Raw genomic sequence first — 114653 nt, 5'->3', positions numbered from 1 at the left:
GGGAGCAGGGTGGCCAGGTCAATGGCGCGATTCAAGCCCTGGCAGTTAAGCTGCCCCAGGCCGCCCTCGGGTTTTTCCGCATGCCGCAGGAACACCAGGGTCTGGGTGCCATCAGCCGGCTGGGCGCGGCTTTCGCTGGACTCCAGTGACAGGAACAGCGCACTGGTGGCGAGCAGTGCCGGCAGAAAAAGATAGGCGCGATGCTTGAAGCGATTGGCAAATTTCAAGAGATTCATCATCGAATAAGGGGGTCTTCAGCGCATTCGGTTAAGGCTGACAAACCTTTACACCTCGAGCTTCCAGCTTCGGGTGATTCCATGTCGTTGAGCCGGTCCGTTTCCGAAGGGGCATAGCTCAGAGTGCCTGAAGCCCATTTGGTTCGATCCCGACAGGTGCGCCGCACTCTACCGGGATGCTTTCTCGGACGTAGGAAAAGTTACCGACAGGATGTTACAAGTCGATGTTGGATTATGATCAACGTACATTTTTCCTTTGGATGCTCCCATGACCGATTTGTCCGAGTTCCCCATCACGCAAAAATGGCCGGCCCAGTACCCTGAATGGATCCAGCTGTATTCGCTGCCGACCCCCAATGGCGTCAAAGTCTCGATCATGCTCGAAGAGATCGGGCTGCCTTATGAGCCCCATCGTGTCAGCTTCGAAACCGCTGATCAGTTGTCCCCCGAGTTCATTTCGCTAAGCGCCAACAACAAGATTCCGGCGATCCTTGATCCCCATGGTCCGGGCGATCAACCGCTGGCGCTGTTCGAGTCTGGCGCGATTCTGATCTACCTCGCCGACAAGAGTGGGCAGTTGCTGGCCCAGGAGTCGGCGGCACGGTACGAGACGATTCAGTGGCTGATGTTTCAGATGGGTGGCATCGGGCCGATGTTCGGCCAGGTCGGCTTCTTCAATAAATTCGCCGGCAAGGAATACGAGGACAAACGCCCGTTGGGTCGTTATGTCGATGAGAGCAAACGCCTGCTGAAAGTGCTCGATACCCGCCTGGATGGACGCGACTGGATCATGGGCGAGCGCTACACCATCGCCGACATCGCCACGTTCCCCTGGGTGCGCAACCTGATCGGCTTCTATGAAGCGGGCGACCTGGTGGGCATCAACAATTTCAAGAATGTCACGCGGGTGCTCGAACGTTTTCTGGCTCGACCGGCTGTCATGCGCGGGTTGGAAATACCGAAATAATCCACTTAACAAGACCAGGGACAGGCCATGCATTCATTCGATTTCAAGCAGGTAGATGTTTTCAGCCGCGCCCCGCTCAAGGGCAATCCCCTGGCGGTGGTATTCGCCGCCGATGAACTGAGCGACGAGCGCATGGCGGCCTTTGCCGCCTGGACCAACCTCAGTGAGACCACATTCATCCTGCAGCCCCGGGACCCGCGGGCGGATTATCGGGTGCGGATTTTTACTACGCTCAAAGAGTTGCCCTTCGCGGGTCATCCGACCCTGGGGACTTGTCATGCCTGGCTGGAAGCCGGCGGCCTGCCCAAGGGGGAGGAGGTGATCCAGGAGTGCGGAGTCGGCCTGGTGCGGATCCGTCGTCAGGGCGCGGAGCTGGCTTTCCTGGCGCCCCCGCTGATCAAAACCGGGCCGGTAGAACCCGACGTGGTGGAACGCGTGCGCCGCGGATTGGGGCTGGAGCGCGGCGCGATAGTGCGCAGTCAGTGGGTCGATAACGGCGCCGACTGGCTGGCGGTGATGCTCGAAGATCGCCAGCAAGTGCTCGACCTGCAGCCCGATCATGCACAAATGCTCGGCCTTGCGGTCGGAGTGGTGGCGCCCTGGCAGCCGGCGCGGGACGGTGATGCCGCGCAGTTCGAGGTGCGGGCGTTTATCAGCGGCGACGGTATGCCGGAAGACCCGGCGACCGGCAGCCTGAATGCCGGACTGGCGCAGTGGCTGCTCAGAGAGCGGCTGGCACCGCCGTCCTACGTAGTCAGCCAGGGTGTGACCATGGGTCGCGCCGGGCGCATCCAGGTCGACCAGGTGGGCGACGAGATTTGGGTCGGCGGCCCCGTGGTGACGTGCATCAGCGGCACTCTGCAGCTCTGACGCCTGGGCGCCGCAGTCGCTGCGGCAGGCGATTATTGCCCCGCCGGTAATGCACTATTGGTCAACAAGCGTTTGTGCGGTACGCCGCACAACGCATAAGCTTTCGCCCCTACGATTTTCGTCTTGTCCCAGGAACCCCCATGTCCAGTCAGTTCCCCGAAGCACGTCCACGCCGTCTGCGCCGCAATGCGAGCCTGCGCAGCCTGTTCCAGGAAACCGAGTTCAGTCTCGACGACCTGGTGCTCCCGATCTTCGTCGAAGAAGAAATCGACGACTTCGTACCGATCAAGAGCATGCCCGGCGTGATGCGTATTCCCGAATCCAGGCTCGCCGGTGAGATCGAGCGCTACGCCCGTGCCGGCATCCGCTCGGTGATGACGTTCGGCGTGTCCCACCACCTGGACAGCAACGGCAGCGATACCTGGAACGAAAACGGCCTGGTGTCGCGCATGTCGCGCATCGCCAAGGATGCCGTGCCGGACATGATCGTGATGTCCGACACCTGCTTCTGCGAGTACACCGACCATGGCCACTGTGGGGTCATGCACAACCATGAAGTCGACAACGACCAAACCCTGATCAATCTTGGCAGACAAGCCGTTGCCGCAGCCCAGGCCGGTGCCGATGTGATCGCGCCGTCGGCGGCAATGGACGGGCAGGTGCAGGCGATTCGTCGAGCCCTGGACGCCGCCGGTTTCACCCAGACGCCGATCATGGCCTATTCGACCAAGTTCGCTTCGGCGCTATACGGCCCGTTCCGCGAAGCCGGCGGCAGTGCCCTCAAGGGCGATCGCAAAAGCTACCAGATGAACCCGATGAACCGCCGCGAAGCGGTGCGCGAGTCCTTGCTGGACGAACAGGAGGGCGCCGATGCGCTGATGGTCAAGCCGGCCGGCGCGTACCTGGACATCATCCGCGACATCCGCGAAGCCTCGCGCCTGCCCCTGGCGGCGTATCAGGTCAGCGGCGAGTACGCGATGATCAAGTTCGGCGCCCAGGCCGGTGCGATCGACGAAGACCGGGTGGTTCGCGAAAGCCTCGGCGCGATCAAGCGTGCCGGTGCCGACCTGATTTTCACCTACTTTGCGATGGACCTGGCATTGGCGGGTATTTGACCCGCTACACATCTCCTGAACTGGCACAACCCTGTAGAAGTGAGCCCGCTCGCGATAGCGGCCCGTCAGCCAGTACATTCGGCGCCTGCTAAACCGCTATCGCGAGCAGGCTCGCTCCTACAGGGGGGTATCAATTTTGCAGAGTGGTGTGTCAGGTAACGCCAAAGAACGGCCGAATCCCGTGATCTCGAAAATAGCGTTCGATCACCTTCGGGTCCGAGCTGTTCTCGGCGATCGCCACGTAGGTGTCCGGGCGCAACAGGTAGAACCCGTTGCGCCCAAGGCCTGCCGCCTCGAACGCAGGTCGCCAGGCAAACACCTGTAACGGCAAGTGATGCTCCACACACCAGGCGATCATCTCATCGCTGGTGTCGCCATACACATGCACCTGCCAGGTCGGTTGTTTCAGCGATTCGTAATTGTCGCCCTCGCCATCGTGCGCCCAGGGCAGACGATCGCCGCCATGGACGTGTCCGGCCACTCCCACACTCAAGGCCATCGCCCGATAATTCAGGGTGATCTGCGATACCGTGCGAAACAGAAACTCGCGGGAAGTTTCGAATGACGCCATTTTCGGAATCAGCAACGGCGCCAGGCGGGTGCGCAGCAAGTCGGCCACGGGGCCCTGGGCTGTGACAAAACTGAACACCCGGTCGGTGGTGGCGACCAGTTTGCGGGCAAACGCGATGCGCTCCGGCTCATAACTGTCGAGCAACCGGGCCTCGGCGCCGCCGCTCAACACTGCCGCGAGTTTCCACGCCAGGTTGATCGCGTCACCGATTCCGGTGTTCATGCCCTGGCCGCCGACGGGACTGTGGACGTGGGCCGCGTCCCCCAGCAGGAACGCGCGCCCGGTGCGAAAGTGATCCGCCACCCGATGATGCACGCGGTAGGTGGAAAACCAGTTCACCTGCTCGATCTGCACTTTCATGCTCTGGATCGCGTGACTGCTGATGTCCTCGAATCGCAGGTTTTCCGGGTGTTCGGCGCGCTCGTCGCGCACTGTGCCAATCAGCCGCGCGCGACCTTGCTCGGCCATGGGAAAGACCGCAAGGAAGTCGGCTTCATCGAGGTCCACGTGCAGTTCTCCATTGAGTGCCTCGCCGCTGGCGTGCACATCGGCCACGTAGAAAATCTGCTGGTAGGTGCCTCCGGGAAAATCGGTATCCAGGGCCTTGCGCACGATCGACCGGGCGCCATCACAGCCTGCCAGGTAACAGGCCTGGCAAGTTTCCTGCTGGCCATCTGGCAGGCGCAACTGTGCGCTGATGCCATCGCCGGTTTCCTCGAAGCTTTCCAGTTCGGTGCTGCGCTCGACCTGAATGCCGAAAGCTTCGAGACGACTGATCAACAGTCGCTCGTGCTGGTCCTGGGGAAATATCTCCAGGAACGAGTAGGGCGTCAGACCTTCGCCGACGGCGGTCAGCGGCAGGCGCGCGACAGGCCCGCCCTTGACCCAGAAATTCGCGGCGGCCACTCGATGGCCGTTTTCGACCACGGCGTCGGCGAGGTCGAGCTGACGATATAATTCGAGTGTGCGGGCCTGCACCGCCAATGCCCGGGAAGTGGTGCCGGGCGCGGAGGTCTTGTCGATGATCCGCACGCGTATCCCCAGCTTGCTCAACCACAATGCCAGGACCAGTCCGGTCGGACCGGCGCCGACAATCAGCACATCGCTTCGATTCATCACCTGAGCTCCTCGGCGTGTTGCTCAAGTATGGTCCAGCTCGGCATCGCGTCCAGACTGCCCGCCAAACGGAAAAAGCCCCGCAGCCGTGAAGCTGCGGGGCCTTTTTTGGTGGTTTTGCCGATCAGAAATCGATAGTGCCCGACAACTTCGCCACCCGTGGTTCGCCCTGGGTCAGATAGCCGCCCTGGGCCGACTCCCAGTATTTTTCATTGGCCAGGTTCTCTACACCCACCCGCAGCGTGACGTCTTTTTGCGCCACTTTGAAGCCATAGCGCGCACCGGCGTCGAAGCGGTTCCAGGTTGGCAGGCTGAGGTTGTTTGCCGCATCGGCGTATTGCCCACCGGTGCGCAACATCCGCGCATTCAGCGCTACACCTTGCAAGCCCGGCACATCCCAGTCGACTCCGGCGTTGAACTGGAAGGTCGGGACACCAATGGCGCGGTTGCCGTCGTTGGCGCCATCGCGGGTGTCCTTCAACTCAGTGTCCATCAGGGTCAGGCCGCTGATCAGGCGCAGGCCCTCGAGCGGCTCGCCGAACACGTTAAGTTCGACACCCTTGTTGATCTGTTTACCTTCGCGAATGAATTCGGCAGTCGTCGCGCTGGTCGCGACGGCATAGCCATCCCCAGGCTGCTCGATGCGGTACACCCCGAGACTGGCGCCGTAGGTGCCCATGTCGACCTTGACCCCGGCTTCAAGCTGCTTGGAGCACGCCGGAGCGAACGCCTGATTGCCGTTGGTCACGACCAGGTTGCCAGAGGTGGTCGGTGAGGTCGGTCCCTCCGCCAGGCCTTCGATGCGGTTGGCATAGAAGGACACGTGGTCCCATGGCTTGAACACGATGCCGTACACCGGCGTGGTGATCGACTCGTCGTACTTGGAGGTACGGGTGCCGGTGCCATAGGCAAAGCCCTGGACCACCAGCTGTTGCCGACGCACGCCGACGGTCACCAGCAGGCGATCATCGAAAAAGCCCAGGGTGTCGGAGGCTGCGCCGCTGCGCACGAAGGTCTTGCCGGTGATGCCCGGATCGTGGAGGTCGCCGCCGGAGAAATTGCCGGTCGGTGCGGGCGGACCTACCGGGTGGTAGATGTTATTCGCATCACCGCTGAGGTCGAAATCGTAGGCATTGCGCTGTTCGGTCCAGATACCGGCCAGGCCGAAGTTGAGCTTGTGGCTGATCGGCCCGGTGGCGAATCTGCCGTTGAGGCCAGCCATGACGCTTTTGTTGTCTTCGTCGTGGGGGATAAATGAGCCGGTGGTGATGGAGTTGCCGTTATTCCCGACCAGGGTCGTGGAGTTGTAGCGCCCGACTTCACGGGTGTGCTTGGCGCCCCCGGCGGCGTAGGCGGTCCAGCTGTCGTTGAGGTCATATTCGGCGCGCAGCATGCCGAAGGTGTCTTCGATCTGGGTGAAGCCCCACTTGGGCGCGTAGTTGGTGTCGGCGGATGGCGCATCGGGAATGTGGGTGGTGGTGGCGCCGATGTTGACCGAGTTGCGACCGCCATTGACTCGCTGCTTCTGGTAGGCAAAATCGCCGGACACGCGCAGGGCATCGCCGCGGTAGTCGAGCCCGATGGCGAACAGCTTGGAACGCTGGTTCTCGTGATCGATGCCGGTGTCGCCTTCGCGCTGCGCCAGGTTGACCCGGGCGCCAAATCGGTTGTCTTCACCAAAGCGCTGGCCGAGGTCCAGGTGCTGGCCGATGCGACCTTCGTCATTGATGTCGGTGGTAAACCGGCGCAACGGTTCGTCGCCGGCGCGCTTGGGCTGCAGGTTGATGCCACCGCCGATGCCCGACCCGGTCGGGGTCACTCCATTGATGAAGGCGTTGGGGCCCTTGAAGACTTCCACCCGCTCCAGTGCGTCGGTGGAAATGATCTGCCGGGGCAAGACACCGTACAGGCCGTTGTAGGAAATATCGTCACCGGTAAGGGGCAGGCCGCGGATCATGAAAATCTGTGACTGGTTGGAAAACCCGCTGGCCTGCCGCACCGAGGAATCGTTGAGCAGCACGTCGGCGACATCTTCAGCCTGCTGGTCCTGGATCAGTTGCTCGGTATAGGAAGAAACACTGAACGGCACATCCATGATGTCCTGGTTGCCCAGCACACCCAATTGCCCGCCACGCGCGACTTGTCCACCGGCAAACACCGGGGGCAGGGCGGATGGGGAAGGGGCCTGGGCGTTGACGTTGACGTCGTCCAGCACCAACGCCTTGCCGTTGTTTTCGGCAGGCGTAGCGGCCTGGGCGGTAGCGCCAAGGGCACAGAGTAACGCGAGAAGCGTCGGGCGAAAGGGCACGCCGAATCGGGCTGGAGCAGTCATTTTTCGTTCCTGGCGGTGCGGCGCAGGTGAGATAAATCGGGACGGCGCGGGAACTCCTTGCGCAAATGCGACTCCAGGCGCGAATGATAGGAGTTCCCAGTCATGCGGTGCAATGGGTTTCTTATGATGGGGCGAATCTAATCCAGGAGCCTGCGGGGAACAGTCGGGGGAGGTGAGAGTCATAGCCTGCGCCATGCCAATGATCGTATGGTTAACCGTCTCAAGGATCTGCTGGAGCACCATGCACGCCAATCGATTGATCATCAGCATCATCGCTCTGCTGGTACTGGCCGGTTGCGCCACGCAACGGCCGGCGCAACCGCCTGCGCGCAAGCCCGCCGAGGTCAAGGCTGAATTGATGCGCCTGCTGCCGGCCAAAACCGTCGATCGCCAAGGCTGGGCCTCGGACATCCAGGCTGCATTTGCCGCGCAGGGCATTTATCCGAGTACGCAAAACTTGTGCTCGGTGCTTGCAGTCACCGAGCAGGAGTCGACCTTCCAAGTGGACCCGCCGGTACCAGGGCTGGGCAAGATCGCCCGGGACGAGATCGACCGCCGGGCCGCCAAAGTGCACATACCCAGCTTGCTGGTCAGTGGCGCGCTGCAGGTCAACTCGCCCAACGGCAAAAGCTACAGCACTCGGCTCAATGCCGCGCGCAGCGAGAAGGAACTCAGCGCGATCTTCGACGACTTCATCGGCATGGTGCCGATGGGTCAGACGCTGTTTGCCGGGTTCAACCCGGTGCATACCGGTGGGCCGATGCAGGTCAGCATCGACTTCGCCGAGCAACACGCGCAGGACTACCCCTATCCGGTCGACAAGACGATTCGCCGTGAAGTGTTCAGTCGTCGCGGCGGCATGTATTTCGGTATCGCCCACCTGCTGGGTTACCCGGTGAGCTACCAGCAACCGCTTTACCGCTTCGCCGACTTCAACGCCGGCTGGTACGCCAGCCGCAATGCCGCGTTCCAGAACGCCGTCAGCCGTGCTTCGGGCATCCCGCTGGCGCTGGACGGTGACTTGGTGCGTTACGACGCGATCATGCCCGGCACCACCGAGCTGGCGGTGCGCAGTTTGGGCAAGCAGCTGGACATGCGTAATCCGACCATCCGCGATCAACTGGAGAAGGGCAAGAGCCTGGAGTTCGAGGAGACGAAACTTTATCGGCGGGTGTTCGAGTTGGCAGAGCAGGCCGAAGGCCGGTCATTGCCCCGTGCGGTGTTGCCGGGGATTGTGCTGCAGAGCCCGAAAATCACTCGAAAACTGACTACCGCCTGGTTTGCCAAGCGGGTGGATGAGCGTTATCAGCGGTGCATGGCCCGGGCACGGTGAATGCGGCTAGCCTTTGTGGGAGCGGGCTTGCTCGCGAAGGCGATATTCCATTCACAGCATGTGGGGTGCCTGACCCATCGCCTTCGCGAGCAAGCCCGCTCCCACAGGGCCGGGTGTTTGCATCAGACTGCCCGGACTATCCGCGTCAAATCACTTTAACCGCCCGGCCAATAAACTGGATCGGCCCGGTCGGTTTGCCGATCGGCGAGCCATTGGGGTTCTCCAGGGTCAGCTCGAACAACTGGTCTGGCACCAAGGGCGGCAGTTTATCCAGCGGCACCGACAGGGTTTGTCCCGGCTTGACCAGGCCCAGGGACACCGGCCCTTGCCAGCCGTCGGCCTTGGTCCAGAATTCCAGCGCCTTGTCGGCGGGAACTTCCACTACCCCCAGCGGGATCAGCTGGATTTCCCGTGGGTTGCTGGCCTGGATCACCCAGCCCGGCGCCTTGTCCTGAGGGCCGACCAACACCACCAGATAGGTCGGCTTGGCCGTGGTCTGGGTCAGCAGCAAGGCGCCGAGCAGCAGGCTGGCGGCCAGCCCGGCTCCGGCCAGCCCGCGCCATAACGGCAGCAGGTTCCACCAGGATGGCGCACGCGCTGCGGGTTTGGCTTGCAGGGCCTGCACGCTGCGTTCGATCCGCGGCCACAGCTGGGCCGAGGGCGGCGTTGGCTCAACCAGATCGGTCAAGCCGAGCAGGCGGCGCTCCCAGCTGTCGACCGCCGTGCGCAAATCTGCGTCGTCCTGCAGGCGCAGCCGGACTTGCTCTCGCAGCTCAGCCGAAAGCGTGCCCAGCACATACTCACTGGCCAGTTCGTCGCGCTCTTGCGCGGTTTCGTTGGAAGGTCTGCTGATCATCCCATGCACTCCCGCAATGCCGTCAGGCTGCGTTTGATCCAGGCCTTGACTGTGCCCAGCGGGGTGCCGAGCTTGAGTGATATCTCGGCGTGGGAATAACCGTCGACGTAGGCATGCACGATGCAACTGCGCCGGGCCGGTTCCAGTTGTTCCAGGCAATGATGGATGCGCCCGCAGTCGTGCTGGTCGTCGAGCTCCAGGGTAACGTCTGGCAGGTCGATTTCGTCATGGCTTTCGCGACTATGGTCACGCAGGAAATTCAGCGCCAGGTGCCGGGTCACGCTATACATCCAGCCCCGCGCCGAACCTCGCGCCGGATCGAAGCGCGCGGCGCCGTGCCAGATTTTCAGGAAGGCGTCGTGGACGATATCTTCGGCCAGCGCCGTGTCGCGTACCAGGCGTTTGGCTACGCCCAGCAGGCGCGGGCTCTCCTGCAGGTACAGCGCCCGCAACGCCTGCTGCTCGCCACGTCCGCAGGCGGCCAGGTGAGCTTCGTAATCGAATAGAGGTTCGGGCAAGGACACTGTGCTCAGCCGTTGATGGGACCTGGAGTGCAATCTAGCAAACAAACACAGACTCTGTAGGAGCCTGGCGGTTGGCGATGGCGATCTTCGCGACGCCATCGCCAGCAAGCTGGGCTCCTACCGGTACTGCAGCGGGATCAGCTCGCCGCCCAGAAGATGTAATCCGCCTGATACTTCACCACTTCCTGCTTGCCCTTGTTGGCGGCTGTGCATTCAGTTCCCGGCGCCACGCCGCCCTTGAGCGCCACGCGCTGGATGTAGCTGACGCCGTTCATCGCGCCCTTGCCTTCGGCCGGGTTGGCTTTGACCAATTGATAGGGCAGGTTGCCCGGTGTCGATGGCGCCACGGCCAGTTGGGTGCCGGTGACTTTCGAACCGTCCTGCGCCTGCCAGGTGGCTGGCGGGCCGAAATAAGTGCCGACCTGTTTACCGCTGCGATCGTTGAGCACCGCTTTGGGGCCGACGAACACCCATTCGGTCATGCCGGCGGCGTTAGCCTTGTCGCGGCACTCATAAGTGATTTCGCCGACCCCGGTGGTTTCCATGGCCACCTTGTGCCCCTCGGGCACCTTGATGCTGTCGGGCAGGCCCGCCTGGGCGAAGGCGGCGGGGGTGGTCGCAAGCAAACCGGCAAGGCACATCAGCTGTTTGGCGTTCATCGATAGCTCTCCGAAAATGAGTAATGCGCTGTGCAGCATCAGGGCTGCTACAGGTACTACCCGCCACGGGGCGATTTGGATGCAGGAGCGAAAAAAGAAATTTTCCCGCAGGACCAGAGTCAGCTGCTACAAAGAGAGAACTGCAAAGGAGGTGTGTATGTACCAGCTCTACGGACACAAGAACTCCGGCGCTGCGGCGATTGAGGCGGCGTTGGAACTGTGCGAGATCCCTTATCGCTTTATCGATGTCGAGGCTTCTGCGGAGTCAGCCAAGGCCCTGGAGAAACTCAACCCGCTGAAGCAGATTCCAACCCTGCAGCTGCCCGACGGCGGCATCCTGACCGAAAGCGCAGCGATCCTCATCCACCTGGGGCTGACGTTCCCCAAGTCGAACCTGCTGCCGGACGAAGTCGCCGAGCGCGACCAGGCCATTCGCGGCCTGGCGTTCATCGTCAGCAATTGCTACGCAGCGATCGGCATCATCGACTACCCCGAGCGCTGGCTGGCCGAGGCTGATGAGTCCTCCCGGCAGAACCTCATGGCTGGGGCCCGCCAGCGTTTGCACTGGAGTTGGGAAGTATTCGCCGACCAGTTTTCCGGCGAGCTGTACCTGGGCGACGAAGCACCGGGGGCGTTGGATGTGCTGGCCGCCGTCGTGAGCCGCTGGGCGGGCAGCCGCGAACACCTGCGCGGCGCCCGGCCGGGGTTTTATGCGTGGCTGGAGCGAATCGACCGGCACCCGACATTGGCACCGGTGTTTGCCCGGCATTGGCCGGGCTGAGAATCATCAGGCTGCGATTATTCGCCGCGAATGTACTGCTCCAGTTGCCGAATTAGCTCGGCCTGTTCGGCAATGGCTTCCTTGACCAGGTCGCCGATCGACAGCAGGCCAATCAGCTTGCCATTCTCGACCACGGGCAAGTGACGCAGGCGTTTGTCAGACATGATGCCCAGGCAGGTGTCGACGGTCTGGTGGGTGTCCACGGTGATTACATTCGCCACCATGATGTCGCGCACCGGCGTCCCGACCGAAGATCGACCATGCAGCACCAGTTTGCGCGCGTAATCGCGTTCGCTGATGATCCCCACGACCCGGTCGTCTTCCACTACCAGCAAGGCACCGACGTTCTTTTCGGCCATCTTCATCAGCGCTTCCAGCACCATGTGGTCGGGCTTGATCTGGTGCACTTCCTGATTCTTCTGATCTTTCAACTTGAGCAGTTGGGCGACGGTCTTCATGGTGGGTACTCTGGTGTTGTCGTTGTCCTAGAAGAATCATAGACCCGGGCGCCGAGGGCAAGGCGCAAAGCGGCGGATATGATGCAAAAAACGCCATTTTGCCAAATTTTCTGCAGATTCAGCGCTAAACCCGTAGCAGCTGTCGAGCTGGCGAGTCTGCGTTCGGCTGCGTAGCAGTCGTCAATCCTGGCCGCGCGGTGGGCCAGATATGCCGCGTTCGCCGGTTTTGCGACTGCTGCGCAGCCGAACGCAGCCTCTCAGGCTCGGCAGCTGCTACAGAGATGCGCGTAGAATCCCCTTCTGAACAGTTATCGAGGTTGTACTGGTGGATCTACAGCAGGGTTTTGTCCTGACCCGGCATTGGCGCGACACCCCGGCCGGTACGGAAGTCGAGTTTTGGCTGGCAACCGATAACGGACCCCGGTGCATTCGCCTGCCCCATCAACCGTCGGTTGCGTTCATTCCCGCAGAGCAGCGCGAGCGCGCGGAACAGCTGCTTCAGGATGAAAAAAATGTCGAGCTGCGGCCCCTGGCCCTGCTGGACTTTGAACATCGTCCGGTGCTCGGCCTGTATTGCCAGCAGCACGGCCAGTTGATCCGCCTGGAAACCGCGCTGCGCAAGGCCGGTGTCGAAATGTTCGAAGCCGATGTACGGCCACCGGAACGCTACATGATGGAGCGCTTCATCACCGCACCGGTGGTGTTCGGTGGCACACCGAATGCCGATGGCCTGGTGCTCGATGCGCAGATGAAAGCCGATCCCGCCTACCGGCCAACACTCAGGCTGGTGTCCCTGGACATTGAAACCACTGCCCGCGGCGAGCTGTATTCGATTGCGCTGGAAGGCTGCGGCGAGCGTCAGGTGTACATGCTCGGCCCACCGAACGGTGACGACAGCGCGGTGGATTTCCAGCTGGAATACTGCGATTCGCGCACTCTTTTGCTGAAAAAACTCAACGAGTGGTTCGCCCGTTTCGACCCCGACGCGATCATTGGCTGGAACGTCGTGCAGTTCGACCTGCGGGTGTTGCACGAACATGCTCGGCGCCTGGCGGTGCCGCTCAAGTTGGGGCGTGGCGGCGAAGAGATGCAGTGGCGCGAACATGGCAGCCGCAATCATTATTTCGCTGCCGCGGCCGGCCGTTTGATCATCGATGGCATCGAATCCCTGCGTTCGGCGACCTGGAGTTTCCCCTCGTTCAGCCTGGAAAACGTCGCCCAGACCCTGCTGGGCGAGGGCAAGGCGATCAGCACGCCCTACCAGCGCATGGACGAAATCAATCGCATGTTCGCCGAGGACAAGCCGGCCCTGGCCAAATACAACCTCAAGGACTGCGAGCTGGTCACGCGGATCTTCGCCAAGACCGAACTGCTGACCTTCCTGCTCGAGCGCGCCAGCGTCACCGGTTTACCAGCGGACCGCAGCGGTGGCTCGGTAGCGGCTTTCACTCACCTCTACATGCCGCTGATGCATCGCCAGGGTTTTGTCGCGCCGAACCTGGGTGGCCGACCACCGGAGGCGAGCCCCGGTGGTTTTGTCATGGATTCGCAACCCGGGCTCTACGAGTCGGTGCTGGTGCTCGACTACAAGAGCCTGTATCCCTCGATCATCCGCACATTCCTGATTGACCCGGTTGGCCTGATTGAAGGGCTCAAGCACCCTGACGACCAGGACTCGGTGCCGGGTTTTCGCGGCGCGCGATTTTCCCGGACCCGGCATTGCCTGCCAGCGATTGTCTCGCGGGTCGCCGAAGGTCGGGAAACCGCCAAGCGCGAGCATAACGCCCCATTGTCCCAGGCCCTGAAGATCATCATGAACGCCTTCTACGGCGTGCTCGGATCCAGCGGCTGCCGGTTCTTCGACACACGCCTGGCGTCGTCGATCACCTTGCGCGGGCACGAAATCATGCTGCGCACTCGGCAGCTGATCGAAGCGCAGGGGCACACGGTAATTTATGGCGACACCGACTCGACCTTCGTCTGGCTGCGTCGCGCCCATGGCCAGGAAGAAGCCACGCAGATCGGCCGTGGCCTGGTCGATCACGTGAATCAGTGGTGGCGTGACCACGTGCAGCAGCAATACGGGCTGCAAAGCGCGCTCGAACTGCAGTATGAAACCCACTACACACGCTTTCTCATGCCGACCATTCGCGGTGCGGAGGAGGGCAGTAAAAAGCGTTATGCAGGACTGGTGCGCCGTGCCGATGGTAGCGACGAGATGGTTTATAAAGGTCTGGAAGCGGTGCGTACCGACTGGTCGCTGCTGGCGCGGCAGTTCCAGCAGGAACTCTACTCGCTGATTTTCCACCGCAAGCCGTATCAGGATTATGTGCGCGACTACGTGCGCAAGACCTTGGCCGGCGAATTCGACGAGCGCCTGGTTTATCGCAAGCGCCTGCGCCGCACCCTCGACGACTATGAGCGCAACGTCCCACCTCATGTGCGGGCTGCGCGCATCGCCGATGACTATAACGACCAGCAGGGCCGGCCTCGGCAATACCAGAATGGCGGCTGGATCAGTTACCTGATCACTGTCGCCGGACCAGAACCGCTGGAGGTGCGCAGCGCGCCCATCGACTACGACCATTACGTCACCCGGCAGCTGCAACCGATAGCGGACGCCATCCTGCCGTTTGTTCACGATGACTTTTCAACCCTCATTGGTGGGCAGCTGGGCCTGTTTTGAGTCAAGCAACGACAGGGTCCACTCGTCCTGGATCCCGTGGTGATAACGGTTCAGGGCTTGGTGGTACACGCTGTCGGGGGAGCTGAACTGGGCAAACAGGGTCATCGAGGAGTGAAACTTGAGGTTGTCCGGATGACCGAAAATATCAGTGATCGACCGATGCCGGGTATTGAGCACTAATTGAGTGCAAGTTCGCAGGCGTGGACCCAGCAGTGGATGGGCCAGATAGGCCGCAGCCTCTGCAGCAGATTGAATAGCGAAGTGCCGCGACATTTCGCTGCCGCCGAGCCCGGCGATCTGCGGAAAGATGAACCACATCCAGTGCCGGCGCTTGCAGCCGGCACGCAGTTCTTCGAGCACGTGGTCGAACACCGGGTCCTGGGCCTGGATAAAGCGATCCAGGTTGAAGGAGTCCAGCGGATCGGTGCTTCTCATGTAGAAGCCCTCTGATGAAACCGATGGCCTAGACCATGGCCAGTCGCTGTTTGCGTTGTGGCGCATGAAACGCTTGGTCCAGCGCCTCCAGATCCCCGGGTTCAAGCCGTATGTCATGGGCTTGGGCATTGAGCTTGACGTGTTCCGGCCGGACCGCCTTGGGGATGGCGATCACTCCTTCCTGCCGCAGAATCCATGCCAGTGCAACCTGCGCCGGTGTCGCGGCGTGACGGGCTGCCACCTGTTTGAGAGTCGCGTGGGCCAGCATATGCCCACCCTGGCCAATCGGACAGTAGGCCATGACGGGTAGCCGCTGTTGCTGGCTCCAGGGCAACAGGTCAAATTCAATGCCGCGCTGCTCCAGGTTGTACAACACCTGGTTGGTAGCGCAGGCGGGGTTGGCCAATTCGTGCAGGTCGTCCAGGTCAAAATTGGACACGCCCCAGCGCCCGATCTTGCCGGACTCGCGCAGGCGCTCAAAGGCCTCGACGGTTTCCTCCAGCGGATATTGGCCACGCCAATGCAGCAGGTACAGATCGATGTAGTCAGTGCCGAGGCGCTTCAGGCTGCGCTCGCAGGCCAGGGGAATGCCCTGGCGACTGGCGTTGTGCGGGTACACTTTACTGACCAGGAATACCTTGTCGCGCTGGCCGGCGATCGCCTCGCCCACCACTTCCTCGGCCCCGCCCTCGGCGTACATTTCAGCGCTGTCGATCAGGGTCATGCCCAGCTCGATGCCTTGGCGCAAGGCCGCTACTTCGCGGGCGCGTTGCGACGAATCTTCGCCCATGCGCCAGGTGCCCTGGCCGATGACCGGTACTTCGACGCCGGCCAATTGCAAAGTGCGCATTCAAACCTCCTGGTAGATCGGGTTGTTTATATTCGGCAGCGCGAACGGCATGAGGTTCAGTGGGCTCGAGCACCAGGCTCGCGGGCTTACGGACCGTCGGCACTGCACTTTTTCACCATTCGCGGCTCTATCCATGGCCAGCCTGCGGCGATCCCCACCGTCGGCCAATGCCCAAGTCGCACACTACATGGCTCGATTGTTGTCCCTCATCACCGCGAAAATTCACGGCCGACGCCGATTGCTGGCTTGCCTGGCGCTGCTGTTCGTCACCGGTTGCAGCCAGCAACAGGGGCGCGACGTCATCAGCCAGTTCCGCGAAGGCAAGCCCCAGGAGTTTCTGCAGACCAGCGTCGATCGCATGGCCACCCTGACCATGCGCGACAACCTCGACAGCCTCTACCTGCTGATGAACAAGCTGTACCTGCGCAACCCCGACGAGTTGAAAAAGTCCGGCTTTCTCGACGCCAGAATTGCCGAAAAACAGGTGCGCATGGCGATCGAGCAGCAGCAGCCGTTGCCCACACTGGGGGGCAAGAAGGATCTGGCGGCGCTGAGTTATGCCATGAGTCCGGAATTTCTTGGCGACCGGGTCGGCGCGTTCATCTACGCCATCGGCAGCATGCTGGTGACCGCGCACGGCGACCGGATGGAGTTCTACATGACGGATGCGATCAACCCGACTTTCGTCAATAACGCCGCGCGCAACATCGAGAAAGCCACCTGGATCCTCAGTCAGCGACAGAACGCCCAAGGCGGACCCTTGCTGTTTTCCAACGAGATATCGGAGGAGGGCAGCAACCTGAGCTTCGCTGTGGAGTTCGGCAAAATCGTTGCGCGCCTGGACTTGCTGACCCAGATGCTCGACGAACGTTACCGACGGATCGGCCTGAATTACGCGCAAAGCCTGCTGTTTCTGAATTTTTTACCGGTGCAGTGATCCGAGTCAGTTACAGTGTGAAGTTGTATACAATTTGTTCGCTTGAAAGGGAGCTGCAACCGTCATGACTGACCAGGCCACCGTGGAATGTGCGCGCACCGAACACGCCTCTGCCAGCGAACAGCTGCCTTACGCGGCGCTGCTGGCGTTCGCCATGACCGGTTTTATCGCCGTGCTCACCGAAACCCTGCCGGCCGGGTTGCTGACGCAGATCGGCGCGGGGTTGCAGGTCAGCGAGGTGTGGACCGGGCAGCTGGTGACGCTGTATGCGCTGGGCTCGATCATGGCGGCCATTCCGCTGACGGTGGCGACTCGCGGCTGGCGACGCCGGCGAGTGCTGATGATGACGGTGTGCGGCTTCCTGCTGTTCAACACGGTCACGACCTTTTCCAGTCACTTCGGGCTGACCCTGGTGTCACGCTTCCTCGCGGGAATGTCGGCGGGCCTGGCCTGGGGGATCCTGGCCGGGTACGCCCGGGGCCTGGTATCACCACGGCTGCAAGGGCGGGCGCTAGCGATCGCGATGCTCGGCACCCCGGTCGCGTTGTCGCTCGGCACGCCTGCGGGGACCTGGCTGGGTAACCTGATTGGCTGGCGGGCTTCGTTCGGCATCATGTCCGCCTTGGCGCTGCTGCTGGCGGCCTGGATCATGGTTGCGGTGCCGGATCGCCCCGGCCAACCGGACACCGAGCGCCTGCCATTGGCGAAGGTATTTAGCATCAAAGGTGTGCGCCCGGTGCTGTTTGTGGTGCTGACGTGGATGCTTGGGCACAACATTCTCTACACCTATATTGATCCGTTCCTGACTCATGCTGGCCTGGGTGAGCGGGTGGACCTGGTGTTGCTGGTGTTTGGCGTCAGTTCGCTGGTGGGCATCTGGATTATTGGCCTGCTGGTGGACCGCTGGTTGCGCCGATTGTTGTTGATCAGTCTGGCAGTCTTTGCGGTCACCGCGCTGGTGCTGGCGGTTTTGGCTTCGACGCCTTGGGTGATTTATGCCTGCATGGCGGTGTGGGGGCTTTCGTTTGGCGGCTCGGCCACGCTGTTGCTGACAGCGGCGGCGGACTCTGCGGGTGAGAACGTCGATGTAGTGCAGGCGATGTTGACGACTTCGTGGAATGTGGCGATTGCCGGTGGTGGGTTGTTTGGTGGTTTGCTGCTGGATCGGATGGGGGCGATGTCGTTTCCCTGGGCGCTGCTGATTTTGTCGCTGGTGGCGTTTGCCACGGTGTTTGTGAATCGGCATTACAGCTTTAGACCGGGGCGGCGGTCGCACTGATGTTGGTGGTTTTGCGGTGGCTTTGCGGTGTACATATCCATTTCTCCGGCCCCTGCTTCAATCGGTTCCGCTTTTACAGCGGGTCACTTTCGAAAAGCGCGAAAGTAACCAAAGCGCTCTTGCCCCACCACTCGGCACCTCGCTTAGGCTCGGTGTGCCCGAACGCAGGCATTGCGCAGCGGGTCGCTGCGATGGGCCGTCCCTGGCCCAGCGCAGCTAAACCGGCATCCTTGCCGGTTTACCCGCTGCGCAATACCTGCGTTCGGCCAGCGTGGTTAACGGGGCGCCTGCGATCAACGACCTCGCCGTGGCGGCCTTCGGGCCGACCAAGGCATCAAGCCGGCTCGCTGCGCTCGTTTGCGTGTACATCGCCCTCAATTTGAAAAGACATTTGAGGAATGTGATAACTGTGGGAGTTGATAACAGTGAGAGGTGATAACTGTGGAGGTTGATACCTGTGGAGGGTGCTACCCCTGGAAGGTGGTACCTGTGGGAGCAAAGCTTGGTCCGGGCGGCGTTCCGACGATGGACGTGAACGCTAACGATCACTTCCTGAATAAACGCCATCCCCTGTAGGAGCCCGGCTTGCCGGCGATGGCGATCCACCATCCAACATCAATACCAAATCCACACCGCAATCTCACGACCTCCACCACCCCATATCGAATTTAGACATAACGATAGTCCGCATCGATATAAGTAGTTATAAGAAAAATCGCTATGCTGCGGGCCAGTTTTTTCCTGCGGTTTGTGTGGGCGGTTTATGGATTTCGGAAACCTCGGATTAGTTGTTGCAGGGTTGGTAGTCGGTTTTATCGTCGGCATGACCGGCGTCGGTGGCGGGTCGTTGATGACTCCGATCCTGCTATGGTTCGGCGTCAATCCCGCCACGGCAGTCGGCACCGACCTGCTGTACGCCGCCATTACCAAATCCAGCGGAGTCCTGGTTCACCGCAAAAACAAGAATATCGACTGGGCAATCACCGGTTGGCTGACCCTCGGCAGCGTGCCAGCGGTGGTTATGACGTTGTGGTTCCTGAGCACGCTGCACAGCTCTCCGGATGCCATGAATGCCGTGATCAAGCAGGCCCTGGGTTTTGTGCTGTTTGCCACCGCCCTGGCGATTTTCTTCAAGAAGCGCCTGCTCGATTTCGCCCACAAACGCGCCGGCGGCAATTACAACCCCAGCGGTCCGCGGCTTAATGTGATGACCGTCATTACCGGTCTGGTCCTCGGCACCATGGTTGCCCTGACCTCCATCGGCGCGGGTGCCTTGGGTACCGTGGCGTTGTTCATCCTGTATCCGCTATTGCCCACCCGGCGCCTGGTCGGAACCGAAATCGCGCACGCAGTCCCGCTGACCCTGGTTGCCGGCCTGGGTCATGCGAGCATGGGTAACATGGACTGGCACGTGCTGGGCTATTTGTTGATCGGCTCGTTGCCGGGGATCTGGCTGGGCAGCCATCTCACCGGGCGCATCTCCGACGAAGTGTTGCGACCGTGCCTGGCGACGATGCTGGTATTGATCGGTTACAAACTCGCGTTCTAAGCAAGTCGTGCATCAAGCGGTGGTACCAGGCGCTTCATCACAGTGATCTCGAGCCCCTCGTCATCCACTGTATCCCCGACGACTTCCCAACCCAGCCTGGCATAAAGCGACTGGGCGCTGTCGGTATAGAGATACAACTCGGCAATGCCCAGTGCAGCCGCTTCCTCGACGATTCGGTTCACCAGCGCCGAGGCAACGCCCCGTCCACGATGCTCGGCCTTCACATACACGCCGGCCAGCCACGGCGTCAGTTCCGGCCGGGAGTCCAGGTCGCTGTCGATCAGCAGGGCGCCGCCGAGCAACTGCCCCTCTTCGATGGCGACCACAACCGAGGGCACCGCACCTTTGCCACACGCCGCCCGCATGCGTTCGGTTCTGGCTTCCAAGGTATCGCCGGGACGGTAATGCCCCCACTCGTTGAAATTGAGCTCGGCCAGTTCGGGGATGAGCGCCGGGTGGTCGCACAGGTAATCGATTTGCATGGCAGTTGAAGCTCCTTTTCATGGTGCTGACACAGTGTTGCTCGACGATAAAACGTTCGGTTGAGGTATTCAATCGTGCACGGGACAGCGGTTGCGCAATGTCTGCCCTGACCTAAGCTTGGGCTTAAGCAAAACACAATTGCGGTGCCTAACCCGGAACAATCACCGCGATGCGCAATCATTAGAGCGTGGATTACAAAAGGAGATGCGCATGCTCATCAGGTCATTGACCCTGACTACCTTGCTGGTATTTGCCGGCCCTTTGCTCGCCGCTGATGGCGACACACCGCTGGACATGGACAAGGGCCGGTCGCGGCCGCTGATCGTGATTGCGCCCAGCACGGTGGACCCGACGTGGGTCAGCCTGAAAAAGTCCCTGGAAGAACCTGCGAACAAACAGGGTTTCACCGAGCGCAACATGGTGCTCTATTCGGTGATCAACACCATGGGGCAGCGCGAAGGAAAAGATCTCGACCCGCAAAGCACGATGGCGCTGATTCGTGCCCTGAAGCTCGGGGCGAAGGCGCAAACTCAGGTGGTCCTGGTGGGCAAGGACGGGGAGAAAAAACTTGAGCAGCTGGGGACGGTAAACTTGAAGGAAATCTTCGACACCATCGACGCCATGCCGATGGCTGAAAAAGAAGCGGCGGCGGCAGCGTCCGTTGCGGCACCGGCCGAAGCTGAGCCGGCCAAAGGCGCGAAGGGCGCAAAACCGGCAAAACCGGCCAAGCCCACCAAGCCACCTGAAATGCCCGACGATTGAATACAAATCGTTGTAGCAGCAGGCCAAGCCTGGGTTTCTAAAATGGGCGACCTTCACGGCTCGCCCATTTTGGGTTACCCGATACGGTAGTTTTCGATCAAGGCGCCAACACGCTCATAATCGAGTGAGCGATTTTGATTCGGTCCGCAATCGGGAAGTTCTTGTTCGCCAGGATAACGACTCCAGCGTCGATAGAGGGCACGAACACCACGTAGGCACCAAAGCCGCCCGTCGATCCGGTTTTGTTGAATAGCGTGTTCTGCGACTGACGTTGTGGTGGGTTGAGCCAGCGAACTTCATGCGCCTGCATCGCCATTTCCGTTGAGTTTCCCGCCATCAACTGGTCGAGAGTGATGGGGTAGTGGTAAAGCTCCCAACCCAGTCCCTGAGTCATGTTGCCGACGCTGTAGTAACCGGTGTGGGTGGTGGCGATCGCCTGCTGCAGCGGTGCGTCCAGCTGCGTCGGTCGCATGTTTGCCTCGACATAGCGCAGCATGTCGACGGCGCTGGTTTTCACCCCATACGCCTCTGAATCCAGGGCTCCCGGGCCGACCCTGACCGGTTTATCCTCTTTGTTGTAGCCTTGGGCGTACAGCGGCATTTCGGCCTGGGGCACCTGGAGCCAGGTATGGGACAGCCCCAGTTTCGGGAGCAAAGTCTGTTGCATCACCTGGTCAAACGGCGCTCCCATGCTTTGCGCTGCCAGATAGCCAAACAGGCCCAGGCTCGGGTTCGAATATTGTCGATGACTGCCGGCGGCGTAGGTTGGTTTCCACTGCTGGAAATAGCCGAGCATCTTGTCTGGCGAGTCTGAATTTTCAGGGAACTGCAACGGCAGGCCACCGGCAGTGTAGGTGCCCAGTTGCAGCACGCTGATGTTGTCGAAAGCGCTGCCGCGCAACGTCGGGAGAATCTGGCTGGATTTTGTCGACAGGGACAGTTTGCCGCTGGCCTCGGCGTAGGCTGCGAGAGTCGCGGTGAAGGTTTTGCTGACTGAGCCTATCTCGAACAAGGTGTTTTCAGTGACCGCCTTGCCGGTTTCCCTGGAGGCTGCGCCGAAGTTGAAGTAATGCGCCTGGCCCTTGTAAGTGACGGCGACTGCCATGCCCGCGATGTTTTGTTGCTGCATGACGGGAGTGACGGCGTCCTTTACGGTCGCTTCGATCTGTTGATCGGCGGGGCTGGCGGCGATGCAGTGAGTGGTGGCGAGGAGGAGTCCGAATGTGCTGCAGGCCAGGGTTTTTCTGAGGCTGGAGGTATGCATGAGGGCAGGCTGTCCTTGGTTTTTTGGACAGTGTACCTGCTGGGTGGGGAATGAATCCTGTGGGAGCGAACTTGATTGTGGGGCGACGTGTCTTGCCGGCGATGACGATCTCGCGGACGCCATCGCTGGCAAGCCAGACTCCTACAGAGGCGCGAGGAAAGAACCTAACGCACCAGACAAGGCCGCTTGTTGTCGAACGTCCAACCTGGAATCAGGAACTGCATCGCCACGCTGTCATCCCGCGCTCCTAATCCCATGCCTTTATAAAGCTCATGTGCCTTGGCCAGTTGGTCCTCATCCAACTCGACCCCCAACCCTGGTTTCTTCGGCACCTGCACGCACCCGCCGACAATCTGCAGCGGCGCCTTGGTCAGGCGTTGGCCATCCTGCCAGATCCAGTGAGTGTCGATCGCAGTGATATCGCCCGGCGCCGCTGCCGCGACATGGGTGAACATCGCCAGGGAAATATCGAAGTGATTATTGGAATGCGAGCCCCAGGTCAGGCCCCACTCATGGCACATCTGCGCCACCCGGACCGAGCCCTGCATCGTCCAGAAGTGCGGGTCGGCAAGAGGAATATCCACCGACTGCAACTGGATCGCATGACCCATCTCCCGCCAGTCTGTGGCGATCATATTGGTGGCGGTTTTCAGTCCCGTGGCGCGGCGGAATTCAGCCATCACCTCACGACCGGAATAACCGTTTTCCGCTCCGCAGGGGTCCTCGGCGTACGCCAGCACATGATGTTGATCCCGGCACAGGCGAATGGCTTCTTTCAACGACCAGGCGCCATTGGGATCGAGGGTAATACGCGCCTCAGGAAAGCGTTCAGCCAGGGCCGTCACGGCTTCGATCTCCGCATCGCCTGACAGCACCCCGCCCTTGAGCTTGAAGTCTTTAAATCCGTATCGCGCATGGGCCGCCTCGGCCAGGCGAACCACGGCGTCGGTGCTCATGGCTTGTTCATGTCGCAGGCGGAACCAGTCGTTATCCGCGTCTGGCTCGCTACGATAGGCCAGGTCTGTTGCATTGCGATCCCCCAGGTAAAACAGATATCCGAGCATCTTCACTTCATCGCGCTGCTGACCCTCACCGAGCAGGGCGGCAACCGGCACCTCCAGGTGCTGGCCGAGCAGGTCAAGCAGCGCGGCTTCCAGGCCGGTCACCGCGTGGATAGTGATGCGCAGATCGAAGGTCTGCAAACCCCGACCACCGGCATCGCGGTCAGCAAACGTCTGGCGCACCTGATTGAGAATCTTCTGGTAAGTGCCAATCGGACTGCCCACTACCAGCGCCCGAGCGTCCTCCAGCGTCTGGCGAATACGCTCGCCCCCCGGCACTTCGCCGACTCCGGTGTGCCCGGCGTTGTCCTTGAGGATCACGATGTTGCGCGTGAAAAAAGGGCCATGGGCGCCGCTCAGATTGAGCAGCATGCCATCGTGACCGGCCACGGGAACCACTTGCATGCTGGTGATGATCGGGGTTTTTACGCGTTCTTGTGCGTTCATCTTTTTATCCTTGTAAGCGTGTTCAGGCGTGGTTGGGCGCTGGTTTGCCCAGTGTTACGTCAGGTGCAGGCTTGGGTTTGTTGCGGGCGGCAAAGACGATGATCGCGGCGATAATCGAGGTGGCGGCCAGGCCGTACAGCCCGCCCTGGATCGAACCGGTGTGCTCCTCCAACAGGCCGAAGGTAGTGGGTGCGACAAAACCGCCGAGGTTGCCCACCGAGTTGATCAGCGCAATCACTCCGGCAGCGATCCGCGCATCCAGATAGGCCTGGGGAATTGGCCAGAACAGTGACGAGGCCGATTTGAAACCCAGCGCCGCAAAACAGATCGCCACGAAGGCAAAAATTGGCCCGCCTGTGGTCGACATGAACATCCCGGCGGCGGCTATCAGCAGCGCGGCGGCAACCCAGGCTTGCTGGTGTTTCCATCTGGCTGACAGGGAAGCGAAGACGTACATGCCGATGATCGAGAGCAACCACGGGATCGAGTTGAACAAGCCGACCTGAATGTCGCTCAGGTCGCCCATCTTCTTGATGATGCTTGGCAGCCAGAATGTTGCGGCGTAGATAGTCAGCTGGATAAAGAAGTAGATCACGCAGAACAGGATGATCTGGCGGTCCTTGAGCAATTTGCCCAGTGACGGCTTGATCGGAGTCGCCGCTTCGCGCGCCAATTGCTCATCGTCGATGGCCTTGACCAATGCATCCTGTTCGCTGCGGCTCAGCCATTTGGCGTCATGGGGTTTGGAGTCCAGCCAGCACCACACAAACACGCACAGGCACACGGAGAACATGCCTTCAATGAAGTACATCCATTGCCAGCCGTGCATCCCCAATCCGTTGATTTGCAGAAGTAGCCCGGACAGTGGGCCGGAGATCAGCGAAGCAATCGCCGACCCGCTGAGGAAGATCGCAATAGCCTTGCCGCGCTCCACGCCCGGTAGCCAGCGGGTGAAGTAATAGATCACTCCGGGAAAAAATCCGGCTTCGGCTACGCCCAGCAGGAACCGCAGGATGTAGAAGTGCGTTTCGTTCTGGATGAACGCCATGCACGCGGCCACTAGGCCCCACGTCAGCATGATGCGGGTCAGCCAGATACGTGCGCCGACTTTTTGCAGGAGGATATTGGAGGGGACTTCGAACAGCGCGTAGCCGATGAAGAACAGGCCGGCACCGAGGCCGTAGGCGGCAGCGCCGATGCCCAGGTCGTGTTCCATGTGGGCGCGGACGAAGCCGATGTTCACCCGGTCAATGTAGTTGACGATGAACATGATGACGAACAGCGGTAAAACGTGGCGTTTGACTTTTGAGATAGCGGAACTCAGGACCGGATCGGCGCCCTCGTGTATCCCGTTCATGGATGATTTCACTGATTTTCTCCCACTGATTATTTTTATGCGGGGTGTGGCGGGTGCTGCGTTGTTGATAGACATCATACAACTGCTTTTTTTTGACGTGCAAGGCGTTTCGCCCATAAAAATGGAGATTAATAGCTGGTGAGTCCGTTGATTCTTCTATGGGCTGGCCCTGAAAAAAGCGAATTTTTCGAAGATTGTTGAGTGTTGTCATACAAGTGGCTCGCTGTTTCAAGAGATTCCCTACGACCGCAGTGCTACGATTGCCGCAGTTCCGCTTTCGGATGAGCCCATGCAAGAAGACTTCGACGCGCCTGCCCGCAAGCGCACCCATAACCTGGCCCATGACCTGGTTGCCAAGCTGACCCAGAGCATCCTGCTGGGGCAGATGCAGCCTGGAGACAAACTGCCTTCGGAGAACTCGATCGTGCAGGAGCACGGGGTCAGTCGCACGGTGGTGCGCGAGGCGATTTCCAAGCTGCAGGCATCGGGTTACGTAGAGACACGCCATGGTATCGGCACCTTTGTGCTGCAGCGCGAAACGCAGCAGGGCCTGCGATTGAATGTCGATACGGCGCTGGGCGTGCGCAGCATCCTGGAGCTGCGAATGGGCCTGGAAACCCAGGCTGCGGCTTTGGCAGCCATTCGCCGATCCGATCAGCAGTTGGCTCAGATGCGCGAAGCGCTGGACGATTACCAGCGCCTCCTGGCAAATCAGGACAGTTGCGTCGAAGCCGACAGGCGCTTTCACCTGCTGATCGCCGAGGCCACCGGCAATGCCTGCTTCAGCGAAATCATGCAGCACCTGGGCAGCGCGATGATCCCTCGAACCCGGGTCAACGCCGCCGAACGCGGCGCGGCGGATCTGAGCAAACTGGGATTGCTGGCCAATCTCGAGCACGAGGCAATTCTCAACGCCATCAAGCGTCAGGACGCCGATGCAGCTCGGGCCGCCATGTGGCTACACCTGACCAATAGCCGCGACCGCTTTCTCGCCGACCACACCTGACCGTCCGTCTTGCCGACAGCACGCGTGTGTCACGTGCTTTTCCAAAGAGTACGGCCCAGATTTGCTGGACCTCATCAATGAGGTGCGTCATGGCTAACGAATCGACCTTTCCCGGTGGCACTCCCAACACCGATCCCACCAGACCCATGCCCGGCACGGACGAGCCGTTGATGGATCACGATGCTCCTCCCGGCATGGACCCTTCGCGGGACCCGGCCGAGGCCGATGCTGACAGACCTGAAGACTGGATGGACCCAACTGCGGACGAAGATGTGCCACCCGCAGATGAGCCTACCCCGCTGTCTGATGACAGAAGGTAGAAAGAACCCAGTCGCTTGTTCAGTCGGGAGCCTGGCATCAGTGTGTCGGGCTCTCTTCATTTATAAGATGCCAGAGGAAATCATTGAGCAAGATTAATAGCATTGATTAAAGCGCTGTAACAAGTGTCAGGTGTGAGACGTTTGTTTTTCACAGGTCAGTTGTTATCGTGGTCCGGTGCCGAAGAGTTGGCACAATCACTGTTAAATACAAGGATGTTAATCATGGCTGAACAATATCAATCTTTTACTGCAACGATGAGTATTCATGGGCGCCCAGTGACTCTGGTTTCTGCTTCCATAGGTCCAGCGTCGGTGGCGACTCAGCGCAAGCCCACCGAGCCACTGCTATTTCGATTCTATTACGCCCCGGACGGTACGTACAAAATCAACGTCGCTGCCGGTAAGCAGCAGGGGCAATGGATTGGCATTGGCCACGAATACGGGCTTGAAACCAGTGACGAAGCATGTAAGTTTTTCATATATTTAAAAGGGGTATCTCTTACACCATCTGATTGGCAAGCCGACGACGCAACGATATACATGCAGAGTTTGAAAGGCGGTTCTGTGCAACAGCGCATGGATCCAGACACTGTGTTCGATGACTTGGATGAACTGTTCAATTTCCTGCTTGCGGTTCCCAAGAAAGATCGTGGGGATGGAACTTATCTGGCAATGATAGAGGATGAGTGGGTAAAAAAACCGCTTAAGTATAATGCGCCGCACGTAAAGATAACGTTGAATAATATAAGCATCGAAAACCAATAACAGACTCCAGCGCCCATCAGGTGGGGGTCAAGCGCATGCAGCAGTAGCTATTTGCGTTCTGACCCCGTTGCCGACCGACCCTATTGCCGACACCATTGCCAATTAGCCCCGACAAGCGACGCAGGCGCGATGTGGCGCGAAACGTCGGCTTCGATCCGGCGCGAGAGGTGTTTGCAGGGATGTTGCGAGAGGAACTCATCTGATCACCATCTATGCTTAATCAACAAACGGATGGCACTCGCGCGAACCGTGGCGGACTAAGCATCAGGTCGCGCACTTGCGGCCTGTGGACTGACATGGATCGGACATGAACGAAAAGACGCTACAGAATAAATCGCTGGTGATATTGCTGTTCGTGGTGACCGCCGCCTTCATCTGGATCCTGCTGCCATTTTACGGTGCAGTATTTTGGGCGGTGATTCTGGGGATCGTCTTTGCGCCATTGCAGCGACGGTTGCAGCTGAGATTTGGCCGGCAGCGCAATGTCACCTCGCTGTGCACTCTGGGAATCTGTCTGGTGATCGCGATTTTGCCGGTGATCATCATCAGCGCCTTGCTGGTGCAGGAAGGCGCGGTATTTTACAAGAGCGTCGAGAGCGGCGAGCTGGATATCGCGGCCTACGTGGCGCAGTTCAAGCACAGCCTGCCCATGTATTTCCAGCACCTGCTGGACCGCACCGGCATGGGCGAATTGAACGGCCTGCGGGAAAAACTGGTGAAGAGTGCGATGACGGGCGGCCAGGTGCTGGCCAGCCAGGCGTTCAGTTTTGGCCAGGGCACGTTTGAATTCATCGTGAGCTTTTTCATCATGCTCTACCTGCTGTTCTTCTTCCTGCGCGATGGCCCTGAACTGGCGCGCAAGATTCGAGCAGCGGTGCCGTTGCAGGAACACCAGAAACGTCGACTGCAGCTCAAGTTCAATCGAGTGGTGCGTGCAACGGTCAAGGGCAACCTGTTGGTCGCAGTGACGCAGGGCGCGTTGGGCGGGCTGATCTTCTGGTTCCTGGATATCCCGAGCGCGTTGCTCTGGGCGGTGCTCATGGCGTTCTTGTCGCTGTTGCCAGCGGTGGGCGCAGGGATCGTCTGGGGACCGGTAGCGGTCTACTTCCTGCTGACCGGGGCGATCTGGCAGGGCGTAGTGCTCGCATTGTTCGGAGTGTTCGTGATCGGCCTGGTGGACAACGTGCTGCGTCCGATCCTGGTGGGCAAGGACACCAAGATGCCAGACTACATGATCCTGATTTCAACCCTGGGCGGTATGGCAGTCTTTGGCCTCAACGGCTTTGTGATTGGGCCGCTGATCGCCGCGCTGTTCATGTCGAGCTGGGCGATCTTCAGTGAAACCAAGCCGCGGGTGCAGTTGCCTTAAGCACTCCAGCGGCCCTGGTCGATACGCTGCGACAAGGCCTGGGCCGCCGGCAGGGAAGTCAGCGGGCCACTGATCGGCTCGCCGTCCTGCACAAGGTACCAGCAAGCCAGCAGGCCCAGCTCTCGCAAGGGAGCGGGGACTGCACTGCCAATTACGGACATGATCTGAACCTGGGACATAAGTACCTCCATCAATCGATGGGGCTACCTTACGGACCCGACGCCGACAGGAACAATCAACGCTTTCGATAGTCGTCATTGACGCCAGTGAGTCTGGGGCTCAGTCGACCACCAGGTCGAGCATATGCACCACTTCCTGCTCGTTGAGCAGTCCCTTGCGTACCAGGTTTTCGGCGAGCAACGAGAGAAACTTGGCGCTGCGGTGGCCCTCCAGGTGCTTGAGTTCGGTGAGGGTGTCATACACCTTGCTTGAGGTGCAGAGGCCGACATTGCGGTGCGGATTCTGTGTGGGCATTAGGTCGTCCTTGTTGTTATCAACCTGTTATTGGCGGACAGGCCCAAGCTTGCGGACCTGACATGACATAAATATGACCGGTATACCCAAAGTGGGGGAAGCGGTTCGAGTCAATCTTGCCGGTTTTGTTTGCAAACATTGTTCCGACAGCGACCCCAACGAGATCGATCCAGACCTGCACCGATCAACGGCCCCAAAAAAAAGCCCCGCTTTAAGCGGGGCCTGATGGGTCCGTCAGTAGTGCGGGCCGCCGTGATAACCACGGGGCGGGCCGTAATAGCCGCGAGGTGGGCCGTAGTAGCCACGGGGCGGACCGTAGTACACCGGGGCTGGCTGATAATAGACCGGTTGTTGCACGTACACCGGCGCCGGCTGGTAATAAACCGGTGGCGGCGGTTGTTGCACATACACCGGCTGGGGCTGGACGTACACCGGCTGCTGCACGTAAACCGGGCGATTGGCGTTGATCAGGGCCGAACCGACGATGGCCGAGCCCACAATCGCACCGAATACCGCTGGACCTTGCCAACCGCCACCACCGCCATGGGCCTGTGATTGCCCTGTGACAGCGAGAGCGCCGATCAGCAAGGCCACTGTGGAGATTTTACGGATCATGATAATTCCTCGGTTCTTCGACCCGGCGCTTGCGTCTGCAATAGACTCAAGGATCGTCGCGGGGATACATCTAAGACAGCACTTTGTGCAAAATCAGCACAGCCGCTGGGTAAATTTTGTGTAAGGTCTGTACCGGCTTCCGACGGTCCCGTTCCCAGGCGAACGCTGGCCTTAATGATCGATCAGAACTGGATGGAGTGGCCAATCCCGTCCATCTGAAAGTGCACTTGATGGAGATTTTTTCATGCAGATGAACCCCAACCGAGATACCCAACTGTGCATGTCCCTTTCAGCACGGCCGGGTAATTTTGGCCTGCGATTTCACAATCATCTGTACGAGCAATTGGGGCTGAATTTCTACTACAAGGCGTTCAGCAGTCAGGACCTGACAGGTGCGGTGGGCGGCATCCGTGCCTTGGGCATCCGTGGCTGTGGCGTCTCCATGCCGTTCAAGGAAGCCTGCATCGCCCTGGTCGATGAGCTGGACGCCTCGGCGGCGGCCATCCAGTCGATCAATACCATCGTCAACACCAATGGCCATCTCAAGGCCTACAACACCGATTACATCGCCATTGCGCAGTTGCTGGAGACTCACCAGGTGCCCAGGGATTCGACCTTCGCCTTGCGCGGCAGCGGCGGGATGGCCAAGGCGGTGGCGAGTGCGTTGCGCGATGGCGGTTACTCCAACGGCCTGATTGTTGCCCGCAACGAACAGGCCGGGAGGGCTCTGGCGCAGTCCCTGGGTTATGAATGGCAGGCAGAGCTGGGGGATCAACGCCCGCAGATGCTGATCAATGTCACGCCGATTGGCATGAACGGTGGCCCGGAAGCCGGGCAGTTGGCTTTTGCGGCAGATGCGATTGAGCACGCGCAAACCATCTTCGACGTGGTGGCGATCCCCTCGGAAACGCCGCTGATCGTGCGCGGACGTGCCGAGGGTAAGCGAGTGATCACCGGGCTTGAAGTGATTGCCATCCAGGCGCTGGAGCAGTTTGTGCTGTACACCGGCGTGCGACCGACGGATGAGCAGTTTCGCCTGGCGGTGGAGTTTGCCCGTAGCTGACGCTTGATTTCACGCGATTGTGGCGTTTATTCCAACCGCGCCAACCGCTCTTCCAGCGCCGCAATCCGCGCTTCAAGTTCTTCGATCCTTTCCACCGACACGCCGTTGCTCGAGCCGCGCTCAACAGGGTTGTGCCGTGCGGCGAGGATCACTTCGATATCCGCCGGATCGCCCAGCGCATGCATGTAGCGATCTTCGCGTTGCCCGGCCTGGCGTGGAATCAGCAGCGCCAGCCCGCGGGCGATCAGACGCTCCAGCTGGTGCACCACCTGTTCGGCATCCTCGAAATCATGCATGCGGCCGCTGCGCGTCAGCAGCTCATTGACCGTTTGCGGACCGCGCAGGAACAACAGCCCTGCGAGGATTACCTGAGCCGGCACCAGCTCCAGCGCCTTGTCGATTTTATGTTCCCAGCGGTCGGCGCGACTGCCCATCACCAGTTTGGTAAAGCCGCGGCCTTCCAGGGCGCGCAGGCTCTGGCCCACCTGGCCCTGGGTGAGGTTCATTACTGGCTCGCGGCTGGTTTTCTGGTTGCAGGCAATCACCAGGGCGTTGAGGGTCAGCGGATACGTTTCCGGGCTGGTGGCCTGTTTTTCGATCAGCGATCCGAGGATGCGGATTTCCGTGCTGTTGAGCCGCGGTTCATCGACGGTCGTTGGTTGTTCAATGCTCATTTTTTTCTATCCCTAATTGGCAGTCGGGTCGGCAACCACGACTTATCCCCATTTGAATCGAGCCGGGAATCTTGCGGTAAAGCAAGTTCCCGATTCCAGCGTCGAGGTGACGCTCAGGTTTCCGTTGTGTGCGGTGGTAATTTGCGCAGCGATATACAAGCCTAATCCCAAGCCTTCGCCCCGTTGGCCCGCCTCGGCGCGCGTGAAGGGTTCGAACAGTAAGGGCATCAATGCCGGTGAAATCGGCGGGCCCTGGTTGGCGACCGAGATCACCAGCTCATCGGCTTCGGGGTAGACCCTGACACTGACGGGGGCGGCGCTGCTGCCGTGGGTGACCGCATTGCCCAGCAGGTTCGACACCAGCTGGCTGATGCGCAAGGCATCGCAATAGATGGCGCCCGGTACATCCAGCGAGTGAATCAACTGCAAATTGGGATGCGAAGCCTGGATTTCTTCCAGAGTCAGCTTCACCGTACGTCCGAGGTCGTCGACCAGCTGGCGCTTGACCGGAATCCCTCCACCCATGCGCCCCCTGGCGAAATCGAGGACGTTTTCGATCAGCACGCCCATGCGCGTAGAGCTATTGCGGATCGCGGATATGAGGCCCAAAGAGCGTTTGTCCTCGACCTTGGTCTCCAGCAGGTCGGCACTCATGCGAATAGCGCTGAGCGGAGTGCGCAGGTCATGCCCTAGCACGGCGACAAATTGCTCACGCAGCCGGCCATGTTCCTGAGCGGCGAGCAGCGCCTCTTTGGTGATCTCCAGATGGGTCTGAGAATCAAGGCTCATCGCTATCAGCTGTGCGAAGAGGGTGAGTGTCTTGGCGATCGCCGGCTCGTCGAGATTGGCCGGGATCGAGTCGATGGCGCACAGGGTGCCAAAAAAATCGCCGTTGGCCTGCACGATCGGTACGGAAATGTAGCTTTCGAGGCCATAGGTGCGGGGCGTGTGGTGCAGGGAAAAGATCGGGTGTTGGCTGGCATGGCCGAAAATCACGGGTTTGCGGTGCTGGCGGATCTCGTGACAAATAGTTGATTCAAGCACCAGTTCGCCACCGGGTTTCAGGCCGAAATCGATGGAGTCATCGACCGCGCAGGCAACCCACTTTGCTTCGGTTACCCGGGCAACCGCAGCAAAACGCATGCCGGTGAGGTGCTTGACCATGCTCAGTATCACTGGCACCGCTTCAATATTGCCGATGGCGTTTATGTCTGTGGTGAAATCCGGATGGGTCATGAGCCTGAGGACTGCGCGGGAATGTGTCCTGAGATTATCCCTTATTGGACAACGTGGCCAATGGACACTCGCGCAGGCACATCAGCGTGCCGATCCGTTCCAAGGCTATAATCGCCCCCACGTTTCCCTCCTGTCATCACACGAGACTGCCATGACCATTTCCCTGTACGACGCTTCCATCCCGGTTTTCAAGCAAATGCTCACCGCCCTGAGCGACGTTTTGCACAAGGCCGAAGCCCACGCTACCGCCAAGAACATCGATCCAAACGCATTGCTGCAAGCTCGCCTGTTCCCGGACATGTTCCCGCTGGTGCGCCAGGTGCAGATCGCCGTTGATTTCGCCAAAGGCGTTTCTTCGCGCCTGGCCGAGGTTGAAGTGCCGAAGTACGAAGACAGCGAAACCACTTTTGCCGAGCTGCAAGCGCTGCTGACCAAGGTCCTGGGCTACATCGGCGAGATCAAGCCTGAGCAGATCAATGGCCAGGAAGGTATCGAGATCGTGACTCGTCCGGGCACACCTAAAGAGAAGCGCTTCAGCGGCCAGGCATACCTGCTGACTTACGGCTTGCCGCAATTCTTCTTCCACGTGACTACCGCTTACGCCTTGCTGCGTCATAACGGTGTGGAAGTGGGCAAGCGCGATTACATGGGCGCGTTCTAAGCCGCCCAGGCACAAAAAAGCCCGCCAAGGTTCGCGCCTTGGCGGGCTTTTTGTTTTTAAAGGCAAAGATCGCAGCCTGCGGCAGCTCCTACATGGGATTTTTGTTCAGCCTGTAGGAGCTGCCGAAGGCTGCGATCTTTTAATCTTTAAGCCAGGCGCTGAGCCTTCTCTTCTTCACCCAGGCAAGCCGCCGCCGTAAACAAAACATCCGTCGACGAATTCAACGCAGTCTCCGCCGAATCCTGAATCACCCCGATGATAAAACCGACCGCCACTACCTGCATCGCGATCTCGCTCGGGATGCCGAACAGGCTGCAGGCCAGCGGGATCAGCAACAGCGAACCACCCGCCACCCCCGAAGCGCCGCAGGCGCAGATCGCCGCGACCACGCTGAGCAGAATGGCTGTCGGTATATCCACGGCAATGCCCAGCGTATGTACGGCCGCCAGGGTCAGCACGGTAATCGTGATCGCCGCGCCGGCCATGTTGATCGTCGCACCCAGTGGGATCGAGACCGAGTAGGTATCTTCGTGCAGGCCCAGGCGCTTGCTCAGTTCCAGATTGACCGGAATGTTCGCCGCCGAGCTGCGGGTGAAAAAGGCCGTGATGCCGCTTTCACGCAGGCACATCAGCACCAGCGGGTAAGGATTGCGCCGCAGTTTCCAGTAGACGATGGCTGGGTTCATCACCAGCGCCACGAACAGCATGCAGCCCAGAAGCACGGCCAGCAGGTGCAGGTAGCCGACCAGTGCGCCAAAACCCGAGGTGGCAAGGGTCGAGGCGACCAGGCCGAAGATCCCCAACGGGGCGAAGCGGATTACCACGCGCACAATCAGGGTTACGCCGTTGGAGAGATCACCCAGCACTTCACGCGTGGTGTCGCCGGCGTGACGAATGGCGATGCCCATGCCGATCGCCCAGGCCAGGATGCCGATGAAGTTGGCGTTCATCAACGCGCTGACCGGGTTGTCCACCACACTCAACAGTAGGCTTTGCAGCACCTCGCTGATACCTCCCGGTGCCGTCACGGCCACGTCGTGGGTGGAGAGCACCAGGCTCGACGGGAACATCATGCTGGCGACGACTGCGACCACTGCTGCGGCGAAGGTGCCCAGCAGATACAGGAACAGGATCGGGCGGATATGGGTTTCCTGGCCGTGCTTGTGGTTGGCGATGGACGCCATGACCAGCACGAAGACCAGAATTGGCGCGACTGCCTTCAGGGCCGAAACGAAGACTTTGCCGATGAACGCGGTGGACTTGGCCAGGTCCGGCGCGAGCAGCGCCAGGGCAATCCCGGCGATCAGGCCGATGATGATTTGCGTGACCAGTCCGGTGCTTTTCAGGCGGTGCAGCAGGGAAGGGGATGAGGCGGTCATAAAGCGGGCATCTCTGATTTTTTTAGGTGCGGGCTGGCCGATGAATAGGGTGTACGTATCGCGGGGCGCGGACTTTATCACAGCGTAGGCTGGATCCTTCAGACCTGTGACGATCTGCCGCCAGGATGTTCAACCGGATTTGCAGGTTCGTGCAACCCGGTGTCCGGACACTTCTGTTAGGATTGCCCATCCTCATTTTCAAGTTCTGCCAGTGGGCCTCCGGGCCAGCACTGGTGTCGTCGTTTTCCTGGAGTTCTGCATGCTGTTGCCCATCCTTCTGTTGTCGGCCGCCGGTTTCACCGTGCTGACCACGGAGTTCATCATCGTCGGCCTGCTGCCGGCGATCGCTCGAGACCTGGCCGTTACCATTCCGCAAGCGGGTCTGCTGGTGACCCTGTTCGCCTTCACAGTCGCGGCGTTCGGCCCGTTCCTCACGGCGTACTTCGCCCGGTTTGAACGGCGCAAACTGTTTATCTCGGTGCTGATCATGTTCGGCCTGGCCAACACCCTCGCCGCGTTTGCGCCGAACATCTGGGTCATGGCTGCTGCGCGCCTGATTCCGGCGTTGGGGCTACCGGTGTTCTGGGCACTGGCCAGTGAAACGGCGGTGGACATCGTTGGCCCTGACTTCGCCGGGCGGGCCATCGCCAAGATCGGCTTTGGCATCGTCTGCGCCACAGTGTTCGGCATCCCGGTCGGGACGTTGATTTCCGATGGGTTCGGCTGGCGCAGTGCCTTTGGCATTCTGGCGGTCATCGCGTTTGCCAAGGCGTTGCTGCTGTTCATCTACCTGCCGAAAACCAGCCTGCACCAGCACCAGGTGAGTTTCCGGTCGCAGTTCAAGATCCTGCGCAGCCCGTTGATGATCGGGCATGTGCTGCTGTCGATCCTCGTGTTCAGCGGCATGTTTACCGCCTACACCTACTTAGCGGACATCCTCGAGCGCCTTGCCGGCTTCAACGGCACCCTGGTCGGCTGGTGCCTGATGGGCTTCGGCGCAGTCGGCCTGATCGGTAACTCCCTGGGTGGCCGTGCCGTGGATCGCCATCCGCTGATTGCTTCGGTGATGTTCTGTGCATTCATGATTGCCGGCATGGTGACGCTGGTGCCGAACATTCATTCCACCCTGGGCCTGGCGGCGGCAATGGGCATCTGGGGCGTCACCCAGGCTGCATTGTTCCTGGTCAGCCATGTGCGCCTGATGAAGGCCGCACCCGAAGCGCCGGCGTTTGCCGCGTCGCTGAACATCGCCGGGGCCAACCTCGGCATCGGCCTGGGCGCCATGGTCGGCGGACGTGTGATCGACAGCGTCGGCCTGCAAGGCCTGGGGTTCGCCGGGGCGGCGTTTATCCTTGCGTCGATCCTGCTGGCCATCGCGCTGATGACCTTCAAACCCCGGGAAGTCTGCGCCTGAGGTTTTAAACCCCGGTAAACAGCTCGCGTCGAGCACCTTCGGTAATCGCAACGATACCGGGGTGCTTGACCTTGCGCTCCACCGAGATGGCGTAGAACGACTCGGTGACGGCGTCCGTCTGACCAATCAGCTCCACGCCATATTGGCGCTTCACTTCATCGGCAATCACGCTGGGGCCGATGAAAATCCCGCTCCCGGATTGGCCGAAGGCCTGCATCAGGGCGCTGTCATCGAACTCACCGACAATTCTTGGTTGGATCTGCTGCTCGGCGAACCAGCGCTGCAGGCGACTGCGCACCACGGTTTCCGGCCCGGGAATTAACAGTGGGGCGCCATGCAGGCTGCGGGGAAAATCCTGACCGTATAACGTCGCCAATTGCGCAGTGGCGAAGAAGCTGATGCCGCATTCACCGAGTTTCTGGCTGTAGCCCTTGATGTCGAGGTGCGAGGGCATGGGACTGTCGGAGATCACCAGGTCCAGGCGCTGGATCGCCAGGTCGGCGAGCAGGCGTTCGAGTTTGTCTTCGCGGCAGGTGATACGCATCGGCTCGCTCAACTCCATGGTCGGTGCGATCAGGCGGTAGACGATGGATTTGGGCACCACGTCTGCAACCCCCACCCGAAACAGGATCTGTTGCTCATTGGGCTGAGCGCGCAGCATCAACTCGAGTTCGCCGCCAAGCTGAAACATCTGCTCGACGAAGGGCAGGGTCTGGCGCCCGGCTTCGGTGAGTTCCAGCTGCCGGCCCACTCGCTGGAACAACTCGATGCCGTAGGTTTGCTCCAGCAGCGAAATCTGTCCGCTGATGGTTTGAGGCGTCAGGTTCAGCTGTTCGCAGGCGCGCACGATGCTCCCGGTTTTAGCGACCACCCAGAAATAATGCAGTTGACGGTAATTAAGCATGCTTGATTTTCCTGCATAACTTCGTAAAAACCGAAGTATACCAGGCAAAAATACGAATTTTCCTGAAGTGTCTCCTTCCCTAGAATGCGACGCTATCAACGGGCCACTGCAACGGCTGCGTTTGTTCTAACGAGGAAACACCATGAAGCTTAAAACCACGGCGCTGCTAGTCGCGTCCCTTCTGCTCCTGGCCGGTTGCGACCAGGCCGAAAAAAGCGCCCAGCAGTTGATGGGCAAGGCTGCCGAGACCGCCAAGCAGGCCATCGACGATACGCACAAGGCCGCCGAACAGGCGATCAGTGATGCCACCGGCGGCTTGATCAGCAAAAAAGAATCGTCGGCCGAAGATAGCGAAGAGCGCGAATCTTCGTCCCAGGAAATTTAAACCGTCTCACACCCGTCAGGACTGACCCATGGAATATCTTTTAGAACTTGCTGCAAGCCCTACCGCCTGGGTCGCCCTGGCTACATTGGTGGTGATGGAGATCGTGCTCGGCATCGATAACCTGATCTTCATCTCGATTCTGACCAACAAACTGCCCGAGCAGCATCGGCAGAAAGCGCGCCGCATCGGTATCGGCATGGCGTTGATCCTGCGCCTGGCACTGTTGAGCACCATCGCGTTCATCGTCCAGTTGACGGCGCCGGTGATCGAGATTCTCGGCCACGCGTTCTCCTGGAAAGACATGATCCTGATCGCCGGCGGCCTGTTCCTGTTATGGAAGGCGACCACCGAGATCCATCACAGCATGGACCCGGCGCCAGAAGATCCGAAGTCGGCGACTTCCACCGTGACATTGGGCTTCGCTGCGGCGATCGGGCAGATCCTGATGCTGGACATGGTGTTCTCCATCGACAGCATCATTACCGCTGTCGGCATGACCGAGCATTTGCCGATCATGATCATCGCGGTGGTGGTGTCGGTGCTGGTGATGTTGCTGGCGGCTGATCCCCTGGCCAAGTTCATCAACGACAACCCGACGGTGGTGATGCTGGCGCTGGGCTTCCTGATCATGATCGGCATGACGCTGATCGCCGAAGGCTTCGGCGCCCATGTGCCGAAAGGCTACGTGTATGCAGCCATGGCGTTCTCGGCAACGATCGAGTGCCTGAACATGATGTCGCGCCGGGCCAAGCAGAAGCGGGTACCCGCTGAAGCGTAAACAGCGTTGAAAACAAAAAACGGCCGCCTGCAGATCAGGCGGCCGTTTTTGTTTATGAGTCCTGCAGAAGTCAGTGTGCGGAGACGGTTTTGCGGGCCTGCGCCACCGGTGCCGGTTGCGCCGGGTGATGATGGCGACGAGCAATGCGCAGCACGCCCCATAGCATGGCGGCGGCCACGGCCAGCCATCCGGTTACCAGCATCAGTATGATCATTGCCAGGCTCATCAGTGCCTCCTCTTTGCCCTGCTGCGGGCAACCACTCTTGCTAAATGACAGTCTAGCCGTTGCCATGTTGCAGGCTATTGACCAAAGGTCGCCTGTCACTAACCAGTTCGCTCTATCGAAGCGCCTCAACTGCTACTTGAGGCTATACCGGGGCTGTTGCGCGCCCTATGATCGACGACCAAGCCGGTCGCTCGATTGCCGGCACTTGAACAAGAGAGTGATGATGCTACGGGTATTTATTCAAATGATCGGTGCAGCCCTGCTGGCGGGAAGCCTTGCAGGCTTGGCGGGTTGTGCCGGGAGTGTTTCGCCGGACATCAAGCGGCTGCCGGAACGGGTAGAGCTCAGTGGCACCTTCTACCGCGGGCAGACCAACCAAAGCGGCCCGCAGGTGCTCGCCAGCCTGCTGTCGCAGCAGGGCATCTCGATCACTCCAGGGTTACTTGAAAAGCCGCTGCACCTGCCGGGTGCCGAAGCTCAGTTGCAGCAGAACATGCTCAATCTGGCTCGGGAATATGGTCTGGTGGTCTACCCTCTGGACGACAGCCTCCCAGCATTGCTCGCCCAGGTAGCAGCGGGTTATCCAGTGATGGTGCGCTTCACCGAAGGCTCGGCGTTCTGGGCTGAACCGCGCTATGCCATTCTGTCCGGTTACAACACCCAGAAGCAGACCGTGCTGCTGCGCGCCGGGATGAACCGCCGGACGCTGATGAGCTTCAGTTCGTTCGAGTCGGCGTTCAAGGGCGCTGGCGGCTGGGCGGTGCTGGTCCAGAAGCCGGACCAGCTCCCGGCCAATGTCGATCAGCAACGCTGGTTGAAGGCAGCGAACGATCTGGCCCAGGCTGGTCAGGAGCAAGCGGCGGCCCGGGCGAAGAAGGCGCTCGCCGCCCAGTAAGCCCGTTCGTCATCTGCCGGGCACCGTGACGCGGTGCTGCCCTCTGAAGTACAAGGCCCGGATTTTCCGGGCCAGACCAAGGAGGCGCCCATGGCACATTCAAATACTCCCGCAGGCCCGCACTCATCGGAGCATTCATCCGGTGACGACCTGGGTTTTGATCCTGATTCGCCTGACGCGGCTGATCCACAGGTGGATCCCGTCGGGCCCGCCATCGCGCCGCTGGATAAAGACCCAAACAAGGACGAGAAGGCGCCGGCCAAGCCTTATGACCCGCTAGGTGACCTGAAACCCTGACTTCCCGTGAGGTGCGTATGTCTACCGATTCGAGTTTCAACGACAAACGTCCGGACAGTGTTCCGACCACGCCTGATAACGACATCGATCCAGTCCTGGATCCAGACAGTCTGCAGCGCGATCCGCTGGCTCGTCCCCTGGTGACCCCGACCGAGCGTGGCCCGAGCGCGGGCGATGGCATTCCCGATGATGACCAGATGCCGTTGCCAAATGATTGAACCCTAGGCAATAAAAAGCCCCGATTGATCGGGGCTTTTTGTCAGGCCAGATTTATTTGGAGGCTTCGACCACGCCGCTTTGACGGCTTTTCAGGTTCTTGTCCGATTTGTACTGCAGGGCCACCGACGGCACATTCGCGCCCTTGCCGGTCTCTACCCAGCTGCGAATCCGGCTGGCATCGGCAAAGTGGGTGTACTTGCCGAACGCATCGAGGATCACCAAGGCCACTTGACGGTTACCCATGGTGGTCACCAGCACCAGGCAGTGTCCGGCCTGGTTGGTGAAGCCGGTCTTGGTCAGGCGGATGTCCCAGTTTGGCTTGTTTACCAGATGGTCAGTGTTGCGAAAGCCCAGGGTGTAGTTGGGCTTGCGGAACGACACGGTTTTTTCCTTGGTGGTGCTCAGCGTGGTCAGCAGCGGGTACTTGTGGGCGGCTACCAGCAGTTTGCTCAGGTCGCGCGCGGTTGAAACGTTGCGCGGGGACAGGCCGGTAGGTTCGACGAAGTGCGTGCTGGACATGCCCAGCGCCCTGGCCTTGGCGTTCATGGCGGCGATGAACGCGACGTAACCACCTGGGTAGTGATGAGCGAGACTGGCGGCGGCGCGGTTTTCCGAAGACATCAGGGCAATCAGCAGCATCTCTCGGCGCGGCATTTCACTGTTGAGCTTGACCCGGGAGAACACGCCCTTCATTTCCGGCGTGTCGCTGATATTGATGGAAATGTATTCGTCCATGTTCTGGCGCGCTTCAACCACCACCAGGCCAGTCATCAGTTTGCTGACTGAGGCGATGGGCACGACCACGTCCGGATTGCTGGCGTAGATGACTTTGTTGGTCTGCATATCCATCAGCAACGCGCTGCCGGAGGCAATCTTCAGTTGGGTAGCATCCCGAGGCGCCGAGGTGGTTTCGGCGGCGTTGACCGTTGGCGTGATGAATGTCCCTGTAACTGCAAAAACCAGGGTCAGGATGGAAAGACGGATTTTCACGCTGGCAGACTCATAAGAGGTGGATAAGCCGTTTTGTAACGGGCTGTTTCTTAAAACCGACGCATTTTAGGAGTATGGCTGAAGAACTGTCGATGGTTGATCAATTAACAGGTGAAAGTCCTTGAAAAGACGTACAAAACAGCGGGTTTCCGGCGAATGGTAGGGTGTATGCGACGGCCACAAAAAACCCCGCCATTGGCGGGGTTCGTTTACTTAATACGCACGGCACAAAATGCCATCAGCCATGCAAGGTTTCCGCTGCGTACAAAGTGTTTTCCAGCAGACAAGCGCGCGTCATCGGACCGACGCCGCCTGGCACCGGAGTGATCCAGCCGGCGCGGGGTAGGGCGGTCTCGTAGATCACGTCGCCGACCAGCTTGCCGTCATCCTGACGGTTGATGCCGACGTCGATCACGATCGCGCCTTCCTTGATCCACTCGCCCCGTACCAGTCCTGGCTTGCCTGCGGCAACCACCACCAGATCGGCGCGACCGACGTGGCCGGCCAGGTCCTTGGTAAACCGGTGGGTGACAGTCACGGTGCAGCCGGCCAGCAGCAGTTCCATGGCCATCGGGCGACCGACGATGTTCGAGGCGCCGACGACCACGGCATTCATGCCGTACAGGTCTGCGCCGGTGCTTTCCAGCAAGGTCATGATGCCCTTGGGAGTGCACGGGCGCAGCAGCGGAATGCGCTGGGCGAGGCGGCCGACGTTGTAAGGGTGGAAACCGTCCACGTCCTTGTCCGGGCGAATGCGCTCCAGCAATTTGGACGCGTCCAGATGCTCCGGCAGGGGCAGTTGAAGCAGGACGCCGTCGATTGCCGGGTCGTCGTTGAGGCGATCGATCAGCTCGGTGAGTGCTTCCTGGGTGGTTTCTGAAGGCAGGTCATAAGCTTGGGATAGGAAGCCGACCTCTTCACAGTCTTTACGCTTGTGCGAGACATAAACCTGAGAGGCAGGATCGCTGCCGACCAGGATCACCGCGAGACCGGGCGTGCGCAGGCCTTGCTGGCGACGCTCAGTGACGCGTTTGGCGATCTGCTGGCGCAGGCTGGCGGCGATCGATTTGCCGTCGATTAGTTGTGCAGTCATTGCGCGTGATTAACCATCGAGAGGGGAAAAAAAGAGAACGCATTCTCGCATGTCATGAGGTGAGGGCAAAGGCGCTTGGTCTGCAAATTCCCCTAACCCCTTTAATTAAATGAATTTTTTTTAAAAAGGATTTGACGCCCTTTGGGCCGGTCTATACTATTCGTCGCACTTGTCGGGCACAGCCTAGCACTGGTTAAGAAGGTTGAGCGGAGTTCCGATTCTGCGAGACTGAAAAGCACTTAGTTTGTAGTCGTCCAAGAGTACAGATTAACAAGGCGCCCGTAGCTCAGCTGGATAGAGCATCCGCCTTCTAAGCGGATGGTCGCAGGTTCGAGTCCTGCCGGGTGCGCCATTTAGGCAGCTTTGGCACAAGTAGCGCGATATGGTGGGCGTAGCTCAGTTGGTAGAGCACGGGATTGTGACTCCCGTTGTCGAGGGTTCGATCCCCTTCGTCCACCCCATATTTCAAAAGGCGCCAGATTAACAGTCTGGCGCCTTTGCTTTAACAGCTTCAACCCGCGGATGTGGTGGAATTGGTAGACACACTGGATTTAGGTTCCAGCGCCGCGAGGCGTAAGAGTTCGAGTCTCTTCATCCGCACCAAATAATGCTTCAGTCAGGCCGCTTGGCTTGAGTGGGGTTCGACAGGAAGCTTCGGTGACTTGTCATGCTACATGGTGGGCGTAGCTCAGTTGGTAGAGCACGGGATTGTGACTCCCGTTGTCGAGGGTTCGATCCCCTTCGTCCACCCCATATTTCGAAAGGCGCCAGATTTAACAGTCTGGCGCCTTTTTTGTTTCAGTGGTTCCAGTGATTCACGACCGCAGGTATTGGGTCGCAGCAGCGGGGCGTTTCGTCGTATTTATGTTTCTCGATGATGCCGCGTTGCCCGCCGGCCTTGTTCGCAGGGTTGGCTGTCCGGGGTCTGCCCGGCAACCGCTTCTATATATAGAAGGGTTAGCGCAGAGCCTTGGCGTGATTGACCGTATTTGCCATCGGGGCGGGATGCATTGATGTATCCGCCCCTATAAATTGCCTGCTGCGTTTTTACCCGTTTTCAGTAGGGTGACTTCTTGAGTTTGACCTACTAGAATGCATGCCCTTGATTCTGGGGTCGGAAACGGCCGGCCAACGTCTGTGCAACGAGGAATATCCATGCAAGTTTCTGTTGAAAATACTTCTGCTCTTGAGCGCCGCATGAGCATCACCGTGCCGGCTGAGCGCATCGAGACTCAGGTCAACAAGCGTCTGCAGCAGACTGCCCAAAAGGCCAAGATTGCTGGCTTCCGTCCAGGCAAAGTGCCGATGAGCGAAATCAAGCGCCGTTTTGGTGCTGATGCCCGTCAGGAAGCTGTTGGCGACGTGATCCAGTCTTCCTTCTACGAAGCAGTGGTCGAGCAAAAGCTGAACCCGGCTGGCGCTCCTTCGATCGAGCCAAAATCCCTGGAAGCTGGCAAAGATCTGGAATACGTAGCCATCTTCGAAGTGTTCCCTGAGTTCACCGTTGCCGGCTTCGACGGCATCGCTGTCGAGCGCCTGAGCGCTGACGTGACTGATGCTGATCTGGACAAGATGCTGGACGTGCTGCGCAAGCAGAACACCCGCTTTGAAGAAACCGATCGCGCTGCTCAGACCGATGATCAGCTGAACATCGATTTCGTTGGCAAGGTCGACGGCGAAGTATTCGCTGGCGGTTCCGCTAAAGGTACTCAGCTGGTGCTGGGTTCCGGTCGCATGATCCCTGGTTTCGAAGACGGCCTGGTTGGCGCTAAAGCCGGCGAAGAGCGCGTTCTGAACCTGACCTTCCCAGAGGACTACCAGAACCTCGACCTGGCCGGCAAAACCGCTGAGTTCACTGTTACCGTGAACACTGTTTCCGAGCCAAAACTGCCAGAGCTGAACGAAGAGTTCTTCGCTCAATTCGGCATCAAGGAAACCGGTCTGGAAGGCTTCCGCGCCGAAGTTCGCAAGAACATGGAGCGCGAACTGCGTCAGGCCATCAAGTCCAAGGTCAAGAATCAGGTAATGGATGGTCTGCTGACCACCAACCCGATCGAAGTGCCTAAGGCTCTGCTGTCCAACGAAGTTGACCGTCTGCGCGTGCAGGCTGTTCAACAGTTCGGCGGCAACATCAAGCCTGACCAACTGCCTGCCGAGCTGTTCGAAGAACAAGCCAAGCGCCGCGTTGTACTGGGTCTGATCGTGGCTGAAGTGGTCAAGCAGTTCGACCTCAAGCCTGACGAAGCTCGCGTTCGCGAAATGATTCAGGAAATGGCTTCGGCCTACCAGGAACCTGAGCAGGTTGTGTCCTGGTACTACAAAAATGACCAGCAACTGAACGAAGTTCGTTCGGTTGTGCTGGAAGAACAAGTTGTGGATACTGTTCTGCAGAAGGCTAACGTGACCGACAAATCGGTCTCTTACGAAGAAGCAGTCAAGCCGGTAGAAGCTGCACAAGCCGACTGATCGTTTTTGCGCTAAGAAGTACACACATAAGCCAGCCTTCGTGCTGGCTTATGTGTATTCAAGACATAACTATTTGGGAGCGACTGCAGAGCATGTTCCGTAATTCTTATATTCAGCAGAACTCTGATATCCAGGCCGCAGGCGGCTTGGTCCCGATGGTTGTCGAGCAATCCGCTCGTGGCGAGCGCGCCTATGACATCTATTCGCGTCTCCTCAAGGAGCGCGTGATTTTTCTGGTTGGCCCGGTAGAGGACTACATGGCTAACCTGATCTGTGCGCAGCTGCTGTTCCTTGAAGCGGAAAACCCGGACAAGGACATCCATCTCTACATCAACTCCCCAGGCGGTTCGGTCACTGCAGGCATGTCGATCTACGACACCATGCAGTTCATCAAGCCGAACGTGTCGACCACCTGCATCGGACAAGCCTGCAGCATGGGCGCATTCCTGCTGACGGCCGGTGCTCCTGGCAAGCGTTTCTGCCTGCCGAACTCGCGCGTGATGATTCACCAGCCACTGGGCGGTTTCCAGGGCCAGGCTTCGGATATCGAAATCCATGCCAAGGAAATCCTGTTCATTCGCGAGCGCCTCAATACGCTGATGGCCAAGCACAGCGGGCACACCCTTGAAGAAATCGAGCGCGATACCAACCGCGATAACTTCATGAGTGCGGAAGCCGCGCGTGCTTACGGGCTGATCGATGAAGTGATCGCCCAGCGCCCAGCTTAAAATAAGCAGCTCAAAATGAGGCTGGTCAGCCTGTCTGATCACTTGCGGACTTGAAAAAGCCCGCAATAGCCTTCATCTTGTGTTGCAAGCCTATCGGATTTGGATCGATCGAATGACTGACACCCGCAACGGCGAGGACAACGGCAAACTGCTTTATTGCTCCTTCTGTGGCAAAAGCCAGCATGAAGTGCGCAAATTGATTGCCGGTCCCTCGGTCTTTATTTGCGACGAGTGCGTCGACCTGTGCAACGACATCATCCGTGAGGAGGTGCAGGAAGCCCAGGCTGAAAGCAGCGCGCATAAATTGCCATCGCCTAAAGAAATCAGCGGCATCCTTGATCAATATGTGATTGGTCAAGAGCGTGCGAAAAAGGTTCTGGCCGTAGCGGTGTACAACCACTACAAGCGTCTGAACCAGCGCGACAAAAAGAACGACGACGTCGAACTCGGCAAGAGCAACATCCTGCTGATCGGCCCGACAGGCTCGGGTAAGACCCTGCTTGCCGAAACACTTGCCCGCTTGCTGAACGTTCCGTTCACCATCGCCGACGCCACCACCCTCACCGAGGCGGGTTACGTAGGTGAAGATGTCGAGAACATCATTCAGAAGTTGTTGCAGAAGTGCGATTACGACGTGGAAAAGGCTCAGATGGGCATTGTCTACATCGATGAGATCGACAAGATCTCGCGCAAGTCCGACAACCCGTCGATCACCCGGGACGTTTCCGGTGAAGGCGTGCAGCAGGCTTTGCTCAAGTTGATCGAAGGCACGGTTGCTTCCGTTCCACCACAAGGTGGTCGCAAGCATCCGCAGCAGGAATTCCTTCAGGTCGACACCCGTAACATCCTGTTCATCTGCGGCGGTGCGTTTTCCGGTCTGGAGAAAGTCATCCAGAACCGTTCCACCAAAGGTGGCATCGGCTTCAACGCCGAAGTGCGCAGCAAGGAAGAAGGCAAGAAAGTCGGTGAGTCCCTGCGTGAAGTCGAGCCTGACGATCTGGTCAAGTTCGGTCTGATCCCGGAATTCGTCGGTCGTCTGCCGGTACTTGCTACGCTGGACGAGCTGGATGAGGCTGCGTTGATGCAGATTCTCACCGAGCCGAAAAATGCTCTGACCAAACAGTATGCCAAGCTGTTCGAGATGGAAGGTGTTGACCTGGAGTTCCGGGCTGACGCACTGAAATCGGTTGCCAAACGTGCCCTGGAACGCAAAACCGGTGCCCGTGGACTGCGCTCGATTCTCGAAGGTGTACTGCTCGACACCATGTACGAAATCCCCTCGCAGTCCGAGGTGAGCAAAGTGGTGATCGACGAAAGCGTGATAGAAGGCAAGTCCAAGCCACTGTATATCTACGAAAACAGTGAGCCGGCTGCCAAGGCCGCGCCAGACGCTTAAGCGTCGCGCAGCTGGAACAAAGAAGGGGCCTTCGGGCCCCTTTGCTTTTGTAGGAGCTGCCGAAGGCTGCGATCTTTTAAGCGGTTTTTTAATCAGCTTGTTTTTTTCGAAAGTAGCCCCCATCTTGGTTTCAAGCTTACTTCCATCTGTTTACGGCCTTATGGCCGCCGTAGAGGCGAAATCATGAAGACAACCATCGAATTGCCTCTCCTGCCATTGCGTGATGTTGTGGTTTATCCGCACATGGTTATCCCGCTGTTCGTGGGGCGCGAGAAATCCATCGAAGCCCTCGAGGCAGCGATGACGGGCGACAAGCAGATCCTTCTGCTGGCCCAGAGAAACCCTGCTGACGACGATCCCGGTGAAGACGCCCTTTATCGCGTAGGTACCATTGCGACTGTCCTGCAGCTGCTCAAGCTGCCTGACGGCACGGTCAAGGTCCTGGTCGAAGGTGAGCAGCGGGGCGCCGTCGAGCGCTTCAGCGAAGTGGACGGCCACTGCCGTGCAGAAGTCTCCCTGATCGACGAAGTCGATGCCCCGGAGCGCGAATCGGAAGTTTTCGTTCGCAGCCTGCTGGCCCAGTTCGAACAATATGTGCAGTTGGGCAAAAAAGTCCCGGCTGAAGTCCTGTCGTCGCTCAACAGCATCGACGAGCCAGGCCGCCTGGTCGACACCATGGCCGCGCACATGGCCCTGAAGATCGAGCAGAAGCAGGAAATCCTCGAAATCATTGATCTGTCGGCCCGGGTCGAGCACGTTCTGGCCCTGCTGGATGCCGAGATCGACCTGCTGCAGGTCGAAAAACGCATTCGCGGTCGCGTTAAAAAACAAATGGAGCGCAGCCAGCGCGAGTACTACCTGAATGAGCAGATGAAGGCCATTCAGAAAGAGCTCGGCGACAGCGACGAAGGCCACAACGAAATCGAAGAGCTGAAAAAGCGCATCGATGCTGCCGGCTTGCCAAAAGACGCCTTGGCCAAGGCCCAGGGTGAGCTGAACAAGCTGAAACAAATGTCACCAATGTCTGCGGAAGCGACCGTGGTGCGTTCCTACATCGATTGGCTGGTGCAGGTACCGTGGAAGGCGCAGAGCAAGGTTCGCCTGGATCTCGCGCGCGCCGAAGACATTCTCGACGCCGATCACTACGGCCTGGAAGAAGTCAAAGAGCGGATCCTCGAATACCTCGCCGTGCAAAAACGCGTGAAGAAGATTCGTGGTCCGGTGTTGTGCCTGGTCGGTCCTCCTGGTGTGGGTAAAACGTCCCTGGCAGAGTCGATTGCCCACGCGACCAACCGCAAATTCGTGCGCATGGCCCTCGGTGGCGTGCGTGATGAAGCGGAAATCCGTGGCCATCGCCGTACTTACATCGGTTCGATGCCAGGAAGATTGATTCAAAAGATGACAAAAGTGGGCGTGCGCAACCCGCTGTTCCTGCTCGATGAAATCGACAAGATGGGCAGCGATATGCGTGGCGATCCGGCGTCGGCACTGCTGGAAGTGCTCGACCCCGAGCAGAACCATAATTTCAACGATCACTATCTGGAAGTCGACTACGACCTGTCCGATGTGATGTTCCTGTGCACCTCCAATTCCATGAACATCCCGCCGGCGTTGCTCGACCGGATGGAAGTGATTCGTCTGCCGGGCTACACCGAAGACGAGAAGATCAACATCGCCGTCAAGTACCTCTCGCCCAAGCAGATCACTGCCAACGGCCTGAAGAAAGGCGAGCTGGAATTCGACGCCGAAGCGATCCGCGACATCATCCGCTACTACACCCGCGAAGCCGGTGTGCGGGGGCTGGAGCGCCAGATTGCCAAGGTTTGCCGCAAGGCGGTCAAAGAACACGCATTGGAAAAACGCTTCTCGGTGAAGGTCACTGCCGACATGCTGGAGCATTTCCTGGGCGTGCGTAAATTCCGTTACGGCCTGGCCGAATCACAGGATCAGATCGGTCAGGTCACCGGGCTGGCGTGGACCCAGGTGGGCGGCGAGCTGCTGACCATCGAAGCCGCAGTCGTTCCCGGCAAGGGCCAGTTGATCAAGACCGGTTCCCTGGGTGATGTGATGGTCGAGTCGATCACTGCAGCGTTGACGGTTGTGCGCAGCCGGGCCAAAAGCCTGGGGATTCCCCTGGACTTCCACGAGAAGCGTGACACGCATATCCACATGCCGGAAGGGGCGACCCCGAAGGATGGCCCTAGCGCAGGTGTAGGCATGTGCACGGCCCTGGTATCGGCCTTGACCGGGATTCCGGTACGCGCGGACGTTGCCATGACTGGCGAAATTACCCTGCGTGGCCAAGTGCTGGCGATTGGCGGTTTGAAGGAAAAACTGCTCGCGGCACACCGCGGCGGAATCAAGACCGTGATCATTCCTGAAGAGAACGTGCGTGATTTGAAGGAAATTCCGGACAATATTAAGGCGGATCTGCAGATCAAACCGGTTAAATGGATTGACGAAGTCCTGCAAATTGCGCTGCAATACGCGCCGGAGCCCTTGCCGGATGTGGCTCCGGAGATTGTCGCGAAGGATGAAAAACGCGAGTCCGATTCCAAGGAAAGAATTAGCACGCATTAATACGCATTTGCCTGAGGGGCTTCCTTGACAGCTTTTTAGAGCCCTTGTTATAAAGCGGCTCTTATAGTGTCTGTAGGCCATTCAGCACTCGTTTTTGCTTTCACCAAAAAACTTAGAATCATACTCAATAGATATAAGGGGACTTAGAGTGAACAAGTCGGAACTGATTGATGCTATCGCTGCATCCGCTGATATCCCGAAAGCTGCTGCTGGCCGTGCGCTGGACGCTGTAATCGAATCCGTCACTGGCGCTCTCAAGGCCGGCGACTCCGTTGTTCTGGTTGGCTTCGGTACTTTCTCCGTGACTGACCGTCCAGCTCGCATTGGTCGTAACCCACAGACCGGTAAGACGCTGGAAATCGCAGCCGCCAAGAAACCAGGTTTCAAAGCCGGTAAAGCGCTGAAAGAAGCTGTCAACTAAGTTCGATTCAGGTTTTTGCCTATCCGGGTCGGGGTCATGCCTGACCTGGCAGCGGAGCGGTAGTCCAGACGGCGAGTCGCCGGTCCGAGACGCCGAGGGTCGCACGTTCGATCCCCTCGGTCCGCTCCGCCAGTTACGAGAAGGCGCATCCTCGGATGCGCCTTTCTTCTATCCGGATTCTACCCACGCTCCACGGTTGCCTAATTTTGAAGTTCAACCGTTTCTGGGGGACGCATGCTGCAGAATATCAGGGACAATTCACAAGGCTGGATTGCCAAAACCATTATCGGGATCATCGTTGTACTGATGGCGTTCACCGGTGTCGAAGCCATATTCCAGGCGACGAGCAACAGCCAGGACGCGGCCAAGGTCAACGGTGAAGAAATCAGTCAGAGCGAGCTGAGCCAGGCGGTCGATATGCAACGCCGCCAGCTGATGCAACAGCTGGGCAAGGATTTCGATGCTTCGCTGCTCGACGAGAAAATGCTCCGCGAATCGGCGCTCAAGGGCCTGATCGACCGCAAACTGCTGTTGCAGGGTGCCCAGGACTCGAAGTTCGCATTTTCCGAAGCCGCTCTGGATCAGGTGATCCTGCAGACGCCTGAGTTCCAGGTAGACGGCAAGTTCAGCGCCGAGCGCTTCGATCAGGTTATCCGTCAACTGGGTTACAGCCGGATGCAATTCCGTCAGATGCTGACTCAGGAAATGTTGATCGGCCAATTGCGTGCAGGCCTCGCGGGTAGCGGTTTTGTCACCGATGCCCAAGTGCTTGCATTTGCTCGCCTGGAAAAACAGACCCGCGATTTCGCGACGTTGAATGTCAAGGCCGATCCGGCGGCAGTCAAGCTCACTGACGAAGAGGTCAAGGCTTACTACGACGAACACGCCAAGGAATTCATGACGCCGGACCAGGTGGTCATCGACTACATCGAATTGAAGAAGTCGTCCTTCTTCGATCAGGTCAGCGTCAAGGACGAAGACCTGCAGGCGGCGTATCAAAAAGAGATCGCCAACCTGTCCGAGCAACGTCGCGCTGCGCACATCCTGATCGAAGTGAACGACAAGGTCACCGAGGCGCAAGCCAAGGCGAAGATCGAAGAAGTTCAGGCTCGTCTGGCTAAAGGCGAGAAGTTCGAGGCATTGGCCAAGGAGTTCTCCCAGGATCCAGGTTCTGCGAGCAACGGCGGCGACCTCGGCTACGCAGGCCCGGGTGTTTATGATCCGGCGTTCGAAACGGCTTTGTACACGCTGACCAAGGATCAGGTTTCCGCACCGGTGCGTACCGACTACGGTTTCCACCTGATCAAGCTGCTGGGCGTGGAAGCGCCTGAAGTGCCGACGCTTGCCAGCCTGAAGGACAAGCTGACCCGCGAGCTGAAAACCCAGCAAGTGGAACAGCATTTCGTCGAGGCTACCAAGCAGCTCGAAGACTCGTCGTTCGAAGCCTCTGACCTGGCCCAGCCGGCGCAGGACCTGAAGCTGACCGTGCACACCTCCAAGCCGTTTGGCCGTGAAGGTGGCGAAGGAATCACGGCCAGTCGTGCCGTGGTCACTGCCGCATTCAGCCCGGAAGTTCTGGATGAAGGTGCCAACAGCACTGCCATCGAGCTGGATCCTGAAACCGTTGTCGTACTGCGCGCCAAGGAACACCTGAAGCCTGCGCAACTGCCGCTGGAAAGTGTCAATGCCAGCATTCGTTCGCAGTTGGCCAAGGAACACGCCAGTGCTGCCGCCAAGACCAAGGCTGATGAGCTGATCGCCAGCTTGCGCGAAGGCAAGGCTCCAGCGGACAAGGCTATCGATGGTCAAGGCTGGAAAGTCATCGAAGCCGCCACTCGCGTGCAGGAAGGGGTTGACCCGGCTGTGTTGCAGGCGTTGTTCCGCATGCCGAAACCGGCTGCCAAGGACCAACCGACCTACAGCAGTGTGACCCTGGCGGATGGTAGCCTGGTGATCGTGCGACTGAACGGCGTCAACGAAGCCGCTGCACCGACTGACGAAGAAAAGGCTCATTACCGCCGCTTCCTCGCGTCGCGCATCGGCCAGCAGGACTTTGCGGCGTACCGCAAACAGCTGGAAAGCGCTGCGGACATCAAGCGTTTCTGATGCCTTAGCGAGCTTCACGCTAGACAAAGAACCCCGGCCAATTGGCTGGGGTTTTTTTTTGGAGCGGCGTGGCACCGATGATGGCGTAACGGCCACCATCGAATCGCGAGCAAGCTTTGCTCCCACAGGTGCGCGCAGCGCGCCGGCTTGATGCCTTGATCGGCCCGAAGGTCGCTACGGCTATGCACCCGCCCAATACGAATCAGCGCTGCAACGCACCTGTAATTGTTACAAGACGCAATCGATGCGACGCTAAGCATCGATCTGTTGCACAATACGCCCCGAACCGTTTTCCTCAGGATGTTCAATGTTTAGATCATTTCCCATGCGTGTTGTCGGGCTGGCGTTGGTGCTGGGTGCTGCTGCCGGCTGTTCGTCGAAGAAACCCGCCATCTACGAGCATGAGAACTTCGATGACTCCGGAACGTTTTCACGCAATTACCCGGTAACGGATGCGCAAAGCTGCGAAGCCGCTCGTCGGGCTCTGCTGAGCCAGGGCTATATCATCACCAGCAGCGATCCAAAACTGGTGAGTGGCCACAAGAGCTTTCAGCAGACTGGCGAAACCCACATGGAGATCAGCTTCAGTGTGGTGTGTGCCGATGACGGTAGCGAAGGGCACCATGCGACGATGTTCGCCAACGCCCTGCAGGACCGTTATGCCTTGAAGAAGACCAACAACTCCGCCAGCCTGGGCGTTGGTGTGTTGGGTTCGGTGTCGATGCCGATCGGTTCGTCCGATGACTCGATGGTCAAGGTGGCCAGCGAGACGGTATCGTCCGCCAAGTTCTACGAACGCTTTTTTGCCTTGGTCGAGCTGTTCCTGCCACCGGAAGCAAAAAAAGCCGCGCACATTCCGGAAAAGCCGAAAACCGATCTGGGCATGCCTGAAACCAAGGCCGCGCCGGCAGCATTGGCACCGACAACAACACCAGCGGCAACCTCAGCCCCCGCCGCCGAGCCGGCACCCGCCGCCGCACCGGTAGCGGAACCTGCGGTCGAGCCCACCCCGGCAGCTTCAGAGCCAGTCGCACCACCGGCCGACGCGGCGCCGATCACGCCGGTTGAAACCAGCGAACCTGCGCCGGCTACGCAAGAAACTGTTACACCACCACCTCAATCGGACCTGCCGCCTCCCAGCGAACCGATCCCGGCCATGCCCCAGTAACCTCCAGATAAAATGATCCGCGTCACCCAGGCCGCAGTTCTGCGGCCTGTCTCGAAAAATACCTGCGATAAATTCCTCGACCCCTGCTACGTTTTATTGAGGAGTTGCCGAGCGGTCGTGCCTGCGTCATTTTTCTTTCATGCGGGCACTTTATGCTGCAAGCGCTGGTCATTTATTCAGGCATTTTTTTTAACGAGCAGTGAGGGACGTAACAATGGACGAATATCAAGAAGAACTGCTCGAGTATCAGGCATTTGAACTCGACCCGCTGGAACCTGCTGAAGACGCGACCGAGCTCTAGGCGTCAGGCGGATTGGCGATGGCTTCGGCGAAACTCGCCGGGGGTCTGGCCGCTCCAGCGTTTGAACGCCCGCTGAAAGGCTTCGGCTGAAGCGAAGCCCAGCAGATAGGCGATTTCCCCGAATGCCAGTTCGGTGTCACGAATGTAGGTCATGGCCAAGTCGCGACGGGTGTCGTTGAGGATTGCGCGAAATTGCGTGCCTTCCTCGGCAAGCTTGCGCCGCAAGGTCCAGGTGGGCAGCTTCAGGCGCGCCGCCACTTCCTCCAGGTCGGGTTCCCGGCCACCATTCAACAACGGCCCCAGCAGCTGAGTGATGCGTTCACGCAGGCTGCGAGTGCGGGTCAATTGTTCCAGTTCCCGTTCGCACAGCTGCAACAGGTGGCGCCAGGTGCTGGGGCAGTGCTCCGGGTTGCGCTGGCCGAGACTGGCGAGGCTCAGGCGCAACTGGTTATGTTCGCTGCCAAACTGAATGGGGCAGTCACCCAGCTGTGCATAAGCCTGAGCGTAATCTGGCGTGTCGAACTCGACCTCGATGCGTTCGGCGCGCAACGGGGCAGGGCTGAGGCTCGACAGCTGATGCAACCAGCCAGAGATGATCGAATCCACCACGAAGCGGTTATAGCTGTTGTAGGGGCTGATGGAATAGAACCGCAACCATGCTCCCTTGGCGTCCTCGTGAAAGCTCGACTGGCCACGATAATTGGACCCGTACAAGGCTTCAAAACGAATTAGGCAACGTGCGCCTTCACGCACAGTCGGCGCCTGTGCGGCAGTGATGCCTGCCAGCCCGGCCTGACTCAGGCGACTGAGCTGGCCCATGCGCAGGCCCAGCGCGGGATTAGCGGTCAGTTGAATGGCGCTGTGGCCCAGGCGCATGTAGCGCGGAATCGATAATCGAGCCCCGGCTTCGCTCAAGCGGGCGGCGTCCAGGCCGTACTGTTCGAGCAGGGGTTGCGGGTCAAGGTCGTGGCTACGCACCGCATCGGCCAAACTGTGGACGAAGCCCACCGACAGGTCCCCAAGGCGCATCGGCCGCGGTTTCATGGCTTACAACCAAAGGTTCAGCAGTCGCGCGCCACGGGCATCACCGTCGGCGAAATGCTGGCCGTTGCTGCTGAGGAAGCTATGACCGGCGCTGCCTTTGTCCCAGAACTGACCACGCAGGAACACGCTCATGCCGCCAATGGCCTGGCTGCTCGGCGGTTGCGCGGTCAGCGTCAGACGTTGCCACGCCTGACCTTCACTGAGCTCACCGGCCTTGAGACTGACCGAGCTGGGAGTCGCCAGGCCCTTGTAGCCGCGCCATGGTTTATCCCACGCCCCGCGGCCGGCGACATAGGCCGGCACGGCAACCAGTTGCGCGTGCTGTTCGTTGAGCTTGCGGTAGTTGTCCGGGTACCAGCTGTCACTGCCGATCAACACGCCCAGGCGTCCAGCCGGAGTGTCGACGACATTCATCGCGTGCTCGCCGTTGGCAGCGAGCACATCACTCTGATCAAACACGGGGTGGATCTGCCGTTGCGGCTGGCCAATCGGCAATCCGTCGCGACCAAATACCACGCTGCTGTTGAACAGCGCGCCATGGCCGATTTTCAACCTGCCGTCGATCACGCTGGGTTCCGGCAGCACGATGGAGCCGGCGACCAGGGTCACCTTGAATTCTTTAGCCAGGCCACCGAACAGCGCCTGATAGTCCTTGGCCATACCCTTGGCCTTCATGCGCAGATGCGCGTCGTCCAGACGGTTCTCACCTTCGGCGCTGATCCACGCCCGGGCGAACTTCAAGGGGTTACTCGCCGCCAGCCAGTTCATCGCTTCTTTCAGCGTGGTGGCCTGGTACAGCTCGTCCTTTTCGCCACTCACCATCAGCCAGGTGCCGACGTGTTCCGGCAGCACGACGATGGTTTTATCGTTGAGCAGGCCCTGTGCCTGGGCTTTTTGCAGATAGGCCGCGAGTTTGCGATGCAGGCGCGCCGGGCTCTGATAGTCAGTAGGGAACAGTTCGGGCTGAATGCCCAGCAGGTTGCCCTGATTACCCGGGGTGCCCTGGTCAACGGCGAGATCGATGCGCAGGTCGGAGAGGTAATGCCCCACCGGACGGTCTGCGGCCCACATTGCGTAGGTCGTGAGGGCGGCAATCAATGCCATGGAGAAGGTCAGGTACAGAAGTTTGCGCATGGGAAAACAGTCAACAGCCGCGTGCAGGGTTTACGATTTTGCATTAATAAGCTGCTCGGTTCTACCGTAAAGGACCAGTCGTTCATTAATGCTGATTCAACAATCCCGGGGTACTGGCATATTTGATTGCGGTTTTTTGTTATTTGAAATAATACAAATAGCAACATTCAAGAGTATTTCACTGAGCTGCGATTCACGGGTTTCCAAGGCGTACCAATGCGTCTGGCCAAATAAAACTAAAATGATTGCACTGGTGCTTGGGCAAGATTCCCCGGCGGGCTTGCTGGCGCTGCGGTTAAGCTCGGCGATGATGTTGCGCAACACGGATGAGTAAGTGTTTTTCAGCTGGATGATCCGCAGCTGCTGTTGTTGATCAAGATTGGCAAACTCGTGGGTAATCAGCGTCAATCGGTATTTTTCATTCAGATTAAAAGCCGTGAAGGCTTGAATGAACAGGTTCAAGCGCTTGCCAGGGCTACGTATTCCTTTGATTCGTCCCACAGTATCGGACAATAGATCCGTTAATGCGGACTCTATCAACTCGTATAACAGCGACTGTTTATTCTCGAAGTGATGATAGAGCGATCCGGCATGCAGCCCGACATGGCTCGCCAGATCGCGTAAACCTATGGCCTGGAAACCCCGGGTGGCGAAGAGTTCCAGGGCGGCGTCGAGCAGGCGGTCGCGGGCGCTATGGAGTGGACTGGCTAAGGCGTTAGTGGCGGGCATATGAATTCGTCATCTGGAGAAAACAACGGAGTGGGCAAATTACTCAGCATGGCGATAGCCCGTTGCGCGCGCGTGATGCGCGGTACGCATCAGCAACAACACCGAGAAAATCACCGGCAGGTTGACCAGCAACAGCGCGTACCGCAGTGATTGCTGGCCCAACACAGGTTGCAGCATGTCACTGAACAACCCGGTCATCAGCGGGCCGACACCCACTCCTAAAAGCGTGCTGATGATGGTCTGCAAGGCCATGGCGCTACCCCGTCGATTGGCCGGCACCAGCTGCGTAACCAAGTTGTATGAAGGGGCGACCCACCACACGGCAAAAAAGGCATACAGGGCACACCAGAGCATGGCCACTGGAATCGGTACATCACCCAGGTGCATCAGCAGGGCATCGGACCAGAGCAGATAAGGGGCCAGCGCGCAGAGACCGAGCAGGTGGCCGAGTATTGGAATGGACACTTGCCAGTGTGGATGGCGGCGGCACAGGCGGTCGCTCAACCAGCCACTGAACAGGCCGCCGGTGCCAGCGCAGACACCGCAAACTACGCCCACCAGGAGTCCGGCATGTTGCAGCGACAAGCCGTGGGAGCGCATCAGGAAACTGGTGTTCCACATGGCAATGGCATAGGCGCTCAAGGTGGTCAGGCCGCCGGCAAGAATCAGGCAACGGTAGGCAGGCAAGGCCCACAACTTGCGGGCTTCGGCGCCCATGCTCAGCAGTGCAGGTTGTGTATGGGGCTGTGGGGCAAGGTCCCAGCGGCCACGCTTAGGCTCGCGCACAAAAAAACCAAGAATCGCGCTGAACGCCAGGCCCGGCAGGGCCAGGGCAATGAAGCCGCTGCGCCAGCCGTAGTGCTGGACTACCCAGGCGCCAATGCTCAAGCCGACGATCGAGGAAAACGTCGGTGCTGCGGTAAAACAACTGATGGCGAAAGAGCGCCGTTGTGGCGGATACAGATCGGCGATCAACGACAGCGACGCCGATGTGGTCGGCGATTCGCTGACGGCCACCAGCATCCGTGCCACGGCCAGCGCCATGAAGCTGCCAGCCAACCCGCAGGCCATGGTCGCGACGGCCCAGAGCAGGCAAGACATCGCCAGCAGGCGCGTACGCGGCATGCGATCGACCAGCCGGCCCGCTGGCAACCCGACCAGCGCATAAACCGACGCAAACGCCAGCCCCGAGATCAGCCCGATTGCAGTATCGCTGATAGCGAATTCGGCTTTGATCGGTTCGACCATCACCGCGAGTATCTGCCTGCCGACAAAATTGTCGGCAAACACCAGGGCCAACAGCACCAGCAAGCCGTGGCTGCCCCAGCCGACCGTGGCCGGTGGCAACACGCCTGCGCGAGCGGTCATCGCGGAGCCCACAAATCCGGCAAGCCGGGGTCACTGACGACAATCGCGCGCTTGAGCAAAACTTTCAGGGCTTGGGCGTCGGCAGCTCCCAACTTGGCCGAGAGGTCTTCTTCAACGGCCTTGGCCAACGCCAGTTGGTGCAATGACACTTCACGGCCCTGGGCCGTAAGAACGAAGCGCAGCGACTCAGCCGAACCCTCGAACGCCACCAGGCGCTGGCGCTCGAGAAAACGCATGCTGGCCAGCGTCACTTCGCGACCGGTGTATGTCACGAAAGTATTGATTTCATCGAGCGTCATGTTGTCGCGAATGCACAGGATCGACAGGATAAAAAACGTTTGTTCGTCCAGTTGCTGACTGTTCAACAGTTGCCGCAGCGCATTGAGCGCCTGGTAGTGGGCGCGCCCCAGCAGGTAGCCGAGCAGGTCCTCGGTGTAGCTGCATTCGGGTGGCGGCGGTGTGGTCGCCAGGCGCAGTTCGCTGCGTGGCTTGCGTGTCGCCAGGGCGTATTGACCGCTCTGGAACGCTAGCGGGGGACGGTCGCTGTGATCGAAGGCGAGGACTTCGCCGACAAAGATCACGTGATCGCCGCCTTCGTACTGGAACGCCGTGCGGCACTGGAAACGCGCCGTGCAATCCTGCAGCAGCGGTGCGGCACTGACGCCGCTGTCCAGTTCGATTTCGGCGAACTTGTTTTCGCCCTGGGTGGCGAAGCGTCCCGACAGGGTCTCCTGCTCGGTGGACAGCACGTGCACGTTCCAGTGCTTGCCGCTGCTGAAAATCGGCAGGCTGCGCGCTTGTTTGGACAGGCTCCAGAGCACCAGTGGCGGGTTGAGTGATACCGAATTGAAGCTGTTGGCAGTAATGCCTACCGGCGAGCCGTCTTCGGTGTGGGTGGTGATGATCGTGACCCCGGTAGTGAACGTGCCGAGCGCGGCACGAAATGCCTGGGGATCGAAGCTGGTGTTTTGCATTGCCATGACTGGCCTCATGGAGTGGGGATTTTCGTATGGCCAGTATTGAGTGAATGCGCGGGCTGAACATCGTCTCAACGGACTAACACTAATGCAGCAACCTCGTCCGATTGGACGAGGCGCGGCAGCGGTTCGCGCAGCTAGGGTGGCGCCAGGCGCATCGGGCGCTCACCGGCCATCGAGCCAACCTGCAAGGGGATAACAATGAGTTCAGACACGTCTTCTGTCCAAGTCCTTTCCAGCCTGCTGGCGCAACAGCAAAGCGCCTTTGCCAGTGCCGGCAGCGTCAGCGCCGAAACCCGTCGCCAGCGTCTGCAGCAAGTCATCGACCTGTTGGTCGACAATCATGCGGCGCTGACCACGGCGATCGATCAGGACTTTGGCGGGCGGCCTGCCGGTTTTTCCTTGATGAATGATGTGCTTGGTTCCCTCGCTTCCCTCAAGTACGCCCGTGACCATCTGCAGGAGTGGATGCAGGACGAGCCGCGCGAAATGTTTTCTCCCTATGACCAGCTCGGCGCCCGGGCCTGGGTCATGCATCAGCCCAAAGGCACGGTGGGCATCATGGGCACCTGGAACGCGCCGCTGTATACCTTGTTCAGCCCGCTGGCCTCGGCGCTTGCCGCCGGTAACCGGGCGATTCTCAAACCTTCGGAAGTGGTGCCGCGCACGGCCGAGCTGGTGGCGCAACTGTGTGCCCGGCACATGGATCCGCTGGTGGTCGCGGTGGTGAATGGCGGGCAGGCACTGGGTGAAGCTTTCAGCAGCCAGCCTTTCGACCACCTGGTGTTCACCGGCGGCACGGCGATAGGTCGGCACATCATGGGCAACGCTGCAAAAAACCTGGTGCCGGTCACCCTGGAGCTGGGTGGCAAGTCACCGGTGATCGTTTCGCGCACTGCCGACCTGAACAAGGTTGCGTTCAGCATTGCGGCGGGCAAGTCCACCAATGCCGGGCAGATCTGCATCAATCCGGACCTGGTCTACGTGCCCAAGGCTCAACTGGAATCGTTCCTCGATGCCCTGCGCGGGGCTTACCGCGACCTCAATCCGACGGTGGTCGGCAACCCGGACGTGGTCGCGGTAGTCAACCAGCGCCACCTCGATCGGGTCGAAGGCCTGGTGCGCGACGCCGAGTCACGCGGTGCCCGCATCGAGTGCCTGCCAGAACCGTTGCCGGTGGCTGCACAAGAGCGTCGTCGGCCGTTGCGGGTGGTGGTTGATCCGGCCTCGGACAGCCTGATCATGCAAGAAGAAATCTTTGGCCCGGCCATGGTGGTGCTCAGCTATGGCGACCTCGATCAGGTGATCGCGCAAATCAACGCACGGCCACATCCCCTGGCGCTGTATTACTTTGGCGAGGACGCACAGGAGCAACGTCACGTATTGGAAAACACCGTGTCCGGCGGGGTCACCATCAACGACGTGATGATGCACGCGGCCCTGCATGATGCGCCGTTCGGTGGAATCGGTGCCTCGGGCATGGGCCACTACCATGGCCGTGAAGGCTTTCTCGAATTCAGTCACATGCGCACCGTGTTCAAGGCGCCAGCTCACGACCCGCGCCGCGAGTGGGGGCTGCTGCCGCCGTATGGCGAGCACTACCTGGCGACCATGTTGGCCGGGGTCACTCGCGACTGACGTCAGCTCAGGGTTTCCCGAAGCAACAGTGCACTTCGCAAAATAACAATCAACCAGGGCGCGAGCATTACCATGGATAACCACGAGTCCGCACCACTCAATTCCATCACCGACTGGCCGCGCCGCAGCGTGCTCAAGGCCGGTGCCGTCGCAATCGGCGTCGGCCTTCTGGGGCGTTTTGCCGACGCCCGCGCGCAGGGGCTTGCGGCCAGCGACTATCAGTCGATGGACGCCTGGGCCATGAGCCAGGCCATCCGCAGTGGCGAGTTGAGCGCCGAAGATCTGTTGGCCGCGGCGCTGTCCCGTTACAACGAGGTCAATGCCCGGATCAACGCCGTGAACATGCTGCATGAGGACTACGCGCGCACATTGCTGGCGCAGCGCCGCGCTGCCGGCAGCCATGACCAGGGCTCCCTCGCGGGTGTGCCGTTGCTGTTCAAGGACTTGAACACCTCGCTGCAGGGCACGATCACCAGTAACGGCAGCCGGTTTTTCAAGGATTCACCCGCCGCCGCCCGCACCAGTACCTTGATCGCCCGCTATCAACAGGCCGGGGCGGTGCCGTTCGGCAAGACCACGTCCCCCGAGTTCGGCTTGACCACCACCACTGAGTCCCTGGCCTGGGGCCAGACACACAACCCCTGGAACCTGGCCATGAGTGCCGGCGGATCCTCCGGTGGCTCGGCGGCTGCAGTAGCGGCGGGGATCGTTCCCGTGGCGCACGCCACCGATGGCGGCGGCTCGATCCGGATTCCGGCTTCGTACTGCGGCGTGGTCGGGCTCAAGCCCAGCCGTTATCGCACCCCCAGCGGGCCGCTGCATTTTGAAGGCGCGTTTGGCGCCAGCGTGGCCAATGTCGTGTCGCGCACCGTGCGCGATACCGCGTTGTTTCTCGATGCCGGCCAAGGCCACGAAGCGGGCAGTGCTTACTGGTGCCCGCCGCTGGTCCGGCCCTATGTGGAAGAACTGCAACGTGATCCGGGCAAACTGCGCGTCGCCGTGGTGCGCCAATCACTGACTGGTGCACCACTGGAGCCGGCCATTGCCGCCACGCTCGAACAGACCATCAAGCAACTGCTGGCCCTCGGGCATGAGGTGGATGAGTTGAGCCTGAACGTCGATCCGCGCCAGTTGTTCGGCGCCCATGGCACGGCGCTCGGCACGGCCTTGCGCGTGCAGATCCACGAACGCGAACAGGTGCTTGGACGGGCTGTGACTGCAGCGGATCTGGAAAAGATCACCCTGGTCAACCTGGAACGCTCCAAAGGCACCAGTGGCGCAGACCTGTTCCGCGCGCGGCAGGCGTTCGAAAGTGTCAGCGCCATCATGGAACGGCACTTCGAACGTTTTGACGTGATCCTGTCACCCGTCACCGGCAGCCTGACCCCGCAACTCGGCCTGTTGTCCCTTGACCAGCCCTGGGACAGCTACGCCCACCACGCAATGGGCAGCGCCGGCTTCACCGTGGTCGCCAACGTCAGCGGCCAGCCGGCTATCTCCCTGCCTTTGGGCCAGAGCGACAACGGCTTGCCGGTGGGCATGATGTTCACCGCGCAACTGGGCGGGGAGGACGTGCTGCTGCGTCTGGCCAGCCAGCTGGAACAGGCTCACCCATGGGCCGCGAAACGCGCCTCTGTATAACCCAAACCCCGCTGCGTCGGCGGCGGTTTTCTGACCTCAGCTAATGGCATAACAACAATGACGGCTCAAGTTCAGTCTCAGACCCACTACGACGTAATTGTCGTCGGTTCGGGCGCAGGTGCGATGACTTCGGCGGTGTTCCTCGCCGACCAGGGTTTAAGCGTACTGGTGGTGGAAAAAAGCGCTCAGTACGGCGGCACTTCGGCAATCTCCGGGGGCGGCATCTGGATTCCCAACAACCACTACTTCTCCCGCATCAGCAGCAACGACAGCTATGCCTCGGCGCTGACCTACCTGAAAGCGGCGGCAGGCGAGCATGTGGATGAAGTGCGGCTGCGTGCCTATCTGGATAACGCGCCAAAGATGATCGAAGCGCTCACCCGCATCAGCCGGGTGCGTTACGCAGTTGCCGCCAAGTACCCTGATTATTATCCGCACCTGCCGGGTTCCCTCGCGGGAGGGCGAACGCTGGACCCGGAGCTGTTCGACACCAGCCTGCTGGGTGACGAACTGGCGAACTTACGCAAGCCGTCGCCTTCAACCCTGTTGATGGGATGCATCGCCTGGACTGCGCGAGACGCGCACAAGGTCATGGCGCGCAGTTTCGGCTGGCGCCTGCTGATCATGAAACTGATGCTGCGTTACAAGCTGGACTTCAGCTGGCGGCGCAAGAGCAAGAGCAAGATCGACCGTCGCGCCTCCCTGGGCAGTTCGCTGGTCGCTTCGTTGCGCCGCTCGCTGATGGACCGCAACGTGCCGCTATGGCTCAACACCGATTTTTCCGCGCTGATCACTGACAACGGTAGGGTGAGTGGCATTACCGTGCAGCGTGACGGCAGTGAACGGCAACTGTACGCGCGCCACGGGGTGATCCTCGCCTCGGGTGGCTTCGAACAGAACCAGTCCCTGCGTGACCAGTACTTGCCCAAACCCAGTCGCAAGGCCTGGAGCGCGACACCGCCGGGCAACAACACCGGCGCGGCGCTCATCGCCGGCATTGAGCAAGGGGCGGCGACCGCGTTGCTGGATTGGGCCTGGTGGGCGCCGACGATCGCCGTACCCGGGGAAGAAAAACCCCGGGGGATCTTCGCCGAGCGCGCATTCCCCGGCGCGATCGTGGTCAATGGCCTTGGGCAGCGCTTTGTCAACGAAGCGGCACCGTACCTGGAGTTCGTCGATGCCATGCATCAGGACAATCAGAAGACCGGCGGAAGGTCAGTGCCGGCCTGGGTGATTTTTGATGCCAGCTTCCGTTTCAACTATGCCATGGGCCCGTTGATGCCTGGCCAGATCATGCCCGACAGCCGCCTGCGCAAGGAGTGGCTGAACAACCTGTATTGGAAGGACGACACCCTGGCGGGCCTGGCCCGGCAGATCGGCATTGACCCCGCGGGTCTGGAAACCACGGCGGACAAGATCAACCGTTATGCCGATTCCGGCGTGGACCTGGACTTCGCCCGGGGCGGCAATGTCTTCGACCGGTACTACGGGGACAGCAACGTCAAGCCGAACCCCTGCCTGGCACCCCTGCGCAAGGGCCCGTTTTACGCCATGCGCCTGGATGCCGGAGACATCGGCACCAAGGGTGGCCTGCTGACCAATGAGCATGCCCAGGTGGTGCGCGAGGACGGCACGGCCATTGACGGGTTGTACGCCATTGGCAACTGTTCGGCGTCGGTGATGGGCACCAGCTATCCCGGTGCCGGCGGCACCCTGGGGCCGGCGATGACCTTCGCTTATGTCGCTGCCAACCATTTGGCCCGCAAGTCCTAGGAGGGCAGATGTCCATTTCCGATAATCTCCCCAGCACCGACGTGCAGCCGCCCTTGCAGGTGGCTGACGGGGAAAGCGTGCACTGGGACGAGCAATGCGATGTGCTGGTGGTTGGCTGGGGCGCGGCCGGTGCTTGCGCGGCGCTCGAAGCTCGCGCTCAGGGCGCCGATGTGCTGATTGCCGACCGTTTCACGGGTGGTGGTGCCAGCGCCAAGAGTGGCGGGGTGGTGTACGCCGGTGGCGGCACTCGCCATCAACAGGCGGCGGGGTTCAACGACAGCCCCGAAGCCATGCTCGATTACCTGCGGCACGAAACGCAGAACGTGGTCAGCGACGAGACTCTGCGCCGGTTTTGCACGGACAGCGTCCGCAACCTTGAATGGCTGGAAAGCCACGGCGCCCCCTACTCACATCAGATGCCGCCGGGCGGCAAAACGTCGTACCCGCAAGACGGCTACTTCCTCTACTACTCGGGCAATGAACTGGTGCCCGCTCATGGCGGCCCTTTACCCCCCGCACCACGGGGTCACCGCACCGTCGGCAAAGGCCAGGGCGGAGCAGTGCTGTATGCCCATCTCAAGGCCGCGTGCCTGAAAGCCGGAGCGCGTGCGCTGTTGCAGGCGGCAGCGCGGCGACTGGTGGTGGATTCGCAGGGGCGCGTGCTCGGTGTCGAGTTCTGGTGTCTGCCCGAAGGCAGCAAAGAAGCGCAGCTGCATGCGCGACTGGCGGCCCGCGCCGAACGCTTGCAGAATTTCGCACCGGGCTATTGCAACAAACTGCGGGCAAAGGTCTGCCAGCTCGAACGCGATTTCGCCCGTCCGCGGCGAGTGCGGGCGCGCGACGGGGTGATCCTGAGCACCGGCGGTTTCATCTTCAATCGCCAGTTGCTGGAGCAGCATGCGCCGAAGTTCCGGCGCAACTTCAAGGTCGGCGCGACCGGCTGCGATGGTAGCGGTTTACGCCTGGGGGCCAGTGTCGGCGGCCAGGGGCGTGGGCTCGAACGGGTATCGGCCTGGCGTTTCCTCAACCCGCCATACAGTTGGCACAAAGGCATCGTGGTCAATCGCGAGGGGCGGCGCTTCTGCAATGAGGAAGTCTATGGCGCCACGCTGGGTCAGCCCTTGATGGAAGAGCAGGGCGGCAAAGCCTGGCTGATACTGGATGCGCCGTTGCGCAGGAAAGCCATTCGCGAGGCGTTGTTCGGTGGTTACTGGTGGTTCCAGAGCTTTCCGGCCCTGGCGCTGATGCTGTTCAAGGTGCGCAAGGGCAAGAGCCTGACGGAGCTGGCCAGCGCAACGTCCATGGACCCCGCGGTGCTGCGTGACTCGGTGCTGGCGGCCAACGCCGCCGCCCGTGGCGAAGCGCCGGAGCCGTTTGGCAAGTCTGAAGGTGGGCGCCAGGTGCTCGATCAGGGGCCGTTCTATGCCTGTGATATCTCCGTGACCAACCCGGTGTTTCCGCTGGGAGCGCTGACGCTCGGCGGGCTGCGGGTGGACGAGCGCAGCGGCGCGGTACTGGATGAGCAGGGCCAGGCAATCGCCGGTTTGTATGCAGCCGGCCGCAGTGCCCTGGGCATTCCTTCGCACTTGTACATCAGCGGCCTGTCCCTGGCCGACTGTGTATTTTCCGGCCGCCGTGCCGGCGCCGCTGTCGCCCGCAGACAGGGTCAACCAGCGCAGCCGATCCACGAGAACGTGATGTAGGAGCCCGGCTTGCCGGCGATGGCGATCTCACGGCCGCCATCGCCGGCAAGCCAGGCTCCTACGGATTTTGCGGGCGCCTCGGGTTACATGCCATGCCCAAACATTGTAGGAGTCCGGCTTGCCGGCGATAACGATTTCACGGCCGCCATCGCCGGCAAGCCAGGCTCCTACGGGTTTTGCGGGCGCCTCGGGTTACATGCCATGCCCAAACATTGTAGGAGTCCGGCTTGCCGGCGATGGCGATCTCGCGGGCGCCATCGCCGGCAAGCCGGGCTCCTACGGATTTTGCGGGCGCCTCGGGTTACATGCCATGCCCAAACATTGTAGGAGCTCGGCTTGCCGGCGATGGTGATCTCACGGCCGCCATCGCCGGCAAGCCAAGCTCCTACGGGTTTTGCGGGTGCCTCGGGTTACATGCCATGCCCAAACATTGTAGGAGTCCGGCTTGCCGGCGATGGCGATCTCGCGGGCGCCATCGCCGGCAAGCCAGGCTCCTACGGGTTTTGCGGGCGCCTCGGGTTACATGCCATGTCCAAACATTGTAGGAGTCCGGCTTGCCGGCGATGGCGATCTCACGGCCGCCATCGCCGGCAAGCCAGGCTCCTACGGGTTTTGCGGGCGCCTCGGGTTACATGCCATGTCCAAACTTGTAGGAGCCAGGCTTGCCGGCGATAACGATTTCACGGCCGCCATCGCCGGCAAGCCAGGCTCCTACGGATTTTGCGGGCGCCTCGGGTTACATGCCATGCCCAAACATTGTAGGAGCTCGGCTTGCCGGCGATGGCGATCTCGCGGGCGCCATCGCCGGCAAGCCAGGCTCCTACGGGTTTTGCGGGCGCCTCGGGTTACATGCCATGCCAAACATTGTAGGAGCCCGGCTTGCCGGCGATGGCGATCTCGCGGCCGCCATCGCCGGCAAGCCAGGCTCCTACGGGATTATGTGCAACGCCGAAAAATTTAATGCCCTTCGAATTGCGCCGGGCGCTTGTCGATAAATGCCTGCATCCCTTCTTTCTGATCCCGCGAGGCGAACAACAGCGCATTGGCCTTGCGCTCCAGCGCCAGGCCGGCCTCGAGGGGCGCATCCATGCCGGCGAGAATCACTTCCTTGATTTGCTCCGCGGCCAGCGCCGGCATGGCTGCGATGACTCGCGCCAGTTCCAGCGCATGGGCCTGCACCTGGTCATCGTCCACCAGGTCACTGATCAACCCCGACACCCAGGCCTCCTCGGCACTGATCGGCTGTCCGGTGAGTGCCATACGCATGGCCTTGACCTTGCCCACCGCGCGTACAAGCCGCTGGGTGCCGCCGATGCCGGGCATGATGCCGATGCGGATTTCCGGCTGGCAAAAACGCGCACTGCGCCCGGCGACGATCAGGTCGGCGTGCATCGCCAATTCACATCCGCCGCCATAGGCGTAACCGCACACGGCCGCGATCAGCGGTTTCGGGCAGTGCTGGATCGGCCCCCAGACGCGCTCGGTATGGCGCTTGTAGATATCGATGGCACCGACCCCAGCCATGCTGTTGATGTCGCCGCCGGCGGCGAACACTTTGTCACCGCCCGTCAGCACGATGCAGCGCACCTCGGGATCAATTGCCAGCTCGGTGAAATAACGCGACAGCAGTGCCTGCAACTCCAGGCTCAAGGCGTTGGTGGCGTGCGGGCGATTGAGTCGCAGCAACGCCACGCCGGGCAGTGGACGTTCGAGCAGAACCGGTGCTGCGGATGAGTCGGACATGGGCATCCTCGAATGCATGTAGGAGCGAGCTTGCTCGCGATGAACCTGAGAGCGCCGAAGGCCACCAGGCTCTGCGCAACCGACAAGCTGTAAATAGCGGCCAGTGTCCTGCTCACAAGGCTGAATTTTCATCGTCCGTTCAGACGTAGTTTGGCCCGCAGTTCGCCCCTAGAGTGATCCTTGTCAGTAGAAAAGGAGCACATGATGGAGCTGCATTCGGGTCTTGATTACAGCGGCAAGGTGGTGCTGATCACCGGTGGCACCAAAGGCATCGGCGCGGGTATCGCACTGGGGTTCCTGGCGGCGAATGCACGGGTGATCGTCTGTGCTCGGCGCGAACCGGAACAGGTGCCGACACTCGGTGGCAAGAGCGCAACCTTCATCGCTGCCGATGTGCGTGACCATGATTCCCTGCAACGCCTGTTCGCTGCCGTCGAGCGTGACTTCGGCCGTCTCGACGTGGTGATCAACAACGCCGGTGGTAGCCCGGCGGCCGAAGCGGCCACGGCCTCGCCGCGGTTTCATGAAAGCATCATCGGGCTGAACCTGATCGCGCCACTCAACGTCGCCCAGCACGCCAATCGCCTGATGCAGGCGCAGGTGCAAGGCGGCTGCATCGTCTTTATCGGCAGCATCAGTGCCCTGCGTTCCTCGCCAGGCACTGCCGCTTATGGTGCGGCCAAAGCCGGGGTGCTCGCCCTGGTGCAATCGCTGGCGGTGGAGTGGGGGCCGAAAGTGCGGGTGGTGACGGTCAGCCCGGGGCTGGTGCTGACCGAGCAGGCACATCTGCACTACGGCTCCGAGGCCGGTATCGCTGCAGTCGCGGCCGGTATTCCGGCGGCACGCATGGCAGTGGCCGAAGACATCGCCAATGCCTGCCTGTACATCGCATCACCGCTGGCCAGTTACGCCAGTGGTTGCAACCTGCTGTTGCATGGCGGTGGTGAACGTCCGGCATTTCTCGGTGCCGCGCAAGTTTTGCCCACCTGATCGACCTATTGCGGCGACCGGGTTCGGTGGCCGCCTTCAATGTGAAGGAGACGACTTTGGCTGATCCACAATTGCTATCCGATGCGCGCGCCCTGGTGGGGCGCCAATACGGCCGCGTGTACGCCTGGGACGAGGTCAACGCACCCATGATTCGCCAATGGTGCGAAGTCATGGGCGTGGACAACCCGGTCTACAGCGATCGCGATTTCGCCCTGGGCACCGCGCATGAAGGCTTGATCGCCCCGCCGGCCATGTTGCAGGTGTGGACCATGGAGGGCTTGCACGCCAACAACTATCCGCCTGGCTCGACCGACGAAAACCCTTACGAAGTACTCAAGATCATGGAGGCGCACGGCTACCTGTCAACGGTGGCCGTCAACTCCGAGCTGACGTTCAATCGGCCGCTGCGAGTAGGCGAAAAACTCTACTACACGACTCGCCTGGATGCGGTCAGCGACGAGAAAACCACGGCCCTGGGGACAGGTTTTTTCGTCACCCTGGTCATGAGCCATTTCGTCGAAAAAGCCGCTGGCGACGAACCGGTGGGCGAGTTGCTGTTTCGAGTATTCAAGTTCCGTGCGGCCAATGCCCAGGCGCCAGCCAAGGTGGAAACCGCAGCGGCCAAACCCCGTCGCCCGCTGCCGGGTATCAGCGATGACACGCGGTTTTTCTGGGAGGGCTGCGACCAGGGGCAATTGCTGATCCAGCGCTGCAGCGCCTGCCAGACCTTGCGTCATCCACCGGCACCGGTGTGTATCGAGTGCCACAGCTTCGATTGGGACACCGTGCAGGCCAGCGGCCGGGCCACCTTGTATTCGTTCGTGGTGATGCACTACCCCGAAGTGCCACCGTTTGATTACCCAAACCCCATCGGTCTGATCGAGTTGGCGGAGGGCGTGCGCCTGATCGCCGGGCTGGTCGGAATCGAACGCGAACAGCTGCGCATTGGCCAGCCATTACAGGTCGAGTTCCAGACCTTCGATGAGCAGTTGACCTTGCCGATGTTCCGCCCGGTAGAGGCATAGGAGCCACTATGGATTTCGAATTCAGCGAAGACCAGCGCGCCATTGCGCAAATGGCCGACGGACTGTTTGTCGACCATTGCCATGACGACTACATGCGCCAATGGGACACCAGCGGCGAACCCATGATGGCGCCGCTGTGGGGCTTATGCATCGAGACCGGGCTGCATGCCCTGGCGATCCCCGAAGAATACGGCGGCAGCGGGCTCGGCATGACCGAGCTGATGCTGGTATTGCAGGCTCAAGGCAAAGCCCTGGCCCAGGTGCCGTTGTGGCGTCATCAACTGGCCGCGGCGACCCTGGCCCGTTTTGATCCCAGCGACCGTTCCGGCTGGGTCGCCAAGGCGGCATCCGGGGAGGCGTTGCTCAGCCTGTCCCTGGATGGCTTGAACAGCGCATTGGGCATTGAGCTGCTGGCGCAGCCAACGGCCGAAGGCTGGACGATCAGCGGCCGGGTGGCGGCGCTGGCCCTGGGTGATCAGTCCCGGGCCGCGCTGGTGCTGGTACAGGCCGAGGGCGTGCCGCGCCTATTGCTGCTCGACCTGTCGGCGCCCGAGGTTCAGCGCATATCGGCGGTGCTGACCCACGGCGAAGCCGTCAGCGATCTGCACATCGAAGGTTTGACCGTGGACGCTGCAGCGCTGTTGCCGCCCGAGGCGGTTGCCTGGCTGGAGTTGCGCAGCGTGGCCGCGTTGGCCGCGCTGCAATTGGGAGTCAGCGAAGAGCAGATCCGCCGCACGGTGATCTACGTCAGCGAGCGCAAGCAGTTCGAACGCAGCATCGGCAGTTTTCAGGCCGTACAAATGAGCATGGCCGACAACCATATCGCCGTCGAAGCCTTGCGCACGGCACTGTGGCAGCTGGTCTACCGCATCGATGCCGGGTTGCTGGCGCCCTGCGAAGCCTTGGCCACTGCCTGGCTTGCCTGTGAAGCGGGGCATCGCATCGGCCATCTCGCGCAACACGTGCATGGCGGTATCGGCGTCGACCTGACGTACCCGATCCACCGTTTTCTCTACTGGAGCCGTGGCCTCGGCCTTGCCTTGGGTGGTTCGGCGGCAAACCTGGAACGTCTGGGCGACTGGCTCAACGATAACGACAAGCTGGGATGGAAATATGACCTCGAAGAACACCAAGCGCTTTGACGACGTACGTCCCGGCGAAGCTCTGCCGGAACTGGCGGTGCCGATCACGGTGACCCTGATCAACGGCGGCGCGATTGCCACCCGTGACTACTTTCCCGGGCACCACGACGCAGAGGCTGCACGTGCCTTGGGTTCGCCCCATGTGTTCATGAACATCCTCACCACCAACGGGTTGGTGCAGCGATTCATCGAGCAATGGGCCGGGCCGCTGGCGCAGTTCACCGCGCTGAAAATCAAGCTCGGTGCGCCCAATTATCCCGGCGATTGCATGACCTTCAGTGGCAGCGTCACCGGCGTTGATGCGGACACTCGTTCGGTGGAAATCACCTTGAGCGGTAAAAATTCCATGGGCAACCACGTGACCGGTACGGTCGCGCTGGTCCTGCCCTGACAGCCGGAGAGACATAGATGACTGATTCATCGATTTCCGGGCGTGCCGCGATCGTTGGTCTGGGCGCGACCGAATTTTCCAAAAACTCCGGACGCACGGAATTGCGCCTGGCCCTGGAGGCCACCTTGAGCGCGCTCAAGGACGCCGGCATCGATCCGAGTGAGGTCGAGGGCTTCAGTTCGTACTCGGTCGACAAGGTTCCGGAATACGAAATTGCCCGCCTGCTCGGTTGCAAGGACGTGAAGTTTTTCTCGCAAGTGCCCCATGGCGGTGGCGCCGCCTGCGGGCCGGTGATGCACGCGGCCATGGCCGTGGCCACCGGGGTGGCCAAGGTTGTCGTGGTGTATCGGGCGATGAACGAACGCTCGTGGTATCGCTTCGGGACCGGCGCCTATGGCTTTGCCTCGACGCCGACCTTCGATAACGTCAACTACGGCTGGTACATGCCCCACGGTTTTCACACGCCGGCAGCCTGGGTTGGGATGTTCGCCCAGCGCTACATGCACACCTATGGCGCCACCAGTGAAGACTTCGGGCGGATCGCCGTGGCGGCGCGGGATTTTGCCGCGACCAACCCCCAGGCGTTTTTCCACGGCAAACCCATTACCCTCGAAGAGCACCAGGCCTCGCGCTGGATCTGCGAGCCTTTGCACTTGCTCGATTGCTGCCAGGAATCCGATGGCGCCGTCGCGCTGGTCATCACCTCGGCCGAGCGTGCGCGTGACTTGCGGCAAAAGCCGGTGACCATCAAGGCGGGCTCCCAGGGCATCAGCCATGGCCAGCAGAGCATGACGTCGTTCTACCGCGAAGACATCACCGGGCTACCGGAAATGGGCGTGGTCGCCCGCGAGCTCTATCGCCAGTCCGGCCTCGGTCCCGAGTCGTTCCAGACTGCGGTGATCTATGACCACTTCACCCCCTTCGTGCTGCCGCAGCTGGAGGAATTCGGCTTCGTCAAACGCGGCGAAGCCAAGGAATTCATCCGCGCGGGGCACCACGCCCGTGGCGGCAAACTGCCGATCAACACCCATGGCGGGCAACTGGGCGAAGCCTATATCCACGGCATGAACGGCATCGCCGAAGCGGTGCGCCAGGTCCGTGGTACGGCGGTCAACCAGGTGGCGGATGTAGAGAATGTGCTGGTCACCGCCGGTACTGGCGTACCCACCAGCGGCCTGATACTCGGCGCAGCCTAAGGAGCACCCCATGTTCGTTGACCTCACTCCCGAACAACATGCCCTGCGCCTCAAGGTGCGGGATTACTTCCAGGCCCTGATGACCCCGGACAAACGCGACGAGTTGCGCGGCAAGGAAGGCGGCGAGCTGTTTCGCCAGACTATCCGCCAGATGGGGCGTGACGGCTGGCTCGCGGTCGGCTGGCCCAAGGCCCATGGCGGTCAGGGTTATGCCGCCACCGAACAGTTGATCTTCTTCGAAGAGGCCAACATTGCCGGGGCACCGCTGCCGTTCGTGACCATCAGCACCGTTGGCCCGGCATTGATGACCCACGGCAGCGAGTTGCAGAAAGAGCGCTTCCTGCCGGGCATCGCCGCCGGCGAAATCATGTTCGCCATCGGCTACTCCGAACCCGGTGCCGGCAGCGACCTGGCGGTGCTGAAAACCAGCGCCCGCCAGGACGCCGAAGGCTTTGTGGTCAACGGCAACAAGCTGTGGACCTCGGGTGCCGAATCTGCCGACTTCATCTGGCTGGCAGCCCGCACCGACCCGAGCCAGGCACGGCACAAGGGCATATCAGTGATGATCGTCGACACCACGACGCCGGGCTTTTCCCACACGCTGATTCGCACCGTCGGCACCCCGACGGCGGCCACTTACTACGACAACGTGCGCGTGCCCAATGAAATGCTGGTGGGTGAGTTGCACGGTGGCTGGAAGCTGATCACCTCGCAGCTCAATCACGAGCGTCTTGGCCTGGGCACCTGGTCGGACAAGGTCGTGGCACTGTTTCGCCGGGTCTACCTATGGGCCCGGGCCCGCGATGAACAGGGCCGTCGGGCGATGGATAAAGCCTGGGTGCGCAGTGCCCTGGCCGAGTGTTATGCACGCCTTGAAACGATGCGCCTGATCAACATGCGCATCGCCGCCGACCTCGAGCTCGACCGCATGAGTGTCGCGCTGAGTTCGACTACCAAGGTCTATGGCTCGGAGTCGGCCATCGAGATCCTGCGCAAGCTGGCGGCAATCGTCGGCGCCAATGGATCGATGCGCAGTGGTTCGGCGGCGACGCTGTTGCAGGGAGACCTGGAGTACGAAGTGCGCTCGGCCACCACCCTGACCTTTGGCGGTGGCACCAATGAAATCCAGCGCGAGCTGATCGCCCAGTTTGGCCTCGGCATGCCGCGCACCCAGCGCTGACGTTCGTCCATCAAAAACAACAACGCACTCGCCCTGAATCCGGGGCGAGTCGAAGGGGACATTCATGAGCACTATCGAGCAATTCCGCCAGGACACCCGTGCCTGGCTGGAAGCTAATTGTCCGCCGTCAATGCGCACCGGCATGGCCGAAGGCGATGTGGTGTGGGGCAGCCAGCATCCGCAGTTTCCCTGTGAAGACGCACGCCTGTGGTTTGAACGCATGCGCGACAAGCGCTGGTTCTGCCCCGAGTGGCCTGAGGAATACGGCGGCGCCGGATTGAACGACCAACAGGTGGCCGTGCTGGAAAGCGAGATGCGCCGCATCAAGTGCCGGCCGCCGCAGATCAGCCTCGGCGCCTGGATGCTCGGGCCAGTATTGCTGGCCTACGGCAGCGAGCAACAGAAACGTGATCTGCTGCCGCCGATAGCCCGCGGTGAAGTGCGCTGGTGCCAGGGGTTCTCCGAGCCCAACGCGGGGTCCGACCTGGCCAGCCTGAAAATGGCCGCCCGCGATGCCGGCGATCACTTCGTGGTAGACGGCAGCAAGATCTGGACTTCCTACGGCGATAAATCCGATTGGATGTATGCCTTGGTTCGTACCGACTTCACTGCGTCGAAACACGAAGGCATCAGCCTGATTGTGCTGGACATGCGCAGCCCGGGGGTCACGCCGCAGCCGATCGACCTGATCAGCGGCAAATCAGCGTTCTGCCAGGTGTTTTTCGACGGCGTGAAAGTACCCAAGAGCCAGTTGATCGGGCCGTTGAACGGTGGTTGGAACCTGGCCAAGTACCTGCTGCAACACGAGCGCAAGGCGATGTCGAAATTTGGCGAATTCAGCCTGCCATCGCATGTCGATCTGCTCGGTCTGATGCGCGAGTACGTACCGGCGCCCCAGAGCCAGGGTGAACATGCATTGCACGCGCGGGCCGCCGCTTGCGCGATGAACGAACATGCCTACAACCTCACCGTGCAGCGCATGGGTGAAGAAGCGCGGGCCGGCGATGACATCAGTGGCCTGATGTCGATCATGAAGTATGTGCATACCGAACAGGAACGCGACAAGTTCGAAGTGCTGCTGGATGCCATGGCCGAGCGTGCCTTCGGCTGGCAGAGCGAGGCGTTCAGTGAACAGGAGCTGACAGTCTCCCGGTCCTGGCTGAACAGCTATGCGCTGACCATTTCCGGAGGGTCTTCGGAGGTACAGTTGAACGTCATCGCCAAGCGCGTGCTGGGCTTGCCCGACGCGAAAAAAGGAGTCAACCCATGAGCCTGCGTTATAGCGACGAACAGCGTTTGCTGACCGACAGCGCCCGGGATTTTCTGGCTGCGCGCAGCCCGGTCAGCGCCCAGCGTCGTCTGCGGGATGAGGCGGCGGCCCTGGGCTTCGAGCCGCAGGTGTGGCGTGACGCGGTGGAGTTGGGCTGGAGCGCCATTCCTTTCCCCGAAGACTTCGGTGGCCTGGATTTCGGCTGCCAGGGCCTCGGGCCGATCTTCGAAACCATGGGGCGTAACCTGTCGGCCATGCCGTTGTTGTCCAGCGTAGTGCTCGGCGGTTCGCTGCTGTACCTGGCGGGCAATCCGGCACAACGGGCGCACTGGCTGCAATCGATCATTACCGGTGAACAGCGCCTGGCGCTGGCGATAGACGAGCGTGCGCGTCACGATCCGAGTCGTATTGCGCTGCAGGCGGTGGCCTGTGGTACCGGGTATCGCCTGCACGGCGACAAGTTCTGTGTGGTCGATGGCCTCGGGGCGGACGCTTATGTAGTGGCGGCCCGCAGCTCCGGGCAACCGGGTGACACGCAAGGCATCAGCCTGTTTCTGCTGCCGGCTGGTACGCCGGGTTTGACGGTCAGCGCCTTGCCGCTGATTGATTCGCGCAATAGCGCCCGTTTGCAGCTGGATCAAGTGCAAGTGGGCGGCGAAGCATTGCTGGGCACCTTGGGTGATGGCTGGGCTGCACTTGAAACCGCGCTGGATCGTGGCCGCACCTGCCTGGCGGCAGAACTGCTGGGGATGGCCGAGCAACTGTTCGAGACCACGCTGGAATACCTCAAGACCCGAGTGCAGTTCGACACGCAGATTGGCACCTTCCAGGCCCTGCAGCATCGTGCCGCGAAACTCTACATCGACCTGGCGTTGAGTCGCAGTGCCCTGATGGCTGCGCTGGCGACCCTGGATGACGCCGGTCACGATGCCGCGGCCCGCGCTCGACTGGTCAGCCTGGCGAAATGGAAGGCCGGCGACACGGCAATCAAAGTGGCCAACGAGGCGGTGCAGATGCACGGCGGAATTGGGGTCACCGACGAACTGGATGTCGGCCTGTACCTCAAGCGTGTGCGTGTCGCACAGAGCTGCCTGGGAGACCGGGATTTCCATTGCGAGCGCTATTCGGCGAACGCGTAAAAGCATTGCTGCTGCCCTGTAGGACTGAGCCTGCTCGCGATGGCCCCGTGTCAGTCGACATCAATGTTGACTGACGCGCCGGCATCGCGAGCAGGCTCGCTCCTACACAGAGGCCGCTGAGCCAACGACACCGGTTGTCCTGGAGAAAACAATAATGAGCATTGAACGCTGGCAAACCGCGTGGCGCGATTTAATCGCCCCCGGTGCGCCGTTTGAAGTGGTGACGCCCGATGACGGCGGCCCGCGCTATTTCCGTCACGCCGCCCGCGACCTGCTGCAGGTGCTGGACGCCGGTCGTGTGCATGGCGACCGCGAGTTCCTGGTCTGGCAAACGCAGCGCCTGAGCTTCAATCAATACTACGAACAGGTTGACCGGCTCGCCGAGCAGATGGTCGCGCGTTGCGGCCTGCAGCCCGGCGAGCGGGTGGCGATCGCCATGCGCAACCAGCCTGCGTGGCTGGTAGCGTTTGCCGCGATCCTGCGCTGTGGCGCGGTGTGTGTGCCGCTCAACAGTTGGGGGTTGCGCGACGAGTTGCAATACGCGCTGCAGGACAGCGGTTCGCGTCTGCTGTTGTGTGACGAAGCGCGACTCGAAACCTTGCGTGAAGACCTCGCTCGTGAGCAGCATCCGACGATCGTCGTCGGCAGCCAGGCCGCCCCGTTGCCCGAGTACTGCCTGCGTTACGAAGACTTGATCGGCGCCCCGGCCACGCCGTTGGCGGCTGTGGCAATCGACCCGGACGTACCGGCATTGATTCTCTACACCTCGGGCACCACCAGTCGCGCCAAGGGGGCCGTATCGTCCCACCGGGCCATCTGCCAGGCATTGTTTGCCCTGGAGTTCCAGGGCGCGTTTTGCGCCATGAGTTCACCGGAACGCATCGCTGGGGTGATCAACAGCGGCTTTGCGCCGACCACCCTGGCCGCTGTTCCGCTGTTCCATGTCAGCGGCTTGCATGCGCAATTCCTGTCGGCGTTGCGCGGGGGGCGGCGGTTGCTGCTGATGTACAAGTGGAACGTCGAACAGGCGATCGATCTGATTCGTGACGAGCGTTGCACCCAGTTCAACGGCGCCCCGGTCATGATGCAGCAATTACTCGCCTCGCCGCGGTTTGCCACGGCGCAGACCGCCAGTCTGTCCGGCCTCGGGTTGGGCGGCGGAGCGTCGTCTGCGGGGGTGCTCGACACCATGCTCAGGCTCAAACCCGAGGCCATCGGCGGCGTCGGTTACGGCCTGACCGAAAGCAACGGCATCGGTGCTGCCCAGGGCGGTGATCAGTTCGCGTACAAGCCCGCGACCTGCGGATGGGCGCTGCCGATTGTCGATATCCGCATCGGTGACAGCCCCGAGCAGCCGCAACCTGCGGGCACTCGCGGGTCGATCTGGCTGCGTTCGCCAACCCTGATGAACGCTTACTGGAATCTGCCCGAGGCGAGCGCGCAAACCTTGCGCGACGGTTGGCTCGAGACGGGCGATATCGGCTACCTCGACGATGAAGGTTTCCTCAGCATCACTGGCCGGATCAAGGAGCTGATCAACCGCGGCGGCGAGAAAATTTCCGCCGCTGAAATCGAAACCTGCGTGCTCGACATGCCCGGTGTGCTGGAAGCGGCAGCGTTCGCCATTGCCGATCCGCTGCTGGGTGAGGTGGTGGGGCTGGCGGTGCATGGCCAGGCTGCGTCGCTGCCGCAGGAGGCGCAAGTCTGCGCGTTCATCGCCGAGCGCCTGGCCGGCTACAAAGTGCCGGCACGGGTTTATCGCTCACTCGAACCGCTGCCACGCAACGCTACCGGCAAGGTGCTCAAGGCACAGCTGCAGGAAAAATTGGGCGCATGAACGCCGGGTAGTCTTTCCGGACGATGTCGGGGCCGGCAGAACACGAACAATGGGTCCATACCACACAGCCTTATCAGCGTAGGAGGCATTACATGAAAATAACAAGAACAGGTCTCATGCTCGCGGTCGCAGTCACAGCCAATAGTGGGCTGATGGGTTATGCGTACGCGGCAGTGTCACCTCAGGAAGCCGCCAAACTGGGCAAGGAGCTGACCTGCGTCGGCGCCGAGCAGGCCGGCAACGCCGCGGGCACCATTCCGCCGTACACCGGCAAATACCTGGGTGAAGTCCCAGGCTGGAATCATGTGAAGTTTTCCGGCGACCAGCCGGTGGACCCATACGCTGCCGAGAAACCGATACTGGTCATCACCGCAGCCAACATGAGCCAGTACGAGTCGCACCTGACCGAAGGCCAGAAAGCGCTGCTGAAGAAGTACCCCAGCACCTACAAGATGAACATCTACCCAGGACATCGGGATTTCCGTTATCCGGATTATGTGTGTCGCCGTGCGATGGACAACGCCCTGAACGCCAAGCTGGTGAACGACGGAGCGGGTTTCACTGGTCTGGGCCAGGTGCCGTTTCCAATTCCCAAGAACGGCATGGAGCTGCTGTGGAACCACCAACAGCCGGCGCGTGCCTACACCGAGGAAAAGACCTCCGACCTGGCCTCGGTCCTGCCCAACGGCAGCATTGGCTGGGGACGTGCCTACGCGCGTAACCTGGCGATGGCCAACTCACCCACCGTCGATGCCCGCACGGAAGACAAAATCGCTGCAATGAGCAACAACATGACGCTCAAACCGGCCCGTGACAACGGCACGCTGAGCATTTCCCATGAACCCTACAACTTCGTGACTGACGCGCGCCAGGCCTGGTCCTACAGCCCGTCGACCCGGCGCGTGCGGCAACTTCCGGGCTATGGCTACGATCAACCGATGATCGGCACCAACGGCACCATGACCGTTGATGAGGACCGCTTGTTCAACGGATCGCCGGAACGTTTCAGCTGGAAACTCGTTGGCAAGCGCGAGATCTACAGCCCGGCCAATGCCTTCAAGCCCAACAGTGCGAGCATCAAGTATGCCGACATGCTGACGCCCAACCATCCCAATCCTGATCTGATGCGCTATGAGCTGCGCCGTGTCTGGGTACTCGAAGCGGATCTCAAGGAAGGCTATCGCCATGTGTATGGCAAGCGCGTGCTGTTCCTCGATGAAGACACCTGGAACGCGGTCATGTCCGACAACTACGATGCCCGTGGGCAGCTGTGGAAACACGCCATGGTCAACTACTACTACCACCCGGACATGAGCGGCTGGCAGGCCGGTTCGCAGTTCTTCATGGACTTGAACTCCGGTCAGTACACCGGCTACGGCATGACCAACGAATCGAAGAAAGGTCCGATTCTCAACGAAGGCAAATTCACCCCCGACCAGTACACCGCAGATGCGGCGCGGGCCATCGGGCGGTAAGCCCCAGAGCAGGGTGTACGAAAAAAGCCGCGTTCATACGCGGCTTTTTTACGTCAATTGTTTGGGCATGGCAGGTAACCCGAGGCGCCCGGCTTGCCGGCGATGGTGATCTTGTGGATGTCATCGCTGGCAAGCCAGGCTCCTACAGGTGATGCGGGTGTATGCGGGAGTTGGGCTCGACACAAATCCGTAGGCGCCCGGCTTGCCGGCGATGGTGATCTTGTGGATGTCATCGCTGGCAAGCCAGGCTCCTACAGGTGATTCGGGTGTATGCGGGATTTTGGTTCGACACAAATCCGTAGGAGCCCGGCTTGCCGGCGATGGCGGTCTTGCGGGTGTCATCGCTGGCAAGCCAGGCTCCTACAGGTGATCCGGGTGTATGCGGGAGTTGGGCTCGACACAAATCCGTAGGAGCCCGGCTTGCCGGCGATGGCGATCTTGTGGATGTCATCGCTGGCAAGCCAGGCTCCTACAGGCGATCCGGGTGTACGCGGGATTTGGGCTCGACACAAGTCCGTAGGAGCCCGGCTTGCCGGCGATGGCGGTCTTGCGGACGCCATCGCTGGCAAGCCAGGCTCCTACGGGTGATGCGGGTGTACGCGGAATTGGGTTCGACACAAATCCGTAGGAGCCCGGCTTGCCGGCGATGGCGATCGTGCGGACGCCATCGCTGGCAAGCCAGGCTCCTACGGTTGATGCGGGTGTACGCGGAGTTGGGTTCGACACAAATCCGTAGGAGCCCGGCTTGCCGGCGATGGCGATCTTGTGGATGTCATCGCTGGCAAGCCAGGCTCCTACTGTTGATCGGGGTGTATGCGGGATTTTGGTTCGACACAATCCGTAGGAGCCCGGCTTGCCGGCGATGGCGGTCTTGTGGACGCCATCGCTGGCAAGCCAGGCTCCTACAGGTGATCCGGGTGTACGCGGACTAACGGCTCGACACAAACCCGTAGGAGCCCGGCTTGCCGGCGATGGCGGCCAAGAGATCGCCATCGCCAGAAAGCCGGGCTCCTGCAGTTCAGGCCGTTACAGGTCGGGTCGGTTCGGCAAGCGGGGCGGGGTTGTTGATTTGTTGGCGATAACGCGGCAATGCGAAGGTCAGAAACACACAGGCCAGTACCAGCATCGACACCGACGAAGCCAAGGCATAACGCAAGGATTCACTGCCCAGGGTCGGCACGAAGAAATCGCTGATCACTCCGACAAACAGTGGCCCGATACCGACGCCGAGCAGGGTCATGGACATGACAAAAATCGCCGTAGCCTGGGCCAGTCGCGTAGCCGGGAACAGGTGGGTAATCGCGCTCAGGCACGGTGTTGCCCACCACACGCCAAAGAACGCGAACGCACTGTAGAACAGAAACGCCTGCGGCACGGCGATGCTGCCGATATGGAATGCCGTGCCCTGGGGCCAGAGGAAATAGGTGAGGGCGAAGGGGATGCTGATCAGCGTGCCCAACAGAGGGACGCCAATTTGCCAGCCAACATCACGTCGCGCCATGCGGTCGGTGAGCATGCCGCATATCAAAGTGCCGATGGTTGCACCGCCGCCACCGACCACGCCCACCAGGAACCCGGCCTCTTGCATATTGAGGCCGTGGGAGCGGATCAGGAAACTTGGGCTCCAGGTGCCGATGGCGTACCCGGCAATCGCCGCCACACCGCCGGTCAGCACCAGCCAGACGAACGAGGGCATGCGAAACAGCTCGACGAGCGTCTTCAGCCAGCCATCCTGCAGCAGCGCGACGCTGCTCAGCGGCACCACCGGTTTAGGTGTACGCACAGTCAACAGCAGAACCAGCCCGAGTAAAATTCCCGGTGCACCAATCAGCAGGAAGGCGAAGCGCCAGCCGTGATGCTGGGCGATCCAGCCGCCCAGGCCGAGGCCGACAATCGCGCCCAGACTGGAACCGAGCATCAGCACCGACAGGGCGGTGGAGCGGCGGTTCGCCGGGTACAGGTCCGAGACCATGGCCACCGACGGCGCCGTGCCGCCGGCCTCACCGACGGCAACGCCAATACGCGCCAGCACCAGGGTCAGGAAATTACCCGCCATGCCGCACAGCATGGTCATCAAGCTCCAGGCAATGCAGCTGAACGCGATGACCGGCTTGCGTCCGATGCGATCCGACAGGCGCCCCAGCGGGAAGCCGAACACGGTGTAGAACACCGCGAAGGTCACCCCCGACAGCAAGCCGATCTGCGTATCCGAAATGCCGAATTCGAGCTTCACCGGCTCGATCAGAATCGCCATCAACTGTCGGTCGATGTAGTTGAAGACATAGATCGTGGCGAGCATGAACAGCGCGTAGTGCGTTCGCCATGTGACGGGGGTGGATTGGTTCACTGCGGGTGCTCCCGGTTTTGTTCTGGTTGTCTTGATGCTCGGCCCATGACGGCTTTTTCTCATCGTCCGTTCAGACCATTTTCCGCTTGCCGCAAGGCCCAGGCGCACGATAGCTGACCTAGTCCTGTCGGACGATGTTTCGCTCGCCTCCAACGTCAATCATTGCGCCCATATTCGCTGGCGCACCAGCACTTGCCCAAGCAATGGCAAGCCTGCGACAGCCCGAAAACAATAAGAAGCTGAGGAAATCAAATGAGCGTCTTGTTCGAGCCGGTCGCCCTGGGCGAGCTGCAGTTGGCCAACCGTATTGTCATGGCGCCCATGACCCGCAGCCGCGCCCTCGTCGATGCGATACCCGGCAGCGATATGGTCGAGTACTACCGCCAGCGCGCCGGTGCCGGGTTGATCGTCGCCGAAGGCACCGCACCGTCCGCCAGCGGCCTGGGCTATTGCCGCACGCCAGCGATCTACAGTGCCGAACAAATGGCGGGCTGGCAGCGGGTGACCGAGGCGGTGCACGCCGAGGGCGGGCGCATCGTGCTGCAACTGATGCATGTCGGCCGCGCCGCCAGCCTGCACAACAAACCAGCCGGCGCGGCCACCGTCGCACCTTCGCCATTGCGCGCTCGCACCCAGGTGTTCAGCGACAGCCATGGCCTGGTGGACACCGACGAGCCACAAGCGCTGACCTTGCAAGGCATCAGCGACGTCATCGAAGAGTATCGCCAGGCCGCACTGAATGCGCGCCAGGCCGGGTTTGATGGCGTCGAGCTGCACTGCACCAGCGGTTATCTGCCGATGCAATTCATGGCGACCGGCAGCAACTTGCGCAGCGATGCCTACGGCGGCGATGTGACCGGGCGGGTGCGTTTCGCCAGGGAAACGATCGAGGCGATGGCCAGCGCCATCGGCGCCGGTCGAGTGGGTTTTCGTCTGTGTCCCGGCAACCCCTACAACGACATCGAAGACCACGACCCGGCGGCCACCGCCGCGGCGTTGTGCGAAGCCGTGGCGCCCTTGTCCCTGGCCTACCTGCACATCATGCGCTCGCCCCTGGAGGGGCTCGATGCCTTTGCCCTGGCGCGCCGGCACAGCCCTCATGCGTTGATCCTCAACGATGGTTTCGACGGCCCATCGGCCAGTGCCGCTCTCGCGTCGGGCGAGGGGGCTGCCGTGTCGTTTGGCCGTCACTTTATTGCCAACCCTGATCTGGTGGAGCGCTTGAGGCGTGGCCTGGCGCTGAGTCGCTTTGATCGCAAGACACTTTATACGCCGGGTGCCAGCGGCTACTCGGACTATCCCGCCTATCAGACGAGTGCCCAGGAGGTGGCGCAATGAACCTTAACGATTTGCCGAATATCCTGCCATCGCAGCCAGTCCCTCGGGAACAGACCCAGGCGCTGCTCGACCTGCGTTCCGTCGCCGTCGGCAAGATCAAGCCGCGTGACCTCTACACCATGGCCGACCGCCTGGAACACCAGGCGCGTGAGCAAGGCGAGCGCCCGTTCCTGATCTACGGCGAGCAGACCCTGAGCTACGCCGAAGTCGATGCCCGAGCCAATCAGATGGCCCACACGCTTTACGCCAATGGCCTGCGTGCCGGCGATGTGTGTGCCCTGGCCATGGAAAATCGCCCCGAGTTTTTCTGTGCCTGGTTCGGCCTGGTCAAGCTCGGGGTGGTGGTGGCGTTTATCAACAACCAGGTCCACGGTCGCCCGCTGCTGCATGCATTGCAAACCACCGACGCCAAGGCGTTGCTCATCGGCGAAGAATGCCTGGCCAATGTACAGGCTACTGACGGCTTCCCGAACCTGCCGTGCTGGCTGATCCGCGATGCGGAAAATCCCTGGATCGGGCCGCTGCCCAAAGGCATCGATGGACATTTCGATACGCGCCTGGAGAAGGCCCCGCGCACGCCGTTCCCCCGGGATATCCGCGCGCACATCGATGCCCAGACCACCACACTGCTGATTTTTACCTCGGGCACCACCGGTTTGCCCAAGGCGGCGCGCTACAGCCATATGCGCTGGATGTCCTCGGGCGATGCCATGGAAGTCACCCTGCCGGCCACTCGCGATGATGTGTTTTATTGCTGCCTGCCGCTGTACCACGGCGCGGCGGCTACCTCGGTCACGTCTACTGCGCTGAAGGCCGGTGCCGCCATCGTGGTTCGGCGCAAGTTCAGTGTGCGCGAATTCTGGAAAGACGTGGCGCGCCACCAGATCACGATCTTCCAGTACATCGGCGAGATCTGCCGCTACCTGCTCAACCAGCCAGTGCGTCAAGGCGAACGGGAGCACAGCTTGCGCTGCATGCTCGGCGCCGGGTTGTCAGCCGATTCCTGGCAACGCTGGCTGGACCGCTTCGGCCCGATCCAGGTGTTCGAGGGCTGGGGAGCCACTGAAGCCAACGCCGCAATCATCAACGTCGACAACTATCTCGGTTCCTGCGGGCGGGTGCCGGACTGGAACAAGACCAATGTGCGGCTGGTGCGCTACGACGTTGAAAACGACTGCCATCCTCGGGACGAAAACGGTTTTTACCAGGTTTGCGAAGTCGGTGAGGTCGGCGAGGTCATGGGCTTTATCGTCGACCATCCAGACATCGGCGGCGGGCGTTTCGAGGGCTACACCTCGGCTGAAGCCACCGAGAGCAAAATCCGCCGCAATGTGTTCCGCGACGGCGATGCCTACTGGAGCTCCGGTGATCTGCTGCGAGTCGACGCCGACGGCTACTGCTACTTCATTGATCGTATCGGCGATACCTATCGCTGGAAGAGCGAGAACGTTTCGACCCTGGAAGTCGCCAACGCGCTGGGCGATCTGCCAGGGCTTGAACTGATCAACATCTATGGCGTGCAGGTCCCGGGCCATGAAGGCCGCGCCGGTATGGCCGCTGTCCTGATGCAGGAGGGCCGGGCGTTCGATCCCCAGGCGCTGTTCGCGCTGACCGAACAACGCTTGCCACGCTATGCCGCTCCGGTGTTCGTGCGGGTGACCCAGGCGGCGGACCTGACCGCCAGCTACAAGCTGCGCAAGGTCGATCTGCAGCGTCAGGGCTACTGCCCGGATCGGTGCAGCGATCCGCTGTTCATCCGCGATGAACAGGCTGGCACCTATTTGCCCTATTCGGCGCAGGTGCTGGCGCGAGTCGGCCTCGCACCTTTTGAAGTGAGCCAGCCATGACCGATCTCGATGCCAACGGTCACGAACTGCGCAGCGGCCTGCGTTATCCCTGGCCGCAGGCGCCGGATCCGGGGCAGGTTCGCGAAGTGGCACCGGGCGTGTGGTGGCTGCGCATGCCGCTGCCGTTTCGCCTGGATCACATCAACCTGTACCTGCTGCGTCACACCGATGGCTGGGTCGTGGTCGACACGGGCATGAATACCGAACAGACCCGGGAAGTCTGGGATCGGGTGTTGAGTGAAGTGTGCGGTGGCTTGCCGCTGGTGGCGGTGGTGTGCACCCACTTTCACTCCGACCATGCTGGAGTGGCCGCCTGGCTTTCCGAGCGTTTCCAGTGCCCGGTGTACATGACCGCCAGTGAGTTCCAGTCGCTGCACGTCAAGTTCCCCGCCGGTCAGCCACCGGGCTGGGACTTTCTCGATTTCTACCGCAAAGCTGGCGTGGCTGACGACCAAAGCGCCGAGATGTTCGCGGTGATGAGCAATGCGCATTTCCTGCCGGCGCCACTGAATCATTTCCGCCGGTTAGAGGAAGGCAGCCTGCTGGAGATCGGTGGTCGTACCTGGCAGGTGGTGATCGGCCGGGGTCACTCGCCGGAGCATGCCTGCCTGTATGCCGCCGATGACGGTTTGCTGATCTCCGGCGACCAGGTGTTGCCACGCATCACTTCAACCGTCGGCGTGCATGCCACCGAACCCTTGGCCAATCCGCTGGGTGAATGGCTCGATTCCATCGAACACCTGCGCTCATTGCCGGACAGCGTACTGGTTCTGCCGGCGCATGAGCGCCCGTTTTTCAATCTGCATCAGCGTCTTGACCAGCTGGAAGCTCACCACAAGCAGCATCTGGCGCTGATGCTGGCCAGCTGTCACGAGCCGTGCACCGTGCTCGAACTGATGTCGGTGTTGTTCCCCAGGTTGTCGGGTCGTTTCGACGAATTGATGGCGCTGGGCGAGACGTTGGCCCACGCCAACTACCTCGTGGCCCAGGGGTCGCTGGTGCGGGAAGAGGGCCGGGGGCGATATCGCTACCGGTGCGCTGTAAGGGGAGCGTGCGCGGTGACTGCGCTCAAGGTGTTTTGAGCGGGCGACACGGCGGCAGTGTTGAACATTCCAGGCAGCCAACCGGTTGCCCTTCAGGAGAGTCAGTGTGATCAACAAAAACAACAATAACTCTACGGTCATGGCTTCGGGCACGTTTCAGGTCAGCAGCCTGGCGGCGGCGATAGCACTGGTGTCTACACCGGTATGGGCTGGTGAAACCTTCGAGTTCGACAACGGCGCGACCATCGACTGGTCAGTGACCACCAGCTACGGCATCGGCATGCGCACCGGCAGTCAGAGCGATCGCTTGCTGACGGTCAACGCCGACGATGCCAACCGCAACTTCGATCGTGGCAGCCTGACCACCAACCGCGTGGGCGCCTTGGCGGAGATGATTCTGCGCAAGGACAACTACGGCGCCGTGGTGCGTGGCAGTACTTTCTACGACGATGTCTATCACCGCAAGAACGACAACGATTCGCCCGCCACCGTCAACAAGTCCGGTAGCAACGACGAGTTCACCAGTGACACCCGTTACTACAGTGGTGGTCGCAGCAAACTGCTGGATGCCTATGTGTTCAGCGGCTGGCGCTTCGACAACGACACCATGCTGGACGTCAAGGCCGGGCGGCACATCGAATCCTGGGGCGAGAGTCTGTTCTACCCGGGTGTGAACGGCGTCCAAAACCCCTCTGACGCGGTAAAAGCCTCGCAGCCGGGTGTCGAGGTCAAGGAAATACTCTTGCCGGTGGGCCAGTTCTCCGGCTCGTTCCGCCTCAATCCCCAGCTGACCTTCGGTGCATACGTGCAATACGAATGGAAGGGCACTGAACTGCCGCCGGTGGGCAGCTACCTGTCGGGCAGCGACGTGGTCGGGCCTGGGCGCGAGTTCATCTACGCCAACGGTCAACGGGTTGCCTACCGCGGCACCGACGAGCCGCGCGATGGTGGCCAGTGGGGCGTGCAGGTGCGCTACCGCCCGGTACCGGCGATCGAAATGTCACTGTTCCACGTCAACTACCACGACAAGAACCCGGCCACCGCCCTGGTGGGCTACGACCCGCTGCCAGTGGGTGGCGGCCTCAACGCCTTCACCATGAATGGTTACCGGATCAAGTACTTCGAAGACATCAAACTCACCGGCATCAGTGCCACGACCAAGATTGGCGACACCCAGGTCGGCGCCGAGTGGTCGTACCGCGATGGTGCGCCGGTGATGGTCAACACCGGGCTTGGCGCCGTGCCGGCCAAGGGCAAGGGCCAGCAAATGCAATTGTCGGCGATGCGAATCCTGGGGGACCGGCCCTGGGCCAGCCAGACTACGCTGACGGCCGAAGTCATCCGCGTGCAGGTCGACAGCGTCGAAGCCACTTCGGCCGCGCCGAACCTGCAAGGTTTGAACCTGTTGCCCTCCGTGGCACCTCTAGTGGGCTCTTCCGATGACTACACCTACAGCACCGCCGCAGGCTATCGCACCAAATCCTCCAGCGCCTACACCGTGGGCGCATCGTTCAGTTATCCGGGAGTTTTCCAAGGCTGGGATCTGGAAGTGCCCTTCAGTTTCTCCAACGTCTTCAGCGGGTCGACGCCCATGGCCGGCAGCATCTCCGGAGTCGCGGGCGACCGACGCCTGAGCATGGGCACTACGTTCAAGTACCTGGGCAACCTGGAAGTGGGCTTGAAATACATCGCCTACCTGGGTGAAGCGGACCCGATCAATCGGCCGTTCGCCGACCGCGACTACGCCACGTTCTCGATGAAATACACCTTCTGATCAACCACTCGAGATCCGGGCGCCTTCCCGTGCCCGGACTTTCAACACCACTGGAATCGGCCGCAGCGTGACGCTGGGGCATGGAGGCATTATGGGGCTCAAAGGGCATGCGGCCATTGTTGGCACCGCACAATACAAACCGGAAAAGTACGCCACAGCGCCCAAGATGTTCCATCTTGAGCAAGTCGCCGACCTCGCGGCCCAGGCCCTGCGTGACGCCGGGCTCAAGGCCTCGGACCTCGACGGGCTGGTGATCAACGGCCCGCACTTTCACGAAGCGTCGGTGTTCGTACCGGCGATGGCCGCCGAGTATCTGGGGCTGCGCCTGAACTTCGCCGAAGTGGTGGACCTGGGCGGGTGCACCTCGGTGGGCATGGTCTGGCGTGCTGCTGCGGCCATCGAACTGGGCCTGTGCCAGGCGGTGCTGTGCGTGATCCCCGCGCGCATGGCGCCTTTGGGGCCCGACGAGGACCCCGGCTGGATGGCCCGGTCCATGCGTTTCGGTGGGCACAGCACGGCATTCGGCGCACCTGAAGCCGAGTTCGACCTGCCTTACGGACACATGGGCCAGAACACCGGCTACGCGATGATCGCCCAGCGTTATGCCGCCCAGTACGACTATGACCAGCGAGCGATGGCCAAGATCGCCGTCGATCAGCGCACCAACGCCCTGGCCAACCCGCAAGCCATGTTCTACGGCCAACCGTTGACCATCGAACAGGTCCTGGCGAGCAAAATGGTCGCCGACCCGTTGCACGTCCTCGAGATCGTCATGCCGGTCGCCGGTGGCGCGGCGATGATCATTACCAACAAGGAAGTGGCCGCGCGCTCGCGCAAGCGTCCGGCGTTCATCACCGGGTTCGGCGAGCACCTGGCATTCAAGTCGCCGTCCTATGCCCAAGACATGCTGAACACGCCCATCGGCCCTGCGTCCCAACGGGCGTTTGGCATGGCCGGGCTTAAACCTGCGGACGTCCACGCGGCGCAAATCTACGACTGCTACACCATCACGACGTTGCTGACCCTGGAAGATGCCGGTTTCTGTGGCAAGGGCGAGGGCATGGCGTTCGTGCGCGAACACGACCTGACCTGGCGTGGTGATTTCCCGATGAACACTCATGGCGGGCAACTCAGCTTTGGCCAGTCGGCTTCGGCCGGTGGCATGAGCCAGGTGATCGAGGCGGTGACGCAGATTGCCGGCGAGGCCGGTGAGCGGCAACTGGGGCTGTGTGACAACGTCTATGTCTCCGGTACCGGCGGCGTCATGAGCGAGCAGGGCGCATTGATACTTCAGGGAGCATAAGCACATGTCCAACAACAAACCGATGCCGGTCGCCACGCAGATTTCCGCGCCATTCTGGGAAGGCCTGAAGGCTAGGCGCCTGCTGATCCAGCAATGCAACGCGTGCGCGCAGTGGAATTTCTACCCGCGCCGGCATTGCCCGGCCTGCCTTGAACACGACCTGGCGTGGCGCGAAGTCGACGGTAGCGCGACGCTCTACAGCTACACGGTGACGCGCATTGCGACCTTGCCCGATTTCATCGATGAGATGCCGCAGAAGCTGGCGGTGGTCGAGCTGGCGCAGGGTGTGCGTATCAACACCAATCTGGTTGGCCTGGACGAGGATGAAATCGCCATCGGCATGCCGCTCAAACCGGTGTTCGCCGAAGTGGACGCCAAGGGTAATCGCCTGTTGCGCTTCACCGGGGTGGACAAGGACGCGGCCCGCTTTGAGGCGCTGCCGACCCTGGACAGCGAACCGGCGCCCGCTGCGTCCGGCTCAGTGCCTGTGCGGCAGATTGACCTCAATGACGGACCGGCCTTGCAAGCGTTGGTCGGCGAGGAATACAGCGGCTGGAGCAACGTGGTGGTGGTCGACCAGGCGCTGATCGATGCCTTTGCCCTGTTGTCGGGTGACGATTACTGGATTCATACCGACCCTGAGCGGGCGCGCCTGCAAAGTCCTTTCGGCGGCACCATCGCCCACGGAGCATTGGTGCAGGTGCTGCAGTCGCGGATGAAGCTGGACCTGGGTTATGAGATCAGCGGTTTCACCACCCAGATCAACTACGGCTCCGATCGCCTGCGCTTCCCGGCGCCAGTGCCGGCGGGGTCGCGTATTCATTCGCGAGCCCGGGTGAAAAAGGTCGAGATCATGCCCCGAGGGACCCAGTTGACCCTGGAGCTCAACACCCATGTGGTGGGGCAGGATCGGCCGTCGGTGATCAATGATCTGGTGATTCTCTATATCGCTTGATGGTTGACGGGGTGGCTTGATGGGAGGAGGGACGCACCTCCTGCTCCCTCAGCACCGTTTGTTCAAATGGAGGGCCGTTGTGCCTTCCACATCGACCAATACACCGGCCAAGGTGATGGTGCCATCGTGGTTCATAACCAATTTGCTCGCACCCACCTCCAGGATGATGGAAGTCGCTGCCTGGATTTTCACTGCGCTTTTATCGACAGTGACGGAATATGCTCCCTCTTCCACGGCAATGCTGGTGTCGTGCTTGATGGTTTCCGAATGCCTGCCGCCGACGGTGATCTGGCGGCTACCTGCGACACTGAGGGTTTCGTCTGCCTCAACCTCGGTGTCCATGTTGCGCTCGGCGTGGACGATCACTTGCTCGGCACCGGCCTTGTCTTCGAAGCGCAAAAAGTTCGCGTGACTGCCTCGGCCTTTCATTGATCGGGTCAGGAAGCCACTCTGCGTCTTGTTCGCCGGCAGCGCCCACGGAGGGTTGTTCTCGCTGTTGTAGAGGCTGCCCATGATCAACGGGCGGTCGGGATTGCCGTCGAGGAAAACCACCACCACTTCATCGCCAACTCTGGGAATGAGGATGCTGCCAAAACCGCCGCTGGCTCCGGATTGGGCGACGCGCACCCAGCACGAACTCTTGTCGTTGAAATCGCCATAACGGTCCCAGTGAAACTGCACTTTTACCCGGCCGAGTTCATCGGTGTAGATTTCCTCACCTGGCGGACCAACGACGATGGCGGTCTGCGGGCCAGTGATGGTGGGTATCAGTGTCTCCAGCTGGGGACGGAATTTGATTTTCTTGCGCACGCAATAAAACGTGTTTGCGTAACCCGCCTGGTTTGCGGTGAGATAATTATTGCTGCCTGCGTGTTCAATGCTCATGAGCAGAAACTGGCGGTCGTCTGTAGAGCCGCCGTCATGCTCGTAGTGCTGAGTAAGTTCGAACGTAAAACCCGGGCGCATCGCTCTGCAGTTACTCTGGCCGCGAAACTCCTTGCCCTTGAGCTCTAGCGCCTCTATCCGGTTTCTTACCAGGACCTCGCCATCGTCGTAGGTGCCATGAGTGTACTGGCCCATGAAGTCGTTAATTTCGTAGATAGGCACATCGCCTTGCTGATTGAGGCTTTTCATACTGACCGGAAGCCGGTTTGCCGGCTGACGATAATCGAAGGTCTGAACCGAAATACTGCTCGACTGCAATTCCCGCGCGGCGCTCCAGTGTGTGATCGAGTCGGCGGTTTCAGTCACTGAAGCACGGTGGAAGCGCACTTGGGGCTGTTCTGGCAATGAGGGCAGCAGGGTCGAGTCATCCATGATGATCATCGTGTGACTCTCAGCGCAGTGCTCGAAGTAGAAGAACAGCCCCTCGCTTTCCAGAAGCCGCATGACAAATTGGCGATCACTTTCACGATAGCGGGTGATGTAGCTGTGCTTTTTCAGCAGGCGATCGACACGGAACTTGAATCTAGCCACCGCTGAATGTCGGCTGAACACTTCGGACACGACTTCTTCAATCGTTTGATCCTGGTAAATCCGCGAGTCGTACCGCTGCTCCAGCAAGCTGAACCACGAACCGAGCACCGCCGAATAGCGACAGATCCCGCCGTCACTGCCATTGTTGGCAAAGCGCAGCACATGCCCACTGATGAATCGACTGGAACCGTCAGCCAATTCGATTTCGATGGTGGCTGACTGGCCCATGGCTGTTTTTAGTTTGATACCGGCGTCTTCGGACAGGAGCTCCAGTTGATATCCGAAGTCTGCGGATAACCGCTCTTGCCCAACGAACGACTCAAGGAGTAATTCATGACCTCTTTTGAAGTTTAACGATAGTTTGAACAGGCGGCGGTGTTGAGGGTTAAATAGGGGTGAGATATCAACTGGCATGAACAAGTCCTTTTTGTTTTTGTATAGGTGGTTTCTAAGCGATGCTCAGGCCGAGGGTTGTTTGTGCTGGGAGGCGATCCATTTGAACAGCCGACCAAGCCACCATTGGCTACGAGCCTCTCGAATCTCGTCGATTTGCATAAATGTGAAAGGAGTGGGCATAGCACGCTCTAAATTATGCAGGGTGCGAAGACCTCGGATGACATGACGCCCCATGAACAGAATGTAAATTGAAATTGCCGTGCATCCACAAACTATAATTAAACCAGACGCATAATCACTTGCCACATTCAACAATACACTGCCTAAGAAGGTCGAGATGCCCCCTGCCAAACCCCCATTGTAGCTGCTATGTCGCGACAACTTACCCTTCACTGTGACTCTGTTTCCGATAACCTCAAATGGAAAAGATGACGATTTACTGAAGAAGATGACGGCTAGAACTACACAAGCCAAGGTGAAAGGAGCTACCCATAAAGCGCTTCCACGTGACCAGATGGTTTCAAAAGAGGATGATATCCAGTAATGCATTGCACTGCTTGCCATGTATGAAAAGACAAGTGCGATAGGCAATGTGTAAGAAGTTAGGAATAAGACATATCGTTCGCAAACATATGTAATATATACTGTCCAGATCAGGTGTAAACACACAAAGGCCAAATAAAAAAACCAAAAGCCACGCAAATTCCACGGCCCAAAAAATCCGAAAAATGCGACTCCAAAAAAAATAATCCAACAATTCTTTCGCATGGTCTTTACGTCGATCATAATCCAAACTCTTTTACGATATGATTTCCGACTGCCCGATCAGCACCTTTATGTTGTATTAGATACTGAAGTCCAGCTCCTGCAATGAGACCTACGCCCAAGACTAAAACTAACGGAGCAGTACCAAAACCTGCTACAACGCATACAAAGGTGAAGGATGCGCTAGCCAATGCTCCCCCGACTAACGCTGCTACATTAGTCGGCTGACTGTACGCAGACTTCTTGAAGAACTCCCCCATCGTCGATGAACTGCTGTAGTCAAAATACGCCTGCGGCCCAACAGCTAACACAGACCCGACTGTCCCCCCGGTCATCAACTTGAGCCCACGCGACGCACCATTCGCATGCAGCATCGCCCTGCTATCTAGTACACCCTTTGTCCCGAATGCCGGGATATGCGCAAACTGCTGCCCCACCTGACCTAACACCCTGTAACTCTGCGCTTGAGCTGTAACAGGCACTTCAAAATGCAGCTGCCCTGCAACACGAATCAATTTGACCCTGCCCCTGAACGCTTTTTTCGCCGATTGGGAACTCGCACTACCTCGCGAATTAGCCCACTGCACCAGCTTCTTCTTGTCAGCGGCTGAGAGATCCAGCAGATCAACCAGAGCCTTGGATTGAGCTGCTGCGGCGATGATGGTACCGATGGCGAGCAAAGTGCCGGGCAAACTGGTGGGCGAAAACAGGAGCGGGCCGATCTGCGGAATGGCTTCTGCCATCTGCTGTAGTTTCTTGAACGCTTCGACCGGGATGTTCGGCGCAGCACGCAGGCGCTTGAGCAAGGTGCACAGCAAGTGAACCGATTCCTGCGCCTCGACCGAGGTCATCTCTGCGTCGGGGGCAGACAGTTCGTAAGCCAGGAACATCGCGGCGTTGTAGTCGCTGGTTGCGTAGTAACCGGCAAAATTTTCCATGATGGGAAACGAGCGCGAGGCGATCTCGCTGGGGAAGGGCAGGGTGCCGGTTCCGAGCAATCCAGGTTGCCTGCGCAACCCGCGGGGATTGGCGGCGGTGCAGGGCCATATTTTTCCGTCCATGGGATTTCTCCTTGTTTCACAAGACTTGAGGGTCGAGAGAAACGTAACGAGAAGTCACAAAAAGCGATGTAGGACGTTTCGTTAAAAACCGTATGAATCTTCTGGATTCCGGCTTTTGGCACCTCCTCTCAAAAGCCCGGCCACAAGCCATTCCTGCCATTACATAAGCCATTTGGACGATGTGTACCCCCGTCCTTGCGCCGACTATCCGTGCAGGAGCATCGCTCGTTTCGATGGCTTCACCTGCCTTGGTGCCTGACAAGAACAAGAGGATTGGCCCTATGACTTGCCCTATGCACGCGTGTCTGGAACAGGAGCCTTACGTATGCGCTCTGTGATCGGCTACGTCGTCTGCCTGGTGGTCGCCTTGACCATTGGCTACACCTTTTCCCCGAAAACTCCGCCACAGGCCGAACTGTTGGTGACTCACCCGGACCGGGTACAGATCAACGGCCTGCTCAACCTGGGCTCACGGGTGGTTGCGGTTGGCGAGCGCGGCAGCATCCTGCTCAGCGACGATCAGGGAGTCAGCTGGCAGCCAGCCAGCGTCGCCACCCAGCGCAACGCCACCCTGACCGCTGTCATTGCACTGGATGACAAGCGCTTGCTGACTGTCGGGCATGACGGCTGGATCCTGCGCTCCGAAGATGCCGGCAGCAGTTGGCAGGAAATTCGTCACGACAGCGACCTCGGCGAACCCCTGCTGGGCGTCTGGAGCGGGGGTGGCGACAGCGTCATGGCCTTCGGCAGCTTCGGCAAGTTCTACCAATCCCTCGATGCCGGCAAGACCTGGTCGCCGCAAGCGTTGGATATCGACAGCGCCCACCTCAACGGCATGGCCGGCGGCAACGATGGCCGACGCATGCTGGTGGGCGAGCAGGGCCTGGTATTGCGCACCACCGACGGCGGCAAACACTGGCAGACCTTGCCCGCGTTCTACAGCGGCTCGCTGTTCGGCATCGTGCGCCTGAGCGCATCCAACTGGGTCACCTACGGCATGCGCGGGCATGTATTTGTCAGCCACGATTTCGGCGAGACCTGGACCCAGATCAAGGTCGGCAATCAACTGCCGCTGTACGGCCATGCTCTGCTGCCGGATCAATCGGGCCTGGTAATCGTCGGTGCGGGCAGCTCGGTGGTGCGTCTGGACGCCAAAGGTGAGCTGGTCGGCGTCGGACGCCTGGCCGGGCTCGGTACGTTGACCTCGGCGACCGTGGTTGGCTCGCGCCTGCTGGTGGGCGGCGAGCGCGGCGTCTTGCAGGGTTCAGGTGGCAGCGTCGCTGCCCTAGTGACCACACAGGTCACCCAGTAAATGAGAGGCAGGCAATGAATCAAGGTAAACACTGGGTGACGCGCTGCGTCGAAACGTGCGCAGACCTGCTGATGGCCTGGCGCAAGGGACTGCTGTTGCTGTTCGTCCTGGTGACGCTGGGCCTGGGTTATAGCGCCACCCACACGCAGCTCGATCCGGGGTTCAACAAACAGATCCCGGTGCGTCATGAGTACATGGTCAATTTTCTCAAGTTCAGTCGCTACTTCACGGGCGCCAACCGGTTCCTGGTCAGCGTGCGCTGGAAGGGCGAGGGCGACATCTATAACACCGAGTACCTGGAGACGTTGCGCAAAGTCACCGACGACGTGTTTTTCATCTCCGGTGTCAGTCGTCCCAGCGTCACTTCGTTGTTCACCGCCAACGTGCGCTACATCGAAATCACCGAGGAAGGTTTTTTTGGCGACGTAGTGGTGCCGCCGCGCTTCAGCGGCACCGCCGAAGACCTGGCGCAGGTGCGCAGCAACACGGCGGCGTCCGGCCAGGTCGGGCGGCTGGTGGCCAACGACCTGAAGTCGGCGATGGTCCGGGCCGACCTTCAGGACGTTGATCCGAAGACCGGGCAACCGGTGTCCTACGTCGACATCGCCAAGCGCCTGGAAGAAATCCGCGGCAAGTACAACAGCCCTGATATCGAAATCAACATCGTCGGCTTCGCCAAACTGGTGGGCGACGTGGTCGAGGGGCTGAACACGGTGATCGGCTTCTTCGTCGTGGCCTTCGTCATTACCGGTTTGCTGCTGTGGCTGTATTCCCGCTCACTGCGCCTGACCGTGGTGGCGCTGCTGGTTGCGTTGCTGCCGGTGGTCTGGTTGCTGGGTCTGTTGCCTCTGGTGGGGCTGGGCATCGACCCGATGTCGATTCTGGTGCCGTTCCTGATTTTCTCCATCGGCGTGTCCCATGCGGTGCAGATGACTAACGCCTGGAAGCAGGACGTATTGGCCGGCAGCTCTTCGAAGGAAGCAGCGCGCTCGGCGTTCTGCAAGATCTTCATCCCCGGTTCCCTGGCCTTGCTGATGAACGCTCTGGGGTTTGCGGTCATCATGATGATCGACATCCCGATCGTTCACGAACTGGGAGTGACGGCCTGCATCGGCGTGATGCTGATGATCATCACCAACAAATTGATGTTGCCGATCATCATTTCTTACCTGCGCCTGGAACCTGCGCTGTTGCGTCGCGCGCAATCGCGGCCGGCGGGCAGGCATCGCCTGTGGTGGCGGCTGTCGGCCCTGGCCGAACCGGGGCCGGCCCTGGGCGTGTTCGTGGTCAGTCTAGTGCTGCTGGCGGCCGGAGCCTACAAGGCTCGCGACCTGGCGGTGGGCGATATCGGCGCCGGCGCGCCGGAGCTGCGGGCCGACTCACGCTACAACCAGGACAACGCAAAAATCATCAGCAGTTATTCCATTGGCCTCGATGTGATGTCGGTGTTCGTCCAGGTCAAAGGTGTCGACGAGGGTTGCCTGTCGCCCGCCGTGATGCGTGCGGTGGAAGCCTTCGACTTCCGCATGCGCACGGTCACAGGCGTTCAGTCGATCCAGAGTGTGGCGGACATGGGCAAGCGAGTGATCGCCGGCAACAACGAAGGCAATCCGCGCTGGGCGGCCATCCCGGGTTCGCCCCGTGGCCTGAGCCAGGGCGCGCGGGCGTACATGCCGGATGACGGCCTGGTGACCGACGGATGCCAGCAGATGCAGATCCTGGTGTTTCTCGCCAACCACGAGGGCAGCACCGTCAGCCATGCCGTCGCGCAGGCCAGGCAGATCATTGCTGAAGTCAGTACACCGCAAGTCGAATTCCTTCTGGCCGGCGGCAACGTCGGGGTGATGGCGGCATCGAACGAGGCGGTCAAGCGCGCGGAAGTGATCATGCTCGGTGCGCTGTTCGGTTCAGTGGCGCTGTTTTGCTGGCTGACCTTCCTGTCTATCCGCGCGGTGCTGTGCATTCTGGTACCGCTGGCGATTGTGGCGATCCTGTGCAACGCGCTGATGACGATGCTCGGGATCGGTCTGAAAGTCGCCACCTTGCCGGTGATGGCGTTGGGGGTTGGCGTGGGTGTCGACTATGGCATTTACCTGTACGAACGGATCCAACACGAAATGCTTCGCGGCGCGAACCTGCGGGAGGCGTTCTACGAGGCGATGTGCCAACGCGGGACTGCGGCGGTGTTCACGGCCGTGACCATGGCGATTGGTGTCTGCACCTGGGCCTTCGCTCCGCTGAAGTTCCAGGCCGACATGGGAGTGTTGTTGTCGTTCATGTTCCTGGTCAACGTGCTGGGGGCGATTTTTCTGCTGCCGGCGCTGGCGGCCTGGTTCAACCGCGGACGCCCGCTGGTCGCCGAGCGGGCTCGCCAGCCATTGCCGGCACAAGGTCAGTTCCGCCTGAAAAACAGCCCGGCTGCACGTGACTCCCGGGAGTAGAAAATAAACCTGCCGGGCCTATTGTGGAGTGCGCAGGCGATAGAGAAACTGAAGCCGGTCCCGTTGCTGGATTGCGCTGGCAGGTAGCGGTCAAAAAGGGGGCGCCTCGGGGCCCCCAAGCCGAAATTATAAAAATAATAAGGGGAGGACCAAGTCCTTACCCGCGCGAGGAGAAGACTATGCAAGATGTTGTCTTGACCCAGGAAGATTTGGCCAGCGTTGGCCTGGACCTTTCGCGATACAGTGAGCTGGTCGGCGAAATCTATGAAGGTGCGCTCGATCCGAAGCTGATGGCCCGCGCCCTCAGAAGCTTTCTCAAGCTCTACGACGCCAACTTCGTCACCCTTATCTTGCGGGTGCCAGATGAACCGGACACCGGGGTGATGATCCTCGTTGGCGATATCGAAGGGGCCGGTGACGTCAACTACATGACCTACCCACAAACCAATACCCCGTTCGCCAATCAGCCGTTGGACCAGGTATTCACCGTGGACGACATCATGAGCTCCAAGGAGTGGGAGCATAACGCCTACTTCAAGATGTTCTGCGGCCCGTTTGACGTGTACCACCTGATGGGCGCCGACATCTCCACCCCGGACGGCGGCAAGCTGCGCTTTCGTATGACTCGCCCGAAACATGCACCCAACTTCAATGCCAACGAGCGGGCGCTGTGCGCCAGTTTCCTGCCGCACCTGCGTCGGGCCTCGCAGCTGCATAACCTGCTGGACCGCAGCGAGTCGCTGAGCGATCTGTACTCGCAGGCCATCAGCCGTTTGTCGGTCGCTACCCTGGTGCTCGATGAGAGCGGCAGCGTGTTGCGGATCAATCCAGTAGCCGAGGAAATCCTCGCCCGTTCCGATGGCCTCAAGCTGGTGGGCGGGCGCCTGGAAGCGACTTATCCCAGCGATAACCGCGAGCTGCAACGCCTGATCCGTAGCGCCTTCGACCCGGATGCGCCGAAGAGCGCCGAGGCCATGTCGGTGACGCGACCCTCGGGGCTGGTCAATCTGGGCGTGGTAGTGGAATCGATTCCTTCCCTGGACTGGGCGGAGGAGAAGGGCCAGCCGGCGGCACTGGTGTATATCCGCGATGCATCGAGCAAATCCCTGGCCAGCGAAGTGGTGACCAAGCAGCTGTTCAACCTGACCAAGGCCGAAACGGCGCTGGCCATGGAACTGGCCAACGGCTTGTCCCTGGAAGAAGCCGCCGAGGTCTTGAACATCCGGCGCAATACCGCGCGAGCGCACCTGCGCTCGATCTTCTCGAAAACCGGCGTGCGCCGCCAGACCGAACTGGTGCGCATCATGCTTAACAGCGTGGTGGCCCTGGGCAAACCGAAAATGGCCCTGAAAGTCTCCGATAAAATCAGAATCCCACCGCCACGCTTGGCTGTTCCGGTGTATCGCCACGCCTGATGGTTTGGCAGTGACTTTTTAGTCCGCTCAGACGATGCCATGGCGTTATCGCTCTGCCGATACTGCGCGGACCTTTCACGGAGAACAACAATGCCAATTACAGCCATTACCGGCAGCGCGTCGGGCATCGGCGCCGCCGTTTGCGCGGCCATGCGTGAAGCCGGGCACCAGGTCATCGGTATCGATCGCAGCAACGCTGAAGTGGTCGCCGATCTGTCTACCCCACAAGGACGCGACGCGGCCATCACCCAAGTGCTGGAACTGTGCGGCGGGGTCCTCGATGGGCTGGTCTGCTGCGCCGGCGTTGGAGTCACGGCACCCAATTGCGGGCTGGTCCTGGCGGTCAATTATTTTGGTGTCAGCCAGTTGCTCGAAGGCCTGCGGGGGGCTCTGGCCCGGAGCAAGCAAGCGGCGGCGCTGGTGATAGGTTCGGTGGCGGCGACGCATTCCGGACCGGATGGCCAGCCCATGGTCGAGGCGATGCTGGCCGGCGATGAAGTCCAGGCGCTGGCATTGGCCAACGCCCTTGGCCAGCCGCATGTTGCCTATGCCGCGTCCAAATATGCGATCAGCCTGCATGCTCGAAATCTGGCAGTGAGCTGGGGCAAGCAGGGCCTGCGCTTGAACGTGGTCGCGCCCGGCGCAGTGGAAACTCCGTTGCACCAGGCGTCCCTGGACGATGCACGGTTTGGCCAGGCGACTCGCGATTTTGTCGCGCCGCTGGGACGCTCCGGGCGTCCTGACGAGATCGCCGCCGTGGTGGCTTTCCTGCAGTCGCCGCAAGCGTCATTCGTCCATGGCAGTGTGATGTTCGTCGACGGTGGCATCGACGCCATGGTCCGCGCCGCGCGTTTTTGAAGGAAATCAGCATGAACAAAGTGGCATTCATTACCGGCGCCAGCCGGGGGATCGGTCGCGAGGCGGCGCTGGCGTTTGCCCGCGCCGGTTTCGACGTGGCGATCAGCGCCCGCACGCTCAATGAGGGTGAGCAACATGAGCATGCCCTGCGCGATGCCAGTGGAGCACCGCTGGCTGGCAGCCTCAACGGCACGGCGCAGGCGTTGCGCGAACTCGGGTGCCGGGTGTTCGTGGTGCCGATGGACCTGCTCGACAGTGCCTCGGCCTTGGCGGCATGCGCGGCGGTGCTGGGCGAGTACGGGCGCATCGACGTGTTGATCAACAACGCGATCTACCAGGGCAGTGACCTCAATGCCGGGTTCATGGATCTGCAGGCGCAAACCCTGGAGCGGATGTTCCAGGGTTACATCCTCACGCCGTTCCTGTTGACCCGGGCAGTGGCCGAACACATGGTCGAACGCGGTGGCGGGGTGGTGATCAATGTCACCTCCGGCGCCGGCGAAAGCGATCCGCCCGTGGCAGCGGGCAAGGGTGGTTGGGGGTATGCCTACGGTGCCGGCAAGGCGGCGGTGTCGCGACTGTCCGGGGTGCTGACTACGGAGCTGGGTGCGGACGGCGTGCGGGCATATACCCTGAACCCGGGAGTGGTCACCACCGAAGCGCTCAAGGCAACCATCGGCGACAAAGGCCTGATCGCCTTGCGTGCCGGCAGCGCGCCACCGCATGTCCCGGCGGCGGTGATGCTGTGGCTGGCTACTGCCGATGAAGCTCCAGCCTTCCAACGCCGGACCATCGCGGCGCAGCCGTTTGCCCTGGAACATGGGATTGTCGCTGACTGGCGCTGACACCCCATCAATTCACGCGACCCCTTTGTAGGAGTGAGCCTGCTCGCGATTGCGGTAAATCAGTCAACACATCCGGTGACTGACATACCGCAATCGCGAGCAGGCTCGCTCCTACAGGGGGTGTGCAGCTTTATGCCTGGCGCCGCTGGCGGGCGAGGGTCATGGCGGTGTCTTCGATCATGTCTTCCTGGCCGCCGACCATGCCGCGCCGCCCCATCTCCACGAGGATTTCCCTGGCCGACACGCCGTACTTTTTCTCCGCGCGTTTGGCGAACAACAGGAACGAGCCATAGACCCCGGCATACCCCATGGTCAGCGCGTCACGGTCGCTGCGGATCGGGAAGTCCATGATCGGCACCACCAGGTCTTCAGCCACGTCCTGGATGCCGAACACGCTGACACCCGTATCGATGCCCATGCGGTCGCACACCGCCACCAGCACTTCCATCGGCGTGTTACCGGCGCCGGCACCAAGGCCCGCACAGGCGGCGTCGATACGGTTGGCCCCGGCGGCAATCGCGGCGATTGAATTGGACACGCCCATCGACAGGTTGTGGTGACCATGAAAACCGATCTCGGTCTCCGGCTTCAGGGCGGCGCGCATCGCTTCCACCCGGGCGCTGACGTCGTGGGGCAACAGGTAACCCGCCGAGTCGGTGAGGTAGATGCAGTTGGCGCCGTAGCTTTCCATCAGCAGGCCTTGCTTGACCAGGCCCTCGGGGCTGTTCATGTGGGCCATCATCAGGAAACCCACGGTGTCCATGCCAAGGCTGCGGGCGTGAGAGATGTGCTGTTCGCTGACGTCCGCCTCGGTGCAGTGGGTGGCCACGCGAATGGTGTTGACCCCCAATTCATGGGCCATCTTCAGATGGTCGACGGTACCGATCCCTGGCAGCAGCAGGGCCGAGACCTTGGCTTTTTTCATCAGCGGGATCACCGCCGACAGGTACTCCTCATCGGTGTGCGCCGGAAAGCCATAGTTCACCGAGCTGCCGCCCAGGCCATCGCCGTGGGTGACTTCGATCAGCGGCACGCCGGCTGCGTCGAGGCCGCAGGCGATGTCTTTCATCTGTTGCAGGCTGATCTGGTGACGCTTGGGGTGCATGCCATCGCGCAGGCACATGTCGTGAACGGTGATGCTTTTGCCGCGAAGATCCATGGTCGGCTCCTTATGCGTTGGCGTGTTGGGCAGTGGCGTGCAGCACCAGCTCGCCCTTGAGGATTTCCTCGGCGAACATCTCGGCGGTGCGTGCTGCGGCGGCGGTCATGATGTCGAGGTTGCCGGCGTATTTGGGCAGGTAGTCGCCCAGGCCTTCGACCTCCATGAAAATCGACACTCGATTGCCGTCGAACACCGGGCCGTTGACCAGCTTGTAGCCGGGCACATAGCGCTGCACTTGCTCGATCATGGCTTCGATGGCGGCGGTGATCGCCGGCTGGTCGGGTTCGCTGGCCGTCAGGCAATGCACGGTGTCGCGCATGATCAGCGGTGGCTCGGCTGGGTTGATGATGATGATCGCCTTGCCCTTCTTCGCGCCGCCGACTTTTTCCACGGCGCTGGAGGTGGTGCGGGTGAACTCGTCGATGTTCTTGCGGGTGCCCGGGCCGACTGATTTGGAGGCGGCGGTGGCAATGATTTCGGCGTACTCCACCGGTTGCACGCTGGACACCGCCGCTACCAATGGAATGGTCGCCTGGCCACCGCAGGTGACCATGTTGACGTTCATGATGCCCAGGCCCAGTTGCGCCTTGAGATTGACCGGGGGCACGCAGTACGGGCCGATGGCTGCCGGGGTCAGGTCGATCATCAACACGCCCAGGGCATTGAGCTTGCGCGAGTTCTGCGCGTGTACGTAGGCCGAGGTGGCGTCGAAGGCGATCTGGATCTGATCCTCGAGGACGTGGGGCAACAAGCCGTCAACCCCATCGGCGGTGGTTTTCAGGCCCAGTTCACGCGCTCGCGCCAGGCCTTCGGAGGTCGCGTCGATGCCGACCATCCAGACGGGCTCCAGCACTTCGCTGCGCATCAGTTTGTACAGCAGATCAGTGCCGATGTTGCCCGGCCCGATCAGCGCGCATTTGATCTTTTTGCTCATGGTCTTTGGTTCCAGGGAGGAAGGGGGAATCAAGGGACAAAGCGCAGGCTGGCTTCACCGAGCCCGCTCATGGACAGGCTGATCTGGTCGCCTGCAATTACCGGCACCAGTGGGGCCAGGGCCCCGGAAAGAATGATTTCGCCGCGGCGGAACGGGATGCCCAGCTCGCCAAGGGTGTTGGCCAGCCACGCCACCGCCGCGCAAGGATGACCTTGCACCGCCGAGCCCAGGCCCGCGCCTGCCGGTTGGCCGTTTTTCAGCAACTGCATGTGCACCGCGGCGAGGTCCAGGGAGCGCGGATCGATGCGTTGGGTGCCGAGGGCGAATACGCCACAGGAGGCGTTGTCGGCCACGGTGTCCTGGATGCGGATCTGCCAGTCATCGATCCGCGAGTCGACGATTTCGAAACACGGCACCACCCATTGGCTGGCAGCGAGCACGTCGTCGGCACTGATGCCCGGACCGTGCAGATCTTCGCCGAGGATGAACGCAATTTCGCCTTCGGCCCTTGGCTGGATCAGGTTGTAGCGAGCCAGGCTGACCTCGCTGCCATCCTCGACCTGCATGGCGTCGGTGAGGAAGCCGAAGTCGGGCTGGTGGACATCGAGCATCTCCTGCACGGCGCGGCTGGTGACCCCGATTTTCTTGCCGATCACCTGCTCGCCAAGGGCTTCGCGGCGTTGCAGGAACTGCAGGGAAATCTGATACGCCTGCTGCAGCGTGATCTGCGGATAGCGGCGAGTCAGGGGCGCCAGTGTCTGGCGGCTGCGCAGGGCGTTGAACAGTTCGTCGCCGAGGGCGTTGATCAAATGGGTGTCCATGGCGGGGGCTCCAGATGGATCGCAAAGCGTGTAAAAAAACAGGCCCGCCCCCAAAGAATCAGGGGCGCGCCCAGAGGAGTTGGTCAGCCGGGCCACACCGATGAGTCGGCGCCGCCATCGACATCGATGATCTTGCCGGTGACCCAGGCCGAGGCGGGGCTGGCCAGGTACAGCGCCGCGGCGGCGATGTCCTGCGGGGTGCCCAGGCATTTGAGCGGGGTGTTGGATTCCATGACTTCGCGCATGGCACTGGGCATCACGCCGTTGAGCGCTTCGGTCAGGGTCGGGCCGGGCGCGACCGCGTTGACGCGGATCTGTGGCGCGAAGTCCTGGGCCAGCAAGCGGGTCAGATGGCTGAGCGCGGCCTTGGCGGTACCGTAGGCACTGAAGTGGCGCTGGGCATAACGCGCCGCCACCGAACTGATATTGATGATGTTGCCGCCGCCGGCTTCGCGCATCAGCGGCACGCACAATTGGCAAAAGGCATAGCTGGTGGCGACATTGAAGTTCAGCACCTGGGCGAACTCTTCAGGGGTCATGACCAGCGCGTCATTGGGCCCGCCACCGCCGGCGTTGTTGACCAGGTGAGTGATCCGGCCCATCTGTTCGACGCTGTGCCTGACCAGGGCCTGGCGCTGCTCGGCATCGTTGACGTCACAGGCGAAGGCCACGGCGCGCCGGCCCAGGGCGCGAACTTCATCGGCTACGGCCTGTATGTCGTCAAGCGAGCGTGCCGAACACACTACATCGGCGCCGGCTTCGGCATACGCCAGGGCAATTGCCCGACCAATGCCACGGCCACTACCGGTGACGATGGCGACGCTGCCGTGCATCTGGAAACGCTGCAAAATACTCATGGGCCCTTGCTCCGTGGGGTCGATTGTCGATGCACTCAATATCGCCGCAGCGGTCGCCGCCAGCATCGTCTCAACGGACTATCAAGCACGCCACATACCTTGTAGGAGTCTGGCTTGCCAGCGATGGCGCACCCGAGATCGCCATCGCCGGCAAGCCAGGCTCCTACGGATTTGCGCCAATCCCAATTCCGCATACACCCCAATCCCTGTAGGAGCTCGGCTTGCCAGCGATGGCGCACCCGAGATCGCCATCGCCGGCAAGCCAGGCTCCTACGGATTTGTGCCAATCCCAATCCCGCGTACACCCCGATCCCCGTAGGAGCCTGGCTTGCCAGCGATGGCGCACCCGAGATCGCCATCGCCGGCAAGCCAGGCTCCTACGGATTTGTGCCAATCCCAATTCCGCGTGCACCCCGATCCTGTAGGAGTCTGGCTTGCCAGCGATGGCGCCCCTGAGACCGCCATCGCCGGCAAGCCAGGCTCCTACGGATTTGTGCCAATCCCAATCCCGCATACACCCCGATCCCTGTAGGAGCTCGGCTTGCCAGCGATGGCGCACCCGAGATCGCCATCGCCGGCAAGCCAGGCTCCTACGGATTTGTGCCAATCTCAATCCCGCGTACACCCCAATCCCCGTAGGAGCCTGGCTTGCCAGCGATGGCGCCCCAGAGACCGCCATCGCCGGCAAGCCAGGCTCCTACGGATTTGTGCCAATCCCAATCCCGCATACACCCCGATCCCCGTAGGAGCCTGGCTTGCCAGCGATGGCGCACCTGAGATCGCCATCGCCGGCAAGCCGGGCTCCTACGGATGGGTGCTGAGCGCAAATACCGCGTACACCCAGACCCACTAGTCCGCTTTGACGATGAATGATTGCTCGCTCAATCCGATGATCCATCACACCTCGCGCAGTGGCGCAGTGAGATCGGGAGAATTGAGTGATGCACAGCATGCGAGAAAAGACCCAGGACGAGTGTGATCTGCTTGAACGTGCACGGGCCCTGGTGCCGGCACTCAAGGCACGCACGGCGCAGGCCGACAAGGACTTGAAAGTGCCCGTGGAGAGCATCGTCGAGTTGCAGTCCGCCGGCTTGCTGCGGGCCTTGCAGCCAAGGGCGTTTGGCGGTTACGAAGTCGACCCGCGGACCTTCTTTGAAATCCAGACCATCCTTGCCGAAGGTTGCATGTCCACGGCGTGGATCTACGGCGTCATGGGGGTTCACCCCTGGCAACTGGCGCGGTACCCGATCGAAGCGCAGCGCGACGTCTGGGCGGATGACCACAGCGCGTTGATCTGCTCGACCTACATGCCGGCGGCCCGGGTCACGGTGGTCGAAGGTGGTTATCGCATCAGCGGGCGATGGGGTTTCTCCAGTGGCAGCGAACACTGCCAATGGGCGTTTCTCGGCGGCATCCTGCCACCCGATGGCGACCTGGCTGCCGAACACGGCACCTTCCTGCTGCCCCGTAGCGACTACCAGATCGAACGTAACTGGGACGTGCTGGGCCTGCGCGGCACCGGCAGCCATGACATTGTCGTCGAAGAGGTTTTTGTCCCGGCCCACCGCGTGCAGCGCACCAATAACTTCACGCTGGAAGCGACCCCAGGGCGTCTGGTCAACACCAACCCGATCTACGCCATCCCGTTCGCCCAGGTGTTCTCTCGCGCCGTCTCGACCTCTGCTATCGGCGCCCTGCAAGGCGCGATCAACGAATTCCGTGACAACGCCGCGCGACACATCGGCAAACACGGCGCCCGCACCGCTGAAGACCCGGTCGCCCAAACCGCGATTGCCGAAGCGATGATCACGGTCGACAGCTTGCGCCTGGTGCTGGAGCGCAACTACGAACACTTGATGAGCCTGGCCCGCGCCGGCGAATACCCGGATACCGAGACCCGCCTGCTGTATCGCTACCAGTCGGCCTATGTCACCAACATCTGTGCCGAGCGGGCCAACGACCTGCTGCGCAGCATGGCGGCCTCAGGTTTGTACAACACCAATCCGGTGGCCCGACTGTTCCGTGACCTGCATCAGGCCCGCGGCCACATCGCCAACAACTACATGGCCTACGGACGCAGTTACGGCGCGGTGATGCTCGGCCTGCCCAACCCGGATCCCTATGTCTGAGGCCATGGCGCCCGTTTCGATGCCCTTGGGTTTCCACCTGTCCGTGCTGCACGGGCAGGTGGTCATGAGTACCTGACCTATGAACAATTATCTTGCCCTGCGCGTGGCGCGAGTGATCGAGGAGACCGCCGATGCGCGCTCCCTGGTGTTCGATGTGCCCGAGCATCTGGGCGAACGCTTTTGTTATCAGCCCGGCCAGTTCCTGACCTTGCGCGTGCCATTCGAGGGAGGCTGGCTGCCCCGTTGTTACTCGTTGTCCAGCACTCCGTTGGTGGGCGAGCCGTTGCGCGTGACGGTCAAGCGCGTGCACGACGGGCGCGCGTCGAACTGGCTGTGTGGCGAGCTGCAGGCCGGCCAGACCCTGGAGGTGCTGCCACCGGCCGGGGTGTTCGTGCCGCGCAGTCTCGACGGCGACTTCCTGCTGTTCGGCGCAGGTAGCGGAGTGACGCCGGTGCTGTCGATCCTGCGTTCGGCGCTGCTTGCCGGAACGGGTCGGGTGTTGTTGATCTATGCCAACCGCGATGAAGCCTCGGTGATTTTCAAGGATGAGCTCAAGGCCCTGGCCAGCGCTCATCCACAACGCCTGCAGATCGTCCATTGGCTCGATTCGGTACAAGGCATTCCGAGTGTCGGCCAGCTGGCCGAACTGGCGCGTCCATTCATCGATGCCCAGGCGTTCATTTGTGGACCGGGTCCGTTCATGGATGCCAGCGCCAGCGCCCTCAAGAGCCTCGGCATGCCTGATCGGCGGGTGCACATCGAGCGCTTCGTCTCGCTGCCTGGCGAAGGTGAACAGCCATTGGTGACCAGCAGTGAGGCGGCCGTGCCTGCGCAGCTGGCGGTGCGCCTGGATGGTGAAGAATTCGAATTGTCCTGCGACAGCGGCGAAACCGTGCTGGCCGCCATGGAGCGCGCCGGTCTCAACCCGCCCAGTGCCTGTCGAGTCGGCGGTTGCGCCTCGTGCATGTGCACGCTGGAAAGCGGCGATGTCGAGTTGCTGCACAACGACGCGTTGGATGCCGGCGAACTGGCCGAGGGCTGGATTCTGGCCTGTCAGGCAGTGCCCACCAGCGCGCAACTGCGTATCCGCTTCCCCGAATGATGAGCACGAGCCCACGATGAATCAGAGCCTGAACCTTGCCGCGCAACCGAGCGCAGCACCTGTCACCCTGGCCCAATTGGTCTTCAGTAGCGCCGAGCGTTTTGCCGGGCGCACCGCCATCGAGGACAACGGTGAATGCCTCGATTTTGCGCAGTTGCCCGAACGCGTCATGGCGTTCACCCGCAGCTTGATGGCCCTGGGTATCCAGGCTGGCGACCGGATCGGCATCTGGGCACCGAACAGTGGCGACTGGATCCTCGCGGCGCTGGGCATCCAGTGCGCCGGAGCAGTGCTGGTGCCCATCAACACTCGCATGAAAGGTCTTGAGGCCGCCGACGTGCTGGAGCGCAGCGGCTGCCGATTGCTATTTATCCAACAGCGTTTTCTCGACACCGACTATCCCGCGCTGCTCGCCGCGCATCGCCCCGCCAGCCTCGAACACCTGGTGATTATCGATGGCGATACCCCCGATTTGTCCGCGGACCTGACCCTTGCCCAGTTCCTGCGTGGCGCTGCAAGCATCGATGGCGAAAGCGCCAAGCGTCGCGCCCTGGCGATCGGTCCCGAGGCCATGTGCGACCTGTTGTTCACCTCCGGCACCACTGGTAAACCCAAAGGCGTGATGAGCGGCCACGGGCAGAATCTGCGGGCCTTCAGCGAATACGCCAAGATCATCGGCCTGGTGCCGGGCGACCGCTACCTGATCGTCAATCCGTTTTTCCATGCCTTTGGCTACAAGGCCGGCTGGCTGACTTGCCTGATCGGCGGCGCGACCATCCTGCCGCACGCGGTGTTCGATGCCGAACAAGTGTTCCAGCGCATCGCCCGCGAGCGCATCAGCGTGCTACCCGGTGCGCCCACCCTGTACCTGTCGCTGCTGGCCCATCCGCAACTGCAGCAGACTGACCTGTCGAGCCTGCGTATCGCGGTGACAGGCTCGGCCAGCATTCCGCCGAGCCTGATCGAGCGCATGCGCAACGAGTTGGGCTTTGCCGTGGTCACGACCGCCTATGGCCTGACCGAGTGCGGTGGCCTGGCGACCATCTGTGATCCACAAGACTCGGCGCAGGTGATCGCCGGCACCAGCGGGCGGCCGATTGCCGGCACCGAAGTGAGCATCCGCGACCCGCAAAACCAGGCACTGCACGTCGGGCAGACCGGCGAAATCTGCCTGCGTGGTTTTCACATCATGCAGGGCTATTTCCAGGACCCGGACGCGACCCGCGAGGCAATAGATATCGACGGCTGGTTGCACACCGGCGATGTCGGTCGCCTCGACGCGGCCGGCAACCTGATCATCACCGACCGCTTGAAAGACATGTTCATTGTCGGCGGTTTCAACTGCTATCCGGCGGAAATCGAGGCCGCGCTGATCCGGCATCCCGCCATTGCCCAAGTGGCGGTGATCGGAGTCGCCGATGAGCGCATGGGCGAAGTCGGCTGTGCCTGTGTGGTGCTGCGCGAAGGTTATGAGCTTGACGCGGCACAACTGATCGCCTGGAGCCGCGAGCAGATGGCCAATTACAAAGTACCGCGCCAGGTGCGCTTCTTCAGTGCCTTGCCACTGAACCCGTCGAGCAAGGTAGCGAAGAACGAACTGCGTGCAGCAGTGGGCAATGAGCGGCACCCGTAAAAACAACAAAAAAGGAGAGGAGCATGTTTACGCGAAACACTGTTGCGCGCCGTCCGGCCAGCCTGACTGCCAGCCGCCAACTGTTGGCGACGGCCATCACCCTGGGCAGTGCCACGGCCTACGCCGCGCCGACCATTCAGTTGGGGGAAAACACCACGCTGGACTCGTCGCTGACAGTCAACTACACCGCCTCGATGCGCACGGCCAAGCAGGCGAACCAGTACCTTGGGGACCCGAACTACGACGACGGCACCCGTAACTTCAAGCGCGGCTCGTTGATCAACAATCGCCTGAGCCTGTTCGGCGAGTTGCAGCTCAAGCACGACAATCTCGGGGTGGTGCTGCGCGGCAGTGACTTCTATGACGATGTCTATCACCAGCGCAACGCCAACGACTCGCCGGACACGGTGAACAAGCTCGGGCACAACGACGGTTTCAGTGACAAGACCCGCCAGCTCAGCGGCGGCACCGCACGCCTGCTGGACGCCTATGTGTATGGCAACTTCGATGTCGGCGAAACCCAGTACCTGTCGCTCAAGGCCGGGCGACACCTGGTGGCCTGGGGCGAGAGTCTGTTCTGGTCCAACATCAGCCAGGGACAGGCGCCGGTCGATGCCACCAAGTTCAACGTGCCAGGTACCGAGGCCAAGGATTCGTACCTGCCGGTGGGGCAGGTTTCGGCGTCGTGGTCGCTGAATGAAGATCTGGCGCTGGTGGGCTACTACCAATACGAGTGGGACAAGACCCAGCTCAACCCGGTGGGCGATTATTTCGGTAGCGACACCTTCGGCCCGGGCGCGGAGTTCTTCCGCCTCGGCAGCGGTCTGGTCAGCAGCCTGCCCAATGGTGCGGCCGTTGCCTATGCCGGTGAAAAAGACGCCAGCGACAGCGGTCAGTGGGGCCTGGGTGCGCGCTACCGGATTACCGAAAACACTGAAGTGGGGCTGTTCCATTATCGCTACAACGAGCGAGTCGGTTCGTTGTTCTTCGACTTCAGCGGCGCCACCCAATACTCGTCGCTGAAGAATATCGGCCACACCGGCCAGGCGATGACTTATCGCATGGGCTACTTCGAGGACGTCGAGTTGACCGGCGTCAGTTTCAGCTCGAAAGTCGGTGACTCGGTGCAATACGCCGGTGACCTCAGCTACCGCAACGGTGCGGCGGTTTATCTCGATAACGGCGCACCGACCACCGGGCAAATCTGGCAAGGCAACCTCAACGCCTCGTACATCCTCGGCCCGAGCATCCTCGCCCAGCAGACCACCTTCATGGGCGAAGTGGTGCATCAACACATCGCCGGCGTGGACAGCGTGACCATTACCGGCGGCGGGCCTGGGGTAGACGGCACATTCGACAACTTCGAATCGAAGACCCAGACCCGTGGCTCGACGCTGCTGGGTATTGGCGCCTACATGGACTACCCGTCCATTGCCACCGGTCTCGACCTGAGCACCAAAGTGGTGTGGACGCAGAACGTCGACGGCAGTGCCTATCAGGGGCTGGGCCGCGACGAGAAACGCCTGACCGTGGGGGGCGACTTCAAGTACCTGGGCAACTTCCAGGTCGGCATGACCTATGTCGCCTACTTGAGCTCGCCGGATGTCGCCCAGGGCCGCTTGCTGACGGATCGCGATTACCTGTCGTTCAACGCCAAGTACACCTTCTGATGATCCCGGCTGCGTGGCGATCCGGCGACGCGGCCACCCTTTGTAGCCTGATAAAAATAAAGAGAGGCCTGTGATGAATTCTCGTCCGAACCCGTCGCCGTTCAGCCCCATCGCGATTGGCCCGCTGACCCTGAAAAACCGCTTTATCAAGGCCGCCACCAACGAGGGCATGAGTGTGCAGGGCGTGCCTTCCAGGCAGTTGGTCAAGTTGCACTCAGACCTGGTGGCCGGTGGTATTGCCCTGACCACTGTCGCCTACTGTGCGGTGAGCAATGACGGCCGCACGCTGCCCAATCAGCTGACCCTGAATTCGGCAAGCCTGCCACACTTCAAGGCCCTGACCGACGGCGTACACCAGGCCGGTGGCCTGGCCAGTGCGCAGATCACCCACGGCGGCTGTTTCACGTTCATTCGCGAGCGCTCGACCAAGCGTCCGTTATCCGCCAGCGGTGGCTTCAACAAGATTGGCCTGATGAGCGGCATGTTCCTCAAGCAGGCGATGAACGAAGCCGACATGCAGCAGGTGGTGCGCGACTTCGCCCAAGGCGCGCGGCTGGCCCGCCAGGCCGGTTTTGATGCGGTGGAAATCCACATGGGCCACGGCTACCTGCTCAGCCAGTTCATTTCGCCGATGTACAACAAGCGTCGCGACCAGTACGGCGGCAGCCTGCAAAACCGTCTGCGCTTTCCGCGCCGGGTGCTTCGCGCGGTGCTCGATGCGGTCGGCCAGGAAATGGCGGTGATCTGCAAGTACAGCGTCACCGAAGGCGTGAGGGCGGGCAACAGCGCCGAGGACGGCGCGCAGATCGCGCGGATGCTCGAGGAGGAGGGTGCGCATCTGCTGGTGCTCAGCGCCGGGATGAATGCCGAGTCGATCACCACTATGTTCGGTTCGTCCTTTCCCAAGGAAAACCGCGTGCAGCAGAAGAACAAGATCATCGCCCTGGCCATGGCGATCCAGCGCCGCAAAGAGCCGACTGTGGAGTTTCGTGAGCTGTATCTGCTGGAGCACGCGCGCAAGGTGCGTGCGGCGGTGAAGATGCCGCTGGCTTATCTGGGCGGTGCCAGGAGCCTGGCGAGCATCGAGCAGATCATGGCCGAGGGGTTTGACCTGGTCGCCATGGGGCGGGTGCTGCTGGCGGAAAATGACTACGTCAACAAGCTGGCCAGTGGGGCCAGTCGGGATTCGATCTGCACCGCTTGCAACCGCTGTGTGGCGATGATGTATACGCCTGGCGGTACGTCTTGCGTGCTGGGCAAACCGGGTGATGCGCAGTTGAACAGTCAGCCGGCAGCCGATCGCTAACCTCTTGTAGGAGCGAGTTTGCTCGCGAAGGTCGTTAACGATAACGCGTGTTGGCTGGATGAGCGCGTTGTCCTTGAGTCCTTCGCGAGCAGGCTCGCTCCTACAAAGAGAGATGATCAGCCGTGTTGCAGAAACTCGACGCAACTACGGTTGAACAACTCACGGTGTTCGACCTGCACCCAGTGCCCACAGCGGTTCAACACAATGAACCGTGCATTCGGTGCGCCGTCGATAATGCGCTGGGCACCGCTGACCGGATTGAAGTTGTCGTTGTTGCCCCAGAACCCGAGAATCGGGCACTGGATCTCACCCAGGCGCGCTTCCATGTTCTGCACCATCATCGTGCTGAACAGGGTCTTGGGCTGCAGCACCGCCACCGCCACGCGCTCCTGCAACAGGCTTTCCGGGAGGATCGAGGGATCGAACAATTGCAGGCTCATCATGCTGCGCATTTCGCTCATGCCGACAGGGCCGGCGGCGAACAGGCTGACCATGCGCACGATGCCTTCCATCTTGAAGTAGGTTTCCCGCTCCTCGACACCGCCCGGTGCCAGCAGGATCAGGCTTTGAGGCAGTTGCGGCAAACGCAGCGCCAGGCCCAGGGCGATCGCGCCGCCCAGCGAGTTACCCAGGATCGTGCAACGTCGCACTCCGATGCATTCCAGGAACGCCGCTACGCAATCGACGAAAAAATCCAGGTTGTACTGCACGTCTTCGGGCTTGTCCGACCGACCAAAACCCGGCAAATCCAGCACGACATTGCGATACCCGGCGGCGACGAACTGCGGGTAGTTGCCCTTGAAGTTGCTGAAACCACTGGCGCCCGGCCCGCTGCCGTGCAGCCACAGCACCACGGGGCCAGTGCCCTCATCCAGATAGTGCAGGCGCAGGCCGTTGTTGGGCAGCGTTGCGTAATGGCCGACGGGCAATGGCAAGTCTACGGGTTGGTTCATGGGGTTCTCCATTTCTGCGGATTCGTAAAGCACAGCCGCGTCAGGCGCGCCAGCGAGTTGAAGGGGAACGCTGCACCTGACGGGGCGTGCACCGGTCAATGCTGGGCGCGCGGGGGATTGCCGGCATCGTCCGTTCAGACCACTTGGCGGTAGTCCCATCGGACGATGTGCTCCGGGGCTCTGGGCGCTAATCATTCAGGGAGCGGCGCTACTGCAGGGGCAGGGGGTCGCAGCGTGATTGCTCATTTGGAGATTGCTAATGAAGTTACTCAACAAAGTGGCCTTTGTGACCGGTGCAGCACAGGGCATGGGGCAAGCCATCGTCCGTGGTTTTGTCGCCGAAGGCGCCAAGGTGGTAGCAGTAGACCTCAATCAACAAGCCTTGGCCGAGAGCCTCGCCGACCTGGGCGACAAGGTCCTGGCCGTGGCCTGTAATGTCGCTGACGGCGCCTCGGTGGCCGATGCCATGGGCCAGGCCGAGCAGCACTTCGGTGGTCTCGACATCCTGGTCAACAACGCAGGCGTGGGCGGGCTGGACAGCTTCCTCGAAACCTCGGACGAGAGCTGGGCACGGGTAATTGGCGTGAACTTGAGCGGCACGTTCCTGTGCTGCCGGGAAGGCGCCAAGTTAATGGTCAAGGGCGCGCGCAAAGGCGCGATCATCAACCTGTCCAGCACCGCTGCGCTGACCGGTGACGGCCCAAGCCACTACTGCACCTCGAAAGCCGGCGTGATGGGCCTGACCCGCTCGATTGCCCGCGAACTGGCCGCCAGCGGCATCCGCGTCAACACCCTGGTACCGGGGCCGACCAACACGCCGATGATGGCGGGGATCCCGGATGAATACATGCAGGCCCTGCTGAAAAACGTGCCCTTGGGGCGCATGTGCGAAACCGACGAAATTGCCAGGGTTGCAGTATTCCTCGCGAGCGAAGACGCCAGCTTCATGACCGGGCAGAACATTGCCGTCAACGGCGGCATGGCCTTTATCTGATCAGGGAGACACTCATGAGCAATCGTCTGCAAGGAAAAATCGCCTTTGTCACTGGCGCCGGTTCAGGCATCGGTGAAGCCACCGCCCTGCGATTCGCCGAAGAGGGCGCGACGGTGGTGTTGTGCGGTCGGCGTATCGAACCGCTGCAAGGTGTGCAGGAAAAAATCCAGGCGCTCGGTGGCCAGGCCGAAATCGCCGTCGCCGACGTCAGCGATGAACAGGCTTATGTCGACGCACTGCAAGCTACCGCGCAGCGTCACGGACGCCTGGACATTCTGGTCAACAACGCGATGGCCTACACCTGGGGTGGCATCGACGCGATGACCACTGCCGACTGGCACGCCAACTTCGCTACCACCGTGGATGGCACGTTCTGGGGCACTCGAACGGCGATGCAGTTGATGAAGGCGCAGGGTGGCGGTTCGATCGTCAACATCGCTTCCATCTGCGGCTTGTTTGGCACGGCGTGGATGGCCGGTTACTCGGCGGCGAAGGCGGCGGTGATCAACTTCAGTCGGGCGGCGGCCAGTGAGGGTGCACCGCACAACATCCGCTGCAACGTGATCATCCCGGGCGTGGTCGACACTCCGGCCACTGCCGGCATGCTTAGCGATGCCAAGGCACGCGCCAACACCGAAAAAGTCATCCCGATGAAACGCGTCGGCCTGCCCGTGGAGCTGGCTAACGCGATTGTGTTCCTGGCCAGCGACGAAGCTTCGTATGTCACCGGCGCCAGCCTGGCGGTGGATGGCGGGCGCGGTTCCGACCTGTACACGGTGTTCGAGTGATGGGCGAGGACAGCAGCGCCTTGCTGGCGCGCATCGACCGCCTGGAGTCGCTGGATGCGATCCGCCAACTGGCCGGCAAGTACGCCCTGGCCCTGGACATGCGCGACATGGATGCCATGGCCAACTGCTTTGCCCCGGACGTGCGCGTGGGTCGCGACAAGAGCGGGCGCGCGCATCTCAAGGCCTGGCTGGACGAAACCATGCGCAAGCAGTTCCACGGTACCTCCCATCACCTGGGGCAACACATCATCGAGTTCAGCGATGCCGATCACGCCACCGGCGTGGTCTATTCAAAGAACGAGCATGAGACCGGGCCGGAGTGGGTGATCATGCAGATGCTGTACTGGGACGACTACGAACGCATCGACGGGCGCTGGTGTTTCCGCCGTCGCCTGCCGTGCTACTGGTATGCGACTGACCTGAACAAACCGCCGATTGGCGGTTTGAAAATGCGCTGGCCGGGCCGTGAGCCCTACGCTGGCAGCTTCCATGAACTGTTTCCGTCGTGGGATGAGTTCTGGGCGCAACGGCCGGACAAGGACGCCTTGCCGCAGATCGCCGAACCGGCACCGCTGGAAGGCTTCCTTAATACCCTGCGGCGTGGAGCGGACACCCCGAAAATCCGCGTGCGCTGATCATCCCGCTGTAGGAGTCCGGCTTGCCGGCGATGGCGATCTCAGGTCTGCCATCGCTGGCAAGCCAGACTCCTACGGGATCGCGGTGTGACGAAAATCGGGTGCCCTGACGCAGAACCCGTAGGAGTTCGGCTCGCCGGCGATGGCGATCTCCGGGGCGCCATCGCCAGCAAGCAGGCTCCTACGGGATCGCGGTGTGACGAAAATCGTGTGCCCTGACGCAAAACCCGTAGGAGCCCGG

General features: G+C 60.8%; 100 protein-coding genes, 4 tRNA genes and 1 pseudogene (1 of these 105 running past the window's edge). 66 read left to right on the top strand and 39 right to left on the bottom strand.

Features of this window, described 5'->3' with window-relative positions:
• Positions 1–239 carry the beginning of a histidine phosphatase family protein gene (locus tag ORL50_RS23150; RefSeq protein WP_266018335.1) on the bottom strand. 436 nt of this gene lie to the left of the window's left edge, so only the first 239 of its 675 coding nucleotides appear in the window; the start codon lies at positions 237–239; the stop codon falls past the left edge of the window.
• Between the two features lie 265 nt (positions 240–504).
• On the opposite strand from ORL50_RS23150, the gene ORL50_RS23145 reads away from it, so the two are divergent.
• From ORL50_RS23145 to hemB, 3 genes are all read left to right on the top strand, one after another.
• Entirely contained in the window at positions 505–1203 is a 699-nt protein-coding gene (locus ORL50_RS23145) for a glutathione binding-like protein (RefSeq protein WP_266018333.1), read from the top strand.
• A 27-nt stretch (positions 1204–1230) separates the two neighbouring features.
• The gene (locus ORL50_RS23140) at positions 1231–2073 is read left to right on the top strand and encodes a PhzF family phenazine biosynthesis protein (protein ID WP_266018332.1); all 843 of its coding nucleotides are present in this window, start codon (positions 1231–1233) and stop codon (positions 2071–2073) included.
• A 140-nt stretch (positions 2074–2213) separates the two neighbouring features.
• On the top strand, positions 2214–3188 hold the full coding sequence (hemB, locus tag ORL50_RS23135; RefSeq protein ID WP_266018330.1) for a porphobilinogen synthase: 975 nt from the start codon (positions 2214–2216) through the stop codon (positions 3186–3188).
• 151 nt (positions 3189–3339) lie between these two features.
• Here the strand turns inward: hemB and ORL50_RS23130 are convergent, their stop codons facing one another.
• Entirely contained in the window at positions 3340–4875 is a 1536-nt protein-coding gene (locus ORL50_RS23130; protein ID WP_266018329.1) for an FAD-dependent oxidoreductase, read from the bottom strand.
• A 124-nt stretch (positions 4876–4999) separates the two neighbouring features.
• Positions 5000–7207: a TonB-dependent receptor gene (locus tag ORL50_RS23125; RefSeq protein WP_266018328.1), complete on the bottom strand. Its 2208-nt coding sequence runs from the start codon at positions 7205–7207 to the stop codon at positions 5000–5002.
• Between the two features lie 241 nt (positions 7208–7448).
• On the opposite strand from ORL50_RS23125, the gene ORL50_RS23120 reads away from it, so the two are divergent.
• Entirely contained in the window at positions 7449–8540 is a 1092-nt protein-coding gene (locus ORL50_RS23120) for a DUF1615 domain-containing protein (RefSeq protein WP_266018326.1), read from the top strand.
• Positions 8541–8685: 145 nt separating this feature from the next.
• Here ORL50_RS23120 and ORL50_RS23115 read toward each other — a convergent pair whose 3' ends face one another.
• The 3 genes from ORL50_RS23115 to ORL50_RS23105 all read right to left on the bottom strand — a co-directional run bounded on the left by ORL50_RS23115 (position 8686) and on the right by ORL50_RS23105 (position 10579).
• Positions 8686–9396 carry an anti-sigma factor gene (locus ORL50_RS23115; RefSeq protein ID WP_266018324.1) on the bottom strand — a complete coding sequence of 237 codons (711 nt, stop codon included), beginning with the start codon at positions 9394–9396 and terminating at the stop codon, positions 8686–8688.
• Positions 9393–9920 carry a sigma-70 family RNA polymerase sigma factor gene (locus ORL50_RS23110; RefSeq protein WP_266018322.1) on the bottom strand — a complete coding sequence of 176 codons (528 nt, stop codon included), beginning with the start codon at positions 9918–9920 and terminating at the stop codon, positions 9393–9395. Before ORL50_RS23110 ends, ORL50_RS23115 begins: the two co-directional genes overlap by 4 nt.
• A gap of 137 nt (positions 9921–10057) precedes the next feature.
• A complete protein-coding gene (locus ORL50_RS23105; RefSeq protein WP_266018321.1) occupies positions 10058–10579 on the bottom strand; it encodes a DUF3455 domain-containing protein in 522 nt (173 codons plus the stop codon).
• Between the two features lie 157 nt (positions 10580–10736).
• Here ORL50_RS23105 and ORL50_RS23100 point away from each other — a divergent pair, with 157 nt between their 5' ends.
• Positions 10737–11360 (top strand): glutathione S-transferase, encoded by a 624-nt coding sequence (locus tag ORL50_RS23100; RefSeq protein WP_266018319.1) that lies wholly within the window; start codon positions 10737–10739, stop codon positions 11358–11360.
• Between the two features lie 17 nt (positions 11361–11377).
• Here ORL50_RS23100 and ORL50_RS23095 read toward each other — a convergent pair whose 3' ends face one another.
• The gene (locus tag ORL50_RS23095; protein WP_266018317.1) at positions 11378–11818 is read right to left on the bottom strand and encodes a CBS domain-containing protein; all 441 of its coding nucleotides are present in this window, start codon (positions 11816–11818) and stop codon (positions 11378–11380) included.
• 325 nt (positions 11819–12143) lie between these two features.
• Between ORL50_RS23095 and ORL50_RS23090 the strand changes: the two genes are divergently transcribed.
• Positions 12144–14504, top strand: coding sequence for a DNA polymerase II (locus tag ORL50_RS23090; RefSeq protein WP_266018315.1), 2361 nt, complete (start codon positions 12144–12146; stop codon positions 14502–14504).
• Here ORL50_RS23090 and ORL50_RS23085 read toward each other — a convergent pair.
• Positions 14469–14939 carry a DUF1810 domain-containing protein gene (locus ORL50_RS23085; protein WP_266018314.1) on the bottom strand — a complete coding sequence of 157 codons (471 nt, stop codon included), beginning with the start codon at positions 14937–14939 and terminating at the stop codon, positions 14469–14471. The two genes, ORL50_RS23090 and ORL50_RS23085, sit on opposite strands and share 36 nt — an antisense overlap.
• Positions 14940–14967: 28 nt before the next feature.
• Complete coding sequence (locus ORL50_RS23080; RefSeq protein ID WP_266018312.1) at positions 14968–15789, bottom strand: aldo/keto reductase; 822 nt, start codon at positions 15787–15789, stop codon at positions 14968–14970.
• Between the two features lie 187 nt (positions 15790–15976).
• On the opposite strand from ORL50_RS23080, the gene ORL50_RS23075 reads away from it, so the two are divergent.
• From ORL50_RS23075 to ORL50_RS23060, 3 genes are all read left to right on the top strand, one after another.
• Positions 15977–16726, top strand: coding sequence for a hypothetical protein (locus ORL50_RS23075; protein ID WP_266018310.1), 750 nt, complete (start codon positions 15977–15979; stop codon positions 16724–16726).
• Between the two features lie 64 nt (positions 16727–16790).
• A complete protein-coding gene (locus ORL50_RS23070; RefSeq protein ID WP_266018308.1) occupies positions 16791–18005 on the top strand; it encodes an MFS transporter in 1215 nt (404 codons plus the stop codon).
• Positions 18006–18768: 763 nt separating this feature from the next.
• Positions 18769–19554 carry a sulfite exporter TauE/SafE family protein gene (locus tag ORL50_RS23060; RefSeq protein ID WP_045060964.1) on the top strand — a complete coding sequence of 262 codons (786 nt, stop codon included), beginning with the start codon at positions 18769–18771 and terminating at the stop codon, positions 19552–19554.
• Here the strand turns inward: ORL50_RS23060 and ORL50_RS23055 are convergent.
• Positions 19551–20036: a GNAT family N-acetyltransferase gene (locus ORL50_RS23055; RefSeq protein WP_266018307.1), complete on the bottom strand. Its 486-nt coding sequence runs from the start codon at positions 20034–20036 to the stop codon at positions 19551–19553. The genes ORL50_RS23060 and ORL50_RS23055 overlap by 4 nt on opposite strands.
• 211 nt (positions 20037–20247) lie before the next feature.
• Here ORL50_RS23055 and ORL50_RS23050 point away from each other — a divergent pair, with 211 nt between their 5' ends.
• The gene (locus ORL50_RS23050; protein ID WP_266018306.1) at positions 20248–20799 is read left to right on the top strand and encodes a DUF4174 domain-containing protein; all 552 of its coding nucleotides are present in this window, start codon (positions 20248–20250) and stop codon (positions 20797–20799) included.
• Positions 20800–20896: 97 nt separating this feature from the next.
• Here the strand turns inward: ORL50_RS23050 and ampC are convergent, their stop codons facing one another.
• The 4 genes from ampC to ORL50_RS23030 form a co-directional block, all read right to left on the bottom strand.
• Entirely contained in the window at positions 20897–22063 is a 1167-nt protein-coding gene (gene ampC, locus ORL50_RS23045) for a class C beta-lactamase (RefSeq protein WP_266018304.1), read from the bottom strand.
• A gap of 164 nt (positions 22064–22227) precedes the next feature.
• A complete protein-coding gene (gene gudD / locus ORL50_RS23040) occupies positions 22228–23571 on the bottom strand; it encodes a glucarate dehydratase (RefSeq protein WP_266018302.1) in 1344 nt (447 codons plus the stop codon).
• A 22-nt stretch (positions 23572–23593) separates the two neighbouring features.
• On the bottom strand, positions 23594–24928 hold the full coding sequence (locus tag ORL50_RS23035; protein WP_266018300.1) for an MFS transporter: 1335 nt from the start codon (positions 24926–24928) through the stop codon (positions 23594–23596).
• A complete protein-coding gene (locus ORL50_RS23030; protein ID WP_266018346.1) occupies positions 24819–25139 on the bottom strand; it encodes a hypothetical protein in 321 nt (106 codons plus the stop codon). The genes ORL50_RS23035 and ORL50_RS23030 overlap by 110 nt, the downstream gene beginning before the upstream one ends.
• Before the next feature lie 78 nt (positions 25140–25217).
• Between ORL50_RS23030 and ORL50_RS23025 the strand changes: the two genes are divergently transcribed.
• The 4 genes from ORL50_RS23025 (at position 25218) to ORL50_RS23010 (ending at position 28388) form a co-directional block, all read left to right on the top strand.
• The gene (locus ORL50_RS23025) at positions 25218–25934 is read left to right on the top strand and encodes a FadR/GntR family transcriptional regulator (protein ID WP_266018298.1); all 717 of its coding nucleotides are present in this window, start codon (positions 25218–25220) and stop codon (positions 25932–25934) included.
• An 89-nt stretch (positions 25935–26023) separates the two neighbouring features.
• Positions 26024–26254 (top strand): hypothetical protein, encoded by a 231-nt coding sequence (locus tag ORL50_RS23020; protein ID WP_266018296.1) that lies wholly within the window; start codon positions 26024–26026, stop codon positions 26252–26254.
• A 222-nt stretch (positions 26255–26476) separates the two neighbouring features.
• A complete protein-coding gene (locus ORL50_RS23015; protein WP_266018294.1) occupies positions 26477–27019 on the top strand; it encodes a hypothetical protein in 543 nt (180 codons plus the stop codon).
• A 307-nt stretch (positions 27020–27326) separates the two neighbouring features.
• The gene (locus ORL50_RS23010; protein WP_266018292.1) at positions 27327–28388 is read left to right on the top strand and encodes an AI-2E family transporter; all 1062 of its coding nucleotides are present in this window, start codon (positions 27327–27329) and stop codon (positions 28386–28388) included.
• Here the strand turns inward: ORL50_RS23010 and ORL50_RS23005 are convergent.
• The 3 genes from ORL50_RS23005 to ORL50_RS22995 all read right to left on the bottom strand — a co-directional run bounded on the left by ORL50_RS23005 (position 28385) and on the right by ORL50_RS22995 (position 29477).
• Complete coding sequence (locus ORL50_RS23005) at positions 28385–28567, bottom strand: hypothetical protein (protein WP_266018290.1); 183 nt, start codon at positions 28565–28567, stop codon at positions 28385–28387. The genes ORL50_RS23010 and ORL50_RS23005 overlap by 4 nt on opposite strands.
• Positions 28568–28667: 100 nt before the next feature.
• Positions 28668–28862, bottom strand: coding sequence for a hypothetical protein (locus ORL50_RS23000; RefSeq protein WP_247292838.1), 195 nt, complete (start codon positions 28860–28862; stop codon positions 28668–28670).
• A 234-nt stretch (positions 28863–29096) separates the two neighbouring features.
• Positions 29097–29477: a hypothetical protein gene (locus ORL50_RS22995; protein ID WP_266018287.1), complete on the bottom strand. Its 381-nt coding sequence runs from the start codon at positions 29475–29477 to the stop codon at positions 29097–29099.
• 244 nt (positions 29478–29721) lie between these two features.
• Between ORL50_RS22995 and ORL50_RS22990 the strand changes: the two genes are divergently transcribed.
• Entirely contained in the window at positions 29722–30540 is an 819-nt protein-coding gene (locus ORL50_RS22990) for a shikimate 5-dehydrogenase (protein ID WP_266018286.1), read from the top strand.
• 26 nt (positions 30541–30566) lie between these two features.
• On the opposite strand, the gene ORL50_RS22985 is transcribed toward ORL50_RS22990, so the two are convergent.
• Entirely contained in the window at positions 30567–31214 is a 648-nt protein-coding gene (locus ORL50_RS22985; RefSeq protein WP_266018284.1) for a YceH family protein, read from the bottom strand.
• A gap of 42 nt (positions 31215–31256) precedes the next feature.
• The gene (locus ORL50_RS22980) at positions 31257–32450 is read right to left on the bottom strand and encodes a GAF domain-containing sensor histidine kinase (RefSeq protein ID WP_266018282.1); all 1194 of its coding nucleotides are present in this window, start codon (positions 32448–32450) and stop codon (positions 31257–31259) included.
• A 151-nt stretch (positions 32451–32601) separates the two neighbouring features.
• On the opposite strand from ORL50_RS22980, the gene ORL50_RS22975 reads away from it, so the two are divergent.
• Entirely contained in the window at positions 32602–33111 is a 510-nt protein-coding gene (locus ORL50_RS22975; RefSeq protein WP_266018280.1) for a DUF1993 domain-containing protein, read from the top strand.
• 146 nt (positions 33112–33257) lie between these two features.
• Here ORL50_RS22975 and sstT read toward each other — a convergent pair whose 3' ends face one another.
• Complete coding sequence (sstT, locus tag ORL50_RS22970) at positions 33258–34490, bottom strand: serine/threonine transporter SstT (RefSeq protein ID WP_266018278.1); 1233 nt, start codon at positions 34488–34490, stop codon at positions 33258–33260.
• Positions 34491–34749: 259 nt separating this feature from the next.
• On the opposite strand from sstT, the gene ORL50_RS22965 reads away from it, so the two are divergent.
• Entirely contained in the window at positions 34750–35904 is a 1155-nt protein-coding gene (locus ORL50_RS22965) for an MFS transporter (protein WP_266018276.1), read from the top strand.
• 4 nt (positions 35905–35908) lie between these two features.
• Here ORL50_RS22965 and nhaR read toward each other — a convergent pair whose 3' ends face one another.
• On the bottom strand, positions 35909–36808 hold the full coding sequence (nhaR, locus tag ORL50_RS22960) for a transcriptional activator NhaR (RefSeq protein WP_266018275.1): 900 nt from the start codon (positions 36806–36808) through the stop codon (positions 35909–35911).
• Between the two features lie 142 nt (positions 36809–36950).
• Here nhaR and ORL50_RS22955 point away from each other — a divergent pair, with 142 nt between their 5' ends.
• Entirely contained in the window at positions 36951–37193 is a 243-nt protein-coding gene (locus ORL50_RS22955) for a hypothetical protein (protein WP_266018274.1), read from the top strand.
• A 28-nt stretch (positions 37194–37221) separates the two neighbouring features.
• Positions 37222–37971 (top strand): TerC family protein, encoded by a 750-nt coding sequence (locus ORL50_RS22950; protein ID WP_266018272.1) that lies wholly within the window; start codon positions 37222–37224, stop codon positions 37969–37971.
• A 70-nt stretch (positions 37972–38041) separates the two neighbouring features.
• Here the strand turns inward: ORL50_RS22950 and ORL50_RS22945 are convergent, their stop codons facing one another.
• Positions 38042–38185 (bottom strand): hypothetical protein, encoded by a 144-nt coding sequence (locus tag ORL50_RS22945; protein WP_266018344.1) that lies wholly within the window; start codon positions 38183–38185, stop codon positions 38042–38044.
• 179 nt (positions 38186–38364) lie between these two features.
• Here ORL50_RS22945 and ORL50_RS22940 point away from each other — a divergent pair.
• The 3 genes and pseudogenes from ORL50_RS22940 (at position 38365) to ORL50_RS22930 (ending at position 39607) form a co-directional block, all read left to right on the top strand.
• A pseudogene (locus ORL50_RS22940) lies at positions 38365–39092 on the top strand (peptidase C39 family protein).
• Between the two features lie 90 nt (positions 39093–39182).
• Entirely contained in the window at positions 39183–39389 is a 207-nt protein-coding gene (locus ORL50_RS22935; protein WP_266018268.1) for a DUF6021 family protein, read from the top strand.
• A 17-nt stretch (positions 39390–39406) separates the two neighbouring features.
• Positions 39407–39607 carry a hypothetical protein gene (locus tag ORL50_RS22930; RefSeq protein ID WP_266018266.1) on the top strand — a complete coding sequence of 67 codons (201 nt, stop codon included), beginning with the start codon at positions 39407–39409 and terminating at the stop codon, positions 39605–39607.
• Between the two features lie 52 nt (positions 39608–39659).
• Here the strand turns inward: ORL50_RS22930 and pbpG are convergent, their stop codons facing one another.
• Together pbpG and folD are read right to left on the bottom strand one after the other, a co-directional pair.
• Entirely contained in the window at positions 39660–40598 is a 939-nt protein-coding gene (gene pbpG / locus ORL50_RS22925) for a D-alanyl-D-alanine endopeptidase (RefSeq protein WP_266018264.1), read from the bottom strand.
• A 238-nt stretch (positions 40599–40836) separates the two neighbouring features.
• Entirely contained in the window at positions 40837–41691 is an 855-nt protein-coding gene (gene folD, locus ORL50_RS22920; RefSeq protein ID WP_266018262.1) for a bifunctional methylenetetrahydrofolate dehydrogenase/methenyltetrahydrofolate cyclohydrolase FolD, read from the bottom strand.
• Between the two features lie 275 nt (positions 41692–41966).
• Here folD and ORL50_RS22915 point away from each other — a divergent pair.
• The 11 genes from ORL50_RS22915 to ORL50_RS22865 all read left to right on the top strand — a co-directional run bounded on the left by ORL50_RS22915 (position 41967) and on the right by ORL50_RS22865 (position 52556).
• Positions 41967–42043: transfer RNA gene (locus tag ORL50_RS22915), tRNA-Arg, on the top strand.
• 33 nt (positions 42044–42076) lie between these two features.
• Positions 42077–42152 (top strand) — tRNA-His (locus tag ORL50_RS22910).
• 57 nt (positions 42153–42209) lie between these two features.
• Positions 42210–42294: transfer RNA gene (locus ORL50_RS22905), tRNA-Leu, on the top strand.
• Positions 42295–42368: 74 nt separating this feature from the next.
• Positions 42369–42444, top strand: a tRNA-His gene (locus ORL50_RS22900).
• A 402-nt stretch (positions 42445–42846) separates the two neighbouring features.
• Positions 42847–44157 carry a trigger factor gene (tig, locus tag ORL50_RS22895; protein ID WP_266018260.1) on the top strand — a complete coding sequence of 437 codons (1311 nt, stop codon included), beginning with the start codon at positions 42847–42849 and terminating at the stop codon, positions 44155–44157.
• A 92-nt stretch (positions 44158–44249) separates the two neighbouring features.
• Entirely contained in the window at positions 44250–44885 is a 636-nt protein-coding gene (gene clpP / locus ORL50_RS22890; protein WP_122839346.1) for an ATP-dependent Clp endopeptidase proteolytic subunit ClpP, read from the top strand.
• A 112-nt stretch (positions 44886–44997) separates the two neighbouring features.
• A complete protein-coding gene (gene clpX, locus ORL50_RS22885; RefSeq protein ID WP_007946893.1) occupies positions 44998–46281 on the top strand; it encodes an ATP-dependent Clp protease ATP-binding subunit ClpX in 1284 nt (427 codons plus the stop codon).
• A 183-nt stretch (positions 46282–46464) separates the two neighbouring features.
• Complete coding sequence (lon, locus tag ORL50_RS22880; protein ID WP_266018255.1) at positions 46465–48861, top strand: endopeptidase La; 2397 nt, start codon at positions 46465–46467, stop codon at positions 48859–48861.
• Positions 48862–49009: 148 nt separating this feature from the next.
• Positions 49010–49282, top strand: coding sequence for an HU family DNA-binding protein (locus ORL50_RS22875; protein ID WP_002552737.1), 273 nt, complete (start codon positions 49010–49012; stop codon positions 49280–49282).
• Between the two features lie 234 nt (positions 49283–49516).
• Complete coding sequence (locus tag ORL50_RS22870) at positions 49517–51388, top strand: SurA N-terminal domain-containing protein (protein WP_266018254.1); 1872 nt, start codon at positions 49517–49519, stop codon at positions 51386–51388.
• A 307-nt stretch (positions 51389–51695) separates the two neighbouring features.
• Positions 51696–52556 carry a DUF2242 domain-containing protein gene (locus ORL50_RS22865; protein ID WP_266018252.1) on the top strand — a complete coding sequence of 287 codons (861 nt, stop codon included), beginning with the start codon at positions 51696–51698 and terminating at the stop codon, positions 52554–52556.
• A 304-nt stretch (positions 52557–52860) separates the two neighbouring features.
• Here ORL50_RS22865 and ORL50_RS22860 read toward each other — a convergent pair whose 3' ends face one another.
• The 5 genes from ORL50_RS22860 to ORL50_RS22840 form a co-directional block, all read right to left on the bottom strand.
• A complete protein-coding gene (locus tag ORL50_RS22860; protein ID WP_266018250.1) occupies positions 52861–53901 on the bottom strand; it encodes an AraC family transcriptional regulator in 1041 nt (346 codons plus the stop codon).
• A gap of 3 nt (positions 53902–53904) precedes the next feature.
• A complete protein-coding gene (locus ORL50_RS22855) occupies positions 53905–55035 on the bottom strand; it encodes a carbon-nitrogen hydrolase family protein (RefSeq protein ID WP_266018248.1) in 1131 nt (376 codons plus the stop codon).
• A 96-nt stretch (positions 55036–55131) separates the two neighbouring features.
• Positions 55132–55764, bottom strand: coding sequence for a TetR/AcrR family transcriptional regulator (locus ORL50_RS22850; protein WP_266018246.1), 633 nt, complete (start codon positions 55762–55764; stop codon positions 55132–55134).
• Between the two features lie 39 nt (positions 55765–55803).
• The gene (locus ORL50_RS22845; protein WP_266018245.1) at positions 55804–57132 is read right to left on the bottom strand and encodes a spinster family MFS transporter; all 1329 of its coding nucleotides are present in this window, start codon (positions 57130–57132) and stop codon (positions 55804–55806) included.
• Positions 57129–58112, bottom strand: coding sequence for a flavin reductase family protein (locus ORL50_RS22840; RefSeq protein ID WP_266018243.1), 984 nt, complete (start codon positions 58110–58112; stop codon positions 57129–57131). The genes ORL50_RS22845 and ORL50_RS22840 overlap by 4 nt, the downstream gene beginning before the upstream one ends.
• Before the next feature lie 198 nt (positions 58113–58310).
• On the opposite strand from ORL50_RS22840, the gene ORL50_RS22835 reads away from it, so the two are divergent.
• The 4 genes from ORL50_RS22835 (at position 58311) to ORL50_RS22820 (ending at position 64864) form a co-directional block, all read left to right on the top strand.
• Positions 58311–59747, top strand: a complete 1437-nt coding sequence (locus ORL50_RS22835) for a coniferyl aldehyde dehydrogenase (protein ID WP_266018241.1) — start codon at positions 58311–58313, stop codon at positions 59745–59747.
• A 72-nt stretch (positions 59748–59819) separates the two neighbouring features.
• Positions 59820–61388 carry an amidase gene (locus ORL50_RS22830; protein ID WP_266018239.1) on the top strand — a complete coding sequence of 523 codons (1569 nt, stop codon included), beginning with the start codon at positions 59820–59822 and terminating at the stop codon, positions 61386–61388.
• A 57-nt stretch (positions 61389–61445) separates the two neighbouring features.
• Entirely contained in the window at positions 61446–63161 is a 1716-nt protein-coding gene (locus ORL50_RS22825; protein WP_266018237.1) for an FAD-binding protein, read from the top strand.
• Between the two features lie 8 nt (positions 63162–63169).
• On the top strand, positions 63170–64864 hold the full coding sequence (locus ORL50_RS22820) for an FAD-binding protein (protein WP_266018235.1): 1695 nt from the start codon (positions 63170–63172) through the stop codon (positions 64862–64864).
• Between the two features lie 957 nt (positions 64865–65821).
• Here the strand turns inward: ORL50_RS22820 and ORL50_RS22815 are convergent.
• Positions 65822–66607 carry an enoyl-CoA hydratase gene (locus ORL50_RS22815; protein WP_266018234.1) on the bottom strand — a complete coding sequence of 262 codons (786 nt, stop codon included), beginning with the start codon at positions 66605–66607 and terminating at the stop codon, positions 65822–65824.
• Between the two features lie 204 nt (positions 66608–66811).
• On the opposite strand from ORL50_RS22815, the gene ORL50_RS22810 reads away from it, so the two are divergent.
• The 10 genes from ORL50_RS22810 (at position 66812) to ORL50_RS22765 (ending at position 78252) form a co-directional block, all read left to right on the top strand.
• Entirely contained in the window at positions 66812–67597 is a 786-nt protein-coding gene (locus ORL50_RS22810; RefSeq protein ID WP_266018232.1) for an SDR family oxidoreductase, read from the top strand.
• A 56-nt stretch (positions 67598–67653) separates the two neighbouring features.
• Positions 67654–68622: a bifunctional MaoC family dehydratase N-terminal/OB-fold nucleic acid binding domain-containing protein gene (locus ORL50_RS22805; protein WP_266018230.1), complete on the top strand. Its 969-nt coding sequence runs from the start codon at positions 67654–67656 to the stop codon at positions 68620–68622.
• An 8-nt stretch (positions 68623–68630) separates the two neighbouring features.
• A complete protein-coding gene (locus ORL50_RS22800) occupies positions 68631–69764 on the top strand; it encodes an acyl-CoA dehydrogenase family protein (protein WP_266018229.1) in 1134 nt (377 codons plus the stop codon).
• A complete protein-coding gene (locus ORL50_RS22795) occupies positions 69736–70155 on the top strand; it encodes a MaoC family dehydratase (protein ID WP_266018228.1) in 420 nt (139 codons plus the stop codon). Before ORL50_RS22800 ends, ORL50_RS22795 begins: the two co-directional genes overlap by 29 nt.
• A 17-nt stretch (positions 70156–70172) precedes the next feature.
• Positions 70173–71351 carry a lipid-transfer protein gene (locus ORL50_RS22790; protein ID WP_150710522.1) on the top strand — a complete coding sequence of 393 codons (1179 nt, stop codon included), beginning with the start codon at positions 70173–70175 and terminating at the stop codon, positions 71349–71351.
• A 10-nt stretch (positions 71352–71361) separates the two neighbouring features.
• Positions 71362–72531 carry an acyl-CoA dehydrogenase family protein gene (locus ORL50_RS22785; RefSeq protein ID WP_266018226.1) on the top strand — a complete coding sequence of 390 codons (1170 nt, stop codon included), beginning with the start codon at positions 71362–71364 and terminating at the stop codon, positions 72529–72531.
• Positions 72532–72595: 64 nt separating this feature from the next.
• Positions 72596–73801 (top strand): acyl-CoA dehydrogenase family protein, encoded by a 1206-nt coding sequence (locus ORL50_RS22780; RefSeq protein ID WP_266018225.1) that lies wholly within the window; start codon positions 72596–72598, stop codon positions 73799–73801.
• A complete protein-coding gene (locus tag ORL50_RS22775) occupies positions 73798–74940 on the top strand; it encodes an acyl-CoA dehydrogenase family protein (RefSeq protein ID WP_266018224.1) in 1143 nt (380 codons plus the stop codon). The genes ORL50_RS22780 and ORL50_RS22775 overlap by 4 nt, the downstream gene beginning before the upstream one ends.
• Positions 74941–75094: 154 nt before the next feature.
• Positions 75095–76777, top strand: a complete 1683-nt coding sequence (locus tag ORL50_RS22770; protein ID WP_266018223.1) for a class I adenylate-forming enzyme family protein — start codon at positions 75095–75097, stop codon at positions 76775–76777.
• 92 nt (positions 76778–76869) lie between these two features.
• On the top strand, positions 76870–78252 hold the full coding sequence (locus tag ORL50_RS22765; protein WP_266018222.1) for a DUF1329 domain-containing protein: 1383 nt from the start codon (positions 76870–76872) through the stop codon (positions 78250–78252).
• A 1018-nt stretch (positions 78253–79270) separates the two neighbouring features.
• Here the strand turns inward: ORL50_RS22765 and ORL50_RS22760 are convergent.
• Entirely contained in the window at positions 79271–80599 is a 1329-nt protein-coding gene (locus ORL50_RS22760) for a spinster family MFS transporter (protein ID WP_266018221.1), read from the bottom strand.
• A gap of 252 nt (positions 80600–80851) precedes the next feature.
• Here ORL50_RS22760 and ORL50_RS22755 point away from each other — a divergent pair, with 252 nt between their 5' ends.
• From ORL50_RS22755 to ORL50_RS22730, 6 genes are all read left to right on the top strand, one after another.
• Positions 80852–81937: an alkene reductase gene (locus tag ORL50_RS22755; protein WP_266018220.1), complete on the top strand. Its 1086-nt coding sequence runs from the start codon at positions 80852–80854 to the stop codon at positions 81935–81937.
• Complete coding sequence (locus ORL50_RS22750) at positions 81934–83784, top strand: long-chain-acyl-CoA synthetase (RefSeq protein ID WP_266018219.1); 1851 nt, start codon at positions 81934–81936, stop codon at positions 83782–83784. The genes ORL50_RS22755 and ORL50_RS22750 overlap by 4 nt, the downstream gene beginning before the upstream one ends.
• A complete protein-coding gene (locus ORL50_RS22745) occupies positions 83781–84866 on the top strand; it encodes an MBL fold metallo-hydrolase (RefSeq protein ID WP_266018218.1) in 1086 nt (361 codons plus the stop codon). The genes ORL50_RS22750 and ORL50_RS22745 overlap by 4 nt, the downstream gene beginning before the upstream one ends.
• Before the next feature lie 67 nt (positions 84867–84933).
• Positions 84934–86601: a DUF1302 domain-containing protein gene (locus tag ORL50_RS22740; protein WP_266018217.1), complete on the top strand. Its 1668-nt coding sequence runs from the start codon at positions 84934–84936 to the stop codon at positions 86599–86601.
• 91 nt (positions 86602–86692) lie between these two features.
• A complete protein-coding gene (locus tag ORL50_RS22735; RefSeq protein WP_266018216.1) occupies positions 86693–87904 on the top strand; it encodes a thiolase family protein in 1212 nt (403 codons plus the stop codon).
• A gap of 4 nt (positions 87905–87908) precedes the next feature.
• The gene (locus ORL50_RS22730) at positions 87909–88859 is read left to right on the top strand and encodes a bifunctional OB-fold nucleic acid binding domain-containing protein/MaoC family dehydratase (protein ID WP_266018215.1); all 951 of its coding nucleotides are present in this window, start codon (positions 87909–87911) and stop codon (positions 88857–88859) included.
• Positions 88860–88907: 48 nt separating this feature from the next.
• Here ORL50_RS22730 and ORL50_RS22725 read toward each other — a convergent pair whose 3' ends face one another.
• From ORL50_RS22725 to ORL50_RS22715, 3 genes are read right to left on the bottom strand one after another with little or no spacing between them, the layout of a single operon-like run.
• Complete coding sequence (locus tag ORL50_RS22725) at positions 88908–90749, bottom strand: type VI secretion system Vgr family protein (protein ID WP_266018214.1); 1842 nt, start codon at positions 90747–90749, stop codon at positions 88908–88910.
• Positions 90750–90794: 45 nt separating this feature from the next.
• On the bottom strand, positions 90795–91517 hold the full coding sequence (locus ORL50_RS22720) for a hypothetical protein (protein WP_266018213.1): 723 nt from the start codon (positions 91515–91517) through the stop codon (positions 90795–90797).
• Positions 91514–92557, bottom strand: a complete 1044-nt coding sequence (locus ORL50_RS22715) for a hypothetical protein (protein WP_266018212.1) — start codon at positions 92555–92557, stop codon at positions 91514–91516. Before ORL50_RS22715 ends, ORL50_RS22720 begins: the two co-directional genes overlap by 4 nt.
• Positions 92558–92882: 325 nt before the next feature.
• Here ORL50_RS22715 and ORL50_RS22710 point away from each other — a divergent pair, with 325 nt between their 5' ends.
• The 5 genes from ORL50_RS22710 to ORL50_RS22690 all read left to right on the top strand — a co-directional run bounded on the left by ORL50_RS22710 (position 92883) and on the right by ORL50_RS22690 (position 99428).
• Positions 92883–93869, top strand: a complete 987-nt coding sequence (locus tag ORL50_RS22710) for a WD40/YVTN/BNR-like repeat-containing protein (protein WP_266018211.1) — start codon at positions 92883–92885, stop codon at positions 93867–93869.
• A gap of 14 nt (positions 93870–93883) precedes the next feature.
• The gene (locus tag ORL50_RS22705; RefSeq protein WP_266018210.1) at positions 93884–96310 is read left to right on the top strand and encodes an efflux RND transporter permease subunit; all 2427 of its coding nucleotides are present in this window, start codon (positions 93884–93886) and stop codon (positions 96308–96310) included.
• A 179-nt stretch (positions 96311–96489) separates the two neighbouring features.
• Positions 96490–97725 carry a helix-turn-helix transcriptional regulator gene (locus tag ORL50_RS22700; protein WP_266018209.1) on the top strand — a complete coding sequence of 412 codons (1236 nt, stop codon included), beginning with the start codon at positions 96490–96492 and terminating at the stop codon, positions 97723–97725.
• Between the two features lie 90 nt (positions 97726–97815).
• On the top strand, positions 97816–98583 hold the full coding sequence (locus ORL50_RS22695) for an SDR family oxidoreductase (RefSeq protein ID WP_266018208.1): 768 nt from the start codon (positions 97816–97818) through the stop codon (positions 98581–98583).
• Between the two features lie 11 nt (positions 98584–98594).
• Positions 98595–99428: an SDR family NAD(P)-dependent oxidoreductase gene (locus ORL50_RS22690; RefSeq protein ID WP_266018207.1), complete on the top strand. Its 834-nt coding sequence runs from the start codon at positions 98595–98597 to the stop codon at positions 99426–99428.
• Between the two features lie 130 nt (positions 99429–99558).
• Here ORL50_RS22690 and dmpG read toward each other — a convergent pair whose 3' ends face one another.
• The 4 genes from dmpG to ORL50_RS22670 all read right to left on the bottom strand — a co-directional run bounded on the left by dmpG (position 99559) and on the right by ORL50_RS22670 (position 103202).
• Complete coding sequence (gene dmpG, locus ORL50_RS22685; protein WP_266018206.1) at positions 99559–100587, bottom strand: 4-hydroxy-2-oxovalerate aldolase; 1029 nt, start codon at positions 100585–100587, stop codon at positions 99559–99561.
• Between the two features lie 10 nt (positions 100588–100597).
• Entirely contained in the window at positions 100598–101524 is a 927-nt protein-coding gene (locus tag ORL50_RS22680) for an acetaldehyde dehydrogenase (acetylating) (protein ID WP_266018205.1), read from the bottom strand.
• Between the two features lie 29 nt (positions 101525–101553).
• The gene (locus tag ORL50_RS22675) at positions 101554–102345 is read right to left on the bottom strand and encodes a fumarylacetoacetate hydrolase family protein (RefSeq protein ID WP_266018204.1); all 792 of its coding nucleotides are present in this window, start codon (positions 102343–102345) and stop codon (positions 101554–101556) included.
• A gap of 83 nt (positions 102346–102428) precedes the next feature.
• Positions 102429–103202 carry a glucose 1-dehydrogenase gene (locus ORL50_RS22670; RefSeq protein ID WP_266018203.1) on the bottom strand — a complete coding sequence of 258 codons (774 nt, stop codon included), beginning with the start codon at positions 103200–103202 and terminating at the stop codon, positions 102429–102431.
• Positions 103203–104143: 941 nt separating this feature from the next.
• On the opposite strand from ORL50_RS22670, the gene ORL50_RS22665 reads away from it, so the two are divergent.
• The 5 genes from ORL50_RS22665 to ORL50_RS22645 all read left to right on the top strand — a co-directional run bounded on the left by ORL50_RS22665 (position 104144) and on the right by ORL50_RS22645 (position 111042).
• Positions 104144–105331 (top strand): acyl-CoA dehydrogenase family protein, encoded by a 1188-nt coding sequence (locus tag ORL50_RS22665; protein WP_266018201.1) that lies wholly within the window; start codon positions 104144–104146, stop codon positions 105329–105331.
• A 79-nt stretch (positions 105332–105410) separates the two neighbouring features.
• The gene (locus ORL50_RS22660) at positions 105411–106433 is read left to right on the top strand and encodes a ferredoxin--NADP reductase (protein WP_266018199.1); all 1023 of its coding nucleotides are present in this window, start codon (positions 105411–105413) and stop codon (positions 106431–106433) included.
• 16 nt (positions 106434–106449) lie between these two features.
• Positions 106450–108066, top strand: coding sequence for a FadD3 family acyl-CoA ligase (locus tag ORL50_RS22655; protein WP_266018198.1), 1617 nt, complete (start codon positions 106450–106452; stop codon positions 108064–108066).
• A 23-nt stretch (positions 108067–108089) separates the two neighbouring features.
• Positions 108090–109736: a DUF1302 domain-containing protein gene (locus ORL50_RS22650; RefSeq protein WP_266018197.1), complete on the top strand. Its 1647-nt coding sequence runs from the start codon at positions 108090–108092 to the stop codon at positions 109734–109736.
• Positions 109737–109809: 73 nt separating this feature from the next.
• Complete coding sequence (locus tag ORL50_RS22645; protein ID WP_266018195.1) at positions 109810–111042, top strand: NADH:flavin oxidoreductase; 1233 nt, start codon at positions 109810–109812, stop codon at positions 111040–111042.
• 116 nt (positions 111043–111158) lie between these two features.
• Here the strand turns inward: ORL50_RS22645 and ORL50_RS22640 are convergent, their stop codons facing one another.
• Positions 111159–111995, bottom strand: a complete 837-nt coding sequence (locus ORL50_RS22640) for an alpha/beta fold hydrolase (RefSeq protein WP_266018194.1) — start codon at positions 111993–111995, stop codon at positions 111159–111161.
• 259 nt (positions 111996–112254) lie between these two features.
• Here ORL50_RS22640 and ORL50_RS22635 point away from each other — a divergent pair, with 259 nt between their 5' ends.
• From ORL50_RS22635 to ORL50_RS22625, 3 genes are read left to right on the top strand one after another with little or no spacing between them, the layout of a single operon-like run.
• A complete protein-coding gene (locus ORL50_RS22635) occupies positions 112255–112989 on the top strand; it encodes an SDR family NAD(P)-dependent oxidoreductase (protein ID WP_266018193.1) in 735 nt (244 codons plus the stop codon).
• Positions 112990–113003: 14 nt separating this feature from the next.
• Positions 113004–113777 (top strand): SDR family NAD(P)-dependent oxidoreductase, encoded by a 774-nt coding sequence (locus ORL50_RS22630; RefSeq protein WP_266018192.1) that lies wholly within the window; start codon positions 113004–113006, stop codon positions 113775–113777.
• On the top strand, positions 113777–114412 hold the full coding sequence (locus ORL50_RS22625) for a nuclear transport factor 2 family protein (RefSeq protein WP_266018191.1): 636 nt from the start codon (positions 113777–113779) through the stop codon (positions 114410–114412). The genes ORL50_RS22630 and ORL50_RS22625 overlap by 1 nt, the downstream gene beginning before the upstream one ends.
• Positions 114413–114653: the final 241 nt, after the last annotated feature.

It is taken from the genome of Pseudomonas sp. RIT-562 (assembly GCF_026241895.1).
In the GTDB taxonomy this organism is placed as follows: domain Bacteria; phylum Pseudomonadota; class Gammaproteobacteria; order Pseudomonadales; family Pseudomonadaceae; genus Aquipseudomonas; species Aquipseudomonas mandelii_F.
This window is presented reverse-complemented; position numbering and strand designations above follow the sequence as displayed.

Bases quoted from the DNA above. Each gene is read 5' to 3' on its own strand.
- ORL50_RS22660 (WP_266018199.1), top strand. From the start codon at position 105,411: ATGAACAATTATCTTGCCCTGCGCGTGGCGCGAGTGATCGAGGAGACC.
- ORL50_RS22990 (WP_266018286.1), top strand. From the start codon at position 29,722: ATGCAGATGAACCCCAACCGAGATACCCAACTGTGCATGTCCCTTTCA.
- ORL50_RS22995 (WP_266018287.1), bottom strand. From the start codon at position 29,477: ATGATCCGTAAAATCTCCACAGTGGCCTTGCTGATCGGCGCTCTCGCT.
- clpX (WP_007946893.1), top strand. From the start codon at position 44,998: ATGACTGACACCCGCAACGGCGAGGACAACGGCAAACTGCTTTATTGC.
- ORL50_RS23070 (WP_266018308.1), top strand. From the start codon at position 16,791: ATGACTGACCAGGCCACCGTGGAATGTGCGCGCACCGAACACGCCTCT.
- ORL50_RS22825 (WP_266018237.1), top strand. From the start codon at position 61,446: ATGACGGCTCAAGTTCAGTCTCAGACCCACTACGACGTAATTGTCGTC.
- ORL50_RS22625 (WP_266018191.1), top strand. From the start codon at position 113,777: ATGGGCGAGGACAGCAGCGCCTTGCTGGCGCGCATCGACCGCCTGGAG.
- gudD (WP_266018302.1), bottom strand. From the start codon at position 23,571: ATGAACGCACAAGAACGCGTAAAAACCCCGATCATCACCAGCATGCAA.
- ORL50_RS23145 (WP_266018333.1), top strand. From the start codon at position 505: ATGACCGATTTGTCCGAGTTCCCCATCACGCAAAAATGGCCGGCCCAG.
- ORL50_RS22860 (WP_266018250.1), bottom strand. From the start codon at position 53,901: ATGAAACCGCGGCCGATGCGCCTTGGGGACCTGTCGGTGGGCTTCGTC.
- ORL50_RS22855 (WP_266018248.1), bottom strand. From the start codon at position 55,035: ATGCGCAAACTTCTGTACCTGACCTTCTCCATGGCATTGATTGCCGCC.
- ORL50_RS23115 (WP_266018324.1), bottom strand. From the start codon at position 9,396: ATGATCAGCAGACCTTCCAACGAAACCGCGCAAGAGCGCGACGAACTG.
- ORL50_RS22935 (WP_266018268.1), top strand. From the start codon at position 39,183: ATGGCACATTCAAATACTCCCGCAGGCCCGCACTCATCGGAGCATTCA.
- folD (WP_266018262.1), bottom strand. From the start codon at position 41,691: ATGACTGCACAACTAATCGACGGCAAATCGATCGCCGCCAGCCTGCGC.
- ORL50_RS22980 (WP_266018282.1), bottom strand. From the start codon at position 32,450: ATGACCCATCCGGATTTCACCACAGACATAAACGCCATCGGCAATATT.
- ORL50_RS22700 (WP_266018209.1), top strand. From the start codon at position 96,490: ATGCAAGATGTTGTCTTGACCCAGGAAGATTTGGCCAGCGTTGGCCTG.
- ORL50_RS22965 (WP_266018276.1), top strand. From the start codon at position 34,750: ATGCTGTTGCCCATCCTTCTGTTGTCGGCCGCCGGTTTCACCGTGCTG.
- clpP (WP_122839346.1), top strand. From the start codon at position 44,250: ATGTTCCGTAATTCTTATATTCAGCAGAACTCTGATATCCAGGCCGCA.
- ORL50_RS22790 (WP_150710522.1), top strand. From the start codon at position 70,173: ATGACTGATTCATCGATTTCCGGGCGTGCCGCGATCGTTGGTCTGGGC.
- ORL50_RS22870 (WP_266018254.1), top strand. From the start codon at position 49,517: ATGCTGCAGAATATCAGGGACAATTCACAAGGCTGGATTGCCAAAACC.
- ORL50_RS23035 (WP_266018300.1), bottom strand. From the start codon at position 24,928: ATGAACGGGATACACGAGGGCGCCGATCCGGTCCTGAGTTCCGCTATC.
- ORL50_RS22655 (WP_266018198.1), top strand. From the start codon at position 106,450: ATGAATCAGAGCCTGAACCTTGCCGCGCAACCGAGCGCAGCACCTGTC.
- ORL50_RS22690 (WP_266018207.1), top strand. From the start codon at position 98,595: ATGAACAAAGTGGCATTCATTACCGGCGCCAGCCGGGGGATCGGTCGC.
- ORL50_RS22775 (WP_266018224.1), top strand. From the start codon at position 73,798: ATGAGCCTGCGTTATAGCGACGAACAGCGTTTGCTGACCGACAGCGCC.
- ORL50_RS22820 (WP_266018235.1), top strand. From the start codon at position 63,170: ATGTCCATTTCCGATAATCTCCCCAGCACCGACGTGCAGCCGCCCTTG.
- ORL50_RS22810 (WP_266018232.1), top strand. From the start codon at position 66,812: ATGGAGCTGCATTCGGGTCTTGATTACAGCGGCAAGGTGGTGCTGATC.
- ORL50_RS22835 (WP_266018241.1), top strand. From the start codon at position 58,311: ATGAGTTCAGACACGTCTTCTGTCCAAGTCCTTTCCAGCCTGCTGGCG.
- ORL50_RS23025 (WP_266018298.1), top strand. From the start codon at position 25,218: ATGCAAGAAGACTTCGACGCGCCTGCCCGCAAGCGCACCCATAACCTG.
- ORL50_RS23080 (WP_266018312.1), bottom strand. From the start codon at position 15,789: ATGCGCACTTTGCAATTGGCCGGCGTCGAAGTACCGGTCATCGGCCAG.
- ORL50_RS22850 (WP_266018246.1), bottom strand. From the start codon at position 55,764: ATGCCCGCCACTAACGCCTTAGCCAGTCCACTCCATAGCGCCCGCGAC.
- ORL50_RS23120 (WP_266018326.1), top strand. From the start codon at position 7,449: ATGCACGCCAATCGATTGATCATCAGCATCATCGCTCTGCTGGTACTG.
- ORL50_RS23050 (WP_266018306.1), top strand. From the start codon at position 20,248: ATGCTCATCAGGTCATTGACCCTGACTACCTTGCTGGTATTTGCCGGC.
- ORL50_RS22710 (WP_266018211.1), top strand. From the start codon at position 92,883: ATGCGCTCTGTGATCGGCTACGTCGTCTGCCTGGTGGTCGCCTTGACC.
- hemB (WP_266018330.1), top strand. From the start codon at position 2,214: ATGTCCAGTCAGTTCCCCGAAGCACGTCCACGCCGTCTGCGCCGCAAT.
- ORL50_RS22680 (WP_266018205.1), bottom strand. From the start codon at position 101,524: ATGAGCAAAAAGATCAAATGCGCGCTGATCGGGCCGGGCAACATCGGC.
- ORL50_RS23095 (WP_266018317.1), bottom strand. From the start codon at position 11,818: ATGAAGACCGTCGCCCAACTGCTCAAGTTGAAAGATCAGAAGAATCAG.
- ORL50_RS22675 (WP_266018204.1), bottom strand. From the start codon at position 102,345: ATGGACACCCATTTGATCAACGCCCTCGGCGACGAACTGTTCAACGCC.
- ORL50_RS23140 (WP_266018332.1), top strand. From the start codon at position 1,231: ATGCATTCATTCGATTTCAAGCAGGTAGATGTTTTCAGCCGCGCCCCG.
- dmpG (WP_266018206.1), bottom strand. From the start codon at position 100,587: ATGGATCTTCGCGGCAAAAGCATCACCGTTCACGACATGTGCCTGCGC.
- ORL50_RS23000 (WP_247292838.1), bottom strand. From the start codon at position 28,862: ATGCCCACACAGAATCCGCACCGCAATGTCGGCCTCTGCACCTCAAGC.
- ORL50_RS22705 (WP_266018210.1), top strand. From the start codon at position 93,884: ATGAATCAAGGTAAACACTGGGTGACGCGCTGCGTCGAAACGTGCGCA.
- ORL50_RS23005 (WP_266018290.1), bottom strand. From the start codon at position 28,567: ATGTCCCAGGTTCAGATCATGTCCGTAATTGGCAGTGCAGTCCCCGCT.
- ORL50_RS22670 (WP_266018203.1), bottom strand. From the start codon at position 103,202: ATGAGTATTTTGCAGCGTTTCCAGATGCACGGCAGCGTCGCCATCGTC.
- sstT (WP_266018278.1), bottom strand. From the start codon at position 34,490: ATGACCGCCTCATCCCCTTCCCTGCTGCACCGCCTGAAAAGCACCGGA.
- ORL50_RS22975 (WP_266018280.1), top strand. From the start codon at position 32,602: ATGACCATTTCCCTGTACGACGCTTCCATCCCGGTTTTCAAGCAAATG.
- tig (WP_266018260.1), top strand. From the start codon at position 42,847: ATGCAAGTTTCTGTTGAAAATACTTCTGCTCTTGAGCGCCGCATGAGC.
- ORL50_RS23010 (WP_266018292.1), top strand. From the start codon at position 27,327: ATGAACGAAAAGACGCTACAGAATAAATCGCTGGTGATATTGCTGTTC.
- ORL50_RS22750 (WP_266018219.1), top strand. From the start codon at position 81,934: ATGAACCTTAACGATTTGCCGAATATCCTGCCATCGCAGCCAGTCCCT.
- ORL50_RS22930 (WP_266018266.1), top strand. From the start codon at position 39,407: ATGTCTACCGATTCGAGTTTCAACGACAAACGTCCGGACAGTGTTCCG.
- ORL50_RS22780 (WP_266018225.1), top strand. From the start codon at position 72,596: ATGAGCACTATCGAGCAATTCCGCCAGGACACCCGTGCCTGGCTGGAA.
- ORL50_RS23100 (WP_266018319.1), top strand. From the start codon at position 10,737: ATGTACCAGCTCTACGGACACAAGAACTCCGGCGCTGCGGCGATTGAG.
- ORL50_RS23130 (WP_266018329.1), bottom strand. From the start codon at position 4,875: ATGAATCGAAGCGATGTGCTGATTGTCGGCGCCGGTCCGACCGGACTG.
- ORL50_RS22845 (WP_266018245.1), bottom strand. From the start codon at position 57,132: ATGACCGCTCGCGCAGGCGTGTTGCCACCGGCCACGGTCGGCTGGGGC.
- ORL50_RS22645 (WP_266018195.1), top strand. From the start codon at position 109,810: ATGAATTCTCGTCCGAACCCGTCGCCGTTCAGCCCCATCGCGATTGGC.
- ORL50_RS22630 (WP_266018192.1), top strand. From the start codon at position 113,004: ATGAGCAATCGTCTGCAAGGAAAAATCGCCTTTGTCACTGGCGCCGGT.
- ORL50_RS22715 (WP_266018212.1), bottom strand. From the start codon at position 92,557: ATGGACGGAAAAATATGGCCCTGCACCGCCGCCAATCCCCGCGGGTTG.
- ORL50_RS23075 (WP_266018310.1), top strand. From the start codon at position 15,977: ATGGCTCGATTGTTGTCCCTCATCACCGCGAAAATTCACGGCCGACGC.
- ORL50_RS22955 (WP_266018274.1), top strand. From the start codon at position 36,951: ATGAAGCTTAAAACCACGGCGCTGCTAGTCGCGTCCCTTCTGCTCCTG.
- ORL50_RS22745 (WP_266018218.1), top strand. From the start codon at position 83,781: ATGACCGATCTCGATGCCAACGGTCACGAACTGCGCAGCGGCCTGCGT.
- ORL50_RS22635 (WP_266018193.1), top strand. From the start codon at position 112,255: ATGAAGTTACTCAACAAAGTGGCCTTTGTGACCGGTGCAGCACAGGGC.
- ORL50_RS23105 (WP_266018321.1), bottom strand. From the start codon at position 10,579: ATGAACGCCAAACAGCTGATGTGCCTTGCCGGTTTGCTTGCGACCACC.
- ORL50_RS22665 (WP_266018201.1), top strand. From the start codon at position 104,144: ATGCACAGCATGCGAGAAAAGACCCAGGACGAGTGTGATCTGCTTGAA.
- ORL50_RS23085 (WP_266018314.1), bottom strand. From the start codon at position 14,939: ATGAGAAGCACCGATCCGCTGGACTCCTTCAACCTGGATCGCTTTATC.
- ORL50_RS22785 (WP_266018226.1), top strand. From the start codon at position 71,362: ATGTTCGTTGACCTCACTCCCGAACAACATGCCCTGCGCCTCAAGGTG.
- ORL50_RS22945 (WP_266018344.1), bottom strand. From the start codon at position 38,185: ATGATCATACTGATGCTGGTAACCGGATGGCTGGCCGTGGCCGCCGCC.
- ampC (WP_266018304.1), bottom strand. From the start codon at position 22,063: ATGCATACCTCCAGCCTCAGAAAAACCCTGGCCTGCAGCACATTCGGA.
- ORL50_RS22865 (WP_266018252.1), top strand. From the start codon at position 51,696: ATGTTTAGATCATTTCCCATGCGTGTTGTCGGGCTGGCGTTGGTGCTG.
- lon (WP_266018255.1), top strand. From the start codon at position 46,465: ATGAAGACAACCATCGAATTGCCTCTCCTGCCATTGCGTGATGTTGTG.
- ORL50_RS22815 (WP_266018234.1), bottom strand. From the start codon at position 66,607: ATGTCCGACTCATCCGCAGCACCGGTTCTGCTCGAACGTCCACTGCCC.
- ORL50_RS23125 (WP_266018328.1), bottom strand. From the start codon at position 7,207: ATGACTGCTCCAGCCCGATTCGGCGTGCCCTTTCGCCCGACGCTTCTC.
- ORL50_RS23055 (WP_266018307.1), bottom strand. From the start codon at position 20,036: ATGCAAATCGATTACCTGTGCGACCACCCGGCGCTCATCCCCGAACTG.
- ORL50_RS22695 (WP_266018208.1), top strand. From the start codon at position 97,816: ATGCCAATTACAGCCATTACCGGCAGCGCGTCGGGCATCGGCGCCGCC.
- ORL50_RS22985 (WP_266018284.1), bottom strand. From the start codon at position 31,214: ATGAGCATTGAACAACCAACGACCGTCGATGAACCGCGGCTCAACAGC.
- ORL50_RS23030 (WP_266018346.1), bottom strand. From the start codon at position 25,139: ATGACAACACTCAACAATCTTCGAAAAATTCGCTTTTTTCAGGGCCAG.
- ORL50_RS23020 (WP_266018296.1), top strand. From the start codon at position 26,024: ATGGCTAACGAATCGACCTTTCCCGGTGGCACTCCCAACACCGATCCC.
- nhaR (WP_266018275.1), bottom strand. From the start codon at position 36,808: ATGCTTAATTACCGTCAACTGCATTATTTCTGGGTGGTCGCTAAAACC.
- ORL50_RS22725 (WP_266018214.1), bottom strand. From the start codon at position 90,749: ATGCCAGTTGATATCTCACCCCTATTTAACCCTCAACACCGCCGCCTG.
- ORL50_RS22735 (WP_266018216.1), top strand. From the start codon at position 86,693: ATGGGGCTCAAAGGGCATGCGGCCATTGTTGGCACCGCACAATACAAA.
- ORL50_RS22755 (WP_266018220.1), top strand. From the start codon at position 80,852: ATGAGCGTCTTGTTCGAGCCGGTCGCCCTGGGCGAGCTGCAGTTGGCC.
- ORL50_RS22765 (WP_266018222.1), top strand. From the start codon at position 76,870: ATGAAAATAACAAGAACAGGTCTCATGCTCGCGGTCGCAGTCACAGCC.
- ORL50_RS22730 (WP_266018215.1), top strand. From the start codon at position 87,909: ATGTCCAACAACAAACCGATGCCGGTCGCCACGCAGATTTCCGCGCCA.
- ORL50_RS22720 (WP_266018213.1), bottom strand. From the start codon at position 91,517: ATGATCGACGTAAAGACCATGCGAAAGAATTGTTGGATTATTTTTTTT.
- ORL50_RS22770 (WP_266018223.1), top strand. From the start codon at position 75,095: ATGAGCATTGAACGCTGGCAAACCGCGTGGCGCGATTTAATCGCCCCC.
- ORL50_RS22650 (WP_266018197.1), top strand. From the start codon at position 108,090: ATGTTTACGCGAAACACTGTTGCGCGCCGTCCGGCCAGCCTGACTGCC.
- ORL50_RS22830 (WP_266018239.1), top strand. From the start codon at position 59,820: ATGGATAACCACGAGTCCGCACCACTCAATTCCATCACCGACTGGCCG.
- ORL50_RS23015 (WP_266018294.1), top strand. From the start codon at position 26,477: ATGGCTGAACAATATCAATCTTTTACTGCAACGATGAGTATTCATGGG.
- ORL50_RS22840 (WP_266018243.1), bottom strand. From the start codon at position 58,112: ATGGCAATGCAAAACACCAGCTTCGATCCCCAGGCATTTCGTGCCGCG.
- ORL50_RS22795 (WP_266018228.1), top strand. From the start codon at position 69,736: ATGACCTCGAAGAACACCAAGCGCTTTGACGACGTACGTCCCGGCGAA.
- ORL50_RS22800 (WP_266018229.1), top strand. From the start codon at position 68,631: ATGGATTTCGAATTCAGCGAAGACCAGCGCGCCATTGCGCAAATGGCC.
- ORL50_RS22640 (WP_266018194.1), bottom strand. From the start codon at position 111,995: ATGAACCAACCCGTAGACTTGCCATTGCCCGTCGGCCATTACGCAACG.
- ORL50_RS22950 (WP_266018272.1), top strand. From the start codon at position 37,222: ATGGAATATCTTTTAGAACTTGCTGCAAGCCCTACCGCCTGGGTCGCC.
- ORL50_RS23060 (WP_045060964.1), top strand. From the start codon at position 18,769: ATGGATTTCGGAAACCTCGGATTAGTTGTTGCAGGGTTGGTAGTCGGT.